Origin of the sequence: Rathayibacter sp. PhB179, assembly GCF_004345345.1 — a bacterium.
GTDB lineage: Bacteria > Actinomycetota > Actinomycetes > Actinomycetales > Microbacteriaceae > Rathayibacter > Rathayibacter festucae.
In genome coordinates, this window is sequence record NZ_SLVD01000001.1 from 387841 (window position 1) to 503183 (window position 115343).

Genomic DNA, 115343 nt, shown 5'->3' on the forward strand with positions numbered 1-115343 from the left:
GGCGCGCACCGCCGAGGCCCGGTGCGGCCTCCCCTCGTCTTCTCCCTCCTCCTCTCCCTGCCCCGAGTCCCCGCTCACACCTTCCCCGATTGGACACCACGCCCATGACTCGAACGCTCAGCGCGACTCTCGCCGCTCTGCTGGTCGTGATCGCCGCGTTCTTCGCGGCCGCGCCCAGCTTGGCGGCGGCGAACCGCTACGCCTCGCCCAACGGCACGGGAACGGCCTGCTCCGCAGCCGCTCCCTGCGCCCTGACCACCGCCGTCCAGAACGCCGCCGCCGGCGACACCGTGCTGCTCACCGCCGGCACCTACCCGACGACCACCCTCAAGGGCGGGAAGGCGACCGTCGCCGCTCCCGTCGTCGTCCAGCCGGCCCCGGGCGCCTCGCCCGTGCTCGGCTCGACGAAGGTCTACACGCCCAACACCGTGTGGAACGACATCTTCTCCAAGAGCACCTTCTACACCTACGGCTCCGGCATCACGGTGAACCGGATGCACATCGACGGCGCCGGCATCTTCGTGCGCAGCGCGAACGTCGTCGTCCGCGACTCGCTCTTCGAGAACGGCTCGTCGATCGACGGCATCCAGGTCGGCGGCACCGACAACGGGCTGATCGAGAACAACCTGGTCCGCAACTTCGACCAGAACATCGACAACGGCCTGCACGCCGACTGCATCCAGGTGTTCGAGAGCAACGACGTCACCCTCCGCGGAAACACGCTGATGAACTGCTACAACGCGGGCATCATCTTCTCCCCCGGTGGCGGCGACGGCATGAGCGACATCACCGTGGAGTCGAACTTCGTCTCCGGCTGCATCGTGATCACCAGCGACTGCCGCGGCGGCTCGTCCGCGGACTTCCGGGAGGCCTCGGCCGACGGCATCTACATCCGCAACAACACCTTCGAGTCGGGCGCGCTGCGGGTCGGCGGGGCGAAGAACACGGTCTTCGACCGCAACATCGTCAGCTACCTCTCCTCCTGCACCAGCCCGATGACGAACACCATCGTCGAGAACTGGAACACCAAGCTCTGCAAGACGCCGTCGCTGCTCAACCAGCAGGGCAACATCCAGGGCGCTCCGGCGCTCGCCTCGGTGGCCACCGGCGACCTGCACGTGCTGTCCGCGACCGGGACCCAGATCGCCGGCTGGGGGTCGACCACGTCGGCCCGCACCGACATCGACGGCCAGGTCATGGGCTCCCGCACCGCCGGCGCCGACCAGTTCGGCGGGGTGACCGCTCCGACGCCGACCGCGACGCCGACGGCCACGCCGACCGCGACCGCGACCCCGACGGCGACGCCGACGGCCACCCCGACCGCGACCCCGACGGCCACGCCGACGGCCACCGCCACCCCGACCGCGACGCCGACCGCCACGCCGACGCCGACCGCCACGCCGACCCCGACCGCGACTCCCACCCCGACGGCCACGCCCGCCCCGGTCGACCGCACGGCGCCGACCGTCGCGATCGTCTCGCCGGGCTCCGGCTCGTCGGTCACCGGAGTCGTCAGCCTGATGGCGACCGCCGCGGACGACACCGCCGTGACCGGAGTCACGTACTGGGTCGGCACCACCAAGCTGGGCGACGCCGTGCAGGCGTCGGACGGCAACTGGTACCTCACGGTCAACACCGCGGTGTTCCCGAAGGGCACCTACTCGGTGACGGCGAAGGCCGTCGACGCGGCGGGCAACGCCACGACGAGCGCCCCGATCCTCCTGAAGCGGGTCTGACGCTCGGAGTGAGCACCGCCTGAACGTCGAAGGGCCCCTGCGCCGTGCAGGGGCCCTTCGTCGTCCGCGGGTGACGGAGTCGCCGTCAGTCGGACTCGCCGTCAGTCGGAGTCGCCGTCAGTCGGTGAAGATCGCGCCCACCGGCTCGCGCTTCTCGGCCTGGAAGCGGTCCTCGGCGCGGCCGAGCGCCCAGTAGGCCGAGAGCGAGAGCGCCGCGCGCTCGACGCCCCAGTCGTCCTGGAGGATCGCGCGGAGCCGCTTCATCGCCGTCCGCTCGCCGTGGGCGAAGACCTCGACGGCGCCGTCCGGGCGGGTCAGCTCCGCGACGGCAGCGGTCAGCGCGTGCCCCGCCTCCTCGTCGCCGCGGTGCAGCCAGCGCACCTCGACGCCCGCGGGGACGGTCAGCGGCAGCTCGTCCTCGGCGCCGTGCACCTCGATGAGCGCGGTTCCGCGGGCCTGGGCGGGCATCGCCTCCAGGGCCGCCGCGATCGCCGGCAGCGCCGACTCGTCGCCGAGCAGGAGGTTCGCGGCGTCGGCGCGGGGCGCCCAGGCGCCGCCGGGGGCCGACATCTCGAGGCGGTCGCCGGGGCGCGCGGAGGCGGCCCAGGGTCCGGCCACTCCCTCGTCGCCGTGCAGGACGAAGTCGATCGCGAGGCTGCGCGCCTCGAGGTCGACGGAGCGGATCGTGTAGGTCCGGCGCACCGGGAGCTCCTCGGGGGCGAGGCGGGCGCGCAGGGCGTCGAGGTCGTGCGGCGGCTCGAGCGCGACGCCGGGCGGGGCGAGCAGCAGCTTGACGTAGCGGTCGGTGGCGGCGAGCCTCTCGGGATCCGCGGCCTCGACGAAGGCGTCGAAGCCCTCGCCGCCGAGGTGCACGCGCACGAAGTGCTCGGTGAGCCGCTCGGTGCGCAGCACGGTCAGCACGAGCTGCGGGCGGGGCGGACGGGCGCGGCGCTCGGACGGCGCGGCGGGCGTGGTGGCGTCGGTCATCCCTCCAGCATGCCGCCCGCGCCCGCCCGGCGCGCGCGATCGGCCCGGGCTCGCAGGAACCTCATGACCCGGCCGCAGTGCCGGCCGGCCGGGGCGCCTCCGGCACGCGGAACCGTCTCCGGCACGCGAGAACCGTCGGATCCGACGAGCCGAGCCGCGATTCGCGTGCCGAAGGTGTGCGGGGAGCGGACACGCTCGGCCGACAGACGGCTCCGGCACGCGAGAACATCCTCGGCACGCGGAAACCGCCGAATCCGACGAGCCGCACCGCGTTTCGCGAGCCCGAGGTGCGACCGACGCGGAAGTCGGCGCCCGCCGGACGTCTCCGGCACGCGAGAACATTCTCGGCACGCGGTAACCGCCGAGATCCGCGAGCCGGACCGCGTTTCACGAGCCGGAGGTGCCGCGGACGCGGGCGGGGACGCGCGGCGAGCGTCGTGTGGCGCGAGGTGGGGGCGCCCCGGCGCGCGACGGCGCGCGGGCGCGGGCGGCCACGCCGTAGCCTCTCCCCCATGGATGCGACCACGACCGTCTCGCGCGCCGCCCCGACCGCCCCCCGGCTGCAGCCGGACCGGGTCCTCGTGCCCGACGTCCTGCGAGGGGTCGCCATCGTGGCGATGCTGATCGCGCACGCGATGCCGCTCGTCCCGAGCCTGCGCGGCGGGGCGATCGGCTTCGCGGCGGGCAACGTCAACGACCTCGCGTCGCCGCTGTTCGCCCTGGTGATGGGGATGTCGGCGGCCCTGGTCCTCGCGCGGCCCGGCGCCTCCGGCGGGCGGGTCGTCGTGCAGAACCTGATCCGCGGTGCCGTGCTGGTCGCACTCGGCGTCTGGCTGGGCGGCTGGGGCAGCTGGATCGCGATCGTGCTGCCGCACCTCGGGCTCACGCTCGCGCTCGGGACGCCGATCCTGCTCCTGCGCAGCCGCCTCGTCGCGGTCGTCGCCGCCGTCGTGCTCGTGGCTGGTGCTCCGCTGAACGCGCTGGTCGCGGCGTCGGTGGATCCGGCGGTGCTCTACGCGCGGACGCCCGTCGGATTCCTGCTGCAGTGGAGCTTCGTCGATCCGCACTACCGGCTGACGAATCTGCTCCCCTTCCTCCTGCTCGGCGCGCTGCTGCTGCGGCACGGCTTCCGGCGCGACCGGCTGCTCGCCGTGCTGGCCGTCGTCGCCGTGCTGGCGTACCCGGTGCGGCCGGCGCTCGAGCGGCTGATCGGCCTCGAGTCCGTGTCGGGCAGCCACCCGGACACGCTGCACGACCTCGGCCTGGTGCTCGCCGCGTACGTCGTCGTGGTGCTGCTCGCGACGGTCCGGCGGCGGCCGGCGAGCACGGTGATCGCGGCGGTGCTCACGCCGTTCCGGGCGGTCGGCTCGCTCGCGCTCTCGGTGTACGTGCTGCAGGTGGCGGTCGTCGCCGCCTTCGCGACCCGGGGCCTCGGCTACGTCGCCGACACCCCCGGCGCCGCCCTCCTCCTGGTGCTGGGAGTCTGGGCGGTCGCGGTGCTGTGGTGGCGCTTCGTCGGCATCGGACCGCTGGAGTGGCTGATCGGCCGACTGACCCGGCTGGTGCCGGGGCCGCGGCGCTGAGCCGCCGACGTCATCCCGAGCCGCGTCACTCCTCCCTCTCTCAGCGGCCGTATCCTGCGTCCCGGAGTGCCTGCTCCGCTGCGGCTGCGACCTCCGCCAGCAGTCTTCTGAGTGCGGCCTCGACCATCGCCCGCACCCGGATCCTCAGTCCTTCGGAGATGACCGGGTAGACCTCGCGGAGGAAGACGTGCAGGAGGAGGCCGCCCCGCTCGTCGACGACGATGAAGTCGGCGCCGTCGGTGTCGGGGCGTGCGATCTGCACGGAGAAGCCGCGCTCCGCCTGTGCCAGCGCAGGCCGGGCGCTTTCGAGGCGCAGAGACGGCGTGAGTTGCGGCCTGCTCTGTCGGTAGCCGTCACGCACGTGTCTGGATGGCGTCCCATCGACCGCGGAGAGCGTGAGCGACGACCGCAGAACTGTCGAGTCCCGCGCAGACTGCACCTCGTCGGACACCAGGCCTGTGAGCCGGTCCGCCACCTCGTCGAGCACCTCGTGCTCCAGCCCGCCGCGCCCCGTGAGCAGGACCTCGAAGGCGGAGAGCTGATCCGCGAGCTCGGGGGTGCGCGCCGTCTCCAGCTCGGCTCGGATGAGGTTGATCGTGTCGATGACGCAGTCGCGGAAGAAAGCGGTGAACTGCTCTCCGCGCTTCGCGTCCGCCACCTCGAGAGCGTCGAGGTAGCGCGCCTTCTGGTCGGCGAAGATCACGATCGGCACCCCGTAGGCCCGGTAGAGGAAGACGGAGGCGAGAGCGCGGGACACCCGCCCGTTCCCGTCCGGGAAGGGGTGGATGCAGACGAAGGCGTAATGCGCGTAGGCCGCCTGAATCACAGCCGGAGCGTCGAGGAACTCCGCCGATCGCAACTCGGCGACGAATCGCTCCATCTCCGGGACGACGTCCGCCGGCGAGGCGTAGCTGTGGATGCGGTTCGACGCGAGGTTCAGCGGATTGTTCGGATCCTTCTTGTAGGCGCCGGTCTGCAGTGGGCGCTCCTGCCAGCCGACCGAGGTGAGGACCCGGTAGGTGTCCTGCGAACGGCAGAGCACCTCGTGCAGCCCTCGGATCCAGTACTCGCTGATCGGGACGTTCGCCGTGGCGGCATCGAGGACGTGCTCGTAGCCGGCGAGCTGGTCAGCGATGACCCGCGCGACCGCCTCGCCCTTCTCCTGCGGGATCCTCGCCCACGCCACGGTCGTCGCGGCGACGGTGTAGGTGAATCCGCGGTCCACCTCGTAGAGGTTCTCGATCGCGCCGGTGTCCACGGCCGCCCACTTGTTGGTGATGTCGAGCATCCGGCTCCAGAGCTCGGGAGAGCTCTCCGCACGGTCGGCCGCCAGCATCTCGCCGAAGTCGCTCACCAGGTGGACGTCGGCGGTGCGTCCCTCCCACTCCAGGAAGCTCGGGAAGGGCTCGTACGGGTCCGTGATCGGCTCTGCCCCATCGACCATGTCGTCTCCACTCGCTCTGCAGAACCGGCGCACGTGAGGCGTCGTCTTCTGGATGCGTCAACTCTTCCATCCGCCGACCGGGGAGCGGCACTGCCTGCCTGATCGTGCCTCCGTGGGCATCGGGACGCTCGGGCGGATCGTCAGCTCTCGACGACCGGCAGCTCGGCGACCGCGACGGCTCCGCCGCTCTCATCGGTGATCTCGATCGAGGCGACGGAGGCGCGCAGGACGGCCGCGTTCATGGCGCAGTCGAGCTCGGCGGTGCTGCCGAGGAACGAGCCGGAGGGCAACCGCACGCCCGTCGCTGTGACCAGGACGACCTCGTAGCTCTCGCCGACGGCGAAGCCGCTGCCGCGCAGGATCGTCTCGGTGCCCCAGGTGTGCGCGACGAGCTCGGCGTCGATGTCGAGGGCCGGGTCCTCGGCGAACGCGATCGGCTCGACGGCGCCGAGCGTGCCCGGTCCGCCCTCGGGGGGACGGTCGCCGAGCGCCTGCAGGGCGAGACCGCCGACGGCGCCGAGCGCGACGCAGGCGGCCGCGGCCGTCACAGCGAGCGCCGTCCGACGACCGCGCGCGGGACGGGCCGACCCACGCCGCACCGACGCACGCCGGTCCGACGCACCCCGCGCCTCCTCGCCACGGGCCCTCGGGACCGCCGTCAGCGCCGGGCCGGCGAGCGCCGCCACCCGCGCGCGCAGGTCCGCCGAGGGCTCCGGCTCCTCCCAGCGGCCGACGCCGCCCAGCCCGGACAGCACGGCGCCGAAGGAGGCCAGCTCCTCGTCCACGCTCGGATCCTCCGCCCGCAGCCGGTCGAGCTCGGCGGCCTCCTCGGCCGACAGCTCGCCGGCGAGGGCCGCGGCGATCAGCTCCTCGCGGCGCCCGCCCTCGTCCGGGCCGCCGTCGCCGGGTCCGCCGTCGCCGGGTCCGCCACTGCTGGTCACGATCGGTCCTCCGGAGTCGAGTCGGGCGCCGCGAGATGCGTGCGGAGCGCCTTGAGAGCGTAGAACGTGCGGGTCCGGAGCGTCGCGACCGCGACTCCGGTCGCCGCGGAGACCTCGGCGTAGCTCTCGCCGCGGAGGTGGATCGCGACGATCACCTGCCGGTGCTCGGGCGAGAGCCGGGCCAGCGCCTCGACCATCATCAGCGGCTCGAGCGGATCGACGTCGTCGCCGGGGACGTCGTCGAGCACCTCGGCCGGCACGATCCGCGGCAGCCGCTGCAGGGAGCGGTGCGCGTCGACGATCACGTTGCGGGCGATCGCGAACAGCCAGGTGCGCGGGCTCGCGCGCTCCGCGACGTAGCGCTCGCGCGAGCGCCAGGCCCGGAGGAACGTCTCCTGCACGCAGTCCTCGGCGAGACCGCGGTCGCGCAGCGCGTTGACGGCGAAGCCGAGCAGGGCGGATCCGTGCTCGTCGAACGCCGCGGTGAGGTCGAGGGGCGTGGGGTCGCCGGGCGTGGGATCGCCGGGCGTGGGATCGAGCGGCGGGGCGGCGGGTCCGGCGGCGGGCACGGGCGCCGGGCGAGGGTCGGGCTGCGTCATCGCGGTGCGGTCCCCTCGTCGCCTCGTCGTCGGCCCGATAGCGGTCGGCCCTACCGTCGCCGGCCCTACCGTCGCCGGCCCGATCGTCGCCGGCATCGTCAGCGCCGCGAGCGCCATCGGCGCCTCCTGTCCCGACCGGCCGGGCGGCCCGTCACAGGGGGTACGGAGCGGAGGAGCGAGACGTTCATCCGGGCACTGCGGTCGAGTCTATGAGAAGGATCTCAGACAGCGGGGCAAGGGCCCTCTCAGCTCCGGCGCGCTCAGCTCCGCGGCGCTCGGCTCGGCGGCGCGAACGCGCCGAGGGCGTACGCGAGCAGGAGCAGCGCCATCACGGCTCCGGACGCCACCGCCGCCAGCACGGCCGCCGCGCCACTGCCGAGGAGCAGGCCGAGCCCGCCGAGCACGACCAGCGCGCCGCCGAGCAGGGCGAACATCCGCTCGGAGAACGCCCACGCGAACGGGAGGAAGTGCAGCCCGACCACGAGCGCGATGAGCGCCGGGCGCAGCTCGCCGCGGCCCGCCGACTCCAGGACCCGGCTGCCGACCGCGATGAGCGCGAACTCGGCGACCACGCAGGCGCCGTAGACGGCGAGCCGCGCGGGCCTCGGCGGTGCGAAGGGCCCGAGTGAGCGCGGACGGACGAAGAGGAGCCAGAGCGCGGCGGCGACCGTCGCGCCGACCAGGACCCGCGCGATGATCGCGACGGGCTCCGCGGGCGAGTACGAGAACGCGAAGACGACGGCGCCGGCCAGGCCGATGACCGCGCCGAGTCGTCGCGGGTCCGCGAAGACCGGCGGGCCGCTCTGCTCCGATGCCATCCGGGCAGCCTCGCAGATCCCGGACGGCAGCGACAGCCGCCGGCGTCCCGAGCGAGCACCGGCGGACGCGCCGAGCGGCCGCGGTCCGGTCAGGAAGCGGTCCCGAGCTCCTCGATGTCGTCCACACCGGCGGCGGCGGCCTCGCGGCGTCGCGCGCGCAGGGACGGCGCGAGCAGCGCGGCGACGATCGCGAGCGCTCCGACTCCGGCCGAGGCCCAGAAGCCGACGGTGAACGCCTCGTCCGTCGGGGCACCCTGCGGAGTGACGCTGGAGGAGATCAGCGCGGCGATGACCGCGGTGCCGATGCTGCTGCCGATGGTGCGCAGGACGGTGTTCGCGCTGATGGCCTCGCCGGTCTGGGCGGCGGGCACGCTCTCGACGATCGCGTTCGAGGTGGCCGCGAGGGCCATGCCGATGCCGATGCCGGTGAGCACGCCGGACACGAGGATCTGCCACTCCTCGCCGTGGCCGAGCGCGGGGAGGACGAACGCGATCGCGACGGCGACGCCGCCGGTGATCATCGGGATCTTCGGCCCGACGCGGCGGATCATCGCCCCCGCGACGACGCCGGAGACGACCATCGCGACGACCGTCGGCAGCAGGAACAGGCCCGCTTCGCTGACCGACTTGCCGAAGCCGTAGCCCAGCACCGTGGGCAGCTGCAGCAGCGTCGGCACGAGGATGAAGGTGCCGAACATCGCGAAGCCGAAGGCGAGCGCGACGATGTGCGCGGTCCACACCCCGCGGTGCCGGAAGAGGCGGACGTCGATCAGCGGCTCGGAGACGCGCAGCTCGACCAGCACGAAGGCGACGAGGGCGACCGCGCCGAGCACGAGCAGGCCGATCGTCTTCGCGTCGCCCCAGCCCCAGTTCTGGCCCTCGCTGATGGCGAGGAGGAGCGCGACCAGGCCGATCGAGAGGATCGTCGTGCCGACGAGGTCCAGCTTGCCCGGCGTGCGCACGGGCGACTCCGGCATCCCGAAGATCGCGCCGAGGAGGGCGACGGCGACCAGCACGGCGGGCAGCCAGAACAGCCAGTGCCAGGAGAGCGCCTCGACGATCGGGCCGGCGGCGACGATGCCGACTCCGGCGCCGATGCCGAAGATGGCGGACAGCAGCCCGATGGTGACGCTGACGCGCTCCCGGGGAAGCTCGTCGCGGACGATGCCGATCGACAGCGGCATCACCGCACCGGCCGCGCCCTGCAGGACGCGTCCGACGATGAGGACGCCGAGGTTCGGCGCGATCGCGGCGACGACCGTGCCGACCAGCAGCAGCGACAGCACCACGATCAGCACCTTGCGCTTGCCGACCATGTCGCCGAGGCGACCGAGGATCGGCGTGAGCACCGAGGCGGAGAGCAGGTAGGCCGTCAGCACCCAGCTCGCGTCGCTCGTGGCCACGCCGAGGTCCTGCCCGATCGTGCCCAGGGCGGGGGCGACCAGCGACTGCAGGACGGCGAACGAGAGACCGCCGAGCGAGAGGTAGAGCACGATCGCGGTGCCGCGCGGCTTCCGCTGCGGCGCAGCGCTCTCGCGCGGGACTCCGGTCGGCACCGAGCCCGTCGCGGCGGGCTGGCTGGTGGTGGACATGCGTCTCCTAGGCTGGTGAGCGGCTTGTAAACAGATGCTGACTTCTCGAGTGTAGCCAGCGCGGCACGCCTGTCAACACGTGTTTACTTGTCCTCGGCTAGGTTGGTCGACGGGAGTGGGACATGAGCACTGACAGCGAGGACATCGGCGCAGGGGTCTCCGGCTGCGACGCCGACGACGAGCTCGTCCGCCCGGGCCGGGACGCGGAGGCGACGAAGCGCGCGCTGATCCGGGCCGCGCGGCGCCGGTTCGCGACCGACGGCTACCGCGCGACCACGGTGCGGCACATCGCCGCCGACGCTGGAGTGAACGTGGCCCTGATCAACCGCTACTTCGTCTCCAAGGACGGTCTCTTCGAGGCGTGCATGCGCCGCACCTCGGACGAGCTGGAGTCCGAGACCCCTGACGGACCCGCGGATCTCGACGCGATCGTCCAGCGGCTGATCGGCCACGTCCTCCGCGCGCCGAACAACGACGACCCGCTGCAGCTCCTCCTCCTGCTGCGCTCCTCCGGCGACGCGACCGCGGACCGGATCCGCCGGGAGACCCTCGAGGAGTTCACCCGCCGGCTCGCCGTCGCCGCCGGCTGGCGCCCGGACGACCCGCGGACCGCCCCGGTGCTGGTCCGAGCGCAGCTCGCCATCGCCACGATGATGGGCGTCACCGTGATGCGCACCTCCGCCGCCGTGGAGCCGATCGCCTCCGCCGCCGACGAGGATCTCCGCGAGCCGCTGGACCGGATGTTCCGCGTCCTCCTCGGCGCGGAGGCCGCGACGACCGAGCCGCACTAGTCCGGGCCGGAGTCGTCGCCGCCCCACTCGGGGGGCGCGCCGGCACTGCGCGGCAGGGCGTGCCGCCTGCCAGGATCCCTCGTGGGCCTTCTTCCCCCGGAAGCCCCTCCCCCCGCCGCACGAGAGGCCGCCATGATCGACGTCCGCACCCCCGCCAGCCGCCCCGCCGGCCGCCCCGCCCCCCGCGGCGTCTCCCGCCGGGCGGTCACCACCGCCGCCGCCTGGACCGTGCCCGTCGTGGCCGTCGCCGTCGGCACCCCCGCCGCCGCCGCGTCCGGCCTCGACGTGGGAGCCTTCGTCCTGAACGGCACCTGCGGCAGTCCCGGGATCCTCGGCCCCGGCTTCACGCTCACCGCCGGCTCCGCCGACCTGCCGGTCGGGACCACGATCACCATCGTCGGCAGCGGCGTCGCGAACATCGGCGTGTTCACGGCCACCCCGAGCATCGCGACGATCACCTCCCCGAGCAGCACCACCCGCTTCGTCACCCTCACCGGTCCGCTGCCCGCGGGCTCCACCCTGGGCCTGCGCACCACCCTCTCGATCACCAGCGCCTTCACCCTGAACGCGACGACGACCCTCCCCGAGGGCTCCGTCGGCACCGGCGCGAAGAGCACGGCGTCGGTCAGGTCCGACCGGGTGTTCTGCACGGGCAACTGACGGCACGGGCGACTGACGGAAGCGGAGCTTCGAGCGGCGGCTCCGGCGCGTCAGTTCCCGGCCGTGCGGCTGTCGTCGAGCTCGTCGCGGTGCCGTTCGACGTAGCCCGCCATGCCGGTGACGGTGAACGCGATCTGTCCGTGCTCGGGCGAGTAGATCAGACCCTTGCTGATCAGAGCGGCCCGATAGGGCCCGACACTGCTGGTCTGCACGCCCATCCGCTGGGCGACGAGCGCCGTCGAGCACGGGCCCTCTCCGTCGACGGCCATGGCGAGCAGCATCCGCCGCTCCGATCTGGTCGCTCGCTGCCACCGGGAGCGGAAGAATCCGGCGTCGAGCTGCTCCGTCCCGTACTGGACGGCGGCCGTCGCGTCGGACCGGTCGATCAGGCGGTCCGCGGCGAGATTCCACGCCGCCTGCCCGTACTCCTGGAGGAAGTACGGGTAGCCGCCCGCCGCCTCGAGGAGCGTCGCCAAGGCGTCCGCCGCGTACTCGGCGCCGAGACGCTCGGCGGGTTCGCGGAGCGCCTGCGCCGCATCGCTCGGAGCGAGCGTGCCGATCCGCCGGTAGTTGAACAGCCGCTCGGCGTACGACCGCGTCTCGGTGAGGACGCGCGGCAGGTCCGGGAGGCCGGCGGCGATGACGTAGAAGGGCCACTCCCTCTGGTTCGCGGTGTGCTGGGCCGCGAGGAGAGCCCCCATCGTCTCGGCATCGAGATCCTGCATCTCATCGATGAAGACAGCGAAGGCGCGTCGCTGCTCGCCGAGCGCGGTCGAGACGTCCTCGACGAGTTCGAGGAGGTCGACCTCGGCGTCGCCGGAATCGGCGCGGCCCTGGCTCAGGGAGACGCCCAGCTCGATTCCCGTCGCGCCGACCTTCGCGTTGAACGAGGAGATCGTTCCGAGCGCCTCGCGCATCAGCGACGACAGCTTCGTGCGGGAGAGCTTGCGGGCGGACATCACCAGGCCGCGAGCCAGCGCTCGACGTACCGCATGCACTCCCGCCTCGTCCCGTCGGGCCTCGATGCGGACCGTCAGCCACTCGGACTGCTCCGCCAGCCGGTGCATCTCGTTGAGGAGCACCGTCTTGCCGACCCCGCGGAGCCCGGTGAGGACGATGCCTCGATCTCCGAGCCCGTGGCCGACGCGGGCATGGAGCGTCTCGAAGGCTTCCAGCTCACCGCCGCGGCCGACGAGTTCGGGAGGACGACGGCCCGACCCCGGGCTGTAGGGATTCTGATCGGGCTGCACGTAGGGAATGATAGCCCCGAATTAGAAAATCCTAATTTTATGCAATCGATGGCAATCGTCGCCCCGGGGCGCTGACACGTCGGACGTGCGGCGGCCGATCAGTACGGGACCGTGAGCGACAGCACCGCGACGTCGAAACCCGGCGCGGTGATGACCAGGTCCGCCACGGGGACCGGACTCTGCGTGCGATCGTCGCTGGCGATCAGCAGCAGCAGGATGCCGGACTCCTCGCCCGCCGCGAGCGCGGGGTCGTAGCGGAGGGCGATGCGTCCCTCCGGGAAGCCGTCGGCGTAGCTCCACTGCTGTCCGTTGAAGCCGGCGAACGAGTAGCCGTTGCCCGGGTCCTGGAGGACGACGATCACGGACCCACCCTCCAGCGGGGCGGAGCCGGTGTTGGTCGCGTAGACGCGATACGCCGTCGAGGCCGACGCGACGTCCTCCGCGGGACCTTCGGCGCGAGCGCCGAGCGGAGGGAGCGTGCCGCTCGCCGCGGCGGACGGTGCGGAGACGGCGAGCGCGACGACCGGAGCGGCCCACGCCGCTCCGACGAGGGTGCGGCGCGCGAGCGGCGCGGGGGGAGCGGTCAGGTCGGGCACGGCGGGTCCTCTCGGCACGGGTGGGCAGGACCGAGCGTAGGTCGGTGCGGCGCCGCCGGGGAAGCGGATCCGGGCGCCGGGCCCTACTCGGGGGTGGGCGCGTCGAGGGTGGAGGGGTGAGGGACGAGGCGCGGGACCAGCCGCACCAGCACGACCATGCCGATCAGCTCGACCAGCGTCTGCGTCACGACGACCACGGGCGCGAGTGCCAGCGGCGCCGGGAGCGCGAGTGCGAGCGGCAGCACCACGAGGGAGTTGCGGGTGGCGCCGCTGAACACCAGCGCGCGGGACGAGGGGACGTCGAGGCGGACGAGCCGGGCGACGCCGAGTCCGGCCGCGACCATCACCGCGAGGAACGCGGCGTAGAGGGGGACGAGGACGAGCAGTCTGCCCGCGGCGGCACCGACGGCGCCGATCTGCGAGGCGACGACGACGAGGAGGGTCGCCGCCATCAGCGGCACCATCAGGCCGAGCATCGTCGATTCGACGATCCGCCCCGCGCGATGCCGGCGGCCGAGCGCCTGCACGAGCGCGGCGGCGGTGAGCGGCAGCACGATCAGCAACAGGAGCGCCCGCGCGAACGGAGCCACCTCGACCACGGCGACGCCCTCCGGCCCGAGGAACAGGAGGAGGTAGAGAGGGAGGAGCAGGAGCTGCGCGAGCATCAGCAGCGGTGCCGCCGCGAGCAGCCGGTCGGACGCGCCGCCCGCGAGGCCGGCGAAGACGATCACGTAGTCGATGCAGGGCGTCAGCAGCACGAGCAGCACCCCGAAGAGCAGCGCCGGGCTCTCGGCGACGAAGCGGGACAGCCCGTACGCGACGACCGGGACGACGACGAAGTTCAGGACGCCGACCGCGGCGAGGAAGCGGACATCGCGCAGCGCGCGGCCGAGCGCCGCGAACGGGACGCCGAGGAACGTCGCGAACAGCAGCAGCCCGAGCACCGGCTCGATCGCGCCCTCCAGGTGCCGCGCGGCGGGCAGCAGCAGCCCGAGCACGGCGCCGGCGGCGATCGCGCCGAGGTACACGGCGACCTGCCGCCGCTCGAGCCGCGCGACGAGCGCGCTCACGGGCGGGGGCACGGCGGACGGAGGGGCACACGCCAACGCTAGAGGCTCGGCGCGTGGTGCCGGTCGAGCAGCGGCCCCTCCATGCCGGCCGAGCAGCCGCCTCCGGCGGCCCATGCATGCTGGTCGAGTAGCCGCCTCCGGCGGCGTATCGAGACCCACCATCGCCGAGACATCCGGGAGCGGGTCTCCTCCACACTCGTCGATCCGACGGCGTTGTCCCCGATCAGCCCATGGTTCCGGTCCCGGTGTCGGTGGCTCCTGCTTCAATACGCGTATGTCAGAAGATGAGAATGCGGCAGCACTCGCGGAGGTGCGCGACTGCTTCACCGACGCCGCCGCCACCGAGCGCGCCGCATCCCCGACGCGCCTGAGAACCGCGGAACGCATCCACCGCGGCTACCGCGTCGCCCTCACGGTCCCGGAGGCGTTCGCTCGCGGTACGTCCCGGAGCGAGACCCGCGATCTCGTCGAGCGCTCGATCCGAGCCGAGCTCGCGGTAACGCTCGGCGTGTCCGAGCGGGACGTCTGCCGACGCCTCGAGACCGCGCAGATGCTGATGGAGCACCTCCCCCTTACCCGCGCCCTGCTCCGCGACGCGCGGATCCTCTGGGAGGCCGGCGAGGCGATCTGCAGAACCGCGAGCACCCTCCCGGAGGCCTCCCGCGCGGCCCTCGACGAGCGCGCCGCCGACGCCGCGCTCACGACAACGACCACGCAGCTGCGCCGCGCCCTGAGCCGCTGGCGGGAAGAGCTGCACGAGCAGCCCCTCGCAGAACGGCACACCCGCGCCCGCCAGGACCGCGCCGTCTGGGTCACACCGGATGTCGACGGCATGGCCACGCTCTGCGTCCACGCTCCCGCGCCCGCCGTCTCCGGCGCCTACGACCGACTCCGCCGCATCGCCCGCACCCTCCGCGACGAAGGCGACCCGCGCACCCTCCAGCAGTTGAGCGCGGACGCGGCGGTCGATCTCCTCTGCGACGGCGACATCACCGGCACGACGCCGAACGCCGAGCACCGACCCGACCCGACGTTCGTCCCCGGCATCCGCGCCGAGATCCGGCTGACCCTCGCCGCCTCCACCGCCGTGGGTCTCGACGACGCGCCCGCGGATCTCGACGGCTACGGCCCGGTCCCCGCCGAGATCGCCCGCGAGCTGATCCGCACCGCTCCTTCGTTCACCCGCGTCCTGACCGATCCGGACACCGGCGCGGTCGTCTCCGTCGGCCGCACCCACCGCGTCCCACCGCCGCAGATGCGCCTGCACCTGCAGCTGCGGGACCAGACCTGCCGCTTCGCCGGCTGCACCCGGCCCGCCGCGACCAGCGAGGCCGACCACACCCTCGAGTGGCGCAACGGCGGCGAGACCGCCCTCGAGAACCTCGTCTCGCTCTGCACCTCGCACCACCATCTGCGGCACGGCGACCAGTGGACGTACATCGGGAGCGGCGACGGGACGATCGTCTGGACGAGCCCGACCGGCCGACGGATCAGCAACCGGCCGCCCCCACTGCCCGGGCGGCCGCCGGACCCGCCGCCCCGGCCTCGGTTCGACACCGTGCCCGCGCCGTTCTGACGGTGGGGGGATCTCGATACGCCCGCGAGGCGGGCTACTCGATCAGCAGGAAGCGCCTACATGGCGCATCAGCCTGCAGCGCCCGCAGCGCCTGCAGCGCGCGTCGGTATGCGCCCCTCATGCTGGTCGAGTAGCGCGCAGCGCGTCTCGAGACCCGACCCCTCCCGACAGTGGACCTCGATGCGCCCACTCCCCGAGCGGCTCAGACGACGCTCGGAATGCGCGTGCGCCGGCGCCGTCCGGCACGCTACGCTCATTACTCAGCCAGCTGACTAATCGAGGAGCGACATGACCGCCACGACATCCCCCACCCGCGCGGACCGGATCCGGCAGTCGGCCGTCGCCGTCAGCGCCGTGCTCGCGGTGGTCGGCTCGTTCATCGGCTCGGGAGCAGCAGGCGGCACGCAGATCCAGGACGCCGCCGACGGCGCGCTGTCCGCCTCCTCGACGCCGGTCGCGCCCGACGGACCCGCCTTCGCGATCTGGAGCGTCATCTACGCCGGCCTCCTCGGCTACGCGATCTGGCAGTTCCTGCCGTCGCAGACCACCCGCACCCGCCACCGCCGGCTCGGCTACTGGGCCGCCGCCAGCCTGCTGCTGAACGCCGCGTGGATCCTGGTCGTGCAGGCCGGACTGCTCGCGCTCAGCGTCCTGGTGATCGCGCTGCTCCTCGCTGTGCTCGCGCGGATCTTCGTGCTCCTGCGCAGCACCCGCACCGGCGGCGTCGTCGACGCTGTCCTCACCGACGGCACCTTCGGCCTCTACCTCGGCTGGGTCTGCGTCGCAACGGTCGCCAACGTGACGGCCGGCCTCGTCGGCGCGGGCATCGGCAGCGCCGACGGACCCGGCGCCGCACCCTGGGCGATCGTCGTCCTGCTCGTCGCCGCGGCGGTCGGACTGCTGATCGCCGCCACCGGTCGCGGCCGGATCGCTCCGATGCTGTCGCTCTGCTGGGGCCTGGCCTGGGTCGCGGTCGGCCGCTTCTCCGGCGAGCTCGTGTCGATCCCCGCCGGCACCGCCGCGCTGATCGCCGCGGCCGTCGTGCTCGTGGCGACGCTCCTGCTCCGCCTCACCGCCGCCCGGCGCTCCGGCACCGCGCGCGTCACCGCGGCCTGACGCACCCACTCAGGCCGGCGGGAACGCGCGGCCGACCGCCTGGCGCAGCAGCGCCCGCCGGCGCTCGTGCTCCGACGCCGCCTCCTCGGCGGTCGCGGCGTAGACGTTGCTGACCGGCGACCACGCCATCGACATCGCGATGACGAGCGCCATCACGTCGAACGGGTCGGCCGCGACGCCCACCGTGCCGTCGGTCTGAGCGGCGCGGATCGCCTCGAGCTTGCCCTCCTCGCGCACGCGCGCCTCGTCGTCGGCGACGAGATGCCCGGCAGGGCGGCGCTCGAGGCGCGCCCAGGTGGCCAGCCGGATGAGGTCGGGGCGGCGCAGGTACTCGTCGTAGAGGCGGACCGCCCAGTCGCCGAGATCGGACGGGTCGATCGGCACGACGTCGACGATCCGGTCGAGCGACGCCTCGAAGACCGCGTCGAAGAGCAGCTCCTTGCTGGTGAAGTAGGAGTACAGCTGCGCCTTGTTGCTGCGGGCCTCGGCCGCGATCCGGTCCACCCGCGCGCCGGCGATGCCGTAGCGGGCGAACTCGGCGGTGGCCGCCGCCATGATCCGCGCACGCGTCGCCTCGCCCTTGCCGGTGGCCGGTGTCGCTCCCATCCCTCGAGACTACCGACCGGTCTGTTCTCCGCCGTCCGCGAGTGCTAGCGTCTATAAAACAAACCAGTTAGTAGAAACGAGCGCGCCATGATCAGCACCCCCGCTTACGCGGCCGCCGCCGAGGGCGGCCTCGCGCCGGCCGCCGTCGAGCGGCGCGCCCTCCGCCCCGACGACCTCGCCGTCCGCGTGGACTACTGCGGCGTCTGCCACAGCGATCTGCACGCCCTCCGGACCCACGCCGCGCACTCCGCCGACCACGCCGCCGACGCCGGCCCGCTCGTCCCGGGTCACGAGTTCGTCGGCACGGTGCTCGCCGTCGGCGCCGCCGTCACGGCGTTCTCCCCCGGCGACCCCGTCGCGGTCGGCAACATCGTCGACTCCTGCGGCGCGTGCGACATGTGCACGGCCGAGCAGGAGAACTTCTGCCGAGAGTTCCCGACCCTCACCTACGGCGGCACCGACCGGTACGACGGCAGCACCACACTCGGCGCGTTCTCGCGCGAGTACGTCGTCCGCGACCGCTTCGCCTACCCCCTGCCGGCCGGCCTCGACCCGGCGGCCGTCGCTCCCCTCCTCTGCGCGGGGGTCACCGTCTGGGAGCCGCTGCGCGCGCACTCCGTCGGCCGCGGCTCGCGCGTCGGCGTCGTCGGCCTGGGCGGTCTCGGCCACCTCGCGGTGAAGCTGGCCCGCGCCCTCGGCGCCGAGGTGACCGTCTTCACGACCTCCGAGGCGAAGACCAACGACGCCCTCGCGCTCGGCGCCACGCGGGTCGTCGTCTCCCGCGACGAGGAGGCGATGGCCGCGCAGCGCGGACGCCTCGACCTCGTCCTCGACACCGTCTCGGCCGCGCACGACCTCGCGCCGTACCTGCACGTCCTCGCCCTCGACGGCGCACTGAGCGTCCTCGGGATGCTCGCACCGGTCACCGTGGACGTCGCCGACCTGCTGATCGGGCGCAAGAGCCTCACCTCCGGCGGCAGCGGCGGCACCCGCAGCACCCGCGAGCTGCTCGCCTTCTGCGGCGAGCACGGCATCACGGCGGACGTCGAGGTGCTGCCCTCCGCTCAAGTCCAGACGGCGCTCGAGCGTCTCGCCGCGAACGATGTCCGCTACCGCTTCGTCCTCGACCTCGCGGACCTCGACGGCGCTGATCTCGACGCCGCCGATTGACCGCCGCCCGCCGAAAGACCGCCGGAGCGCCATCTTCTTGAGGCGGGAAACCCGGCCCTCGAGGATCGGCGGATGCCCCTCGGTCATCGCACGCGCAGCGCCCGCACCCCGTTAACGGTGATCGCCCCGGCGCGCCGACGCTCTCGCGTCCCGTCCGGGGCATACGTGAAGAATGGTACCAGGAACCCGAGATCCACTCCGGCCCCGGACGCCGGATGACGCCCGTCGACCCGGCGACTCTGCCGAACCTCTCCACCGTCATCGGGAGCGATCGCCTGGGCCCGTACCTCGCCTCCACCGGCGACCGGGCCGCCGCGCTCCGGCTCTACAGCTGGAACATCGAGGCGAGCGCTGCGATCCTCGGAGCGAGCTCCGCCCTCGACGTCGGTGTCCGGAACGCGATGCACCGCGCACTCACGGCGCACTGTGGGCGGGAATCGTGGTGGGACGTCGCAGCACTGCGGGCGAACGAAAGCGATCAGGTCCGCGACGCGATCCGCTTCCTCGACCGGCGTCGCGGCTCCAGTGCCCGTTTCGCGTCCACTCGGAGCCGCCCCGGGCCCGGCCCCGCGTCAGGCGCGCGCCGACGCCGCCGCGCGCGCCAGCGCCGGGCCGTGCGCCGCCAGCACCAGGTCGCGGACCGCCGTCACCGGCAGCGACGCGGCGCCGGCCGGCAGCAGGTCCGCGTCCGAGGTCAGCACCAGCGGGGTGTCCGCCGCCGACACCGGCAGTCGGCCGTGCGTGCCGCGCACCAGCGACGCGTCCAGCGGCACGAGGTTCATCGCGTAGCGCAGGCCCAGGGCCTTCTTCGCGAGGTTGCCGGCCGCCTTCGCCTTCACGAGCTTGTCGGCGGGGTCGAAGAACAGCTCCGCCGGGTCGTAGCCGGGCTTGCGGTGGATGTCGACGCCGCGCGCGAAGTCCGGCGCGCGATCGTCGTCGAGCCAGTAGTAGTAGGTGAACCACGCGCCCGGCCGCGCCACCACGACGAGCTCGCCCGAGCGCTCGTGGTCGAGGCCGTACCGCGCCTGCGCCTCCCGGTCGAGCACCTCGTCCACCCCGTCCAGCGCCTCGAGCAGCGAGCGCACCCGCGGCAGATCGGCGGCGTCCGGCACGTAGACGTGCGCGATCTGGTGGTCCGCCACGGCGAAGGCGCGCGAGGTCCACGGGTCGAGCTGCTCGCGCCCGTCCTGCACGTACACCTCGAGCAGGCCCGCGCGGCGCAGCGCCCGGTTGACGTCCACGGGGGTGTCCGCCGCCGCGATCCCGTACTCCGCGACCACGACGACCGACGCGCCGAGCGCCTCCGCGTCGTCGAGCAGCGGGGCGAGCACCACGTCCAGCTCGGACGCCGCCCGCCGCGCCTCGGGTGAGTCCGGCCCGAAGCGCTGCAGGTCGTAGTCGAGGTGCGGCAGGTAGGCCGTGGTCAGCTGCGGCGGACCGGAGCCGTCGCCGGCGAGCACGTGCCGGGTCGCGTCCACCATCCACTGCGTGGAGCGCAGCGACGCGGTCGGCCCCCAGTACTGGAACAGCGGGAAGGCGCCCAGCTTCCCGACCAGCTCGTCGTGCAGCGCCGGCGGGCGGACGTAGGCGTCCGGCGACTTGCGGCCGTCGGCGTGGTAGATCGGCCGCGGCGTGACCGTGACGTCGGTCGTCGCTCCCATCGCATACCACCAGCCGATGTTGGCGGCGCGGTAGGGCTCGCCGTCGGACAGCCGGCGGGCCGTCTCCCAGACCTTCTCCCCCGTCACCAGGCGGTTGTGCTGGCGCCAGAGGTGCACCTCGCCGAGGTCGCGGAAGTACCAGCCGTTGCCGACGATCCCGTGCTGCGCGGGCATCGTGCCGGTGAGCATCGACGACTGCACGCTGCAGGTGACGGCCGGGAGGATCGTGTCCAGCGGCAGCTGCCCGCCGGCGCGGGCGAGCCGGGACAGCCGCGGCATGTCGGCGAGCGCCGTCGCGGTGAGGCCGACCACGTCGAGCAGCAGCACCGGCGTCACAGCGCGACCTCCTCGGCGACGAGTGCGGCGACCGGGACCGGCGCGGCACCCTGCTCCAGCACCGCCGCGCGCGCCTGCGGCGTCAGCAGGTGCTCCGCCGCCCAGGCCAGCTCCGCGCCGATGCCGACCGACAGATCGCTCGGCGCGTCCGCGAGCACCGCCCAGGTGTAGGTCTCCACGTCGAGGTGGATCTCGTCGTACGGCCAGGCGGCGTCGACCGCGGAGACCGCCTCGGCGAGCACCGCGGTGGTCGCCGACAGCGGCGCGGCCGGGCGGTGGTGCAGCGGCACGTGGAAGTGCACGCGCCAGGGCCCCTCACCGGGCAGCGTGTCGAGCGCCTCCGGCAGGTCGTCGACGCGGAGCACCCCGCCCGCGCCGTTCTCGCGGGTCTGGTGCAGGTAGCGCTTCTCCACGAAGGCCCCGACGGCGGCGCGCGCGGCCGGATGGGCCGGGTCCGCGACGTGCAGCGCGGCCGAGGCCTGCACTTTCACGACCCGGAGCCCCGCGTCCCGGATCCGCCGGACCGCCGCGGTGGGGTCGGCGAACGACACCGCGAGGTGGCAGGTGTCGAGGCAGACACCGACGTAGGCCGGGTCGACCAGGCCGATCCGCGGGTGCAGCCAGGCGACGACGTCCTCGACCGTGTCCAGGATGCAGCCCGGCTCGGGCTCGATCGCCAGGCGGATCGCGTGCCCGGTCGAGCGCCGCAGCTCGCGCAGCTCGTCGACCAGCAGCGCGAGCTGCCGCACCGCCGCCGCGTCCTGCTCGGCACCCCAGCCCTCGCGCCAGCCGAGCGGCAGCGTCGAGATGCTGCCGTCGGCGCCTGCGGGCAGCAGATCCGCGAGGATCCGCGCGCAGTCGACCGTGTAGGCGAGGCGCTCGGGCGTGGTCCAGTCGGGCCGGTAGACGTCGAGCTTCACCACCTCGGCGTGGAAGGCGGCGTAGGGGAACGCGTTGAGCGTCCGCACCTCGAGGCCGTTGCGCTCGAGCGCGGCGCGCAGCACGGCGCGGTCCTCGCGGCTGGCGACCAGCCGGGCGGCGAGATCGCGCGGGATCCACAGCCCCACGCCGACGGACTCGAGCCCCGCGGCGATGCGGGCCGGGCCGGCGTAGACGTCGAGCTGGCGCACGACGCCCTCGAGGTCCTCGGCCGGGTGGACGTTGGTGCAGTAGGAGAGGTGCATCAGACGACCTCCGCCACGCGCGGCGCGCCCCGGAGGATCGAGTTGCCCTCGAAGCTGCGCCCCATCGCGTCGACCGCGTCGAAGCCCGGGATCGGGTCGAGGTTCAGCCGTCCGCTCTGCCCGTAGAAGTCGATCGGGTTCTGCCAGAGCAGCCGGTCGACCTCGGCGGCGCTGAAGCCGGCGACGAGCAGCAGGTGCCCGGTCTTCGCGGTGGTCAGCGGATCGGAGCGGCCCCAGTCCGCGGCGGAGTTGACCAGCACGCGGTCCAGGCCGATCCGCTCGACGAGCGTCACCAGGCGGGTCTCGTCCATCTTGGTGTCCGGGTAGATCGAGAAGCCGAGCCAGCAGCCGGAGCCCAGGACGAGGTCGACGGTCGTCTCGTTGAGGTGGTCGACGACGACGAGGCCGGCGTCGATCCCCGACTCGGCGACGACGTCGAGCGTCTGCTGGGTGCCCGCCGCCTTGTCGCGGTGCGGGGTGTGCACGAGCACGGGCAGGCCGTGGTCCTTCGCGAGCTCGAGCTGGTGGCGGAAGACCGCGTCCTCCTCCGCGGTGAGCGAGTCGTAGCCGGTCTCGCCGACCGCGACGACGCCGTCCTTGGCGAGGTAGCGGTCGAGCTCGGGCAGCACCTCGCGGCAGCGCGGGTCGTTCGCTTCCTTGGGGTTCAGGCCGATCGTGCAGTGGTGGCGGATGCCGTACTGCGCGGCGCGGAAGCGCTCCCAGCCGATCAGGGCGTCGAAGTAGTCGGTGAAGGAGCCGACGCTGGTGCGCGGCTGGCCGAGCCAGAACGACGGCTCGACCACGGCGCGGACCCCCGCGTCGTGCATCGCCTGGTAGTCGTCGGTGGTGCGGGAGGTCATGTGGATGTGCGGGTCGAAGATGCGCATCGTCGCGCCTTTCTCGTGAGGGGTCGTGATGGTGTGCGGGGCCGGCGGTCGTGTCGAGGGACGCGCCGGGGTCCCTCAGCTCGGCAGGAGCACCGCCAGGTCGTCCGGCACCGTGCGGCCGGCGGCGCGGCGCTCGTCGGCGAAGCGGCCGGCCATCGCGGCGAGCTCGGGGTCGCTCCGCCGCTCGAGACCGGAGACGGCCGCGAGCGGGACGCCGCAGAAGACGAGCTTGAGCACGCCGTGCCGCCAGGCGTGCGCGTCGAGGTGCTCCTCGGCGAAGCGGCCCATCGCCGCGGCGACCAGCCGGGTGTCGTTGGCGCGCAGGGCGTCCGCGATGAGCTCGCGACCGGCCGCGGCGACCGGCTCCCCCGCGCGGCCGGCGGCGGTGAGCGCGTGCAGCCCGACCAGCACGCCGCGGCGCTCGGCGTCGTCGCCGCCGCGGTAGAGGCGGAGGAGCAGGGCGGCCAGGTCCTCGTCGTCGAGCGCGGAGGCGGCGGCCGCGATCAGCGCCGAGCGCGCCGCGTCGTCCTCGGTGCCGTGCACGAGGCCCTGCGGATCCGTGTCCGGGCGGAGCGGCGCGCGGCCGGCCTCCCGACCGGCGGCCGGGAAGAAGCGCTCGATGCGCCGCGGCTGCTCGCGCAGGACGGCGCAGGCGCCGGCGGTCCAGGGGTGCTGCGGCGACTCCGCCCCTGTCCCCCGGGTCCGGATCGCCGCCCGCATCGCCGCGAGACTCGCGACGGCCAGGCGCGGGGCGTCGTGCGAGTGCCGCGGCAGCTCGACCGCGGCGATCCCGCGGTAGCCGATCTCCGCCAGCGTCGCGAAGGCGGCGGCGAGATCGAGCACGCCGGTGCCGAGCTCGAGGTGCTCGTGCCGCTCGGGCAGCATGTCGTCGACCTGCACGTTCACCAGCAGGCCGGCCGCGCTGCGGAGGGCGCCGACGACGCCGTCCGGCTCGACGACCACGCAGTGGCCGAGGTCCACGGTGAGACCGAACGCCTCCGGGTCGCCGAGCTCGCGCCGCAGCAGCAGCGCGTCCGCGACCGTCTCGACGAGCATGCCGGGCTCCGGCTCGAAGCCCAGCCGCACGCCGTAGCGCTCCGCCTCGGCGACGACGCCGCGCATCCGCTCGACCAGGAGCCGCCAGCCGCGGGCGCGCTCCATCCCCTCGGGCAGCACGCCCGACCAGAGCGAGACGGCGTCGGCGCCGAGCAGAGCGGCGATCTCGATCGCGCGGTGCAGGAAGGCCAGGCGCGGTCCGGCCTCCTCGTCGACCAGGGTCGGCCGGTGCTTGGCGAACGGGTCGAGGAGGTAGCGCGCCCCGGTCTCGATCACCACGCGGAAGCCCAGCTCGTCGAGCCGTGCGCGCAGGGCGAGGGTGCGCTCGCGGACGTCGTCGGCGAACGGGTCGAGGTGCGGGGTCCCGAGGGTCAGCGCCACCGCCCGGTAGCCGGCGGCGTGCAGCACGGTCAGGGCGTCGTCGAGGGTGTGGTCCGCGAAGCCGTTGGTGCCGTAGCCGAGGACGGGGCCCCGCTCCACTGCGTCCTGCCCGCTCATGTGATGTCCGCCGAGACCCTCGGGCGCCGCAGCACGACGGCGCCGAGCGCGTCGAGGCCGAGCAGGGCCGCGCCGAGCTCCGGCCGCCGCAGTCCGGCGAGCGCCGCCTGCAGCGGGACCATCCCCGCGATGCCCGAGCGGGTGGCCGTCCGCGCCGTGGCCGCATCGGGCGTGCGCGCGGCCCGCAGCTGCGGGACCAGCACGAGCGCGATCCAGCGGGCGATCGCGACTCCGACGACCACCCCGAGAGCCGGCCCGCCCTTCGCCCGGACCGCCCCGACCCCCAGCGCGAGAGCGAGCGCGGCCGTGCCGGTGGCCGCCGCTCCAGCGATGGCAGGTCGGGTGCCGTGCACCTCGCCGCGCGAGAGCACGGTGACGCCGAGGGTGTGCGCCGCGACGGCGGCGGAGGCGGGAGCCGCCGCGCGCCCGCCGCCCGCTCCGGCGCCGAGCAGCACGTCGAGCCCGCGGCAGGCCGCCATCACGACCGGCCCGAGCGGAGTCGGCTTGGCCAGCAGGTCGTACGACCAGATGCTCGCGGCGAGCGGCACGCTCAGGAGGAGCGAGCGGCGCCCGTCGACGAGCGCCGCGACCGCGATCCCCGCCCCGGTCAGCCCGGCCGCCAGCCCGAGCGCGGCGCCGCGCCGGATCCGCCCCGAGGGGATCGGCCGCTCCGGCCGCTCCACGGCGTCGAGCTCCGCGTCCGCGTAGTCGTTGAGCGCCATGCCCGCGGAGTAGAGGAGCGCGGACGCGAGCGGCAGCGCGACGGTGCGCGCGCCGGGCGCCCGACCGGCCCACGCCGCTCCGGCCACCGTGTCGCCGAGCACCGAGAGCGCCGCCTTGGCGCGCACGAGCTCGAGCCAGTCGCGCAGCTCAGCCATGGCGGATCGCGCCGCCCGCCACGAGCGAGCGCTGAGCGACGGCCGCCCCGGTGCGGGCCGACCAGGCGACCAGCTCGGCGGTCTGCTCCGCGAAGCCGTGCACGTCGCTCCCCCACGGGTCCTTGAAGAAGAAGCCCATTTCGGCGACGGGCCCCGAGATCCCGGCCGCGTCGGCGAGCGACATCAGTCGCGCCAGGTCCAGGATCAGCGGCGCGGCGAGCGCGGAGTCGTACGCCGACCAGATGGTCTGCACCGTGATCCGCGAGCCGAGGAACCCCTCTGCGTGCACGTGGTCCCACGCGGTCTTCACGTCGCCGAGGTCCGGCACGTTGTCGATGTGCAGCGGAGTGACGACCTCGTCGCCGAGCAGGCTGCGGAGCCCGCGGTTCTTCGAGACCAGCTTCGAGCGCACCGCCTCCGGGTCGGCGAGGGTCTGCCCGTCGCCGCCGCCGAGCAGGTTCGCGCCCGCCCAGGACAGCACGCGCATCCCGCGCGCCGTGAACATCGGCGCGAGCACGCTGCGGAGCAGGGTCTCGCCGGTCTTGCCGTCCTGTCCCGCGATGGGGATGCCCGCCTCCGCGGCCCACTCCTCGAGCGCGGGCAGCGCCAGCGCGGTGGAGGGGGTGAAGCAGACGTAGGGCGAGCCGGCGGTCACCGCGGCGAGCGCGCTGATCGAGCTCGTCGGCAGCACGGTCTCGCCGGGCCGGGCGAGCGCGGCGCGCAGGGCGGCGAGGTCGTGGAACTCGGGGCGGTCCTGCGGCAGCACCTCGGTGGAGGCGACGTCGATCACGACGACCCGCGCGAGCGCGTGCCGCTCGCGGAACTCGACGATGTCGGCCGCCTGACGATCGATCTCGTCCTGCTGCGAGCCGCCCTCGACGCCGAAGGAGCGGCGGATCTCGCGGTCGGTCGCGTCGAGCCGGTCGGCGACCTCGGCGACGACCGAGGTCGGGAACATCCCGCCGGCCGCCAGGCCCATCGCCTTCTCGAGCAGCGGGGTCGACGAGACGTCGTGCCCGCCGATCACGATCGCGTCGAAGCCGGCGAGCGGGACGTCCTCGAAGGCCGGGGTCGCGGTGGCGCAGCCGTTGCTTGGAGCGGCGCCCGAGGCGATGGCGTGCAGGCCGACGGCGGCCGTGGTGGCGACGCTGCCCCGGGCTCCGATCAGCCAGAGGCCGATGCGCTCCCGCTGCGGGGTGCGGTCGGCGCTGGTGGTGCGGGTGGTACCGGTGGTGGTGTCGGACGAGGTCATCGTTCTCTCCTGTCTGTGGACTTCATTCGTGGGGAGGTCGTTCGGGGCATGTCGTTCGGGGGGAGGCCGTTCGGGGGGACGTCATTCGGGGTCTCCCTGCGCGTCGAGATTGCGTCACCTCGCGGCGACTGCTTTCCTCAGGTGTGCCGAGCCGCCACCCGATCTCCCGAGCAGTCGCCTGCCGTCGCACGGACGGCGGGCGCTCAGCGTGAGCGGGCGGGCCGGCTCGCAGACCGGCGACCTGCTGCGGCTCTTCGCCGACGGCCGTCCGCGGACCCGCGCGGAGCTGGTGGAGGAGACGGGACTCGCCCGCACGGCGGTGATGACGCGGCTCGACCTCTTCTTCGAGCTCGGCCTGATCACGCACCTCGACCGCGCGCCGTCGACCGGCGGCCGCCCGTCGGCCCGGCTGGTGTTCGATCCGTCGGTCCGCGCGTTCCTGACCATCGACCTCGGCGCGACGCACTCGACGATCGCGCTCACCGACTTCGACGGCCGCATCGTCGTCGAGCGCCGCGAGGAGCTCGACATCGCGCAGGGCCCGATCCGGGTGCTCGACCACGCGCTCGACGTCTGCGACGAGATCCTCGCCGACGCGCACCTGGCGCCCGAGGCGCTGGCCGGCTTCGGCCTCGGCGTACCCGGCCCGGTCGAGCACGCGAGCGGCCGCCCGGTGCGCCCGCCGATCATGCCCGGCTGGGACGGCTTCGACATCCCGGGCTACATCCGCCGCCGCGTCGACACCACCGTGCTCGTCGACAACGACGTGAACCTGCTGGCCCTCGGCGAGCGCGCCTCGCGCTTCCCGCACGCGCAGGACCTGATCTTCGTGAAGATCAGCACCGGCATCGGCTCGGGCATCGTCTCGGGCGGCGTCCTGCAGCGCGGTGCGCTCGGCGCGGCCGGCGATCTCGGTCACGTCCAGGTGCCGCGCACCGCTCCGGAGTCGGCGGACGGCCGCGACGGCGACCTCGAGGCGCTCGCGAGCGGCGGGGCCCTGGTGCGCGCGCTGGGCGAGGCGGGCCGCGACGTGCACTCGGTCCGCGATCTGCTGGCGCTCCTGCGCGACCGCGACCCGGAGGCGATCGAGGCGGCGCGCCTCGCGGGCCTGCAGATCGGCGAGGTCCTCGCCACCTGCGTGAGCCTGCTGAACCCGTCGGTGATCGTGCTCGGCGGCAGCGTCGCGCTCGCCGCCCCGGAGATCCTGGCCGGGGTGCGCGAGGTCGTCGACCGGCGCTCCCTGCCGCTGGCGACCCAGCGCCTGCACGTGGTGACCGCCGAGCTCGGCGGCAGCGGCGGCGTCCGCGGTGCGGCGCTGATGCTGCGGCAGCACCTCCTCGGCCCGAGCAACGTCGACGCGTTCCTCGAGCAGCTCCGCGAGCAGAGCCTCGCCGAGCGCTGAGCCCTCGCCGAGCGCTGAGCCCTCGCCGAGCACTGGCGCCCCGGCGACGACGGAGGTCAGGAGCGCACCCCCGCACGGCCGGTCGCGGAAGGGTCGGTCGCTGCCGGGTCGGTCGCGGACGGGTCGGTCGTCTCCCGCGAGATGCCACTTGTGAGCTCGACACGCCGCGATTCCTCGTCATAAGTGGCATCTCGCGGAGTCGTCGAGGCGCCGGCCACCGCGACGGCGACGGCGGCGTCGATGCGGCGCTGCTCGCCCGCGGCGCGGCGGCGGCGGCGCACGACCGCCAGCACGATCAGCCCGATCAGCAGCGCCAGCAGCACCAGCGCGCTCCACGGCACGGCCGCGGTCGAGGCCTCGGAGGAGACGGCGGCGACCTCGGGCACGGCGGCCGGATCGGCGGCCTGCCCCGCGAAGTCGGCGGTGACGACGGTGCCGGTCAGCGCGATCCGGGCGGTCGCGACGAAGAGCGGCCAGACCCCGGCGACGGTGACGCTCCGGCTGGTCGAGCTGCCCGGCAGCAGCTCGGGCAGCGGCTCCGGATCGGTCGCGGCGACGCTGCCGAGGCCGAAGAGACCGGAGACCGCGAGCTCGGCGCCCGGGGCGAGGCGGGTGTTGCCCGCGTTGGTGACGGTGTAGTCGATGGTGGTCGTGCCCGGAGCGAAGGGATTCCACTCGCCCTGGTACGAGACGGCGAGGCCGTCGACCGAGAGGCGCGGGGCGAGGTCCCCGCCGACGCGGAGGTACATCCGCGAGCCGAGGCGGCGGTCGACCGAGACCCCGGTCTCGCCCTGGACGAGGATCGACGAGACGACGCCCGCGGCGTAGTCGCCCGGCACGGCATCGGCCGGCACCTCGAGCTGGAACGGGATCTGCACGCTCTCGCCCGCGGGGACGACGACGTCCGGGGCCTCGAAGGAGATCCAGCTGCCCAGCTGGGTGGACGGCTCGGCGGCCGGCAGCAGATCCAGCTGCCCCGCCTCCGTGATGAAGCCGTCGGAGCCGTAGACGCGGAAGGTCTGCGCCTCGTCGTCGTAGTTGGAGACGATCAGCGCGTCGCTCAGCTGCCCGCCCGGCTCGAGCGCGTAAGCGTAGTTCGGCCGGTCGCTGCCCTGCTCGGTGTCGGCGGGCCGCACCCCCCAGGTGACGGCCGAGCTCGCCTGCTCCGCGAGGGCCTGCGCCGGCAGCACGGCACCCGCGACCCCCACGACGAGGAGAAGACCGAGCGAGCGGAGTGTGGAGCGGAACATCATCGTCCAGCCTTTCGAGGGGGGTGGGTCCCTCCGCGAGATGCCACTTGTGCACGCGACACGCCGGGAAAAGCGTGCACAAGTGGCATCTCGCGGAGGGGAGGAGAGGGGGAGGCGACCGGCCGCCGTGAGGAGGCCGGTCGCCAGAGGGTGGCTAGCCGAGCGCGGTGAGCGTCAGCGTCGCCGTGTAGGTGCCGGTTCCGACCGACAGCGGGAGCTGCAGGTCGAGGTCGGCGCCGAGGACCGAGGATCCGGTCGGGTGCCCGGCCGCGGCGGAGCCGAGGACGCGAGCGGTGGCGAGGCCCTCACCCGAGACGAACCCGGAGACGACGGGGGCACCGGCGACGGCACCGCCCTCGTTCTCGAGGACCTTCGGGGTCCAGCCGAGGTACTTGCCCGAGACCGTCTGGTCGCCGGCACGGAAGTCGCTGATCTGAGCGGTCACCGACCACTCCGGTCCGGACAGGCGCGAGTCGGTCACGCGGACCGGCACGAGCTCGCCCGAGGCGGCGAAGTGGTCGCCCTGCTCCTCGGCGACACCGAGGTTCACCAGGTTGCTGGTGCCCTCGAGGCTCCAGGTCAGCTCGCCCTCGCGCGCGTCCGGCACGATGACCGCGACGGCCTGATCGCCCTGCGCCGCAGCACCGGCGGCCGTGCCGGTGAAGTCCCCGTCCACTCCGGCGGCGGTGTTGCCCGCGCCGAAGTTGACCGCCGGAGCGTTCTCCGCGAGCGTGATCCGCCCGCCGACCGTCGAGCCCGCGAGCTGCACGTTGCCGGAGTTGCCCGAGAGCACGAGGTTCCCGCCGACGGTGTTGCCGAGCGCGGCCGCCGAGCCGTCCTCGTTCGCGCCGAGGAGCACGCCGCGCGAGGATCCGCTGACCGTGAGCGAGCCGCCGACGATCGCGCCGCCGACGCTCACGCCGAAGTCGCTGCCGGCGAAGGTCGCGTCGCCGCCGACGCTGGTGCGCGCCACGTCGACGTAGTTCGCCGCATCGGTGCTGACCGAGCCGTCGACCGAGACGTCGCTGAGCTCGACGTCGATGCCGCCCGCCTCGACCATGCCCGCGACGGTGAGGTCGCGGAGGTAGAGGAAGCCGGCGCGCGAGCCCTCGGAGAAGGACACGACGTCGCCGCCGACGCTGGTGCCGTCGATCGAGATGCCGTACGCGTCCGTGCCGATGACGTCGCCCTCGATCGTCGCCGAGGTGGCGTCGAGCCAGGCGTCGTCGCCGACCGTGATCGAGCCCTGCACGACGACGTTGCCCAGCACGCAGGTCTCGCCGGCGGCGACGGTGAGGTCGCCCGCGATCGTCGTGTTGCCGAGCTCGGTCGTGCAGTCCGTCGTCGCCGCGAAGGCGGACGGCGCGGCGACCATCGCGAGGGAGGCGGCCGCGAGGACCGCCGTGGTCGTCTTCCACTTCATGGGGGTTCTCCTCGGTGCGCCGGTGCGCGTGGTGGTGCGGGGAAGGGAGGGGGCGGTGCGCCCGCGCTCAGCCACGGAGTGCCGCGATCGCGTCGTAGCTGCGGGCCGCGCTGCCCAGCGAGTTCGCCGGGTTCGGCGGCGTGGCCTGGGTGGGCGCCGTGTCCTGCTCCCAGACGCCGTAGCGCTGGCCTCGGTCGCGCAGCTCCGACAGGAACGCCTGGTACGGCAGGTTGCCCGCGCCGAACTCGACGATGTCGTAGCCGTTGGTGTTCGCGTTGTTCGTCTTGCCGTCCTTGAGGTGCAGGATCGGGTAGCGGCGCGGATTGCGCTTGATGTAGTCGAGCGGCTCGAAGCCCGGGTAGAGCTTCTTGCCCACGTAGGCCCAGTAGACGTCCATCTCGAGGTAGACGTGCTTGGGGTCGGTGTTGTCGTAGAACACGTCGTAGAGGCGCGTCTTCGGGTCGTCCGAGCCGAAGGCGAACTCGCCCGCGTGGTTGTGCTGGTAGAGCTTCATGCCCGCGGCCGTGACCTGGGCGCCCCAGGCGTTCCACTCGTCCGCGGCCGCACGGTAGCCCGCGACGGTGTTGACGTTGGTCGGCGCGTTGCCGGTGCCGAGGTGCGGGGTGCCGAGGATCTGCGCGATCTCGATCTGCCTCCCCAGCTCCGAGCGGAGCAGGTTGGTGCCGACGTGCGAGCCGACGGCCCGCAGGCCGTTGTCGTCGAGCAGCTGGCGGATCTCCTGGGGGGTGATCGCGCCGACGTTGCCCTGGGTGTAGCCGGCGAACTCGATCTCGCTGTAGCCGATGCGGCCCAGCTCCTCGAAGACGGCCCGGAAGCCGAGCGACGAGACCTTGTCGCGGACGCTGTAGAGCTGGATCCCGATCCGGTTGATCGGGACGAGCCGGTTGGCGCCGGACGAGGGGGCGGGAGCGGCGAGGGCGCCGGGCGCCAGCGCGCCGGCCCCGACTCCGACGGCGACCGTGGAGGCGGCGAGCGCCGTCATCAGCGCGCGTCGGCTCATCGGCTTCGCCGTGATGGATCCGTGGTGGTGGTGCATTGTCTCTCCTTCGAAACGGAACATGCAGATGGATCAGGGGGGGACCGGCCGGCCCGGGCTCTCGGCGCGAGCCGGCCGGTCCCGCCGCGGCTACTGCTGGACGGTGAGGTTCAGCAGGCTGGACGCGGCGTTGGTGTTCGCCGTGGCGGTGTGGGTGACGGTCAGCTTGTAGCTGCCCGCGGCGAGCTTCGGCAGGGTCACGACGACCTTCCCGTTCTCGTCGAGGGTCCCGGTGAGCATCGCCACGGTGGAGAGGTTCCTCTTCACCATCACGGTGACCTGGCCGGTCCCGGCGACGCCGGTGGACGTCGTCGCCTCGACCGAGACCTGCGCGCTGGCGCCCGGCTTGACCGGGTTCGGCGAGACGGTCGCGGTGAGCACGGAGTCGGCCTTCGACACGATCAGGCGGGCGGTGCCGGCCGAGGCCTTGAAGGTCCCGTCCGCTCCGTAGGCCGCGCGGAAGGTGTGCGTCCCGGCCTCGAGGGTCTGCGGCAGGGCGATGGTCGCCTTCCCGCCCTCGAGGGCGCTGCGGCCGATCTCGGTGTCGCCCTCGTAGAGGACGACCTCGCCGCCGGGGGTGCCGCCCTGGCCGGAGACGGTGACCGTCGCCGATCCGGGAGCGCCGAAGGTCACGCGAGGGGCGCCGAGCGCCACGGTCGTGGTCGAGTCGACGGTCGGCGCGTTCGCCGCGGCGAGGTCGATCGTGAACGAGACCGTGCCGACCGCGGAGACGTTGCCGCCGGTGTCGGTGGCGCGGTACTGCACCGTGCGGGCGCCGTCGGTGGTGAAGGGCACCGAGTAGGCGCCGTTCGCGGCGCGGACCGTGGTCCACGTCGTCCCGTTGTCGACCGAGTACTGCACGCTGGCGAGCGCGCCGTTGTCGGCCGCCGCCAGGTTCAGGTTCACCGCGCGGTTGTAGACGCCGCCGACGCCGGTGGGCGCTGCGGGGTCGAGCGTGGCGCTGACGGTCGGCGCCGTCGCGTCGCCGGCCCCCGCACCCTGGAAGGTGAGGGAGTCGAGCGACAGGCCGGAGGGCGAGGTCACGTAGAGCGAGCCGGTGCCGGTCGGCTGGCCGGAGAACGGCACGAGGACGTCCTGCCAGCCGGCGCCGGCCGGGATGGTCGCCGTCCCGAAGGGCGCCGCGTCGGCGGCGTTCCAGCGGAGGTCGACGGTGCCCTCGCCGGTGGCGCGGACCACGACGCCGGTCAGGTTGGCGAGGTTCACCGGGTCCCAGCGCAGGAAGGATCCCGCACCGAGTCCGCTGACCGCGTTGCCGCCGCTGGCGGTGGTGTCCGCGTAGGGCAGGACGCCCTCGCGGGCGGCGTGCTCCGCCTCCTGCGTCTTCGGGTTCAGCCGCAGCGTCGCCTCGGCCGCGGCCGGGGGCAGTCCGTTGTAGCCGGCGTCCGTGTAGGTCACGACGACGGTGCCGTAGAGCAGCGCGCCGGGGCCGTGCTCGGGCGAGTCGGCGGACGTCGGGAACGCTCCCGTGGCACCGGTGCCGGTGACCTCGGGGTGGGCGTGCTCGTCGTGGCCGAGACCGTAGGTCCACTCCACGCGGCTGCCGACGATCTGGTCGCCGTCCTCCGCGTCACGGCCGGTCACCCGGTAGGGGATCGCGTCGCCCCACTCGAAGAACGAGCCGTTGCCGGGCGTCGTGATCTCGATCTGCGGCGCCTGGTTGCCCACCGAGATGACCCGGGAGGTGAGGCTGAACTTGCCCTTGGCGTCGGTGACGCGCAGGCGGGCCGTGAACTGGCCGAGCTCGGTGTAGGTGTTCTTCACGGTGACGCCCGTGGCGTCGAAGGTGCCGTTGCCGTCGAAGTCCCAGTCGTAGGTGAGCGCGTCGCCCTCGGGGTCGGAGGATCCCGTGGCGTCGAACGTCACCTCGAGCGGCGTCTCGGAGGCGGACAGCGGCGTCGCGGTGAAGCGCGCCTGGGGGGCCTTGTTGCCCTCGGCGTAGTCGATCCGGTACAGGCCGGCGTCGGGGTTGGCGCGGAAGAAGCCGTCGCCGTACTCGAGCACGTACATCGACCCGTCGGGGCCGAACTCCATGTCCATGGGGTTGTCGTGGATCGGCTGGTTGCGCGAGCTCAGCGCCGTGTTGGGCAGGAAGTCCTCGATGTGCGTGACCGCGCGGTCGTCATCGAGCGTGAACGCCGCGATGTAGTCCTGCGAGAACTCGCCGAAGAAGGTCTTCTCGTTCCAGTAGGCCGGGAACTTCGACGTCGAGGTGTTCTCCTCGTCGAAGTGGTACACCGGTCCGCCCATCGGGCCCTGGCCGGTGCCGGTGCCGAAGTTCACGAGCTCGTCGAACGGCTGGTCGCCCGGGTTGTCGCCGTAGTAGACGGTCGCCGGCGTGGCCGCAGGGATGTCCACGAGGCCGGTGTTCCAGCGCGAGTTGTTCTTCAGGTTCTGCGGGTCGAAGAAGCCGCGGGGCGTCGCCGTCTCGAAGTTCCACTCGTTGTACGGCAGGTTCGGGCCGTGCACGTAGGGCCAGCCCGAGTTCTGCGGCTGGTCGAGACCGGTCGCGTTCCACTCGACGAGACCCATCGGGCCGCGCACGCCGTCGGCCGCCGCGGCCTTCGTCGCGTCGGGACCGTAGTCGCCCCAGGAGAGGGTGTTCGTCTCCGCGTCCACGTCGATCTTGAACGGGTTGCGCACGCCCATCACGAAGATCTCGGGGCGGGTCTTCTCGGTGCCCACCGGGAAGAGGTTGCCCTCGGGGATCGTGTACGAGCCGTCCTCCTGGACCGTGATCCGGAGGATCTTGCCGCGCAGGTCGTTCGTGTTGCCCGCACCGCGACGCGAGTCGAAGCCGGGGTTCATGCCGGGCGCGTCGTTGTTCGGCGCGAAGCCCGCGGCCCCCGGAGCGCTCGCCGGCGTGTTGTCGCCGGTCGAGAGGTACAGGTTGCCGTCGGCGTCCCAGTCGAAGTCGGCGCCCACGTGGCAGCACTGCCCGCGCTGCGCCTCGACCTCGATGATCTTCTGCTCGCTCGCCAGGTCGAGTCCCGAGCCGGTCCACTTGAACCGGGAGAGGCGGTTGACGCCCTTCCACTGGTCCCAGTAGCTCTCGTCCTCACCCGCGGGGAGCATGTTCGGGGCCGCACCGGTCGGTGTGCCGCTCTGGGGCGCGTAGACCAGGTAGACCCACTGGTTCTCGGCGAAGTCGGGGTCGACGCCGACGCCCTGGAGTCCGTCCTCCGAGTTCTGGTAGACGGGGATCGTGGCCACGACGCGCGTGGTGCCGGTCTTCGGATCGGTGTGGCGGATCTCGCCGTTCCGTGCCGTGTGGAGGACCGACTTGTCCGGGAGGACGGCGAGGTCGATCGGTTCGCCGACGTTCTTCGTCAGCAGCACCTTCTCGTAGTTGCTCCAGTCGAGCGCGGACTCCGCGCCCGGCTCCGAGCCGTGGTCCACTCCGTCGTGGGCCGAGGCGGGCAGGCCGAGAGCGGTGAGTCCGGAGACCGTCACCATTCCGGCGATGCCGAGGGCGAAGAGAGACCTGATGCTTCTCTTCGTGGATCGCTTACCATTCATGCGTGATGTGATTCCTTCAACGAGGTGTTCATCGCAGAGGCCGGATCCGTCTCTGTCCGCACGACGTGCGGATCCGGTCTCCTCTGGTCGGCCCGCGGGCCGATGTCTTCGTCGTCGCCTCCTCTCGCGGGATGCTGTCGTGGCGCCGGTCGCTCCTCTTAATAAGTAGGGAGCGGTTCCGGCTGGTCCGGGCCGGCGCGGGGTCTCCCCCGCGCCGGCGGGTCAGTGGGCCGGTCGGATCAGTGGTCCGGCCGGATCAGCGGATCAGGACTCGAAGGCCGAGGGCAGGTACTCGGCGACGTTGTCCTTGGTGACGACCGGCGCGAAGAGCTGGATCTGGCGCGGGACGCCGAGCGAGGTGGTGTCGCTCATCGACTTGTTCTGCTCGATGAGGCGGGCGAGCTTGATGCCGTCCGCGGCCTGGGTCGAGGGGTAGACGACCGTGGCCTTGACCACGGAGTCGTCGGCCTCGATCGAGCGCATCACGTTCGCCGAGCCGGCGCCGCCGACGAGGATGAACTCGTCGCGGCCCGCGGTGTCGATCGCGGCGAGGACGCCGACGCCCTGGTCGTCGTCGTGGTTCCAGATCGCGTCGATCTGCGGCGCCGCCTGGAGGAGGTTGGCCGCGGCCTGCTCGCCGCCCTGGACGGTGAAGTCGGCGGCGACGCGGTTGTCCACGTCGAGTCCGCAGCCCGAGAGCGCGTCGGCGAAGCCCTGGCTGCGGTCCTGGGTCAGCGGCAGCGAGTCGATGCCGGCGATCTCGGCCACGACCGCGTCCGGGTTGTCGCCGAGCTGCTCGCAGAGGTAGGTGCCGGCGCTGACGCCCATGCCGTAGTTGTCGCCGAGCACCGTCGAGCGGGCGGCGAACGGGCTGGAGAACTCGCGGTCGACGTTGATGACGGTGATGCCCGCCTCCATCGCCTCGGTCGCGACCTCGGTCAGCGCCGCGCCGTCGATCGGCAGCAGCACGATCGCGTCGACGCCGTCGTTGATGAAGGTCTCGACCTGGCTGATCTGCAGGTTCACGTCGTTGGTGCCCTCCGCGGTGCGCAGCTCCACGTCGTCGTACTTCTCGGCCTCGGCGATGGCCGCGCGGCTGACGGCGCCCATCCAGCCGTGGTCGGCGGCGGGAGCGGTGAAGCCGATCACCACGGTGTCGCCCGAAGCGTCGTTGTCGGAGGCGGCGACCGCGGCGGTGGTGCCGCCGCCGGAGGCGTTCCCGGTCTCGACGGGGGCGTTGGAGATGCAGCCGGTGAGCATCAGCGCGACGGCGCCGAAGGCGAAGCCGGCGGTGCCCAGGCGGGCGGTGCGGCCCAGTCGGGCGGTGCGGCCGAGGCGGGAGCCGGAGGGGTGGCGAACGGACATGGAAGTGATCTCCTTCGATGGATCCATGAGGGGCCGCAGGGCACAGCGGTGCCTGCGGAGGGTGACCGGAGTGGTCGAGGTGGATGCTGCTGGTGCTGGGAAAGGGGCGAGCGCCCCGGGAAGAGGTGGGGCCGGCGGCCCCTCGGGTCAGGACTTGCCGCGGGCGGCGAAGCGCTGCTGCAGCAGGACGGCGGCGACGATGATCGCGCCCTTCGCCACGGCCTGGGCCGAGGTCGACATGTTGTTCTGCGTGAAGACGTTGGTGAGGGTCGTGAAGATCAGGACGCCGAACACGGTGCCGACGATCGTGCCGCGGCCGCCGGCGAGCAGCGTGCCGCCGACCACGACCGCCGCGATGGCGTCGAGCTCGTAGAGCGTGCCGTTGGTCGAGGAGCCGGCGGTGGTGCGGGCGAGCATCATCACCGCGGCGATGCCCGCGGTCAGGCCGGCGAGGCCGTAGACGTACATGGTGTGCCGGCGGACCTTGATGCCGGCGAGGCGGGCCGCCTCCGGGTTGCCTCCGACCGCGACGGTGCGGCGGCCGAAGGTGGTGCGGTTGAGCAGGATCCAGCCGGCCACCGCGACCAGCGCGAAGATCAGCACGAGGACCGGGATGCCGAGCACGTCGGCGCGGAAGAAGTCGAGGAACGGGTCGACGGTGACGATCTGCGTCTGCCGGTTCGAGATCAGCTCCGCGAAGCCGCGGGCCGCGACGAGCATCGCGAGCGTCGCCATGAAGGCGACCACGCGGCCGTAGGCGATCAGCGCCCCGTTGATCAGCCCGCAGACGAGGCCCACCAGCACCGCGGTGAGCACGATCACCAGCCAGGAGGTGTTCGCCGCGTAGTACTGCGTCGAGACCGTGCTCGCCCAGACCGTCGCGAGCCCCATCACCGAGCCGACCGAGAGGTCGATGCCGCCCGAGGTGATGACGAAGGTCATGCCGATGCTGAGCACGCCGATCACGGCGGCCAGGCGGAGGATCGTCAGCACGTTGTCGACGCTGGCGAAGCGCTCCCCCGCGGTGGCGAACCCGACGATGCAGAGGATGACCAGCGCGAGCACCAGGCCGATGTTCCGGCCGAGCGAGCCGCCCATCATCCCGGCGAGCCCGGAGCGGGCGTCCTTGGACGGACTCCCGCCGCTCGGCCCTCCGGTCGCGGCCGAGGCGTGACGGCCGGCGTCCTCCTGCGGACCGCCGATCGACGGTGACGCGGTGTCGAGCTGTCCGCTCACGCTGCACTTCCTTCCATGACGAGATCGAGCACGCGGTGCTCGTCGATCGAATCGGCGGGGCCCTCGTGGACCACGGCGCCGTCGGAGATCACGAGCACTCGGTCCGAGAGCCCGAGGACCTCGCCGATCTCGCTGGAGACCACGAGCACGGCGGCGCCGTTGGTCGCGAGGTCCCGGATCAGGGTGTAGATCTCGGCCCGCGCTCCGACGTCGACCCCGCGGGTCGGCTCGTCGAGGAGCAGCACGCGGCAGCCGCGCACCAGCCAGCGGGCGAGGAGCGCCTTCTGCTGGTTGCCGCCGGAGAGCGTGCGGGCGTCGCGGTCGACGCCGTGCGGGCGGAGGTCGAGCGCCACCGCCTGTTCGGCCGCCGCCGCACGCTCGGAGCGCTCGTCGAGGAAGCCGCGCTTGGCGAAACGGTCGAAGGTCGAGAGGGTGATGTTGCGGTAGACCGGCTCGTCCAGGAGCAGGCCCTGGCTCTTGCGCTCCTCCGGGCAGAGGCCGATGCCGGCGTCGACGGCGGAGGTGACCGAGCCGGCCCGCAGCCGCTTGCCCGCGACGCTGACCGTGCCGGTGCTGGCGCGGCGGGCCCCGTAGATGGTCTCCAGGATCTCGGAGCGGCCGGAGCCGACCAGCCCCGCGAGGCCGACGACCTCGCCGGCGCGGATCTCGAGCGAGACGTCGGCGAACGAGCCGCGCAGCCCCAGGTTCTCCACCTTCAGCAGCGTCTCGGCCTCGGTCGGGAGCTCGGTGCGGTCCGGGAAGACGTACTCCACCGCGCGGCCGGTCATCAGCGTGATCAGCTTCGAGGTCGGGGTGTCGGCGACGGCGAGGTTCTTCGCGACCGTCGCGCCGTCCTTGATGACGGTGATCCGATCGCCGATGGCGCGGATCTCCTCGAGGCGGTGCGAGATGTAGACGATGGCGACGCCGTCGGCGGCGAGCTGGCGGACCACGTGGAAGAGGTTCTCCACCTCCTCGGAGTCGAGCACCGCGGAGGGCTCGTCCATGATGATGACCCGCGCATCGTGCGAGAGGGCCCGCGCCATCTGCACGATCTGCTTGCCGGCGGCGGAGAGGCTGCCGACCTCGCGGTGCGGAGCGATCTCGGGGTGGCCGAGGCGCTGCATCAGCTCGCGGGTGATCCTCGCGGCCTTGGAGCGGGCGGTGAAGCCGCCGCGGGAGAGCTCGTGGCCGAGGTAGATGTTCTCGGCGACGGAGAGGCCGTCGACGACGTCCAGCTCCTGGTACATCGTGGCGATGCCGAGCGCGAGCGCGGCCGTCGGCGAGGGGATCGTGACGACCTTCCCGTCCACGAGGATCTCGCCCTCGGTGGGCTGGTGGGCCCCGGCGAGCGTCTTGATCAGCGTGGACTTGCCGGCGCCGTTCTGGCCGAGGAGGCAGTGCACCTCGCCCGGGCGGACGTCGAGGTCGACGCCGTCGAGGGCTCGTGCTCCGGGGAAGACTTTGACGATCCCGCGCATCTGCAGAAGCAGTTCTGACGCGGTGTCCTGGGTGCGGGAAAGAGGCTGGGCGGCGGTGTCGCCGGGGTCTGCGTTGACCATGCGGATGAAGCTACAGCGACTTAAGTCGCGGGTCAACCAAAAGTTCTGAGTCGTTTCGAAGGAGATCCCGGCGGTCGTCCAGCGCGTCGAAACGCTTCCGTCACTCGCGCCAGCCCTGGGATCCGCGGGTTTAGGCGACATCTGACGGCGCGTTGTGCGGCGCGTCTGGACATGGAGTCTCGTTATAGAGCGCTCTCCGACCCTATGAATCCCGTCCGGGCCGCAACCGGATCGTGACCTGCGGCCTTCCGAGCCCTCCGCCGGTGCCCTCCCGCTCAGCAGAAAGAGCTGGCGGAGCCGAGCGCGGGCATGGGAGGGTCGACCCGCCGACGAAAGGACGACGATGTCGAACGACCGAGCACTGCGCGTCGCAATGGTGGGGACCGCCTTCATGGGCCGCACCCACTCGCACGCCTGGCGCACCGCCCCCCGCTTCTTCCCGCTGCCGCTGCGCCCCGAGCTGGCCGTCCTGGTGGGCACCGACCCGCAGCGGACCGCCGAGCGCGCCGAGACCCTGGGCTGGAGCGAGTCCTCGACCGACTGGCGCGCGGTGATCGCGCGCGACGACATCGACCTCGTCGACATCTGCACCCCCGGCGACACTCACGCCGAGATCGCGATCGCCGCCCTCGAGGCCGGCAAGCACGTCCTCTGCGAGAAGCCGCTGGCCAACTCCGTCGAGGAGGCCGAGCGGATGGTCGCCGCGGCCGCCGCCTCGGGCCGCGTCGCGATGTGCGGCTTCAGCTACCGCCGCACCCCGGCGCTCGCGCTGGCCAAGCGCTTCGTCGACGAGGGCCGGCTCGGCGCGATCCGGCACGTCCGCGCCCAGTACCTGCAGGACTGGCTCAGCGACTCCGAGGCCCCGCTGACCTGGCGCCTCGACGCCGCGAAGGCCGGCTCGGGCGCGCTCGGCGACATCGGCGCGCACATCATCGACAGCGCGCAGTGGCTGACCGGCACTCCGATCGCCTCGGTCTCTGCCGTCCTGCGCACCTTCACCACCGAGCGCCCCGTGCTCGCCACGCAGTCGGGCCTCGGCGGCCGCGCGGAGGAGGGCGCCGCGCGCGGCCCCGTGACCGTCGACGACGCCGCCGCCTTCACCGCCTCCTTCGAGGGCGGCGCCCTCGGCGTCTTCGAGGCGACCCGCGTCGCCACCGGCCGCAAGAACGCCAACCGCATCGAGATCAACGGCGAGACCGGCAGCATCGCCTTCGACTTCGAGCGGATGAACGAGCTCGAGTACTACGACGCCCGCGACCCCGAGGACGCCCAGGGCTTCCGCACCATCCAGGTCACCGAGCCCTCGCACCCGTACATGTCGGCCTGGTGGCCCGCCGGCCACGGCATCGGCTACGAGCACCTCTTCAGCCACCAGGTCGTCGACCTCGTCGAGGCGATCGCCGCCGGCACCCCCGCCACCCCGACCTTCGCCGACGCCCTCGAGGTCCAGCGCGTCCTCGCCGCCGTCTCGACGAGCGCCGCCAACCGCTCCGAGTCCACCCCCGTGCAGCGCGGCACCGGCCCGGTCTGACGCCGGAAGTCACCGCGCTGATTTCCGCTGAGGAGATTTCCCAGCAGCCTGCTGGGACATTGAGTGATCCTCCGTTCTCTTCCTTCTCCCACCCGATAAGCGAGTCGAGTGTCGAACGGTTGCGAGAGCGTACGGCGCCGAACACCGGCGCAGCGCGCAGTGCCAGGCTGGGGCGATGCGCCGACGAGGGAGTTCTGCGGCGGCCGTCGCGGTCGTCGCGCTGCTGCTGGGCGGCTGCGTCGAGGCGGAGTCCGGGCCGGCGGCGGTCGGTGCCGGTGGTGTGGCGGACGGCACCTCGGCGAGTGTCTCCGCCGCGGGGACCGTCGACGTCTCCTATCAGCGGCAGGGCGACTTCGCGGTGGTCGTCGCGCTCGACTGCTCGGCCTGCTCCGGGACCGTCACCGTGTCGGCGCCCGGGCGCAGCACTCCGGTGGGCGAGGCCGCGGCGGGGACGCAGTCGTCGTGGCTCCTCGAGACCGTCGCGACCGACCCCGTCGACCAGTCGCTCCTCGTGCGGACCGCCGGTCACTGGACGCTCACGCTGCAGAGCTGGAACGACCTGCCCGAGGTCTCCGGCGAGCAGTCGGGCAGCGGATCCGCGGTGCTCGCGTTCTCGGACGACGTCGACAGCCTCGACGTCGCCTACGGCCCGGCGAGCAGCGAGGACTCGCTCTCCGGCCGCGTCCTCGGCACCGGCGGCACCCGGCAGACCTTCGGCGACACCACCGCGTTCGCCCGCGTCGTCGACGCCGCCCTGCCCGGCGTGGTCGCGATCCGCACCGACGGCGCCTGGACCCTGACCCCGACGCCCTGACGCCCGCGCGCCCCGTCGCACCCCGCGAGATGCCACTTGTGAGCACGACACGCCGCAGAATCCGCGCACAAGTGGCATCTCGCGGAGGGGGTCGGCGGGGGCGCTTCGGGGGCTTCGCCTCGTGAGGCGATCCTGCGCCATACTTCCTGGATGAGCAAGAAGATTGACGCGGCGCATCGCGCCCTGGTAGCAGCCCTCGACAAGCACGCCGGCCTCGTCGGCGACAAGTCGTCGAAGCCGAGCAAGGTCGCGCGTGCCGCGTCCGAGCTCCGCGCCGCGACGAAGGCCTACTCGGCGCTCGTCTCGGCCCGCACCGGCACCTCGAGCCCGTTCGCGGACCTCGCCGACCCGCGCCTGGACCAGCCGACGATCGCCTCCCTCCGGGCCGAGCGCGACGCGATCGCCGCGCGCCTGGCCAAGCACGAGGCCCTCGCGGCGGAGTCGGGCGACCAGGCCCTCGCCGGCTGACCCTCCTCCCCCGCTCTCCCTCCCCCGCGGAAGTCGCCGTGTTACGGGCGTGTTTCGCGCGCCCGGTGGCGCCCTGCGTACGGTGGTCTCCGGGATCCGCGCAGTCGCGGCGTCGTGCGACCGGAGGCCGGTCGCAGCGCCGGCGGTGACCAGCACCGCCCGTGGACGCCGCCCGGATCCTCTCCACGGAAGGATCCACCGCATGTCCCTGCGCCGCACTCTCCTCGCGACCACCGCGATCGCCGCCTCCGCCCTCCTCCTCGCCGGCTGCTCGTCCGCCGCCGGCGCGAGCGACGACACCGTCCGCATCGGCGTGGTCGGCGCGGGCGACCCCTACTGGGCGACCTACGAGCAGGCCGCCGAGGACGCGGGCATCGACGTCGAGATCGTCGACTTCACCGACTACAACCAGCTCAACCCCGCGCTGACCGAGGGCGAGATCGACCTCAACCAGTTCCAGCACCTGGTCTACCTGGCGCAGTACAACACCTCCGCCGGCGCCGACCTCGTGCCGATCGGCGCGACCGCGATCTACCCGCTCGGCCTCTACTCGACCCAGTACGACAGCGTCGAGGACATCCCCGAGGGCGAGAGCGTCGCCGTCCCGAACGACGTGACCAACCAGGCCCGCGCACTCCTCGTCCTCCAGTCGGCCGGCCTGATCGAGCTGACGGACGGCGGCACCGCCTTCTCCGGCCTCGACGACATCGACACCGGCGCCTCGAAGGTCACCGTCACCGCGCTCGACGCAGCGCTCGTGCCGACGTCGCTCCCGGACGTCGCCGCCGCGGTCGTCAACAACGACTACCTCGCGGGCGCGGGCCTCGAGGCCACCGACGCCCTCGCGCAGGACGACCCGAGCGACCCGACCGCGGTGCCCTACGTCAACGTGTTCGCCGCCCGCGCGGACGACGCCGAGAACGAGACCTACCTGAAGCTCGTCGACGTCTACCAGACCTCGCAGGACGTGCTCGACGGCGTCTCCGAGCAGTCGGGCGGCACCGCCGTCTTCGCGACGACCCCCGCCGCCGAGCTGCAGTCGACGCTCGCCACCGTCGAGGCCGACGCCTCCGCCCAGGGCTGACCCGCCCCTCCCCCGCTACGACCCCGCGGCGCAGCAGTGCCCGACCCCCGCAGTGCCCGACCCCAGCAGTGCCCGATCCAGCAGTGAAGGAAGCGCCGTGCCGCTCATCCGCCTCGCCGACGTGAGCAAGGTCTACCCGCCGCTCGCGCGCGGCGCGTCCGCCCTGACCGCCGTGGACGGCGTCAGCCTCGACATCGAGGCCGGCGACGTCTACGGCGTGATCGGCTACTCCGGAGCCGGCAAGAGCACGCTCGCGCGCCTGATCAACGCCCTCGAGCCCGCCACCGGCGGCAGCATCCAGATCGACGGCCGCGAGATCGTCGGCCTGCCCGAGCGGGAGCTGCGCCGGCTGCGGCTCGGGATCGGCATGATCTTCCAGCAGTTCAACCTCTTCGGCTCCAAGACCGTCGAGCAGAACGTCGCCTACCCGCTGCAGGTCGCCGGCACGCCGCGTGCCGAGCTGCGCGCCCGCGTCGACGAGATGCTCCGCTTCGTCGGCCTCTCGGACAAGGCCCGCAGCCACCCGGAGCAGCTCTCCGGCGGCCAGAAGCAGCGGGTCGGCATCGCCCGCGCCCTCGCCGCCTCGCCCCGCATCCTCCTCGCCGACGAGGCCACCAGCGCCCTCGACCCGGACACCACCGGCGAGGTGCTCGCGCTCCTGCGCCGGATCAACGAGGAGCTCGGCGTCACCATCGTCGTCATCACGCACGAGATGGACGTCGTCCAGCAGCTCGCGACGAAGGTCGCCGTGATGGAGGCGGGCCGCATCGTCGAGCGCGGCCCCGTCTTCGACGTCTTCTCGGCCCCGCGGGAGGCGGTCACCCGCCGCTTCGTCTCCACGGTCGTGCGCACGGTGCCCTCGCGGGAGGAGGCGGCGGTGCTGCGCGCGCGCCACCCCGGCCGCCTCGTCACGCTGTCCTTCTCCGACGGCTCCGCCTCGCAGGGCGACGTCTTCGCCGAGATCGCGCAGGCCGGCGTCCCGCTGGAGCTCGTCTACGGCGGCATCACCGACGTCCGCGGCCGCGCCTTCGGCCACCTCACCGTCGCGCTCGACGCGTCCGACGCCGTGATCGACCCCCTGCTGGCCCGCCTCGGCGCCCGCGTCGCCCTCACGGAGGTGCCCCGATGAACGAGCTCATCCCCCTGCTGCCCCAGCTCGCCGAGGCGACCGGCGAGACCCTCTACATCGTGGCCCTCAGCCTGCTCTTCGGCGGGATCGGCGGCCTGCTGATCGGGCTCGGACTCGCCGTCACCCGCGGCGGCGCGCTCTACGCCAACCGCTTCGTCTTCGGCCTGCTGAACGTGGTCGTCAACGTCTTCCGGCCGATCCCGTTCATCATCTTCATCGCCGCGGCCCAGCCGCTCGCGCGCCTGGTGGTCGGCACGGGCATCGGCACCGACGCGATCGTCTTCACCCTCTCGCTCGCCGCGGCCTTCGGCATCGGGCGCATCGTCGAGCAGAACCTGCTGACCGTGCAGCCCGGCGTGATCGAGGCCGCCCGCTCGGTCGGCGCGAGCCGCTTCCGGATCGTCCGCACGGTCCTGCTGCCCGAGGCGCTCGGACCGCTGATCCTCGGCTACACCTTCGTCTTCGTCGCGATCATCGACATGTCCGCCGTCGCCGGCTACATCGGCGCCGGCGGCCTCGGCACCTTCGCGATCCAGTACGGCTACCGCCAGTTCGAGCCCGTCGTCACCTGGGCGGCCGTGCTCGTCATCATCGTGATCGTCCAGCTCGTCCAGCTGCTCGGCAACGTCCTGGCCCGCCGAGTCCTCCGCCGCTGACCCGCGCGTCCTCTCCCTCTCCGCGAGATGCCACTTGCGTACACGACACGCCGCGAAACGCGTACCTAAGTGGCATCTCACGGGGAGCGGGCGCCGACCGCTCCACGCTCTTTGCGGATGAGTCGAGCAATCTGCCGCACGCGACTTCCTGCTCGATCGAAGCGCTGAACCCCTCTGAGAACACTCTTTCTGCCAGCAATCTCTCGACGCCGCCAGAAAGTTGAGTGCCGGGACGGCGCTGCCTAATTTTCTGACCCATGGAGAGAGTGCCTCTTCATCGCAGGAAGTGCGTCCTCGGACCGCGTCCGGCGTTGCGAATCGCTGTCCTCCGCCATCAACGGCCTGACGCTCGTCGACCCGAGTGCGCCTGATTCTGCGTCCTTCACCAGATGTCGGGAGCAATGGTGCCAACCACACTGAGAATCATCGCCGCGCTCACAGCAGTCGCTGTGACGACGGGCTTCACCCCTCAACCGCCCACCGTCGCCGAGGCGGAGACCTCGTCGATCGAGGCGATCCACGAGATCGCACCGGAGCTGCTCGCACTTCCTCCGGATGAGGCAGGGAGCGACGACACCCGCGCTCTCCTGCCCTTGGATCCGAATGACGGGATCACCGTGCATACCGGGTCCGGGACGGCCACGATCGGAATCCCGGAGGCGGACACCGCACACGATGCGCGCCTGATCGCAGACGGCGTTCTCGAGTACGACACGGACGACGGCTACTCCAGCGTTCCGCTCGTCAAGGACGACGGCCAGATGAAGATCGCGACGGTCATCGAGAGCGCTGCCGCTCCGGATCGCTACGCCTACGAACTCGGACTCCCTGTCGGCAGCACACTCGAGAAGAACGAGGACGGGAGCGTCTCCGCCCTGGACGCCGAGGGGGAGCTCACCGCGCTGGTCAATGTGCCCTGGGCGGAGGACGCCGACGGCGCCTCCGTGCCGACCCACTTCGAGATCGAGGGGACGACGCTCGTCCAGATCGTCGAGCACCGGGGCGCGAGCTACCCGGTCGTCGCCGACCCGTGGTGGATCCCAGCGCTCCGACTGGTGGGCTTCTTCTCGAAGCACGCCCTGCAGCAGATCGCGGAACGCAATATCCGAGAGAATCTGGTCCGCATCGCTCTTCAGGAAGGCACTCGCACTGCGGGAAAGGACAAGGGCACTTCCGTCTTCAGCGCGAACAACATTAGGGTCGTCGTCAACGACAAGACAGGCAAGATCATCACCGTGACGAAGCCGGGTGGTGGTGGAGGAGGGGGAGGCGTATGAGAATTCGCTTCGATCCAGAAGTGAACGCCGCATACCTTCCCGTCGGACGCGAGCCCCAAGCCGGGGAGTCAGTCGCTCAGATCGACCAGATCTATGACCCGCACGGGTTCGGCGAGATCATCCTCGACTTCGACGCCGCCGGGCACCTCATCGGCGTCGAGATCCTCGGCGCACGGAAGCTGCTCCGCCCCGAGGCACTGGCCGACGCCGACATCCTCTGACGCCTTAACCACCTCCGCGAGATGCCACTTGTGTACGCGACACGCCGTGAAAGGCGTGCACAAGTGGCATCTCGCGGAGGGGAGGGGGCTGGGCTCAGTAGCGGGGCTTGCGCTCCGGACGCTCCGAGGAGCGGGACGGGCCCGAGGGGCGAGCGCCGCGGTCGGCGCCGGCGCGGCTGGGGCGGCGGTCGGGCTTGAGCTCGATCAGCTGGCCGCTGATACGGGTGCCGGCGAGGCGGTCGAGCACGTCCTGGGGCAGGTCGGCCGGCAGCTCGACGATCGAGAAGTCCGGGCGGATGTCGATGTGCCCGAAGTCGCCGCGGTTGAGGCCGCCCTCGTTCGCGAGCGCGCCGACGATCTGGCGGGGCTCGACGCGCTGACGGCGGCCCACCTCGATCCGGTAGGACGCGAGGTTGCTGTTCGACGAGCGCTGGCGGCGCTCGGGACGCTCGCGGTCGTTGTCGTACGAGGACCGGTCGGAGCGCTCGGGGCGGTCGCCGCGGCTGTCCTCGCGGCGGAAGCGAGGGTCGTCCGGCGAGAGCAGCAGCGGCTCGTCGCCCTGGGCGACGATCGCCAGCGCGGCGGCGACGTCCGACTCGACGACGTCGTGGTGCTCGACGTAGTGGCCGATGATGTCGCGGAACCGGTCGAGCCGCTCGCGGTCGGCCAGCGCCGTGGTGATGGCGTCGTCGAAGCGGGAGAGGCGCGTGACGTTGACGTCCTCGACGCTCGGGAGGCGCATCTCGGTCAGCGGCTGGCGGGTCGCCTTCTCGATGGCGGAGAGGAGGCGGCGCTCGCGCGGGGTCACGAAGCTGATCGCGGCACCGCTGCGGCCGGCCCGGCCGGTGCGGCCGATGCGGTGCACGTAGGACTCGGTGTCGATCGGGATGTCGTAGTTGACGACGTGGCTGATCCGGTCGACGTCGAGACCGCGGGCCGCGACGTCGGTCGCGACGAGGATGTCGAGCTTGCCCGACTTCAGCTGCTCGACGGTGCGCTCGCGCTGAGCCTGCGCGACGTCGCCGCTGATCGCGGCGGCCGTGTAGCCGCGGGCGCGCAGCTTCTCGGCGAGCGTCTCGGTCTCGCTCTTGGTGCGGACGAAGACGATCATGCCCTCGAAGTTCTCGACCTCGAGGATGCGGGTCAGCGCATCGACCTTCTGCGGGTACGACACCATCAGGTAGCGCTGGGTGGTGTTGGCGGAGGTCGTGGTCTTCGCCTTGACCGTGATCTCCTCCGGGTCCTTCAGGTACTTCTGCGAGATGCGGCGGATCTGCGACGGCATGGTCGCCGAGAACAGCGCGATCTGCTTCTCGACCGGGGTGTCGGCGAGGATCGTCTCGACGTCCTCGGCGAAGCCCATCTTGAGCATCTCGTCGGCCTCGTCGAGCACCAGGTACTTCAGGTGCGTGAGGTCGAGGGTGCCCTTCTCGAGGTGGTCCATGATGCGGCCGGGCGTGCCGACGACGACGTGGACGCCGCGGCGGAGCGCGGAGAGCTGGGTGCCGTAGCCCTGGCCGCCGTAGACGGGGAGCACGTGCACGCCGCGCAGACCGGACGCGTAGCGCTCGAACGCCTCGCAGACCTGCAGCGCGAGCTCGCGGGTCGGCGCGAGGACGAGCGCCTGCGGGGTCTTCTGCGAGACGTCGAGGCGGGAGAGGATCGGCAGCGCGAACGCCGCGGTCTTGCCGGTGCCGGTCTGCGCGACGCCGAGGACGTCGCGGCCGGACAGGAGGGAGGGGATCGTCGCGGCCTGGATCGCCGAGGGCGTCTCGTAGCCGACCTCCTTGAGGGCCTTGAGGACGGGGTCGCTGAGACCCAGGTCCGAGAAGACCAGCGAGGGGGCGGTCTCGTCTGCCGGCGCGGCCGGGGCGGTGCTGTCGGCGGCGGGCGCGGTCGCGCCGTCGGCCTGGGGGGCGGGTTCGGGTGTATCGGTGGACGCCATAGTGCAACGGTAGGCCGTCGGAGGCGCGCGCGAGCGCAGATCCGGCCTCTGAGCGGGCATTCGCGCCGGATCGGCGGCTGTGGAGGGGTCTCGAGGAGCCGCGCGGGCCCTCGCGTCAGTAGAACTCGACGGTGTCGACCCGGTTGATCAGCTCTTCGCCGTCGAGGTAGCGGGTGGCGTTGCGGGCGAAGAGCTCGGCGATCAGGCGGTCCTCGGCCGCGTTCAGTGCGGCGGTGTGCGGGCTGAGCAGGACGCTCGGGTGGTTCCAGAGCGGGCTGTCCTGGGCGAGCGGCTCCTCCGCGACGACGTCGAGGGCGGCGAAGCCGACCCGGCCGTCCTCGAGCGCGGCGAGCAGCGCGTCCTCGTCGATGACGGTGCCGCGGCCGACGCTGACCAGCGTCGCTCCGGGGCGCAGCGCGGCGAAGAAGTCGGCGCCGACGAGCTTCTCGGTCTGCTCGGTGCCGGGGAGGGTGACGACGACGCCGTCGATCCGCCCGGCGACCTCGGCGATCGCCGACGGCGGCACGATCTCGTCCACGTGCTCCACGGAGTCGGCGTGCCGGCTGGTGCCGATCACCCGGGCGCCGAGGGCCGACAGCTTCTGCGCGGTCGCCCGGCCGATGGTGCCGAGCCCGACGATCAGGATCGTCTGCTCCGAGAGCAGGCTCATCGTCCAGCGCGAGCCCCACTCGCGCCGGCCCTGCAGTGCCTGCAGCTTCGGCAGCGTCTTCGCGCCGGCGAGCAGGCCGAACAGGGAGAACTCGGCCAGCGGATCGGAGTGCACGCCCGCGGAGGTGGAGAACGCGACCCGCGCGAGCTGCTCCTCGCTCAGGCCGGCCTTCTTCACCTGCGCGCCGCCGCCCGCGGGCATCGTCTGCACCCAGCGCAGCCCCGGGTTCGCGGCGACCGTGCGGGCCAGCGCAGCCGGGTCCTCGCCGGGGATCCCGTAGAGCACCTCGGCGGAGTCGACCAGCTCCTCGAACGCCGCCTGCTGCTCCGGAGTCCGCTCGAACGCGGGATCGCCGCCGTGATCGCCCGCGTGCCGCATCGGCGGCAGCAGACTCTGGTCGGCGACGAAGTCGATCCGCGGCTCCAGCTCCACCACCCGCGCGATCAGCTCCTCGCTGATCGGCGTGGCGGCGACCACCCGGATGCGATCCGTCCGGTCCGGGCGGGGAGAGGTCGGTGCGGGCGTCGTCACGGGAGTCCCTTCGAGCGGCGGGCGAGCGGCGCGGCGGGCACCGACGCGATCGACCGCGGTCTCCCTCAGCGTATCGAGCGGAGGGAGCGCGTCAGGTTCGGGCGCAGGGCGGGGAGGAGGCCGACGTTCGCAGGGAGGTGGGTCTCGATACGCCCCTGCGGGGCTACTCGACCAGCATGGAGCCGGAACGGCAGTACGAGCGCGACGTCGCGATCGGCGACGAGTCGCGTCCGATCCGGCGGAAGCAACCCCTTGGCCGCCCGCGTTGCTGTGGATCTCCGCGTCGCCGGCCGTCAGTCACCGGGCCGCCGGCTGGACGAACGGTGAGGACGCCCCTCGGCACCTCGGGCCCCGCTCTACCGTGAGCGGACGGCAACATCGATCGAAGGAGACCGGATCATGGCGGCAGCAGGAGTGGCGACGGTATGGGTGCCGGTCGAGGACATGGAGCGGGCGGTCGCGTTCTACCGCGACACCCTCGGCCTCGACGTGAAGAGCACCTCGGGCGACTGGTCGGAGCTCGACGCGGGCGGATTGATGATCGGGCTGAACGCCCGCGAGTCGGCCTCGGTCGCGGAGAGCGGCGGAGCGGTCATCTCGTTCCAGCCCGACGGCAGCATCGAGGACGAGCTGGAGCGGCTGAAGGCGCGCGGCGCGTCGATCGAGGGCGAGATCAGCGACCACGAGTGGGGTCGCATCCTCCCCTTCAAGGACTCCGAGGGCAACGACCTCCAGTTCTACACGCCGCCGCAGAGCTGACGGCGGGCTGAGCGCCGGAGAGACGGCGCGGAGCGAGGGGGAGGCGGACGGAACCGCCTCCCCCTCGCTGTGTCAGGACGGCTCGTCGGCTCAGGACGGCTCCTCGGCTCAGGACAGCCGCAGCGGCAGCCGGCCGGCGAGCCGCGCGCCGCCGAGGGCGGCCGACGGGGCCAGCTCGATCGAGCCTCCGTAGACCGCGAACTGGCGCGAGAGGCGCTCGAGCCCGGAGAGCACCGGCGGGGCCGCGAGCCCGCCGCCGTCGTCGTCGAGACCGATCACCACGGCGTGCTCCCGCTCCCCGCGCGCCACGTCGAGCTGCAGCCGCACGGCCCGCGCGCCGCCGTGCTTGAGCGCGTTGGTCAGCGCCTCCTCGATCAGCCGCACCAGCAGCACCCGCTGCTCGATCGGGACACCGCGCTCCTCGAGACCCGGGTAGTCGTCGTGGACGTCCAGGTCGACGGCGATCTCCGGCGGCAGGCGCGAGAGCAGATCACGGGCGGCGGCGACCAGCCCGTGCTCGATGTCGACCGGGTAGAGCGCCCCGCTGACCGCGCGGACCTCCTGCTCCCGCAGCTCGTCGAGCCGGCTCGCGATGCCGCTCAGTCGCTCGGCGGTCGCGGCGGAGGGAGGAGTCGCGGCCAGCCCGCGCAGCTCCGCGGCCAGCACCACGAGCGTGTTCTGCAGCCGGCCGTGCAGGCCCTGCGCGACCTCGCGACGCACGCGCAGCTCCTCCTGCTGGAGCGCCTGCACCGCGTCGACGGCCTGGAGCAGCACGCGGGCGCGCTCCCGCTCCTTCTCGCGCACCCGTCGGGTCGCATCGACGAGCAGGAACCCGAACGAGACGATCAGGCCGACGACCACCGCGCCCACCACGAGCTCGACCACGAGCGCGTCGAGCGCGGTCGGCAGGTAGACCCCGACGATGAGCTGCAGCCCGACCCGGACGACGGCGACGACCGCCGCGATCCCCGCCGAGACCAGCAGCCGCCCGGTGCGCGCGCGGCGCTCGGGACGCAGCAGCGCGACGAGCGCGACCGCGAGGCCGATCGACGCGATGTTGACGACCACGCGCACGACGACGTCGACGACCGGCCCGCTCTCGACCCCCCGCACGGTCTGCGACAGCATGCCCAGCGCGAAGACCGCCTGCAGCGCCGCGAGGACGGCCAGCACGCCGCCGAGGATCGCGACGGTCCCGCGCAGGATCCGGTTGTCCTCGGCGTCGTCCGCGCGCCGCGGCCGGGAGTCGTCGGCGAGGGTCACCGGGTGTGCTCCAGGAACAGCAGGGTCGCCTCCACGCGGGGGTTGCGCGAGCCGTCGGAGCGCAGGCCGAGCGCTCCGTAGAGGGCGTTCACGTGATTGTCGACCGAGCGCACCGCGATGCCGAGCCGCTCCGCGATCGCGGCGTTGGTGAGGCCCGAGGCGAGGGCGCCGAGCACCTCGTACTGCCGGCGGCTGAGCGCGTCGACGGGCGAGCTCCGGCGGGCGGTGCGCGCGGCGACCAGGGCGGGGTCGAGCACGGTCCGGCCGTCGAGGGTCGCCCGGATCGCGGTCATCAGCGCGGGGGACGAGAGCGACGAGCTCTTCGAGAGGTAGCTCCAGCCGCGCACCTCGTCGCGGCCGAGCCGGAGGAAGCGGTGCATCGAGTCGACTGCCGAGAGCAGCACGACGGCGAGCTCGGGGTCGCCGGCGCGCAGCTCGCGGCCGAGCTCGATCCCGTCGCCGTCGCCCAGCTCGATGTCGATCACGGCGACGTCGAGCTCGGCGGGTCGCAGCCGCTCGCGCGCCTCGGCGGCCGAGGACGCCTCGACGACACTCCGGACTCCGGGCACCGCGCGCAGCAGCGACGCGAGCATCTGCCGGTAGAGCGGCTGGTCGTCGACGACGGCGAGCCGCAGCTCCCGCAGACCGCCCCCGAACGTCACACCGCATATCTTGTCCCGGCGCCGGGGGCGGGATCGGCGGAGATCGTGCTCAGAGCCGCTTGACCCCCGTCAATGGGGGGCACGGTCCCACTGTCGGAGCGCCCTGCGGGCCGGTCGATGAGACATCCGGTCTCAGCGCGCGAGCAGAGCCCCCGTCAGCGCCAGCCCACCGGCCGCCGCGGCGAGCGCCCCCGCCCACATCCCGAGGCCGGCGGCCCAGCGCCGCTCGAGCAGCATCCGCGGCGGGCGAGGCCGGCGAGCAGCAGCCCGAGCAGGAGGCCGCCGACGAGGTCGACCGTGATCGTCGCCACCGGGACGGTGCCGAGCGGCGGCAGGGCGAGCGCGGTCCCTCAGCGGACGGCCCGGAATCCTGAGACGAAGCCTGCGGCGGCGTCACTCCCCCGTGTCCCACGGGACGCGGCGGCGGGTGCCCTCGTCGGCGCGGGGCACGACGAGGACGGGGCGGCGCTGACGGTGCGCGAGGTGCACCGCGACGCTGCCGCTGAGGAACTCGGCGATGCTCGCGAGCACTCCGGCGTCGCGGGTGCCGACCACGATCATCCGCGCATCGACCTCCTCGGCGACGTCGGTCAGGACCAGCGCCGGCTCGCCCTGGACGGTGCGCAGCGTCCAGTCGACGTCCGTCCCGGCGAGGGCCGCGCCGATCTCCTCGCGGAGCCCGGGCGGCTCGGTGGGGCCGGCGCCGGTGCCGCCGGAGCGGGGCACGAGGCCGACGGGGATGCCGCCGGTCATCGGGTCGACGTACTCGCCGACGAGGTACGGATCGGCGACCACGGTGAGCAGCAGCAGCGGCGCGCCGAGCCCGGAGGCGAGCTGCGCGGCGGTGCGGACGACCTCGGGACGCTGCCCGTCGACGACGCCGACGAGCACGGGTCCGGAGGGAGTGGATTCGGTCATGGACGGCTCCTTCCCTGGTCCTTCCATCCTCCCACCGGGGCCGGAGCGGGAGGAGACGCTGCGCGACGAGTTCCGTCGTGATCATTCCGTTACCGCACGGTGGCGGGCTAGAGTGACGAGTCGCCGGGCCCTGCCGGCGCCCCGCACCACCCCGCAGGCCCCCCTGCACCACCCCAGTCCGCCCACCCGAGGAGAGCGCACGCGTGTCGACCACTGGCATTCCCGATCCGCAGGAGTGTCACGACACCTCTCCCTCCGCGCCGGTGCACCGCACCCGCCGCGAGGCCCGCGCCGCTGAGGCCGCCGCCGCTTCACGGGCGGCCGGTGCCGCTGTGCCTGTCGCTGCCGCGGCCGTCGCTTCTGCGCCCGTCGCTTCCGTGCCCGTCGCTTCCGTGCCCGTCGCCTCCGTGCCCGTCGCGACTCCTCGCGCCACGGCCGCCCGGCGCACTCCGGTCGCCCCGCGCACTCCCGCCGCCCCGCAGCCCGCTCGCTCCGGTGGGCTCAGCCGGCGCACCCTCGGCTTCGCCACGTTCTCGATCGTCGGCGGCCTCTTCGCCACCGCCGCGCTGCCCGCGTACGGCGCCCGCAGCACTGCGGCCACCGCGGCCGGCACCGCCGCGAACCGCGCGGGCCTGCAGAACCTCACCGTCTCGTCGGAGGCGGCCGGGCAGACCGCCGTCCGCGACGCGTTCGCCGCGCCGACGCAGGCGCAGCTCGACGAGGCCAGCCGCCAGGCGGCCGTGCTGCAGAACGCGAACGGCGGCGGCTTCAGCACCGTGCAGACCCGCGCCGTCGGCGACGACTACCCGTGGCCCTACGAGACCATCGACGACGACGGCGGCGGGCTCTCCCCGCTCGGCTACTACTACCGCGAGTGCGTCGACTTCGTGGCCTGGCGCCTCAACCGCGACGCCGGCGCCACCGCCGCCCCGTGGAAGTACACCTGGGGCAACATCACGCCGATGGGCGGCAGCGCCTGGGAGTGGCCGGACAATTGGGCCGCGAAGGGCTGGGCCACCAGCTCCGTCCCGATCGTCGGCTGCGTCGCCTGGTGGACCTACAACCACGTCTCCTACGTGCAGCAGGTCAACGACGACGGCACCGTCCTCCTCGAGGAGTACAACTACGGCGGCCGCCACAGCTACGTCACCCGCACCTTCCCCACGGCGCAGGTCCCCCTCTTCCTCTACCCGCCCGCCCTGTAGCGATCAGCACGGTCTCGGTGACACCGCATGTCCCCTGCGCGTCACGAGGGAAGGGCGTCGAACCGAAGTCCGCTCGTCTCCGCGATCTTCTTCGCGGTCGTGGGGTCGCGACGGCTCCACGAGCCCGAGACGACATCGGTCCGGACGCGCCTGCTCGACGGACACCGGCACCGCGCTGGACCGCGATGACGTCATCCCGTTGCTCCAGCGTGAGAAGCGGAGTGATCGCACTACTTGGGGAGAGATGATGCAACGGTCGGCGCCATGGGTATTGATAGCGTTGGGCTTGCTCGACATCCTCTGGGGATATCACGCCTGGAGCCCGTGTTTCGTCTCGAATGACCTGGCCTGTCGAGAAGCACTGAACGAGCGCCCGGAAGAGCCCTTGTCAGTAGCCGTCTGGATCCTGTCGTTCGCCTCGATCATCCTCACCATGCTCTTCCGCACCGGACGAGTCGGGACATTCATCGGCCTCATACTGATCGCGGTCGCGAATCCGCTCTTCGATCCGGGCTTCTTCTGGCAGAGCTGGAATTCCGCGGACGGAGCAGCCGGCACGGGCATGACCGCTGGTGCGGTCATCGTCGTCTCAGGAGTGATCGTCCGGATCTTCATCTCCATCGACCGAAGGAGAGTCGCCGGCGGACTGCTTCCTCTTGGAGAAGGCGGAAGCTGATCCGCTGCATCGCAGAACGACGAGATCGATGTGCTCGGATCGCGCACCAGCGTCACCTGGGGCAGTTTCCACTCTTCACGATCACCCACCAGTAGCCGTTGGGTACCTTCACCCAGGAGCCTTCGCCGTTGACGTCACGAGTCACCAGCGCCCGTCCCGCTCGGCGTCACTGCAAGGTCGTACCCGGTCAGAGTCACTTCTCGTCCAGCTACGGCACCCGCGCCTTCCCCACGGCGCAGGTCCCCGTCTCCCTCTACCCGCCGGCCCTGTAGCGGCGGCACCCGCCGCCTCGCGGGTCGCTCACCGCCTCCATGCTGATCGAGTAGCCCGCGGAGCGGGCGTATCGAGATCCACCAGCGCCAGCAGGACGAGTCTGCAGACCCCGCCGCGCCGAGGGTGGGCGGGTCTCGATACGCCCCTGCGGGGCTACTCGACCAGCATGAGGACTCTGCCTCCTCATCGAGTCCCGAAGCCGTCCCCACCGTCTTCGCGCCACGCCGCCGCGGCGGCGGGAGTCACGTGCACGGTGACTGTGACGCTCACGTCCTCCTCCGGCACGTTCAGGAAGAGCGCGGCCACCTCCCGGGCGACGGCGTTCACCTCGCCGAGCATCCGGGTCTGACCCACGGTGTCGAGCTCGGGGATCGTCACGAGCCACCAGCGCCCGTCCCGCTCGGCGGTCGCTGCAAGGTCGTATCTGGTCATCGTCACTTCTCCGTCGCCGTTCCTGTCGTCACCCGCTGTCGTCTCGCCGAGCAGACCGGTGGTGCCCCGCCGAGAAGTAGACCCGTCCAGGCTCGTCGGAGGGAGCGCCGCGGAGGAGATGGCGCGGGATGCCTGTTCTCGCTCGCTCGGCACGAGGTCGGACAAGTCCAACGCGCGCCGCGCCCGCTCGGGGAGTCGTTCATCCCGCGAACGGGTGCACAACTCAGGCCAGGAAGCGCGATCGGCGGGAGAACAGGTCGATTCGGGGGATCCAGCCTTACTTGTGCACGCGCACGGACGAGAGGACTGCCAGAAGGGCGGCGAACGCGGGGGTGCGCGGGTCGATCGGGGCGTAGTGGTCGGCGTCCGGGAGCTCGACGAGGTGCGCGGAGGGGTGCTCGGCGCAGTAGCGGCGGCTGTACGCGATCGGGACCTCGTCGTCGAGGGTGCCTTGCAGCAGCACGGTCGGCATCGGTGGGGCGGGGAGCCGCGCCGGGTCGAGGTCGTCGAGCGGGCCGTCCGGGCCGAGCAGCTCCGCGACGGCGCCGTTCCCCAGCCGCTCGTCGGCGGCGACGCGCAGGTCGGCGACTCCGGCGAGCGACACGACGGCGTCGACGTGCGGCGACGGATGCGCGGCCTGCGACCACAGCGCCAGGTGACCGCCGGCCGAGTGGCCGACCAGGACCGTGCGCGGGCGCTCCTTCGCGGGGAGCAGCGGCGGGAGCGCCTCGATCGCCGCGAGGACGTCGTCGAAGGTGCCCGGCCATCCGCCGCACGCGTCGCCGACGCGCCGGTACTCGAGCAGCAGCACCGACCAGCCCGCGTCGGCGAGGGCGGCGGCCAGCGGGCGCGCGTGACTCCGGTCCCAGCGCGCCCGCCAGAAGCCTCCGTGCACGAACAGCACGAGACCCCGCCCCGAGCCGCGGTAGAGCTCGGCGATCTGCTCAGGCGCGGTCCCGTAGCGCAGCAACTCGTCCGGCTCGCGCGCCGCGAGGTCGAGGACCCCGCTCACGCGCCGCCGTGCACCTCTCGGGACTCGCGCGCCCCCTCGAGGAGCAGGTCGCGCACCGCCATCACCACGGTCTCGACCTCCGCGAAGGAGGTGGAGAGCGGCGAGAGCCCGAGCCGGATGCCGCTGGGCGTGCGGAAGTCCGGGATGATCCCGCGCTCCCAGAGCACGGGGACCATCGCGGCGAAGTCCGGGTGGTCGACGGTGATGTGGCCGCCACGGCGCGCGGGCTCGCGGGTGGTCGACAGCTCGACGCCGAGCGGGGCGAGGTGCTCGTCGAACAGCTCGACGGCGAAGGCGGTCAGCGCGATCGACTTGACGTGGATCGCGGGCAGGCCCGCCTCCTCGATCAGGTCGAGCATCGCCTGCATGGCGAGCATCCCGACGATCGGCGGCGTGCCACTGAGGAAGCGGCGGATGCCGTCGGCGGGGTCGTAGTCCTCGCCCATCCGGAACGAGTCCTTGACGCCCATCCAGCCCTGGATCGGCTGCCGAGCGCCGGCGATCAGCTCGCGGCGGACGTAGAGGAAGGCGGGGGCGCCCGGTCCGCCGTTGAGGTACTTGTAGGTGCAGCCCGCCGCGAGGTCCACGCCCCAGGCATCGAGCTCGATCGGCAGCACGCCGACGGAGTGGCAGACGTCCCAGAGCACCAGCGCGCCGTGCTCGTGCACGATCTCGGTGATCGCCGGGACGTCGGCGGCGTAGCCGGAGCGGTAGGCGACCTGGCTCAGCACGACCACGGCCGTGTCGGAGCCGACGACCGCGCGGACGTCGTCCGGCGTGACCCCGGAGCCCGACTCGGTCTCGATCCAGCGGATGCTCGCGCCGGTCTCGGCGGCGATCCCCTCGACGACGAAGCGGTCGGTCGGGAAGTTGCCGCGGTCGATGACGATCTCGGAGCGGCCGGGCCGGGCGGTCAGCGCGGTGCGGATCAGCTTGTAGAGCGAGACGGTGGTCGAGTCGCCGACGACGACCTGGCCGGCAGCCGCGCCGAGCACCGACGCGCCGAGGCGGTCGCCGAGCGTCAGCGGGAGCTGGAACCAGCTGTCGTCCCAGCCGCGGATGAGGCGGGTCCCCCACTCCTGCTCGACGAACGCGGCGTAGCGCTCGGTCAGGACCTTCAGCGGGCGGCCGAGCGAGTTGCCGTCGACGTAGGCGGGCAGCGCCGGGTCGTCCGCGCCGACGAAGCGGGAGCGGTAGCCGGCGAGCGGGTCGAGGCGGTCGAGCTCGGCCGCGGAGGAGCGGACGGTCTGGTCGAGGGCCACGGCGGCCCTCCTCTCGTATGGGGCGCGGGTGCGGGGAGGAGCGGGGACTCCTCACAGTCGCACGAGCGGGCCCCCGCGGGACAGCACTCGCGCGAGGATGGTCGGGTGACCTCCTCCGCAGCGCCCGTCCACCGTCGCCCGCGCCTGCTCCCGAGCCTCGGGGTCGGCGTCGCGGCCGGCGTGCTCGGACTGCTGCCGTGGCTGCTCACCGGGCTGCGGCTGCCGCTGCAGAACCTCTGGGCGACCGACGTGCTGCCCGAGGAGATGCCACTCGCGCTGCTGCCGTTCAGCCAGTACTTCCTGACGCTGATCGTCTCGGTGATCGTGATCGGGTCGGCCCTCGCGGGACTCGCGGCCCGCGTCGGCCGGCGCCGCGGCATCGGCCCGCTCGGCGCGGCGCTCGGCGCGGTCGGCGTGCAGGTCGTCGCGCTGGTGCAGTCGGCGCTGACCGTGTCCGCCGGGCTGCGGGCGGACCGCGACTCCGACCTCTACCTCGCCGCGATCGTCGGCGGCACCGTCGCTGCGATCGCGGTCGGAGCGCTGCTCCTGCTCGTGATCGCCCGGGCACCGCGGGCGGGGGCGGCCGTGGCGATCTCGCTCGCGGCGGTCGCCGTCGGCGGGTGGCTGACCGGAGTGGTGGCGCCGCTCAGCCGCGACGGCTCGGCCGCCGGAGTCGCGCTGCTGAACGCGGTGCAGTGGCTGCCGGGGATCCTGGCCGGTCTCGCCCTCGCCTGGTGCGGGGTGCTCTCCGTCGGCCGGGTGATCGCGTGGATCGTGAGCCTCGCCGTGCTCTGGGTCGGGCCGGTGCTGGTCACCGCCGTCTCGGCCGCCGCCGGCTCGCGGGTGCTGGCCCGCCATCCGCTCGAGATGCTCGACTACGCCCAGGCCGTCTTCACCAGCGCGCTGATGCTCCCGGCCGTCTCGCTCCGCACGCCCGCGACGGCCCTCGTCGTCGCCGCCCTCGGCGTCGCGGCCCTGCGCGCCTGGCACGCCCGCCGGGCGTGATCTCCTCCGCGAGATGCCACTTGTGCACGCGACACGCCGTGAAAGGCGTGCACAAGTGGCATCTCGCGGGAGGGGTCAGGACTCGAACCAGCCTCGGGGGTGGTGGTCGGCCGTCAGCGGGGTGCGCTCGCGCGTGGGGCGCGCCCACTGCACGGCGTTGGCCAGCACCCGCTTGATGTCGGGGTGGTGGTAGACGGGGTAGTCCTGGTCGCCGGGCGAGAAGTAGAACACCTTGCCCAGGCCCCGGGTGTAGGTCACTCCGGAGCGGAAGACCTCGCCGCCCGAGAACGTCGAGAGGAACACCGTCTCCTCGGGCACCGGGATGTCGAAGTACTCGCCGTACATCTCCTGCTCGGGGATGACGATCGGGCTCGGGACGCCCTCGGCGATCGGATGGGTCGGCGCGATCGTCCAGACCAGCTCGCGGTCGTGGTCGTTCCGCCACTTCAGCGAGCAGGTCGTGCCCATCAGCGCCTGGAAGATCTTCGAGTAGTGGCCGGAGTGCAGGATCAGGATGCCCATCCCCTCCTGCACGTGCCGCAGCACCCGCTGCACGACCTCGTCCGACACCTCCGGGTGCGCGATGTGCGCCCACCAGAGCAGCACGTCGGTCCTCGCCAGCGCCTCCTCGGTCAGCCCGTGCTCGGGCTCGGGGAGGGTCGCGGTGCGCACCGAGACGGCGTCGCCGAGCGACTCGGTCAGGCCGTCGGCGATCACCCGGTGGATGCCGTCGGGGTAGTGCCGCATCACGGTCTCGTCGCCGCGCGTCTCGTGGCGGAACTCGTTCCAGACCAGGACCTCGAGGGGTGCGCTCATGCGACCGCCACCTCCTTCTTCTCGGCGGCGGAGCGGTAGATCGCGTCGACCACCCGGCTGCGGTGCAGCGCGTAGTCGCCGTAGTGGCCGGCGTAGCGGGGTCCGCCGGCGGGAGCGTCGGCACCCGAGGCGATGGCGGCGAGGAACTCCGCGATCACCGAGCGGTGGTGCCCGGCGGGCACCGGGACGTCGGGGCGGGAGACGGTGGGGGCGCCGGCGACCTCGGAGTAGAACGTGAGCGTCCCCTCCGTCGCGTAGTCGGCGACGTGCAGGCGGGCGCCGCCGGCCGAGCCGAGCAGCTCGACCTCGATGTCCTCGTGCACCTTGGAGTAGCTGGCCCAGGAGGCGTCGAGCTGCAGGCTGCGGCCGTTGTCGAGGCGCAGCAGCGCGCTGGAGAAGTCCTCGACCTCGAAGGCGTGCGTGCCGGTGGCGGCGACGCCGTGCGGGCGCCCGCCGCGGCCGGAGCGGCCGATCTCGCCGTAGGCGACGGCGGAGACGCTGGTCACCCGCGGTTCGCCGAGCAGATGCAGCGCGATGTCGAGGACGTGCGAGCCGAGGTCGATCAGCGGTCCGCCGCCGGCGAGCTCCTTGCTGGTGAACCAGGAGCCGATGCCCGGAATGCCGGTGCGCCGCTGCCAGCTGGCGCGGGCGTGGTAGATCTCGCCGAGCGGGGCGTCGTCGAGGTAGGTGCGCAGGTAGGCGACGTCGGCGCGGCGGCGGTGGTTGTAGGCGATCTCGAGGACGCGGTCGTTCGCGCGGGCCGCCTCGACCATCTCGGCGGCGAGCTCGGCGGTGGTGGCCAGCGGCTTCTCGCAGAAGACGTGCTTGCCGGAGGCGAGCGCGGCGACGGCGATCGGGTGGTGGAGGTGGTTGGGCACGCCGATCGAGACGACGTCGAGGTCGTCGCGGGCGACGAGCTCCTCCCAGTCGGCGTAGAGGTCGGGGACGCCGCGGGTGGCGCCGAGCTCGCGCAGGCGCTCCTCCTCCTGGCCGGCGAGCGCGACGACGCGCGCACCGGGGAGGGCCTGGAAGGCGTCGAGGTGGGTGGTGCCGGCGAAGCCGAGGCCGACGACGCGCAGCTCCCCCGGGATCTCGGTCGTGCCTGTGTTCTCGGTCATGCCGTCGAGCCTAGTCGAATTGATTCGAGCGCTCGATAAACAGGTGGGTGGGTCTCGATACGCCGCCCGCGGCGGCTACTCGACCAGCATGCAGTGACCGGCGAAGGACAGCTTCATGCTGGTCGAGTAGCCCCGCAGGGGCGTATCGAGACCACCGTCGTCAGCAGGGTGGATCTCGATACGCCCGCTCCGCGGGCTACTCGATCAGCATGCAGGCGCGCGTTGCAGGCGCACCGCGATGTACTCGCGGCCCGGCAGGTCGATGCGGAAGCGGCCCGAGTAGGTGCCGGGCAGGCGCTCGACGGTCATCGCCCAGGTGTCGAGGACGTCGACCGTGTACGAGACGTCGGGCTCGAGCAGGAAGCGGCGGTAGGTGGGGCGGTCGAAGCCGAAGTAGTAGAGGTAGTACTCGCCCTCGACGCCGGCGCGCGGCACGTCCCAGTCCAGCGGGATCGGCTCGAGGCCGTTCGCGGGCCCCTCGGCCAGCACCGACTCCAGGAACGCGATCCGCGCCGGGCTCGTCCCCCGCAGCTCGCCGCCCTTCGACCACCAGAGCACGTCGTCCGGGTGCACGTAGGTCTCGCCGTGCCCGACGTAGCCGCCGCGCAGCGCACCCTCCCAGAACCGCCGCACCAGCTCCTCGCCGGTGATGTTGCCCCAGCCCTGATCGATGTCGCCCTCGTAGGCGCACTCGTCGATGACGACCGGCTTGCCCCAGCGGCGCCACTCCGTCGTCATCTCGGCCGTCTTGTAGACGTCCTGCCGCTGGATGCTGGCGTGCGTGATCCACGGGCGGGAGTGGTCGTAGAACTCGCGGCAGTTGTGGATCGAGAGCAGGTGCCGTGACGGGTCGTCCTCCCCCACGATCCCGGCGAAGCGCTCCCAGTCCTCCTCGGTCTTCTCGAACAGCAGGTCGTACTCGTTCGCAAGCGACCACCAGACGTTCGCGAACGAGGCGAGCCGCGCCACGGCGTAGCGCATGTAGCGGTCGTCGGCGACGGCGTCCATCGTCGAGAAGCCCCAGCGGTCGTAGGCGTGGAAGAGGATGAGGTCCGCCTCGATGCCGAGCTCGCCGAGCTGCTCGATCCGCCGCTCGAGGTGCGCCCAGAACTCCGGATCGAAGCGCTGCCAGTCGAAGCCCGCCTCGGGCGAGCCCTCGAACGGATACAGCTCCGGCTCGTTCTCGTTGAAGAGGTACGACTTCGGGAAGACGCACATCCGCATCTTGGTGAAGGGCGCGGTGGCGAGCGCGGCGAGCGTCCGCTCCTCCAGTGCGTCGCCCTGGTGCGTCCAGGCGTAGGAGGTGGTGCCCAAGGGGCGGTGCCGGGTGCCGTCGGCGTGCGCGAAGTGGAAGGTGTCGGCCACCCGCACCGGGCCGTGCTGCCCCGCCACCGCCGCGGTCACCGAGACGGAGCCGGTGACGCCGTCGAGCGAGCGGGCGCTGCTCGAGGTGGTCCAGGCGTACTCGCCGGGGGCCTCGGGCATCCAGCGCAGCCGGTACACGCCGTCGCCGTCGTAGAAGCCGGGCACGCGCACCGCGCCGTCGGGACCGTCGACGATCGCCGAGAGCGCGACGTCGACGAACGGGTTGCCGTGCGCGGGACCGCGCAGCTCGATCTCGAAGCGCCCGAAGACGGTGGCGGTGGCCGGCGCGGACACGACGGCCGACGCCAGCGGGACGTCCGCGGTCTCGTAGTCGCCGGAGGGCTCGACGTACCGCTCCTGCTCGCGGGCCGGCGCCGGCTCCTCCGTCGGGATCGCGGCGACCTCGGCCAGCAGCGCCTCGCGCTCGGCCGCGTCGAGCGACTCCTCGGTGTCGACGACGAGCCCGAGCGGATAGCTGTGCAGGGTGTGCAGGATCGAGGAGTGCACCAGCCCGGGGAGGCGGCGCTCGACGATCGCGTGCCCGCGCGGGTCGCGGAGGACCTCGAACAGGCGCGTCTCGCGCGAGAACCGCTCGGCGGTGTCGGTGGTGTGCGGCACGGTCAGCCCTTCACGGCGCCGGCGAAGGCGCCCTCGACGAAGTAGCGCTGGAACATCAGGTAGACGATCAGCACGGGGAACACGGACATGATGGTGAAGGCGTTCAGCGGCCCGTACGAGCTGGTGAACTGCGACTGGAAGCCCTGCAGCGCGAGCGGGATCGTCCAGGAGTCCTGGCTCTGCAGCAGCGCGAGCGCGATGGAGTACTCGTTCCAGGTGGAGACGAAGTCGAGGATGAACAGCGCGGCGAGCGCCGGGCGGGCCAGCGGCAGGATGATCGTCAGGAACAGCCGCCAGTTGCCGGCGCCGTCGATCCGCGCGCTCTCGTCGATCTCCTCGGGGATCTGGCGGAAGAAGCCGTAGAGGATGAAGGTCTGGTACGGCAGGCCGAACGCGATGTACGGCAGGATGATGCCGAAATTGCTGCTCAGCAGCCCCAGCCCGTTGATGACCTGGAAGAGCGGCGCGATCGCGACCTGGATCGGCACCATCGCCCCGAGCGCGATCACGCCCATCAGCAGGCGCTGCCGGCGGAACCGCATCCGCGCCAGCGCGAAGGCGGCGGCCGCCGAGATGAAGAGGCCGATCGGCACCTTGAAGAGCGCGATGATCAGGCTGTTGCCGCCCGCGGTGAGCAGATTGCCGCGGTCGAGCGCCTCGACGTAGTTGCCGAAGTCGGGCGACCACGGCGGCACGAAGGCCGGCGTGCTGAAGATGTCGGCCTCGCTCTTCAGCGAGGTGAAGACCATGAAGATCAGCGGGACGGCCCAGATCAGGACGGCGAAGACCAGCGCGATCCAGAGGCCGATCCGGATGTAGTCGCGGCCGCCGACCGGGCGGCGGGGGCGCTTGGGCGGCGCGACCAGGCCGGGTGCGCTGGTCGGGATGCTCGTGACGCTCATGAGTTCTTCTCCTGACGAGCCGTCCACACCATGTACGGGACGACGATGACGAGGGTGATCACGAGCAGGACCGTGGCGATCGCGTTGCCCTGGCCGTACTCGTGGTTGTTGAAGGACTGCTGGAACGACCACAGCGCGAGCACCTGCGTCTGCTGCGCCGGGCCGCCGCCGGTCATGCCGACGATCAGGTCGAACACCTTGATCGAGTTGATGATCGTGAGGACGACGACGATGACCGTGGTCGGCCGCAGCGCCGGGATCGTCACGTTGCGGAACACCTGCCAGGCGTTCGCGCCGTCGAGCCGGGCCGCCTCGACGTGATCGGGCGAGACGCTCTGCAGGCCGGCGAGGAAGAGCACCATGTTCGTGCCCGCGATCTGCCAGACGAAGGCCGCGAAGATCGAGTAGAGCGCGAGGTTCTTGTCCCCGAGCCACTGCACCTCGGCCAGCCACGGCAGGTCGAACAGCTGCGCGAGGTTGACGCCCACGCCGTAGTTCGGGTTGTACATCCAGCGCCACATGTTCGCGATGGCGATCGGGGCGAGCACGCCCGGGATGTAGAAGAGCGAGCGGAAGGCGTTGCGCCCGAACAGCGGGCGGTTCAGCGCCAGCGCCATCACCAGCCCGAGGCCGACCGGGATGAAGAGCGAGAGCACCACCCAGATCAGGGTGTTCGAGAACGCGGTCCAGAACACCGGGTCCTGGGTGAAGATGCGGACGTAGTTCTGCAGTCCGACGAAGACCTGCGGGGCGCCCTGGAAGCCGGACCACTCGAAGAAGCTGAGCCGCACCGACTCGAGCGAGGGGCCGACCACGAAGACGAGGTAGGCGGCCAGCGCCGGCGCGAGGAACGGCAGGGCGGCGAGGAAGCCGGTGCCGCCGAAGCGGGCGAGGGCCCGGCGGCGCGGGTGCTTGGGCCGCGGCTGCTCCGGGGCGGCCCGCCGCGGGCGGGCGGGGGTGGATGTCGTCATGTCGGACCTCTCGGACGTCTCGGACGCGGGGTGCTCGGGCACGGCGGCGCTCGGGCGGAGGGGACGCGCGGCCCCCTCCGCCCCGGGCGTCACTGCTGGTCGATGAACTTCTGGAACTCGGCGCCGGCGTCGGCCGGGTCGAGGTCGCCGGTCGCGACCAGGTTCTGGATGCGCCAGTACTCGGTGGTCTGCGACTGCGAGAGGTTCTGGTCGTTGTTCATGTAGACGCCGGTCGCCGCCTCGGTGATCGGGTTCCAGAGGGCGTCGAAGGCGCTCTGGTCCTCGGGGGTGACGTCGACGTTGACCGAGCGGCTGCCGAAGGTGGCGATGAACGTGGCCTGCGCCTCGGGCGAGGTCAGGTAGTCGAGGAACTTCGCGGCCTCGTCGGCGTGCTCCGAGTTCGCGGAGATGTAGTTGTTCTCGTTGAAGCCGTAGATGCGGTCGGTGCCCGTGGGGAAGGCGAAGATGCCGACCGAGTCCTCGGACATCCCGGCGTCGCGGATCTGCTGGTTGAACCAGTCGCCCTCGATCGCCATGGCCGCCTTGCCGGCGAAGAAGAGCGAGCTCGACTCGTCGTTGTTGATCGAGATGAAGCCGTCGTTGACGTAGTCCTCGGTCCAGGTGGCGAACTCAGTGAAGGTGTCGGTGACGCAGGACTCGTCGGCCCAGCTGGCCTCGCCGGTGACGAGGGCCTGGTAGCCGTCGGCGCCGCACTCGGTCTCGAGCAGGCTGTCGAGCAGGCGCATCACGTGCCAGTTGACGGTGCCGCCGAACTCGAACGGGGTGATTCCCGCGTCCTTGAGCTTCCCGGCGTCCTCGACGAGCTCGTCGTAGGAGGCGGGCGCGGCGTCGATGCCGGCCTGCTCGAAGAGGTCCTTGTTGTAGAAGACCGCCTCGGTGCGCTGGGTGTAGGGGACGCCGTCGTAGCCGCCGTACTGGGTGACGGTGGAGAGCGTGGTGTCGGAGAAGCGGTCGGCCCAGCCGTACTCGTCGTAGTACTCCTTCAGGTCCAGGCTCGCGCCGGCGTCGATGAACTCGCCGCCGAGACCGGGGCCGGCCCAGGAGAAGAAGAGGTCGGGGGCGCCGCTCGTGCCGAGCGTGGTGCGCAGCGCGTCCTTGTGCGCGTCCACCGCCCGCTGCTCGACCTTGACGGTGATGTCGGGGTTCGCCTCCTCGAAGTCGCTGACGATCTCGTTGATCGTCGCGTTCGCGGAGTCGGCCGACTCGGTGAGCTTGAACCAGGTGATCTCGGTCTTGCCGCCGGAGTCGCCGCCGCTCGCGGAGCAGCCGGCCAGGCCTGCGAGGAGGAGAGCGCCCGTGGCGAGGGCGACGGATCGGGTCAGAGCATGGGAACGGGTCAGAGCACGCATCGTCGCGTCCTTTCGCTGCTCGACATCGCAGCAGCGCGACGTCGACGTCGGATCCGCCGATCAGGGCCGGAACTGGAGCTCCCGCGGCGGTGGATGAGGGATACGTTATCGATAACACATTCGGGCGACAATGCGCGCAACCGGTTGATGGGTCACGATCGGGTAACGGCGATCGGCCCGGAATCGGCTCAGTAGAGTGAGCGGGTCGCCGCCAGGGAGGGAGCCTCGATGTCGAGCACGTCCCTGCCCCGCGCGCGGCCGAGCATGGCCGACGTCGGGCGGCACGCCGAGGTCTCGGCGCAGACCGTCTCCCGCTTCTTCACCGGCGGCTACGTCGCTCCGGCGACCCGGGTGCGCATCGAGGCGGCCATCGCCGAGCTCGGCTACCGGCACAACCGCGTCGCCCGGAACCTCCGGGTCCAGCGCACCGACACGGTCGGCTTCCTCGCGATGGGGCCGCTGAACTACGGCCACTCCGAGCTGCTGACCGGGGTGAGCCGGGCCGCGCGCGCCGAGGGGCTCTCGCTGATCACGGCCCTGCTCGAGGTCGGGCCGGACGCCCCCGGAGCCCGCGAGGAGATGCGGCACGCGGTCGACAAGCTCCTCTCCTTCCAGGTCGACGGGATCATCGTCGGCACGCCCTACGGCGGGCTCGACGAGCTGGTCGAGTACATCGCCGCCTCGGTGCCCGTTGTGACGCGCTCCGAGCGCGGCGGCCCCGTGGGCGACTCGACCTACGCCGACTCGTACGGTGCCGGCTACCTCGGCACCCGGCACCTGCTCGAGCTCGGGCACCGGCGGATCCTGCACCTCGCGGGCCCCGGCGACCGCAACGAGGCCGTCGACCGCGAGCGCGGCTACCGGGCGGCGCTGACGGAGGCGGGGGTCGCCCCGCTCGAGGTGCTGCGCTGTGCGGAGTGGGACGCCGAGTCGGGAGCCGCGCAGGGCCGGGCCGTCGATCCGGAGTCGTTCACCGCGGTCTCGGCCGCCAACGACCAGATCGCGCTCGGCTTCCTCCGCGCGATGTCCGAGCGCGGCCGGACGGCGCCCGGCGACTACTCGATCGTCGGCGTCGACGACATGCCCGACTCCGCGTACTACTCGCCACCGCTGACGACGATGCACCTCGACCACCAGCTGCTCGGCGAGAAGGCCCTGCAGATGCTGGCCGCGCGCATCCGCACCGGCGAGCGCCAGGAGCGGACCGCGGTCACCGCCCGCCTGGTGCTGCGCTCGTCGACGGCGCCGCTGCGCTGACGCGCGGTCTCGAGACGCCGCTGCGCGGCTACTCGACCACCATGGGAAGAGCCGCCTGCCTCATGCTGATCGAGTAGCCCTCCCAGAGGGCGTATCGAGATCCACCGTGCTGCAGGACATGGTCTCGAGACGCCGCTCCGCGGCTGCTCGACCAGCACGGGGTGCGGCTCGACCGGCGTGCTGCCGGCCTCGTGAGTCCGCTGCGTGCCCGTCTACGGCAGGCGGATCAGGCGGGCTCCCCGGACCTCCAGGTGGACGAGCGCTCCCTCCGGAGTACGGCCCGACACCTGGGTGATGCTCGAGACGCGCCTCGTCTCGAGATCGTGCGCGGAGAGCGTCGTCGACCGGGTGAGGGTCCGGGTCTCGCCCGGCGCGAGGAAGACCCGCTCCTTCCCGCCGCGCAGCCGCACGTCCTGCAGCTCGACGTCGCCGGTGTTGGTGACCGTCACGGTCCACGTCACCCTCGTGCCGATCCTCGGCTTCTCCCCCGGAGCGAGGGCCGGCGAGCCGGCGACGCGGCCGGCGAGCCCGGGCACCGCGGGGTGCTCGACCGCGTGGGTCGGCGTGGGCGTGGGCGTGGACGTGGGTGTGGGTGTGGGTGTGGGTGTGGGTGTGGCCGTCGGAGTCGGCGTCGGGGCAGGAGTCGGCGTCACGGCGGGGATCGGCAGGCGGTAGGAGTAGTCGGGACTCGCATACGAGCCGGTGGGAGTGGGGATCCGGCCGAAGCTCCCCGCGGTCTCCGCGTATCCCCTGTCGAGATCCTGCTGCGTGACCGTCCTGTTCTGGACGACGTCCGTCGACCGCCCCGGCTCGATCCGGGTGCCGGCCAGCGTGAGCGGGACGTCGCCGGTGTTCGCGACATGCAGCGTGTACTGCACCGGAATGCCGACCTGCACCGTCTCGCCCGGCTTGATGAGGAACTTGCCGGTGACGGTGATCGTCATCCCGGGATGCTCGACCACGGGTCCCGCCGACGGAGCGGACGTCGGCGTGGGGACGGTCGTCGGCGACGGGGCGACGGTCGGCGCGGGAGCAGGAGGCCCGGAGTCCACCGTCAGCGTCGCACCCGGAATCGGGATCCGGACGGAGTAGGACGGAGTGGTGTAGAAACCGGTCGGCGTGGGCACCCGCCCGAGACTCCCCTCGACCTGCACGAAGCCCTGCTTCAACTGCTCCGGACTGGCGTCCGCGATCAGGGGGAGGTCGACCGAGTGGCCGGGCTGGAGCAGCATCCCCTCGATGACGAGTGGGACATCACCCGTGTTCACGACGTGGCGGAAGATGTGCAACGGGGTCTCGACCGAGACCGTCTCCCCCGGCCTCAGGTCGAAGCGTCCGGTGACGGTGATCGTGATCCCGGGGTGCTCGACCGCGACGGACGGCTGCGGACCGGCGCCGGGGATCCGGAGGAAGTACTCGGCGATGGAGTACGGGACGGTCGCGCCCGCGGGGGTCCTCAGGGTGCCTTCGTCGCCGGCCGTCCGGACGACCCCGAGGACGAGGTCCTCCGGTGCGACAGTTTGATTCTCGATCCATTCGTATGTCGCACCGACGGCGAGCTCCTCCCGGAGGCCCTTCAACGGGACGTCGCCGGTGTTCTTCCAGCGGTAGGTGAACGTGACCGGGGTGCCGACCACGATCGGCCGACCCGGCTCGACGACGAACGCTCCGGTCACACTCGTCTCGACGGCGGGGTGCTCGGCCGCCTGGGTCGGCACCGAGGATGACGGGGCGGGATCAGCGGCCTGGGCGGTGGTCGCCGCCGCGCCGAGCAGCGCGACGGTCATCAGGACGGAGGCGGCGGCCGCGGGGCCGCGGTGGCGACGGCGGGTGCGGAGGGGCCGGGGGCGAGGACGGGACACGGGTGCTCCTCAGGGGTGGCGAGCGGGGTTCGGGGGTCGAGCCCGGACAGGGTCGCACCCCGGCCGCGCTCGCGCCCAACCTCTGACACCGACGCGGCAGAACGGCACGGATCGTGCGGTGCAGCTGGACCTCAGCTGCGCGCGGACTCCACGGCGGACAGGCGGGCGAGCAGCTCGGCCAGGTCGCGGCGCACCACCGGGGCCTCGAGCGCGTCGCGGTCGGCGGCGTCGTAGGCACCGGCGAAGGCCTCGAGCTGGCGGTGCAGCTCGGTGCGCGCGGTGCCGCGGGCGACGGGCTCGAGGCGCTGCGCCAGGCGGACGCCGGCGCGGACCACGAGCGGCTGGTCCAGCGCGTAGGCGCGCAGGGCGAGGTAGACCTCGGCCAGGAGGTCCGCGGCGGTCGGCCAGGTGCACCACAGCCGGGCGACGCCGTCGGCGTCGCGGAAGCGGGTGCGCGGGCCGTCGCCCCGGCAGAGCTCGACGAGCGCGCCGGTCAGGGCGTCGAGTGCGCTGACCGCGGTGTACGGGTCGTTGGTGCCGGTCGCGAGGCCGCGGACGCCGATCTCGACGACCTGCTGCACGGCGTAGCGGAGGTCCTGGTGCGGGGTGCGCGCGTCGGCGATCACGACCGCGGCGAGCGCCGCCTCCTCGAGGTCGCTCCCGCCGACGAGCTCGAGCACGGGGTCGCCGGCCAGGACGTGGTCGCCGGGCGAGGCGAGCGTCCGCAGCACCGCGTCGTGGCGGGCGCCGAGTGCGACGAGGCGCTCGAACTCGAGCTGCTCGACGTAGCCGGAGCGCGGCGCCGTCAGCACGACACCGCCGGCGGGGAAGGGCTCCTCGCGCCGGTCCCGCTCGTCTTCGTCGCCCGACAGCTCCGCGATGACGTCCTCGAGCTCGCCGAGCACGCGCTTCTGCAGCGTGGTCACCTGCACCGACAGCGCGATGTGGTGGATGAAGTAGACCAGCACCGCGACGTCGCCGACGGCCAGCACCACGGCGAAGCCGACCGCGACGACGGGCACGAAGGCGAGGGTGGCGTCCTCCTCGGTGTGCACCGAGCGGAGCACGATGAGCGAGTAGAGGAACGTCGAGGTCAGCACCGCGAGGACGACCTGGTTGCCGCGGTCGGCCATGAAGTTGCGGACCAGCCGGGGCCCGTAGGCGGAGGACGTGGTGGCGAGGACGGAGATCGTGATCGAGAACGAGGTCGCGGCGACCCCGAGCATGGTGCCGCCGATCGCGGAGAGGATCGCCCGGCCGCCGGTCGCGGAGAGGTCCTCGACGAGGGGGAGGTCCTGGATGCCCGCGCGGATCAGCAGCCGGTCGAGCTCGATCAGCCCGAAGGCCAGGGCGATCGCGAGGACGCCGAACAGGGTGGGTAGGAACCAGAACGATTCGCGGGCGTGCAGGAGCCGGGAGCGCATCCTCGAAGGCTAGACGGGCGGGTCTCCTCCATGCTGATCGAGCAGCCCTCGAGAGGGCGTATCGAGGTCCGCCGTTCTGCCGGACGTGGGTCTCGATACGCCCTGCGGGCTACTCGACCAGCATGGGTCGCCGCCCCTGCGGGCAATCGCGGCCTACGGGACGATGACCGCGCGGCCGCGGACCGTGCCGTCGTGCAGGTCGGCGTAGGCCCGGGGGGCGTCGGCGAGGGCGTAGCGCTGCACCTCGACGTCGATGCGGCCCGCCTTGGCGAGCTCGAAGACCTCGATCAGCTCGCTGCGGGAGCCCCAGTAGGGGATCCGCAGGGCCGCGTCGTAGGCGATCGTGCCGAAGCCGACGGTCGCCTGGCCGCCGCCGATGCCGACGATGGTGACGTCCGACTCGACGGCCGCGACCGCCGTGGCCGTCGCGATGGTCGGGCCGGCGCCGACGAAGTCGAAGACGGCGTCCGCGCCCAGCCCGCCGGTGATCTCGCGGATCCTCTCGGCGGCGGAGGCGTCGCTGATCAGCGTGACGTCCGCTCCGACGTGCTTCGCCAGCTCGAGCTTCTCCTCGCTGACGTCGAGCGCGATCACCGTCGCGCCGGAGAGCGCCTTGAGGATCTGGATGCCGACGTGGCCGAGCCCGCCCGAGCCGATGACGACGGCGTAGGTGCCCGCGCCGAGCTTCGGGAGGCTGCGCTTGATCGCGTGGTACGGCGTGAGCCCGGCGTCGGTGAGCGAGACGTTCTTCACCGGGTCGAGGTCGCCGATCGGGATCAGGTGGCGGACGTCGTCGACGATCATGTACTCCGCCATCGAGCCCTGGTTGCCGAGGCCGGGCGGGCGGATGCCCTCCGCCTCGGCGTTGGTGCAGTAGTTCTCCGCGCCGCGCGAGCAGTTGAGGCAGTGGCCGCAGCCCCACGGTCCGTAGACGGCGACGGCCTCGCCGATCTGCAGGCCGGTCTCGACGCCGGGGCCGAACTCCTCGATCACGCCCGCACCCTCGTGGCCGAGGGTGAGCGGCAGCGGGTAGTGCTGGGCGAGGTAGTCCTCCTCGGGGAGGCTCATCACGTAGTCGTCGGAGTGGCAGACGCCGGCGGCGGTCACCTTCAGCAGGATCTCGCCCGGACCTGGCACGGGCTTCTCGATCTCGACGACCTCGGGGGCCTGTCCGACGGTGGTGTAGCGCAGTGCCTTCACGGTTCCTCCTTCGCCGGGCCGCGCTCCGCGCAGTCCGACATCTGTCTGCTATCGGGTGCCCCTCCAGTATCCGCCGCTCTCCGTCGGCGCGCTCGGACCGCCGGGGAGGGTTGACCTCGGCCCTCGCGCAGGACGAGGTCCGAGCCGTGGTGTATCCATGGGGAGGGCGCAGGCGGACCGCCCGGGACGACGGAAGGCGCGAGGACATGGCCCCACCGCGCCGGAAGGCGACGCTCGAGTCGGTCGCCGAGCGCGCCGGGGTCTCGCTGAAGACGGCGTCGAACGCGGTCAACGGCACGGGCCGGATGGCCGACGGCACGCGGGAGCGCGTCCGGGCCGCGGTCGCGGAGCTCGGCTACACGGTGAACGTCGCGGCCCGCAATCTGACCCGCGGACGGACCGATGCGGTGACGCTCGCCGTGCCGACCCTGAAGGCCGCCTACCTCGCCGAGCTGGCGGAGGCGGTCATCGAGACCGCCCGCGACATGGACCTCGCGGTCTCCGTCACGACCTACCCCGACGACGGCGGGGACGGCTCGCGCCGGCTGCTGCAGCGCTTCAACTCGCAGCTCACCGACGGGCTGCTGCTCTCGCTGTCGGAGCACGAGACCCTCGACCGCTCGGCGCTCGCCGTCGAGTACCCCCTGGTCTGCCTGGGGACCCGCGACACCTACGAGCTGGTGGACCGGGTAACGACCGACGACGTCGCCGACGCCCGCGCGGCCACGGCGCACCTCCTCGCACGCGGCAGCACCGCGCTGGCCGTCGTCGGCGCGCACTCGCCCTTCGACGCCGACCGGATCGGCGCCGCCCGCGAAGGGAACGCCGAGCAGCGGCTGCGCGGGGTCGTCGAGGAGCTCGCCGCCGCGGGCCGCGCGCTCGATCCGCGCCTGGTGGGCGTCACGGGCTACGACTGGACGATCGGCTCCGGCTTCCGGGTCGCCCGCGCGCTCGTCGAGGCGGGGGTGCCGTTCGACGGCCTGGTCTGCTTCAACGACGTCCTCGCGACCGGCGCGATCTCGGCCCTGCGCGAGGGCGGACTGCGCATCCCGGACGAGGTGCAGGTGATCGGCTTCGACGACATCGAGGAGTCGGCGTTCCTCTCCCCGCCGCTCACCTCGATGGACTCGCGGATCGAGTGGATCGCCCGCACGGCGCTCGAGCGGCTGGTCGCGCGGATCGACCGGGTGGAGGCTCCCGCGACCACGCTCTTCGCCCGATCGCAGGTCGTCGCCCGCGGCACGACACGCTGATCAGAGAAAAGTCTCCTTGCCCTCACAGGATCCTCCAGGCTAGATTCGCGTTCGTGGTACAGCGCTGTACCACGGTGGACCTGCGACGACGGAGGCACGACATGACGCGTACGACGACGAGGCGGCTCCCCGCCCTGATCGCTGCTCTGCTCGCCGGGCTGCTCGTGCTCGCCGGCCTGTCGCCCCTCGCCGGGCAGACCGCCGAGGCCACCGAGATCCGGACGACGACGGTCGCCTTCACCGAGACCACGACCGTGCGCGGCACGCCGGACGCCACCTTCTACGAGGGCGCCTGGTCGAAGAACAGCACGCACACCTGGGCGACCGGCGGCGCGGCCTTCGAGATCGCCTTCACCGGCGAGACGGTCGCCCTCTCGGGCCGGAAGGCCACCACCAACGGCACCGCCGACGTCTTCGTCGACGGCGTGAGGATCGGCTCGGCCGACTACCGCGGCACCCGATCGACCACGACGGTCCCGATCGCGAGCTTCACCGGGCTCGCCCCCGGCGACCACGTCCTCCGGGTCGTCACGGTCGGCTTCATCAACCACGCCTCCGCCGAGTTCACCAGCGCCGTGCTCGTCGACGAGCGCGCCCGCCTCGCCGCCGCGCTCGACCGGGTGGGCGCGCTCGCCGCAGCCGACTTCACCGCCGCCTCCTGGGCCCCCTTCTCGACCGCCGTCGCGACCGCGACCGCCGCCCGCGACGACGCCGCCTCGACCGACGCCGCCCTGCTGGCCGCCCGCAGCGCCCTCGAGGCCGCCGAGACCGGCCTCGTCCGGATCTCGGGACTGCGCGAGCGGCTCGACGAGTACCGCACCCGCGTCCCCTCCGCCTACACCGCCGCGTCCTGGGCACCGTTCGCCGCGGCGACGGTGACCGCGGGCGAGGTCCTCGACGACGCCGGAGCGAGCGCCGCCGCCGTCGTCGCCGCGAAGAACGGGCTGCAGACCACCGCCGCCGCCCTCGTCCCGCTCGCCGACGGCACGCTCGAGACCATCGAGAACGATCGGTTCTGGCTCGACACCGCGGGCGACCCGATCTTCTCCCAGGGCGGCGGGATCTTCCGCTTCGGCGACCGCTACTACTGGTACGGCGTCGAGTACACCGGCTCGCAGCTCTACTACGACTCCCCGACCCGCACCTACACCCGGGCCGGCGAGGGCGACTTCGTCGCGGTGACCGCGTACTCCTCCGAGGACCTCGTGAACTGGACGTTCGAGAACGACGTCGCCACGAGGGACACCGCGCTGCACATCCCCGCCTCGAAGGACGTCACGGGCAGCTACTTCTCGGACATGGAGACGCTCGCCGACGCGGTCTGGATCGGCCGGCTCGGCGTCGCCTACAACGAGCAGACCGGGAAGTACGTCCTGCTCACCCAGTTCGAGAGCCCCGACCCGGCCCGCGTCACGAACGCCGGAGTCCTCTTCCTCAGCGGGGACTCGCCCGTCGCCGACTTCAAGTACGCGAACCTGCAGACCCATATCCCCGGCGTCTACCGGAACCCGAGCAAGCCGGGCTGGGAGCAGGGCACCGGCGACCAGACGGTCTTCACGGACGACGACGGCGCGGACTACCTCGTCTTCTCCTACCGCGACGGCCGCAGCCGCACCTACGTGGGCCGGATCAGCGACACCGACTCGCTCTCGGTCGAGACGGCCGTCGAGGTCTACCGCGGCGCCGGGCGCGAGGGCAACGCGATGTTCAAGCTCGACGGCCAGTACTACGTCGCGAGCTCGGACCTGCACGGCTGGAACACCTCGCAGACCTACCTCGTGCGCTCGCTCGAGGGCCGGATCCAGGGGCCGTACTCGAGCATGTACGTGCTGCCCGGCACCGAGAAGGACTACAGCCACGTCACCCAGAGCGGCTTCTTCCTGACGGTGCAGGGAACCGAGCAGGACACCGTGATCTACGCCGGCGACCGCTGGGCCGACTTCGCCTGGAACGGCCTCGGCTACAACCAGTGGCTGCCGCTCAGCGGGACCGGCGCGGACGTCCGCTTCGAGTCCCTGAGCGAGTGGGACCTGAACGCCCGCTCCGGCGAGTGGCAGGTCGGCGCCGGCAACAACTGGATCCTCAACCCCGACTTCGCCGCCGACCGGATCGCGGTGACCACGGTCACCGGCTGGACGCAGACCACCGACCCCGCCTCGACGACCACCGGCTTCGTCTCGAACCCCTCGCCCGGCGCCGACGGCTCGCGCTACGCGCTCCGGCTCGGCGCGGCGCAGGCCTTCTCGGGCGGGGTGCAGCAGCAGGACGAGGTCCCCGCGGGCGTCTACACGCTGTCCCTCCGCGCGGACCGGCCGGGCGGACTCGACTCCGCGCGGATCGTGGTCACCGGCGCGGACGGCGTCGAGCACCGCACCGAGATCCCCGCCACGAGCGGCTGGGCCGACGTGCGCTCGGCGGAGTTCTCGCTGCCGGCCGGCACCGCCACCGTCGCGATCCTGGCGAGCGGCCCCGGCGGCGCGGGCCTGACGGTCGACGCGCTGGCCCTCCGGCGCCAGGCCGCGGCCACCTGGTCGGCGACCTCCGTCTACCAGCAGGGCGACAGCGTGCTCTTCCAGGGCTCGCTCTGGCGGGCCTCGTGGTGGACGAGCAACCAGACCCCCGGCGACCCGAACGGCCCGTGGCAGCAGCTCGCGACCGCACCCGACGGCACCGCGGTCTGGACGGCCTCGCGCATCTTCGACACCGGCGACGTCGTCGTCCACCAGGGCCAGCGCTACCGCGCGAAGTGGTGGACCCGCAACCAGACCCCGGGCGACCCGTACGGGCCCTGGCAGCCGCTCGGCTGAGCCCGGGCGCCCCCTCCGCTTTTTCCTCCCGCAGCACCACTGCATCCGCAGCAGCACTGCACTTCCCACACAGCACCCCCACCCACACAGAAGGAACGAATCCGTGCGAAGAAGCTCCAAGAAGTTCACGACCGTCGTGGCCGTCTCCCTGCCCCTCGTCCTCGCGCTGAGCGCCTGCGCGGCCGGCGGCGGCGGTGGCGGGAACGCCGCCGGCGGAGGCGACGGCGACGAGACGCTCAGCGTCTGGGCCTGGGACCCGGTGTTCAACATCGCGGCCCTCGAGGAGGCCGAGAAGATCTACCAGAAGGACCACCCGGACTTCAAGCTGGACATCATCGAGACCCCCTGGGACGACCTGCAGCCCAAGCTGACCACCCTCGCCCAGTCGCAGCAGTACGAGGAGCTGCCCGACGTCTTCCTGATGCAGAACAACGCGTTCCAGAAGAACCTCGTCAACTACCCGGAGATCTTCAGCGAGCTGCCCGCCGACGCCGTCGACTTCACGGAGTTCCCCGAGGCCGTCGCCGCCTACTCGACCCTCGACGACGTGCACTACGGCGTGCCGTTCGACTCCGGCACCGCGGTCACCGCGCTGCGCACCGACGTCCTCGAGGCGGCCGGCTACACGATCGACGACTTCACCGACATCACCTGGGAGGAGTTCCTCACCAAGGGCAAGGACGTCCTCGCGAAGACCGGATCGCCGCTGCTCTCGGGCCAGGCCGGCTCCTCGGACATGATCATGATGATGCTGCAGAGCGCCGGAGCCAGCCTCTTCGACGACGAGGGCAACCCCACCATCACCGACAACGACGCGCTGCTCGCCGCGATCGACGTCTACAAGCAGCTCGTCGACTCGGGCGTCTTCGTCGAGGTCAACTCGTGGGACGAGTACCTCGGCACCTTCGTGAACGGCTCCGTCGGCGGCACCATCCAGGGCATCTGGATCGTCGGCTCCATCCAGACCGCCGAGGACCAGGCCGGTGACTGGGCGATCACGAACGTCCCCTCGCTCGACGGCATCTCCGGCGCGACCAACTACACGGCCAGCGGCGGATCGTCCTGGGCGATCAGCGCGAACGCCGACGTCGACCTCGCGGCCGACTTCCTCGCCTCGACCTTCGCCGGCTCGACCGAGCTCTACGACACGATCCTGCCGAAGTCCGGCGCCGTCGCGAACTGGCTGCCCGCCGGCTCCTCGACCGCCTACGAGCAGCCGAACGAGTTCTTCGCCGGCCAGCCGATCTTCGCCGAGGTCGCCGAGTTCGGCGCCGAGGTGCCGAGCAACAACACCGGCGCCTACTACTACGAGGGCCGCGACGCCGTGAGCGCCGCGATCACGCAGATCATCGGCGGTGCGGACCCCGCCTCGGCGCTGGAGGAGGCGCAGAAGAACGTCGAGTTCGCCATGAGCTAGGGCTCGCCGCGAGCCGGCGTCACCGAGACCCGACGTCGCCGCGAGCCGGCTCGCACCCCGGGCCGGGGAGGACTCCTCCTCCCCGGCCCGTCCCTCCCCATCCCTCTCCTTCCGAGAATGCGAGCCCGCCCGTGTCGACCTCCGCCCCTCCGCGCCCGCGCCTGCGCGTCCCACCCCGGCCGCAGCGCGATCTCCGCAGCCGCCCGATCCGCATGACCGGGGAGCGCCGCCGCAGCCTCACCGGCTGGGCCTTCCTCCTGCCGGCGGCGGTGCTCATCTTCCTGGTGAGCTTCCTGCCGATGATCCAGGCCTTCCTGCTCTCGCTGCAGACCGGCCGCGGGGCGAACCTCAGCTACGCGCAGCCGTTCTGGCTGAACTACGAGCGCCTGCTGCAGGACGAGATCTTCCGGCTGACGCTGCAGAACACCTTCATCTACCTGATCATCCAGGTGCCGGTGATGCTGATCATGGCGCTGGTGCTGGCCAACCTGCTCAACACCAGGAACCTGAAGTTCAAGACCTTCTGGCGCACCGCGATCTTCCTGCCGTGCGCCGTCTCCCTCGTCGCCTACTCGCTGGTCTTCCGCACGATCTTCGCCAACGACGGCTTCGTCAACGACGTGCTGATGGGCATCGGCCTGATGGACTCGCCGATCAACTGGCTCGGCAATCCGGACACCGGGCGCTTCGTCATCATCCTCGGACTGCTCTGGCGCTGGACCGGCTACAACATGGTCTTCTACCTGGCGGCGCTGCAGAACGTCGACTACTCGAGCATCGAGGCCGCGCGGATGGACGGCGCGAACGCGCTGCAGACCTTCTGGCACGTCACGATCCCGCAGCTGAAGCCGATCATCCTGCTCACCGCGATCATGTCGACCAACGGGACGCTGCAGCTCTTCGACGAGTCGTGGGCGCTGACCAGAGGCGGCCCGGCCTACACGACCATGTCGATGTCGCACTACCTCTACGAGGTCTCGTTCCTGAAGAACCCGAACTTCGGCTACGCCTCCGCCCTCTCCTACGTGATCCTCATCCTCGTCGCGGTCCTCGCGTTCGTTCAGCTGAAAGTCGGTGACAAGCGTGATTGAGCGCGTCAGCACCCTGCCCGCGATCGAGGACGTCGAGTCCGTCACTCCGAGCGAGTCCGTCCCCGTCCGCAGCGCGCCGCTGTCCTCGCGGCTGCGCGGCCTGCCGAAGTACCTCTTCCTCTCGGTCTTCGCGCTCTTCTCGATCTTCCCGCTCTACTTCATGGCCGTCTCGGCGACGAACACCAGCCAGGACGTCCTCGACTCGCGGATGATCCCGGGCCTGGCGCTCTTCGACAACTTCGCCGGACTGCTCGATCTGCAGGACGTCGGCTCGGCGATGTGGAACTCGGCGACCGTCGCGGTGGGCACCACGGTGCTCGCGCTGATCGTCTGCTCGATCGCCGGCTACGGCTTCGAGGTCTTCCACTCGCGGGCAAAGGACCTCCTGATGGCGGTCCTGCTGATCGCGATCATGATCCCGTTCGCGGCGACGATGATCCCGCTCTTCCAGGTCTTCGCCGAGGTCGGGATGATCAACTCCCTCGGCGCGGTCATCATCCCGGCGATCTCGACCCCGTTCCTGATCCTGCTGTTCCGGCAGGCCTCGCGCTCGTTCCCCTACGAGATCATCGAGGCCGCGCGGATCGACGGGGTCAGCGAGCTCGGGATCTTCGCCCGGATCTACCTGCCGTCGATGCGCTCGACCTATGCCGCGGCCGCGGTCATCACCTTCATGACCGCCTGGAACAACTTCCTCTGGCCCAAGGTCATCCTCGTGAACAACGACTTCCAGACCATGCCGATGCTGATCTCGAACCTCAGCGCGGGCTACGTCGTCGACTACGGCGTGCTGATGCTGGCCGTCTTCCTCGCCTCGGTGCCCACCGTCATCGTCTTCATGGTCCTGCAGCGCTCCTTCGCCGAGGGCATCACCGGGGCGATCAAGTGAGCCTCGCGGAGCTCCCGGGCGAGGCGGCGTCGACCGCCGGGTTCGACCTCGCGCGGCTCTCCGACCCCGGCTTCTTCGCCGAGAACCGGCGGCCGGCGCACTCCGACCACCGCTGGTTCCGCTCCTCGGACGAGGCCGCGACGGGCGTCAGCTCGTTCGAGCAGTCGCTGAACGGGCTGTGGCGGATCCACTGCGCGCCCCGCCCGGCCGACGCACCGGCCGGCTTCGAGCGGCCGGACTTCGACGCGGGCGACTGGGAGCTGATCCCCGTGCCGGCGCACATCCAGCTGCACGGCCACGACCGCCCGCAGTACGTGAACACGCAGTACCCCTGGGACGGGCGCGAGAGCATCCTGCCCGGGCAGGCCCCCGAGCGTTTCAACCCGACGGCCTCCTACCGGACGACCTTCGAGCTGGACGCGCCGCTCGCGCCCGGCGAGCGGATCGCGCTCGACGTGCGCGGCGCCGAGAGCACGATCGCGCTCTGGCTGAACGGCGTCTACCTCGGCTTCTCGGCCGACAGCTTCTCGCCCGGCGAGTTCGACCTCACCGAGGCGCTGCTGCCCGGCGAGAACCTGCTCGCCGCGCAGGTGGTCAAGTGGAGCGCCGGCTCGTGGCTCGAGGACCAGGACTTCTTCCGCTTCTCCGGGATCTTCCGCGACGTCGTGCTGCTGCGCCGCCCGCGCGTGCATGTCGAGGACCTCCGCGTGCGGACGTCGGTCGACGACGACGGGGCCGGCATCGCGGTCGAGCTGCGGCTCGACGGCGCGGGCTCGGCGACGGTCGAGCTCGACGGCGTCGGCCCGCTGCGGCTCGATCCGGACGGCGTGCACCGCCTCCGGCTCGCGGAGCCGCGGCTGTGGAGCCCCGAGGACCCGCACCTGCACCGCCTGACGGTGCGCGTGCGGGACGCGGACGGCGCCGTGACCGAGGTGGTCCCGCAGACCGTCGGGCTCCGCCGCTTCGCGATCGAGGACGGCGTGCTCAGCCTCAACGGGCGGCGGGTCGTCTTCCGCGGGGTCAACCGGCACGAGTTCGGCCTGCAGGGGCGGGTCGTCGACCGGGCGCAGACGGAGGAGGACCTCCGGATCCTGAAGCGGGTGGGCGTCAACGCGATCCGCACCAGCCACTACCCGAACAACTCCTACTTCTACGACCTCGCCGACGAGTACGGCTTCCTCGTGATCGACGAGATGAACCTCGAGACGCACGGGCTGTGGGACCGCGTCCGCTACCTCGACGCGCCGCTCGCCGAGTCGGTGCCCGGCGACGACGGCCGGTGGGCGCCCGCGCTGCACGACCGGGCGCGGAGCCTGCTCGAGCGCGACAAGAACCACCCGAGCGTGGTGATGTGGTCGCTCGGCAACGAGTCGTTCGGCGGCACCGTCCTCCGCGATCTCGCCGACTGGTTCCGCGCGGTCGACGACCGTCCGGTCCACTACGAGGGGGTGCACTGGGACTCCCGCTATCCGGAGACGACCGACGTGGTCAGCCAGATGTACACGCCGGCCGCCGAGATCGAGCAGTACCTCGCGGAGCACCGCGACAAGCCGTTCCTGCTCTGCGAGTACGCCCATGCGATGGGCAACTCCTTCGGTGCGGTCGACCGCTACCTCGATCTCGCCGAGCGGGAGCCGCTGTTCCAGGGCGGCTTCATCTGGGACTTCGCGGACCAGGCCGTCGCGATGACCGACCGGCACGGGGTGCCGTTCCTCGGCTACGGCGGCGACAGCGGGGAGTCGCCGCACGACGGCGACTTCAGCGGCAACGGGATCCTCTTCGCCGACCGCACGCCGACGCCGAAGCTGCAGGAGGTGGCGCACCTGTACCAGCCGTTCCGCGTCGACGTCTCGGCGTCGGAGATCGTGATCGGGAACCGGCTGCTGGCCACCTCCTCCTCCGCGTACGCGGCGGTCGTCGTGCTGCGGCGCGAGGGACGCGTGCTGGCGGAGCGGGAGCTCGCGACCGACGTCGCCGCGGGTGGGTCGTCGACCTACCCGCAGCCGGTGCCGCTGCCGGAGCTGCCGGGCGAGTACACGCTCGACGTCGAGCTCCGGCTGCGCGAGGACACGCGGTGGGCGACGGCGGGACACGTCGTCGCGCGCGGGCAGCACGTCTTCGAGATCGCGGGGTTCTCGCGGCCGGAGCACGCGCCGAGGCCCGAGCTCATCGACGGCACCCACAACGTGGGCGTCGTGGGCGGGCACTTCAGCGTCCTCTTCTCCCGCCTGCACGGCGGGCTGATGTCGTACCGCTGGGGCGGCGGGCCCGAGGGCGGCCGGGAGCTGCTCACCTCGATCCCGATGCCGTCCTTCTGGCACGCGCCGACCTCGAACGAGCGCGGCTGGGGCGGTCCCTTCGAGGACGGGCAGTGGCTGCTGGCGAGCCGCTACGCGCGGGCCGCGGGCGAGGCGCTGCGAACGGCGCGGGTGTCCGTCGAGGAGCGCGCGGTGGTCGTCGGCTTCCGCTACGAGCTGCCGACCACTCCGCGCGCGGTCTGCGACGTCGACTACCGGGTCACCGGCGACGGGCGGATCGAGGTGACCGTCGCGATGACGGTGCCGGACGGACTGCCCGATCTGCCCGAGTTCGGGATGCAGCTGACCACCGGCGCCGACGCGCACCGGCTGCGCTGGTACGGCGACGGACCGGACGAGTGCTACTCCGACCGCCGGCTCGGCGCGCGTCTCGACGTCTGGGAGAGCGACGTCGCGCGCGAGCTGACTCCCTACCTGAAGCCGCAGGAGTCGGGCAGCCGCACGGGAGTGCGCTGGGCCGAGGTGACCGACGACGCAGGCTTCGGGCTGCGGCTCGACTGCGCCGGCGAGATGGAGTTCTCGGCCCTGCCGTGGACCCCGTACGAGATCGAGAACGCGCAGCACCCGAACGAGCTGCCGCCGGTGCAGCGCACCGTGCTGCGCCCGGCGCTGCGCCGCCGCGGCGTCGCGGGCGACGACTCCTGGGGCGCCCGCCCGCACCCCGAGTACGAGGTCCGGCCGCTCGACGGCCGCCTCGAGTTCCGCTTCGGCCTGACGGGCGTCGGCGGCTGACGCGCGGGTCTCGCTACGCCGCTGCGCGGCTACTCGACCAGCATGCTGGCGCCCCCTCTGCCGGTCGCGCGCATTGTGCTGGTCGAGCAGCCCGCGCCGAGGCCCTCCATGCTGGTCGAGTAGCCCGGGCCGCGGCCCTCCATGCTGGTCGAGTAGCCCGGGCCGCGGCCCTCCATGCTGGTCGAGTAGCCCGGGCCGCGGCCCTCCATGCTGGTCGAGTAGCCCGCGCCGCGGGCGTATCGAGACCCCGCCGCGCACAACATCAGCTGAGAGCACAGGGCCTCCCCTGTCAGCGGAGGGACCCCCGTCTCAGCTGATGTTGTGCAGGACTTAAGCGGCAACCCGCACAACATGCCGGCCGCGCAACCCGCGCCGCGGCCCTCCCTGCTGGCCGCGCACCCCGCACCCATGCTGGTCGAGTAGCCCGCGCAGCGGGCGTATCGAGACCCACCCACCCACCCCACGCACTCCCCCGCAACAGCCCCGAAACGCGCGCTCGCTAGGGTTCCCGGAGCAGTGCCGGCGGACGCCGGCCGGAACGCGGGAGAGCATGCAGAAGCGGATCGTCCTCGGAGTCTTCGAAGCGGGCACCCCGCACGTCGGCGGCACCATCAGCTGGTCGCACCCGCGCAGCCGCGACGGCGACTTCCGCGACATCGACTACTGGCAGCGGATGGCGCGCCTCCTCGACGACGCCGGCTTCGACTTCCTCTTCTTCGCGGGCGGCTCCTTCGGCTACTCCTCCCGCCGCGGCGAGCTCTCCGACGTCCTCGTCGAGGCCGGCATGACCTTCGCGCTCGACGGCGCGTACCTCATCCCCGCGCTGGCGGTCGGCACCGAGCGGCTGAACTTCGTGGTCACCAGCACCACCGGCGCCGACCACCCGCTGCACGCGGTGCGCAAGTTCTCCACCCTCGACCACGTCACCCGCGGCCGCATCGGCTGGAACATCGTCACCGGCGCCTCGCAGAACACGATGGCCGCGATGCTCGGCCAGTCCGCGATGGTCCCGCACGACGAGCGCTACCGCGCCGCGCAGGAGTACGTCGACGTCGCCTTCTCCTTCTGGGAGGGCGGCAACGACGACGACGTCATCGTGCTCGACCACGAGCGCAACGTCTTCGCCGATCCCGAGAAGATCCGCCCGGTCGCCTACGAGGGCGAGTTCTACCGCTCGCACGGCTACCACACGCTGCCGCCGTCGCCGCAGCGCTCGCCCCTGCTCTTCCAGGCCGGGACCTCGCCGGTGGGCCGCGCCTTCGCCGCGAAGAACGCCGAGTGCGTGTTCGTGCAGGGCTCGACCTACGGCAAGGTCAAGGCGGACATCGTGGACATCCGCCGCCGGGCCGCGGAGAACGGCCGCGACCCGCAATCGGTGAAGGTCATGGTCGGCGTCACGATCGTCGTCGCACCGACCTCGGCGGAGGCGGCGCAGCTGCGCGCCGAGTTCGACGCGCTGCAGACCGACGAGCTGGCCGCGCACTACTACGCCGGCAACACGGGCGTCGATCTGCTGGCCTACGACCTCGACCGCACGCTCGCCGAGCAGCTGGTCCTCGACGACCAGGCCGGGCAGATGGGCACCAGCAACATCGAGCGCTTCCTCACCCGCCCGGACGGCACGGCGCCGACGGTGCGCGAGATCCTCGACGAGCTGAAGGGCAAGGGCACCCGCGGCTTCGCGATCACCGGCGACCCCGTCGAGGTCGCCGACGAGCTCGAGCGGATGATGGACGAGACCGACCTCGACGGCATCATGCTCGAGGCCGTCTTCGGCCTCGCCTCGATGCGCGACTTCATCGAACTCGTGCAGCCCGAGCTGCGGCGCCGAGGCCGCCTCGACCCCGAGCCCACCGGCGCCACCTTCCGCGAGCGCATGCTCGGCACCGGCCCGCACCTCGCCCCCGAGCACCACGCGGCCACCTTCCGCCCCTGAGCCGGCGGGTCTCGATACGCCGCTTCGCGGCTACTCGACCAGCATGGGGTGGGGCCCGCCGTGCTGCGGGTCGGCCCCGATTCATGCTGATCGAGTAGCGCTCGCAGAGCGCGTATCGAGATCCGCCCACCGCAGGCACCTGGGTCGCCCAGACGCCTCGAGGCGTCAGCTGACGCGGACGAGGGTGCGCTGCCAGCCGGAGGAGCCGTTGGGGGCGACGCCCGCGCGGTCCTCGATCTGGAGCATGCCGTTGGCGTCGGTCGCGCGGACGGCGACGTAGTGGGCGCCGCTCGCGGCATCCCAGTCGATGTACCACTGCACCCAGGTGTCGAGGTTGACCGGGGTCGACAGCGTGGCCTCCTGCCAGTCGCCGTCGTCGATGCTGACCTCGACCTTGGCGATGCCGGTGGTCTGCGCCCAGGCGACGCCGGCGATCTTGGTCGCGCCGGCGGGGATCGCGGCGTCGATGCGCGGGGTATCGATCCGCGAGGACATCTTGATCGGGGCCTCGGCGTCGTAGCCGCGCGGGGTCCAGTAGGCCTCGTCGGCGGCGAAGGTGGTGACCTTCAGCTCGGTCAGCCACTTGGTGGCGGAGACGTAGCCGTAGAGGCCGGGGATCACCATCCGCACCGGGAAGCCGTGCTCGAAGGGCAGCGCCTCGCCGTTCATCCCGACGGCGAGGATCGCGTCGAGGTTCTCGTCGGTGACCGCGGAGAGCGGGGTGCTGGCGGTGTAGCCGTCGACGCTCGTCGAGAGCAGCATGTCCGCGCCGCTCTGGACGCCGGCCTTCTTCAGCACGTCGCGGAGCGGGACGCCGAGCCACTTGGCGTTGCCGACGAGGTCGCCGCCGACCTGGTACGAGACGCAGGTCATGGTGATGCCGTACTCGTCCAGGCCCATGTCGAAGATGTCTTGCAGCGACATCGTGATCTCCTGATCGACCATCCCGGAGATCTTCAGCGACCAGGTGGAGGGGTCGATCGAGGGCACGGTCAGCGCGGTGTCGACGCGGTAGAAGTCGGCGTTGGGCGTGTAGAGCGGAGTGAGTCCGTCGATCCCGAGGTCGGCGCCGGCCGGTACCGAGACGGTGCTGCGCGGGCTGGGCAGGCGCAGGGCGTCGCGCACGCTGGCGAGCGAGGAGGTGGCGGCGTTGACGGCGCGGGCACCGGCGCCGATCACGGCGGCGCCGACGGCGGCGATCAGGGTGACGCGGAAGAAGCCGCGGCGCTCGATGCCGACCGGGCGGGCGGCGGGGGCCGCCCCGGTCTTCTCGGCGGCGGACGCGGCGCGCCAGCGGCGGAGGCGCGAGACGGTCAAGTGCATGACGATCATCGCGACGACGAGGCCGACCAGGGTGGGCACCGCGGAGAGCGGGGTCGCGCCGGTGCGGGTGACGATCGCGGCGATCGAGAGGCCGCCGGCGATCACGAGCAGGATCTGGCCGAGCGGCGGGCGGATCAGCTGCAGCACGCCGGCGAGGGCGGCGGCGACCAGCACGGCGACGCCGATGCTCGCCAGCAGGAAGATCTTGTCGTTCGCGCCGAAGGTCTCGATCGCGAACTCCTTGAGCGGGCGCGGCACGATGTCGACCACGAACGCGCCGAGTGCGAGCACCGGGCTGGCGTTCTTCGCGACGACGAGCGCGACGAGCTCGGCGATCGCGAGCAGCACGCCCGCGACGACGATGCCGGCCACGGCCGAGAGCGCGATGAACCGCAGCTTCGGCACGCGCGGGTTCTTCCCTGTCTGTTCCATGGGAGTCATGCTCCGCCCTTGACCTGCCCGTTCGCAGTGTGGTGCCGGTTTGGTCGAGAAGTGTAACGAATAGATAACGCCCGGCGCCTCCCCCCGCCCCGATCCCCGCCGCGAGATGCCACTTATGAGCGCGACACGCCGTGAAAACTGCTCATAAGTGGCATCTCGCGGAGGGAGGAAGGACGGAGCGGCCGCCCGGAAGGGTCCCCGGGCGGCCGCTGTCGGTGGGCGGGGTCAGCCGCAGGTGCGGGCGGAGTAGGGGGCCGCCTTCGTCGTCGTCACCGCCGTGCCGTCGATCGTGGCCGTCGCGGTGACGGTCGCGGTGCCGGCCGGGATCGAGACGGCGCGGGTCGTGTCGGCCTGCGTCGCGCTCTTGCCCGCCGCGATGCCCGGGTAGGACTTCGTGGCGTAGGGCGTCGCGATCGAGATCGACGCGGCGGCCTTCGAGTCGTTGCGGGCCGTCGTCGTCAGGACGACCTTGCCGGCGACGCAGCGCGTCGTGGCCGAGACCGTCAGGTCGATCACCGCGGCGGGAGCGGCCCGAACGATCGCGAGCCGGTAGGTCGCGAGCGTCGTGTGGTCCTGCGCGGAGGAGGTGATCACGACGTCCGTGGTCCCCGAGGCCGCGAGGGTCACGGTCCGGGCGACGGTGTCGTCGATCAGCACGCCGTCGACCTTCACCAGTCCGCTGGCCACGGCCGGGTCGAGGTCGAGCGCGACGCTCGTCGTCGAGACCGGCACGGTCAGCGTGAGGTCGCGCACTCCGGCGGCGAGCGCCGGCGAGAACGTCCCGACGGACGAGGTCAGCTTCGCCAGCTCCGCGTTCGTCGCGAACCCGGTCGACTCCGTCGTGTAGACGCCGAAGACGCCGCCGACGTTGCTCGCGGTGCCGGTGCCCTGGAAGCGCACGGTCACCTTGGGGACCTTGTTCCCCTGGGCGTCGAGGACGTACGCGCCGGCCTGGTTCCGCTTGTAGCTGTCCTTCGCCGCGATCCCGTCGAGCACCGCCCGAGGGATCTCGTCGTACTGCACGTACCAGTTCAGCGCGCCCGCGGCACCCGAGACCACCTCGGTCTTGAGCTTCACGTCGTTGAGGTAGACGTCGAAGGTGCGCCCCGCGTCGCCGCCGTAGTAGCGGACGCCGAGGTAGTTCTTCGGCAGCGTGGGGTCGACGATCATGTCGTACTGGAAGTACGCGTCCGCCGACCGCTCGCCGTCGCGGTAGCCCTCGCCGCGCCAGGTCCCGACCGCCGAGCGGTTGTACTTGTAGTTCTTGTCGGCCTCCGAGTTGTTGTTGTCGAACGAGGTGAGCGAGTCGATCGTCGTCTCCTCCACCCGCAGCTGCTGCTTCTCCTTGAGGATCAGCGCCTGGGCCTCCGCGGAGTCGGGGGCGATGAGCGTCATGTAGGTCGCGTAGCGCGCGTTGTAGAGGCTGTAGTACGGCTGGAAGATCCGGGCCTCGGAGGCGGCGTCGACGTTCGTCATGCCGAAGCGCATCGTCGTCGTCCCGTTGCCGTTCGCGCCGTTCGGGAGGCGGAGCAGGTTCTGCTTCACCGAGGACTTCCACGCGGCCGCGTTCGCGACGACCACGTTCGAGTTCACCGTCTTGTCGGCGACGCTCATCTGCACGAGCACGCCCGCGGGGTAGGAGGCGTCGACGTTGTTCCGGTTCAGCTCGGTCGCGAGCAGGACGGGCCCGTAGGTGAAGGCCGTCCAGTTCGCGTTCTCGGTGTTCGCCACTGCGGCGACCGCGGCCGGCAGCTTCCAGGTGAGGGTGTCGCCCGCCGCCACCGGGACGACCGCGTAGCCGCCCTCGGTCAGCGCGGCGACGTCGCGGACGGCGCCGTTCACGGTGAGCGTCGGCGCTCCGTCGACCCAGGCCGGGATGCGCAGGCGCAGCGTGGTGCCCTCGGCGACCGCTCCCGCTCCGAGCGCCGCGATCGTGAAGCGCGCGGTGTCGGTGTTCGGGACGTCCGCCGTCTGCGTCACCTTCAGATTGCTGCCGCCCGAGGTCAGCACCGACGAGCGGAACTGGTTCACGTAGACCGTCTTCGGCCCCTCGAAGTAGATCGAGTCGCCGAGCTTGGTGAAGCTCTCGACGCCGGTGCCGTGGTCGCACCAGAACTCGTCGTGCTCCTCGCCGAACACCTTCGCGTAGCCCGCGGTCTGCGGCTGGAAGTAGGTGACCATGCCCGTCTCCGGGTTCTGCACCGAGAGCACGCCGTTGATGAACGCGTTCTCGTAGAAGTCGGCGTACTTCACGTCCTTCGTCACCTGGAACAGCGCCCGGGTGAGCTTGAGCATGTTGTAGATGTTGCAGCCCTCGGAGGTGGAGTTCTCCCCGTAGCCGGTCGTCTGCCCGTTGGTCGCGTACTGGTAGAGGGTGTCCGCGCCGTGGAAGTGCTCGGACTGGCTGTTGCCGCCGTTCGCGTAGCTGTGGCTCTCGTCCACCATCCGCCAGAAGTTCTCGGCGGCGCGGCGGTACATGTCGAGGTCCGCCTTCTCGGTGGCGGTCAGCGTCGCGTACAGCGCGGGGTCGTCGGTGAAGAGGGTGTAGCGCTTGAGCGCGCCGATCAGCTTGGGAATCGTCGTGTTCGCGTGCAGGCCGTTGAGGACGTCCTCGTTGTTCGCGAGCTTCCGGAAGAGCGCGGTCTCGTCGAAGTACTCGGCCGCGCGCTTGTGCGCCGGCTTCTGCGTGGTCTCGTAGAGGCGGTAGAGCGCCTCGTTCATCCCGCCGTACTCGGTGTTGAGCAGCTGACCCGGGTCCGCCTGGCGGCCGGCCCAGTTCGTGATCCAGGAGCCGAAGCCGTCGGCGACGACGAGCGCCTCCGCCGACACGGCGCTGGGCGCGTACTGGTGCGCGTCGAGCAGGCCCGCGAGCACCTTGTGCAGGTTGTAGAACGGCACGAGCAGACCGTCGGCGCCGGAGGGCAGGTAGCTCACCGGGAACGGCGAGACGTAGCCGGCGTTGGCCGGGTCCTTGAGCGCGTAGGCGTCCTGGACCTTCTTCAGGCCGTCGACGGAGGCGGTCAGCTTCGCGAGCAGCGCGGCCTTCGTGGTCGCGTCCTGCTCGCTCGCGTAGGCCTGGGAGAGGCCGGAGATGTAGTGGCCGAAGAAGTGGCCCTGGAACCGGGTGCCGCTCTCGCGCTCCCAGCCGCCGTAGCCGCCGGCCGTGGTCGGGGTGAGACCGGCCTGCGTGTAGAAGGAGTGCAGGAACATCTCGGGGTCGAGGCTGAGCAGGTACTCGACGGTCTGCTGCTCGCCATTGTCGAGGTACGGGTCCTGGACGGTGACGTCCGAGAGGCCGGCCTCCTGCAGGTAGCTCGAGCTCTTCACGCCCTTCGGCTGCACCTGGATCGCGAAGGTGCGGGTGACGGCCGTGCTGCCGCCGTAGGTCGAGGAGCCGGTGAGGGTGACGGTCGTCGCGGCGCCGGTGGGCGGGGTGACCGTGGCGGTGCCGCCGGAGATCGCGATCGCGGACTCGTCGGAGGAGGTCCAGCTGAGGTCGGAGCCCTTCGCGCCGCGGGTCGGCACGGAGAAGCCGGTGCTCGTGCTCGCGGGCAGGGTGACGGCGTCGAGGTCGGCCTTCGCGACGGCGGCCGGGTCGAAGGACGCGTTGTGCGCCTTGGTCAGCGCGACGACGTCGGTGGTCGTGGCGACCTTGCCGTAGAGGACGTAGTCGTCCAGGAGTCCGCGCAGGTGCGCACCGTTGTACTGCGGGCCGTTGAAGCCGAGGGTCTTGGTCGAGGTGCCCTCGGAGCCGAGCACGCCGGTGGCCGCTCCGGTCGCCTCGGACTTGGTGACGGTGGGCTGCTTGACGCCGTTGCGGTAGAACGCGACCTGCTTGGTCGCCCTGTCGTAGGTGGCGACGACATGGGTCCACTCGTTCGTCGGGAAGAAGCCGGCGCGGGCGGTGTCGATCGCGACCTTGTAGGGCTGTCCGGTCGAGGGTCCGATCGAGAGCGCGAGCGGGGTCGCGTCGCTCTCGGAGGTGAGGTACCAGCCGTCGGAGTTGTAGGCGGTCTTGTTCCAGGTGAAGACCTGCTCGCCGGTCATCGCTGCGGTGGGCTTGTACCAGAACGAGACCGTCAGGTCGGCGGGCTGGAGCCGGGCGTCGGTGCCGAGCGACACCGCGTTGGAACCGGTGAACTCGAAGGCCTGGCCGGCGAGACCGGTGCCGTAGGCGGCGGTGCCCTTCTGCATCCCGACCGTGTTGCCGCGACCGCTGGTGTCAGTGATGCTGCCGTCGAAGGGCAGCTCGAGCACCTTCGCGCTGTCGAGGGAGGTGGCCGGTGCGGCCTGCGCGGTCGGGCCGACCGCGAGCAGTCCCGCCGTCAGCGCCATCACCGCCGCGGTCGCGATCGGGATCCGTCGTCTCGTCGTCATTCGTGGGGCCTCTCGTCGTTGAGATCGGTACTGAGCGCGATGTTACCGTGAACAATTAGCTTTCGGTGAGGTTTCGGTGCGCGGGCTGAGCGGGCTCGAAGGAGCGGCGGAGCGGACCTGCTGTGAGGCCTCCTGGCAATGTCCGACTCCGCTGCTCGCCCGTCCCAGGACGACGACCTCCGCTCCATCGTCTACGCGAGCCACACCGCCGCCGGTCTCGAGGAGGCGGACCTGCCCGCGCTGCTCGAGCAGTGCCGCGCGAACAACGAGCGCCTCGGCCTGACCGGCATCCTGCTGTTCCGCGACGGGCGGTTCCTGCAGCTGCTCGAGGGACCGAGCGCGACGCTGCGCGAGCGGATGGCGATCATCGCCGACGACCCCCGGCACGCCGGGCTGCGCGTGCTGCTCGAGGAGGCGCCGGCGCAGCGGCTGTTCCCCTCTTGGACGATGGCGTACGAGGCGATCACCGACTCGATGACGACCGAGCTGCCCGGCTACCGCAGCACCTTCGAGGACATCGACACCGACGTCGACGCGAGCGCGACGCTGCCGGCGCTGCGCGAGCTGATCCGCTGGTTCCAGGTGCGCCACTGACGCCGAGCCGGGGGGGGCGCTCGCTACAGTGACGGCGTGAACGAGGACGACGGGCGGGACGACGACGGGCGGGACGACGACGGCGAGCGCGAGGTCGCGGCCGAGTACCTGCGGGCCGAGCTGCGGCCCCGGACGCTGACCTGGCTCCGGATGACGATCGACGCCCTGCTCGGCGGCGGCGTGATGACGACGCACGACCTCGTGGTCACCCGCCTCGACACCGGCGCCGAGGTCATCCGCACGCCCGCCGACATCGGCGACCCCTACGTCCTGCTCGGGCAGATCGAGCTGGAGCTCGAGACGAAGACCACCGCCGAGTTCCTCGAGGAGTGGCGGCGGGAGTAGCGCTCTCCTCCACAGATCCGATCTCGCGGAGTTGTCCGAGGGTTCCGCCCGACGGCCGCTCGGGTGTCGGTGGTCCCTGGTTCAATACGCGTATGGATGAGCACAGCGACCCGGGAGCGGCAGGACAGCCGAGCGCGCTCGCCGCCGTCGACGCGCTGACCGACATCGCCGCGGAGATCGGACGCACCTCCGCACAGCTGCTCCTCACCCGCGCGCAGACCCTGCACCTCGCCTACCGCTCCGCGGTCACCGTCCCCGACGCGTTCGCCCGCGGCAAGTCGCTCTCCCGCAGCGAGGCGCACTCCCTGGTCGAGCGATCGATCCGCGCCGAGTTCGCGGTCAAGCTCCGCCTGTCCGAGCGGGCCACGGAGACGGTCCTCGAGCACGCCCGGCTGCTCGTCGAGGACCTCCCCTGCACCCGCACCCTGCTGGCCGACGGCCGGCTGCTGTGGGACTCGAGCGAGATCGTCTGCGCCACCGCCGCCACCCTCCCTCCCGCCTCCCGCGCCCGGTTCGACGAGCGCGCCGCCGAAGTCGCCCCGGACGTGACCCCGACGCAGCTGAGGCGGATCGTCGCCCGACTCCGCGACGAGCTGCACGAGGAGCCCCTCGCCCAGCGGCACGTCCGCGCCCGGCAGGACCGCGCCGTCTGGATCTCGCCGGAGGTCGACGGCATGGCGACGCTCTGCGCGCTGCTGCCCGCGCCGGACGCGATGGGCATCGCCGAGCGCGTCGACCGCATCGCCCGCTCCCTCCGCGACGGCGGCGACGAGCGCACGCTGGCACAGCTGAAGGCCGACGTCTTCACCGATCTGCTGCGTGACGGCGACATCGCCGGCACCACGCCCGCGGGCGACGGGCCTCAGCTGTCCGCGTCGTACGTGCCCGGGATCCGCGCGGAGGTGCGCCTCACCCTCGCCGCATCGACTGCTGCCGGTCTGGACGATGCCCCCGCGAACCTCGACGGTTACGGCCTCATTCCGGCCGATCTCGCCCGAGCGCTGGTCGAGACGGGCGCGTCGTTCACCCGCGTCCTCACCGACCCCGATACCCGCGCGGTCGTCTCCGTCGGCCGCACCTACCGAGTCCCGCCCCCGCAGATGCGCCTGCACCTCCAGCTGCGCGATCAGACCTGCCGCTTCCCCGGCTGCACCCGCACCGCCTCCCGAGCGGAGGCCGACCACACCCTCGAATGGAGGAACGGCGGAGAGACGTCCCTCGAGAACCTCGTCTGCCTCTGCACGTCCCACCACCACATCCGCCACGGCGACCGCTGGACCTACGTCCCCCGCAAGGACGGCAGCATCGTCTGGACCACCCCCACCGGCCGCCTCGTCACCGTCCGCCGACCGGCCCTCGCCGGCGCCCCGCCGGGCCCCCGCTTCGAGGACTCACCACCCCCGTTCTGACGAACGCGGGTCCTGACGCGCTGCGCGCCCCTCGACCAGCATGCGCCGCTCATGCTGATCGAGTAGCCCGCGAAGCGGGCGTATCGAGATCCACCACCACCCGGCGGGTGGGTCTCGATACGCGCTGCGCGCTACTCGACCAGCATGGGGTGCGCATGCTCATGCGGCACTTCATGCTGCGCCGGCCCGCTCACGCACGCTCGGCACCCGCGCCGCCCCATGCTGATCGAGTAGCCCTCGGAGAGGGCGTATCGAGATCCACCGTCGCCTGATGGGTGGGTCTACTTGGAAGAGACGCCCGCAGACATGCTGGTCGAGTAGCCCCGCAGGGGCGTATCGAGACCCACCACCGCAAGGACGTCGGTCTCTTCCCCGCCCTGCGCTGGCGCCGAAGGCGCCCCCTCAGCTCGATACGCGCTTCGCGCTACTCGACCAACAGGGGTCGCACATCCCGGCACAGCACGCCGGCCCTGATCCATGCTGATCGAGTAGCCCTCGGAGAGGGCGTATCGAGATCCACCGTCGCCTGATGGGTGGGTCTCGATACGCGCTTCGCGCTACTCGACCAGCATGGGGTGCGCATGCGCATGCGGCACTTCATGCTGCGCCGGCCCGCTCACGCACGCCCGGCACCCGCGCCGCTTCATGCTGATCGAGTAGCCCTCGCAGAGGGCGTATCGAGATCCACCGTCGCCTGAGGGGTGGGTCTCGATACGCGCTTCGCGCTACTCGACCAGCATGGGCCGCGCTTCGCGCTACTCGACCAGCATGGGCCGCGCTGCGCGCTACTCGACCAGCATGGGCCGCGCTGCGCGCTGCTCGACCAGCGTGTTCGGGTCAGTTGCAGGTGCGGGCCGTGTACGGGGCCTGCAGGGTGGCGGCGCCGGCCGTCGCGGTGAGGGTGCCCGCGGCGACGGACGTGGCGCGCGTCGTGAAGGCGTGCGTCGCGTTCGCGCCGGGGGCCGCGGTCAGCGTGGGCGAGGTGCCCCAGGCCGAGCGGATCACGACTGTGAGCGGCGAGGTGCCGGCGTTCTTCACGACTCCGGTCACGACGACCTTGCCGGCCACGCAGCGGGTCGACGCGGTGAGCGTCGCCGTGGACGCCGCCACGACCACCGTCGCGGTCACCCGCACGGCCGTCGAGCTGGAGAGCACGCGGCCGGGCGCGTTGTACTCGGTCGATCCGCCCGCTCCGACCCACTGGTTGTCGTTCGCGCCGATGGTGCGCACGACTCCGGTGACCGGGTAGCGGCCGGGAGCGGCGCCGACGGAGGAGGTGTCCCAGGTCACCGGCTGCGAGGCGGTGCCGCGGTCGTAGGCGAGGACGACGTCGGCACGGGCGGGCAGCGCGGCGACGGAGCCCACCTCACCCAGGTCGGAGCGCACGGCGGTCGCGGCGTCGGCCGCGCGGACCTCGGCGTACTGACCGGCGGTGAGCGACACGATGCCGCCGTGCTTGGTCGACGGCGCCAGCGAGAAGCCGGGGTCGTTCAGCTGGGTCCAGCCGGCGTCGAGGTCGGTGGTCACCATCGGCCGGTAGCCGGTGGAGGGGATGACGTCGACGTAGAGGTACCAGCGATCGGCGTCGTGGTCCTTGAAGACGGCCGGTCCTTCGACTCCCCCGGCGTTTCCGCCGGCCCAGACGGCGCCGATGCGGTCCTGCAGCTGCGTCCACGCGGTGGACGGGAGCCACCACTGCTTCGCGGTCGTGGACTCCATGTAGATGCCGCGGCCGGTGCCGTTGTCCTTCGAGATGCGGTAGGTCGTGCCGCCGTCCTGGATCATCGTGGTGTCGATGACGTCGGCGCCGGTGTCGATGAAGGTGCCGCCGTAGGAGTACGTGGCCTGGGTGAAGTCGGTGGTCGCACCCCAGAGCACCCGCGACGCGCCGGTGCCGGGCGTGTGCGCGGCGTTCGGGTACACGGTCGAGGACCAGTAGACGACGAACGCGCCCTTGCCGGCCCCGTTGTAGTCGGCGACCCAGGTCGCCTCGGGCGCCCACATCATGCCGGCCTCGAGCTGCTTCGTGCCGGCCGCGTCGAGCGCGACGTCGAACTGGCGCAGGTCGCTCCAGGAGACGAGGTCGCTCGACTCCCAGACGTTCATCTTCGTGCTGCCCTGCGTGGTCCAGTAGCACCAGGTGGTGCACGAGCCCGAGCCCTGGTCGCCGCCGAAGACGCGGAGGTCGGTGGCGATGATGTAGTACTTCTTCGTCTCGGGGTTGTAGGTGAGGTACGGGTCGCGGACGCCGGTCGTGCCGAGGTCGGACGCGAGGATCGGCTTCCCGCCGTTCAGCGGGTCCCACTTCTCCGGGTCGTCGCCGCGGGAGACGTCGAGGTAGATCTTCTCGGCGTAGCCCTGCGCGTCCTCGACGAAGTGCACCATCAGATAGCCGTAGGGGGTGTCCACGCCGACCTGCGGCTCGACGGTGACGGCGACGGCACGGGACTGCGCGACGCCGCGGATCGACGCGGTCGCGGTCAGCGACGACGTGCGGGCGGCCTGGCCCGCGGCGGGGCGGTCGGCGGCGAGGTTGCGGCCGTCGGCGGAGACGCGGAGGGTGGGGTCGTTCGAGGCCCAGGTCACGGTGCCACCGTAGTCGGGCAGGTTCGTGGTCGAGTCGTCGATGGTCAGCGGGGTGACGCCGTCGAGCACGGCCGCGGTGAGCGGCGCGAACGACGAGGCGTGCAGCTTCGCGTCGACGGTCGACACCGTCGCGACCTCCTCGCCGGTGAGGGCGCGGTCGTAGACGCGGAACGTCGACACCTCCCCCTTGTAGAAGGGGTCGGGGTAGGGCGCGCGGCCGATGGCGTTCAGCGACTGATCCGTCACCGAGGCGGGCCGCAGCGCGGTGGGCGCGGAGGCGACGCGGGTGCCGTCGACGTAGAACGAGATCGTGCCGGCGGCGCCGTCGATCACCGAGCTGAGGCTGTACCAGCGGTCGGCCGCGATGCCGGACGCGCCGCGGGCGTTGTTCTCACCGCCACCGCCGGTGGTCGTGATCGCGGTGCGCACCTTGTCGCGCACGGACGCGAACCAGTACTGCGAGGTGCTGTCGCTGCCGATGTTCCAGAGGAAGTGGAAGGTCGACAGCATCGAGGCGTCGGCGCGCGTCTCGATCGTGACCGTCCCTGACGTCTTGCCCGTGAGCAGGTCGTCGGGCAGCTCGACCCAGGGGGCCGCGCTGGTCTTCGCGCCGCCGGCGAGACGGAGTGACGTGCCGGTCCAGAGCGCGTCCGTCCCGTTCACGACGCGCGCGGCTCCCACGGCGCCGCCGGCCGAGTTGGGGACGGTCGCGCCGGTCGTCTGGCTGAAGCGGTAGTCGGCGAGGAGGCCGGCGGTGGGGACCGCGGCGTCGGCGGCCGTCGCGGTGGGGGCGACGAGGCCGGCGGCGAGCACCGCCCCGAGGCCGAGGGCGGCGAGGGCCGCGCGGAAGGGCGCGCGGCGGGTGGGGGTGGGCATGGTGCTCCTTTGCACGGGGGGGGGTGGCTTGTCGAGACCCGGCGTCAGCAGGTGATGGCGGGGTAGGCGGCCGACTGCGTGGCCGCACGGCCCGCGTCGTCGACTCCGGCGCCCGTCACCGAGGCCGAGCCGGCGGCCAGCGTCGGCTGGCGCACCGTGAAGCTCGCCGTGGCGTTCTTCCCGCCGGCGACCGCCGGGAAGGTCTTGGTGCCGGAGGCGGTGGTGACGGTGATGTCGGCGGGCAGGTCGTCCGTGTTCTTCACCGTCGTGGTGAGCACCGGCTTGCCCGCGACGCAGCGCACCGACGAGGTGGCGGCGAGCTGCAGCGCGACCGGCGCGGCCGGCGCACCGAGCGAGACGCGGAAGCGCTGGCAGCCGTTGTTCAGCACGCTCCACTGGCCGATCCGGGTGCCGTTCTGGTCCGAGCAGTTCGACAGGTCGAGCGCCTTGCCGCTGTGCACGGCGCGGAGCTCGACGGTGCCGTCGTTGCCCGGGCGGAGCCGCCAGCTGCTGCCGGTCACGCCGCACGCGCCCTGCGTGACGGTCGCGCCGTCGGCGGTGGAGCCTCCGGTGACCGCGAGGCACTTGGCCGCGGCCGAGACGGGGTGCATCTCGACGGCGCCGTCCGCGGCGGCCGTGAACGTCACGCGCTGGCACGGCGAGCCGAGCCACTCCCGCTGCTGCAGCACCGCGCCGTCGGCGGTGGAGCAGTTCGGCAGGTCGAAGGACTTGCCGGTGACGAGCGAGGTGACGGCGACCGCGCCGACCGGGCGCAGCGCCCACTCCTGAGAGGCGGCGGCACTCGGCGTCGACTGGCGGATCGCTCCGGAGGCCGCGTCGAGCGCCTTGCCGCTGGTGCGGTTCGTCAGCGTCGAGTAGCCGCCGGAACCCGGAGCCACCGTCCACTGCTGGCAGGAGGTGGTCAGCCACGCGGACTGCTGCAGCGACGCACCCGAGGCGGTCGAGCAGCCGACCGGCCCGAGCGACGTCCCACTGCTCGCGTTCACGACGCGGACGAAGCCGTCGCCGGTGCTGTCGAGCGTCCAGCTCGCGCGGGGCGTGGCGCAGGAGCCCTGCACGACGCCGGCGCCGTCGCCGCTCTGGGCGGAGGACACCGTGGCGCAGAGGCCGGTGCTGCGGCTGACCAGCTGCCAGGCCGCACCCTCGACGCGGGCCGTGATCGGCGCGTTCTCGCCGCTGGGCACGGGGATCCGCGCGGCGGTGCCGAGCGGGACGCCGAAGTCGGGCTCGCCCTCGGCGGTCCAGTCGACGAGGTGCGCGCGGGCCGAGCGCTGGCGGCTGCAGCCGTCGTTCGGGCCGGGGTTCGCGTGGTACAGGTTCCAGGTCTCGGTGCCGTCGGGCGAGTCGAAGAAGTCGTTGTGACCGGTGCCGTACTCGCCGTTCGCCTTCGAGAAGACCGGGCCGTCGCTCTTGGTCCAGGAGGAGGCGAGCACCGGGTCGCCGGTGCCGTCGTACTCGAGCGTGCCGAGCTGGTAGTCCTCGGTGCCGCAGAAGCTCGCCGAGTAGACGATCCAGGTGCGGCCGTCCTTCTGCAGCGGGATCGGACCCTCGTTGACCGGCATGCCGATGGTCTCCCACGGCTCGACCGGCTCGGACAGCACGTTCAGCGGGCCGACCGCGGTCCACGGGTCCGACATCCGGGCGATGTAGTTGCTCTGCAGCCCGTTGCCCGGCTGGAACGCCGACCAGGTCATGAAGAGCTCGCCGTTCAGCTGCAGATAGGCGCCGTCGATGTTCCAGGAGTCGACCGGGACCGGCCGGCCCTTGTAGCTGTACGGGCCCATCGGGTCGTCGCCCGCGCTCTCGATCACCTGGAGGTGCTGGCCGTCGAAGTTCCCCGCGGTGCCCATCGTGTACATCAGGTACCACCGCCAGCCGTTCGGGCCCTCGAGCCGCTGCAGCTCGGGCGCCCACATGTTCGCGTTCCGGCCCGGGTTCGTGTCGGAGTAGACGGTCACCGGAGTCGCGGTGCCGAGCGCCGCGAGCGTCGGCGCCTTGCGCATCACCACGCGGTTGTCCCAGGTCGTGGCGACCAGGTAGTAGTTCCCGTCGTGGAACTCGATCGTCGGGTCGGCCGTGTCCGGCTCGAGCGGATTCGTGAAGGTCGACTCGCCGATCGCGGCCGCGGGGCTCGCGGCGGCCAGCGGCAGCGCCACGATCGTCGCCAGCAGGATCAGGAGACCGGCGATCAGCCGGCGGCGCAGGCCCGGTGCGGGCGCGGTCAGGTGCATGGATGACTCCGTCGTCGATCGTGATGCGGGCGCCCCCGTCGGGCCGCGAGAGCGCGGCCCCGAGAGCCGGGGCGAGAATTTGTTCACGGTAACAGCGGCAGTTGCGCAAGGTCAAACCCCTCCGAGCAACCCTTCTCCCGCCCTTTCCCACCACTGGGGCGAAACGTTTCGCTTCCGCGCTTGATCCCTCCCGCGCACCCCGCCTAGAGTCCGAGGCGAACGTTTCGTGCGATCGGAGATCCCCCATGTCAGCGCAGACCCTCTCCTGGCGCGCCGGGCCGCTCGAGCTCGAGTTCCGCCGCTCCCCCGACGCCCCCGTGAGCCTCGCGCGACTCGTCTCCGGCGAGCTCGAGATCCGCTTCGAGCACGCACTGCCGCTGGTCGGGATCCTCACCGCCGGCCGGGGCCACGTCACCTCGACCGACCGGCTCGTGCAGACCGCGATCGGCGACTCCCTCCGCTACGTCTCGCACGAGGCCGGGGGCGGGGGCGAGGCCGGGGCGACCGTCCTTCGGATCGTCTCGGCGAGCGCCGACGGCCTGCGCGCCACGACCACGATCGACGCGCTCGGCACCGCCCTCCGCGTGAGCACGACCGTCGAGAACGCGGGCACCGGGCCGGTGCTGCTCACCGCCGTCACCAGCTGGGCGATGCCTCTCGGCACCCGGCTGGACGTCGGCGCCGCCGCCGACCCGGCCGCGGACTGGGAGCTGCTCGAGGGCCGCAGCGAGTGGCTGGGCGAGGGCCGCTGGGAGGCGCGCGAGCTGCGCGCACTCCTGCCCGACCTCCATCCGGAGCACACCGAGCAGCCCCCGCGCGAGTCGGTCGTCCGCACCGCGACCGGCACCTGGTCGACCGGCGGCGCCCTCCCGCTCGCCGCGCTCCGCTCACGGCGGCAGGACGTCACCTGGCTCTGCGAGGTCGCGCACAACGGCCCGTGGCGCTGGGAGGCCGGCGAGCAGATCGGCGACGCCTACCTCGCCGCCTCCGGCCCCACGGACCGCGACCACCAGTGGTCCGTGCTCCTCGCGCCCGGCGAGCCCTTCACCTCGGTGCCGGCGCTCGTCGCCGTCGGCACCGGCCTCGAGCACGCCGCCGCGGCCCTCACCCGGGCGAAGCGGTCGGCCCGGCGCGCCCACCCCGACGACCGCCGCCCCGCGCTGGTCTTCAACGACTACCTGAACACCCTCGGCGGCGACCCGACGACCGCGAAGCTCCTGCCGCTGATCGCCGCGGCGGCCGAGGTCGGCGCCGAGGTGTTCTGCGTCGACGCCGGCTGGTACGCCGAGACCGAGTCCTGGTGGGACACCGTCGGCGAGTGGACGCCGTCGACCCGGCGCTTCCCGGGCGGACTCGGCGAGGTCGTCGACGCGATCCGCGGCCACGGCATGGTGCCCGGGCTCTGGCTCGAGCCCGAGGTGATCGGCACCGGAAGCCCGCTCGCCCGATCCCTGCCCGACGGGGCGTTCCTCTCCCGCTCGGGGATCCGGGTGGAGGAGAGCGGCCGCCACCACCTCGATCTGCGCCATCCTGCAGCCCGTGCGCACCTCGACGAGACCGTGGACCGGCTCGTCCGCGAGTTCGGCATCGGCTACGTCAAGCTCGACTACAACATCGATCCGGGCCCCGGCACCGACCGCGACGCGACGAGCGCCGGCGCCGGACTCCTCGAGCACTCCCGCGCGCACCTCGCCTGGATCGACGGCGTGCTCGACCGCCACCCGCAGCTGATCCTCGAGAACTGCGCCTCCGGAGCGATGCGCGCCGACTCCGCGATGCTCTCCCGGCTGCAGCTGCAGTCGACCTCCGACCAGGAGGATCCGCTGCTCGCGCCGCCGATCGCCGCGGCGGCCCCGCTCTCGATGCTCCCCGAGCAGGCCGCGAACTGGGCCTGCCCGCAGCCGGAGATGAGCGACGAGGCGATCGCCTTCACGCTGGTGACGGGCCTCGCGGGCCGGCTCCTCCTCACCGGCCACCTGGATCGGATGACGGCGCAGCAGCGCGCGCTCGTCGCCGAGGCCGTGCGCACCGCCGGCGAACTCCGGGCGCACCTGGTCGCGTCGGTGCCGCTCTGGCCGCTCGGCCTGCCGGGCTGGACCGACCGCTGGGTCGCCTCCGCGCTGCGCGGACCGGACGCGATCTCCCTCTCGCTCTGGGACCGCGGCGACGACGCGGGCGAGACGACCCTCGCGTTCCCCAGCCTCCTCGGCCGCGCGGTCGAGGTGCGGACGGCCTTCCCCGCGAGCCTGCCCGCCTGGGCCACCCGCTGGGACGCGGGGGCCGGCCTGCTCACCGTCCGCTCCATCGCCGGGGAGCCGGGCGCCCGCTCGTTCGTCCTGCACGACGCGGGCCGACTCCCGAGAGAGCGATCCCACGGGTCCGCTTGACTATGCTGAACGGACCCGCGATGTCGAGCCCTCGTCATCCCGCCGCACCGAGGGTGCCCGGCTCTCCCCTCAGGGGAGCGGAGGAGGTCCGCGCCATGGCCGATCGGCCCAACCTCCGGCATGTCGCCGCGGTCGCCGGCGTCTCGCACATGACGGTCTCCCGCGTGCTCAGCGGGCACCCGAACATCAAGGAGTCGACCCGGCAGAAGGTCCTCGAGGCCGTCTCCGAGCTCGACTACCGCCCCAACATCGCGGCGCGCTCGCTCGTCACCCAGCGCACCGACCGCATCGGCGTGATGATCGAGAGCGGCGCCGAGTTCGGCCCGTCCAGCACCCTCCGCGCCATCGAGCGGGCCGCGCGCGAGAAGGGCTACTCCGTCACCTCCGTCGCGCTGCGCGACGACCAGGACATGAGCCCCGTCGACGCGATCCGGCACCTCTCCGGTCTCGGGATCGACGCGCTCTGCGTGATCGCGCCGCGCTCCTCCTCCGTCGCGACGCTGCGCACCGTCGAGATCGGCGTGCCGACGCTCGTCGTGAAGTCCGACAAGGACGCGAACTTCCTCACCGTCTCGGTCGACCAGCAGGCCGGGATGAGCCAGGCGGTCGACCACCTCGCCTCGCTCGGCCACCGCGACGTGCTGCACATGTCCGGCCCGCTCGACTGGCTCGACGCCCGCGCCCGCGAGCGCGCCTTCCACAGCCGGGCGAAGGCGTGGGGGATGCGCGAGCGCCCGATCGTCATCGGCGACTGGACCCCGGACTCCGGCTACGAGTTCGCCCGCAGCCTGCAGTCCGTCCCGGAGTTCACCGCGATGGTCGTCGCGAACGACGAGATGGCGCTCGGCGTCATCCACGGTCTCGTCGAGCGCGGCATCCGCGTGCCGCAGGACGTCAGCATCGTCGGCTTCGACGACCTGCCCACCGCCCGGCACTTCCTGCCGCCGCTGACCACGGTGCGGCAGGACTTCGACAAGCTCGGCACCACCGTCGCCGAGGTGATCCACGCGCGGATCCGCGGCCAGGAGATCCCGCAGCGCACCCGCATCCCCACCGAGCTCGTGGTGCGCGAGTCGACGGCGCCGCCCCGCAGCTGACGCTCGCGACCGGCGCTCGCGTATCATCGGCGGCACCCCTGGCGCGACGCTCCCCCGGCGCCGCCCCGCACACGAACCGAGGACGGCACGTGTCAGTTCAGTCGACGACGACTCCCGCACGCCCCGGTCCCGCACGCCCGGACCCGGTCGTCGAGATGACGGGCATCCACGTCTCCTTCTCCTCCGGGCCCGCGCTGGCCGGTGCGCGGCTGCGCCTCGTGCCGGGCGAGATCCACGGCCTGATGGGCGAGAACGGCGCGGGCAAGTCCACGCTGATCAAGACGCTCACCGGGATCCACCAGCCCGACGCCGGTGAGATCGTCGTCGACGGCGTCGCCCGGCGCTTCAGCGGACCGGCCGACGCGAAGGCCGCCGGCATCACCGCGGTCTTCCAGGACGAGCGGCTGACCGACAACCTCAGCATCGGCGAGAACGTGATGATCGGGCACGAGATCCGCGGGCGCCTCGGCATCTCCTGGTCGCGCACCCACGCGCGGGCGGCCGAGATGCTGGCCGAGCTGGGTCTCGAGGACCTCGATCCGCGCCTGCCGCTGCGCTCGCTGTCGCCCGCGATCCGGCAGCTGGTCGCGATCGGCCGCGCGATGGTCGACCGGCCGCGGGTGCTGATCCTCGACGAGCCGACCTCGAGCCTCGACCTCGGCGACGTCGCCCGGCTCTTCACGGTGCTGCGGAGGCTGCGCGGCCAGGGCGTCGCCATCGTCTTCGTCTCGCACTTCCTCGAGCAGGTGCTCACCCTCAGCGACCGCATCACCGTGCTCCGCGACGGCTGCACCGAGGGCGAGTACCCGGCCGGGCGGATGGACCGGGCCGAGCTGATCGCGAAGATGATCGGCAAGGACATCGACGCGCTCCGGCAGATCGGCTCCGACCGCCGCGAGCACCGCCGCCAGCCCACCGGCCCCGCGATCTACCGCGCGGTCGGCATCGGCCGCCGGGGCGCCGTCTCCCCCACCGACATCGAGCTGCACCGCGGCGAGATCGTCGGCTTCGCGGGCCTCCGCGGCTCCGGACGCACCGAGCTGGCGTCGCTGCTCAGCGGCGTCGAGCGGCCGGACAGCGGCGAGGTGCTGATCGACGGCGAGCACGCGGACATCGTCGACCCGGTGTCGGGGCTGCGGAACCGCATCGCGCACTCCAGCGAGAACCGCCGCGAGGACGGGATCATCGGCGACCTGTCGCTGCGCGAGAACCTCGTGCTCGGGCTGCAGGCGCTGCGCGGTTGGGCGCACCCGCTGTCGGCCGCCGAGACCGACACGCTCGTCGCCACCTACGTCGAGGCGCTGAACATCACGCCGGCCGACCCGGACATGCCGGTGAAGTACCTCTCCGGCGGCAACCAGCAGAAGGTCGTGCTGGCGCGGTGGCTCGCCACCCGGCCGCGCCTGCTGGTGCTCGACGAGCCGGCCCGCGGCATCGACGTCGCCTCGAAGGTCGAGATCCAGGCGCACATCGCCCAGCTCGCCAAGGAGGGGGTCTCCATCGTCTACATCTCCTCCGAGCTGGAGGAGGTGGTGCGCCTCAGCGACCGCATCGTCGTCTTCAAGGACCGCGAGAAGATCGGCGAGGTCAGCAACGGCCCCTGGCTCACCGTCGACACCATCGTCGAGATGATCGCCGCGGACACCACGGACGACGACGCGGCCGACGACGCCTGGTGACGCGCCTCATGCTGATCGAGTAGCCCTCGCAGAGGGCGTATCGAGATCCGGGGGACACGGTTGACCCCTGTGAAACGTCTCACGTAGGGTGGCGCGGGACCGGGGAAAGCGCATTCCTGCATCCCGGACCATCGATGCCGAGGGATTCAATGCCGAATTCACGTCCGTTCCGTCCGACCACCGCCGCCGGGGCGCTCCGCTCCGGCCTCGGCCTCGCGCTCGCCGCGGGGCTCGCGCTGACCGGCGCGTCCACTGCCGCAGCGCAGACCACCGCGCCGCCCGCCGTCCCCGCCAACCCCGTCCTCACCGCGCAGCTCGAGGACCTCGACCGCGGGGTCGTGGCGCTCGCCTCGCCCGACGGCGGCGTCTTCGTCAGCTGGCGGCTGCTCGCGACGGAGGTGACCGGCTCCTCCGACAGTGGGATGGTCGGCGCCGACTTCGCCGTCTACCGCGGGGCGGAGCGGATCGGCGTCGTCACCGACAGCACCAACCTGCACGACCCGGCGGGTGCGCCCGGTGACGAGTACCGCGTCGTCCCGCTCGTCGACGGCGAGCCCGGCGAACCGAGCGCTCCGGCCACCGCCTCTGCGGACGCCTTCGAGACGCTGCCGCTGCAGAAGCCGGCCGACGGCGTCACTCCGGCCGGCGAGGCCTACACCTACAGCGCCAACGACATGAGCGTCGGCGACATGGACGGCGACGGAGACTACGAGTACGTCGTGAAGTGGTACCCCTCGAACGCGAAGGACGTCTCGCAGAAGGGCTACACCGGCAGCACCTATCTCGACACGTACGAGGCCGACGGCACACTGCTGCACCGCATCGATCTGGGCGTGAACATCCGCTCCGGCGCGCACTACACGCAGTTCCTCGTCTCCGACTTCGACGGCGACGGCCGCTCCGAGATCATGACGAAGACCGCGCCGGGCACGACGATCCTGCCCGGCGGCGACACCGCCCGCGCCGAGTCGATCACGCTCCTCCCCGAGGACGTCGCCGCGGGCGTCACCCCGCAGGACGACTACCGCCTCTCCGCCGCCGGCTACCGCGAGCACCTCATCGGGATCTTCGAGGGCTGGGGCACCCGCGAGGAGGTCACCTCCGGTCAGTGGCCCGCCACACTCGAGGAGGCGTTCGGCATCGCGCCGACGCACGCCTACCCGCTCGACCGCGCCGGGGCGACGGAGCTCGCCGACTACTTCATCGACGTCTACGCGCCGAGCCGGAGCGACCGCAACGACCTGACCACCTTCGAGGGCTTCATCCTGACCGGCCCCGAGTACCTCACGGTCTTCGACGGCGAGTCCGGCGAGGAGCTGCAGACCGTCGCCTACGAGCCGGCCCGCGGCGACGACGGCCTGCTCTGGGGCGACTACGCCTACTCCCGGATCGAGCCGGGCAACCGCAACGACCGCTTCCTCGCGGGCGTCGCCTCCTTCGACGGCGAGACGCAGTCCGCCGTCTTCGCCCGCGGCTACTACACCCGCGCGGTCGTCGTCGCCTACGACTGGGACGGCAGCGAGCTGTCGCAGCGCTGGGTCGCCGACAGCGGTCACGTCCCGCTGACCAACCCCTTCAACGACACCCCGCACGGCCGCGAGGGCTCCAGTCCGGAGTGGGCGACGCTCACCACCCAGGGCTTCCACTCGCTCAGCGCGGCGGACGTCGACGGCGACGGCCGGCAGGAGATCGTCTACGGCTCCGCCACCCTCGACGACGACGGCAGCCTGCTCTACAGCTCCTACGACACCCTGCCCGAGGGCAGCAGCGCGCCCGGCACCGAGGCCAAGCTCGGCCACGGCGACGCGATGCACGTCACCGACATCGACCCGGCGAACCCCGGGCTCGAGATCTTCAGCGTGCACGAGGGCGGCGTCGGCGCGCCCTACGGCTACGCGCTGCGCGACGCCGCGACCGGCGAGGTGCTCTTCGGCGCCTACTCCGGCAAGGACACCGGCCGCGGGATGATCGGCGACATCGACCCCGCGATCCCCGGCCAGGAGGTCTGGGCGATCGGAAAGCTCTCGGCGAGCGGCGACCCGCTCGACGGCGGGGATCCCGCCGAGCAGCCCGGCACCAACCAGAGCATCCGCTGGGCCGCGGACATGACCACGCAGATCGTGGCCAGCACGACGATGCAGGACGCGACGCCCGTCACTCCGACGATCGTCACCGGTGACGGCACCGTGCTGCTCTCGGCCGAGGGCACCGTGACGAACAACGGCACGAAGGGCAACCCGTCTCTCGTGGCGGACGTGCTCGGCGACTGGCGCGAGGAGCTGCTGCTGCCGACCGCGGACTCGAGCGCGATCCGGATCTACTCGAGCACCGAGGTCACCGACCGCAAGCTGACGACGCTGATGCACGACCCGCAGTACCGGGTCGAGGTCGCGCGCCAGCAGACCGCGTACAACCAGCCGTCGTACACCTCGTACGGCCTGGCGAGCGACATCGACTGGTCGACGGTCCCGGTGCTGGCGCAGGAGGGGACGGAGCCGGTGCCGACGCCGACGCCCACTCCGGAGCCGACCGCGACCGCCACCGCGACGCCCGTGCCGATGCCGACCGAGACCGCGCCGCCCGTGGTTCCGGCGCCGGGCGATCCCGCACCGCACGAGCCCGCGCCCGTCGCCGGACCCGACGGTGACCTGGCCGCCACCGGCACCGACCTGTCGCTGCTGCCGCTCGGAGCGCTCGCGCTCCTGCTCGGCGGCGGGGCGCTGCTCCTGCGGCGCCGCCTGCAGCACGGCGAGTAGCACCCGCCTGATGCCGGTCGAGTAGCCGCGCAGCGGCCTCCATGCTGGTCGAGTAGCCGCGCAGCGGCGTATCGAGACCCGCCCCTCCCCCGGGAGGCGGCGGGTCTCCGGCGTTAATGCACGATCGTTACCGGAGACGCCGATGCGCTGTTGCGTCACAAGAATTGTTCACGGTAACATTTTGCCCAGGACGCACCCGGACGTGTCACTTCACGACGGGCGTCCACCGCACATCCTGCACTCACTGCACCTCGGGCGCCAGGCCCGCACTGCACTCATCACATCCGGGCCCCTGGGCCCGCACCCACGGGCGCTCCCGCGCGTCCGTGATCTCAAGGAGGAGATCCATGTACAACACGAGGCGTTTCGGCCAGTTCCTCGGTTTCGCAGCAGTCGGCGCACTCGCGCTCGGCCTCGCCGGCTGCTCCGGCGGCTCGGACACGGCCGCGGGCGGCGGAGGAGACGACGTCACCACCATCGGCTTCGTGGCCGTCGGCCCCGAGGGCGCGTGGCGTCAGGCGAACGAGACCAACATCGAGGAGACGTTCACCGCCGACGCGGGCTACGACCTCAAGTACGCCCCCGCCACCAACGGCGACCAGAAGTCGCAGATCGACTCCTTCACGTCCTTCGTGGACGAGGGCGTCGACATCATCCTGCTGTCGGCCACGGAGGGCTCCGGCTGGGAGGACTCGCTCGAGCGCGCTCAGGAGGCCGAGATCCCGGTCATCCTGATCGACCGCGGCATCGAGCCGGACAACAGCGACCTCTACGTCACCCGCATCGCGCCGGACAACATCGCGGTCAGCACCTCGGTCGCCGACTGGGCGAAGAGCGCCTTCCCGGACGGCGCCAAGTACTTCACCCTCGAGGGCCCCGCCGGCGTCTCCGTCGTCAACGAGCGCAACGAGGGCTGGGACGAGGTCATCGGCGCCGACTCCGCCTTCACCAAGGTCGGCGCGCAGACCGCCAACTGGTCCACCGAGGAGGCCAAGAGCGTCTTCGAGACCGTCCTGAAGTCGAACAACAACGACGTCCAGATGGTCTTCGCGCAGAACGACGAGATGGGTCTCGGCGCGGTCCAGGCCGTCCAGGAGGCCGGCCTCACCCCGGGCGTCGACGTCAAGATCGCCACGATCGACGGCACCAAGAACGCCCTGCAGGCCCTCGCCGACGGTGAGCTCAGCTTCGTCGCCGAGTACAACCCGCTCTTCGGCGAGACCGCCCTCGACGCCGTCGAGAAGACCCTCGCCGGCGAGACCGTCGAGTCCTCGATCGTCGTCCCGAGCGAGACCTTCGACTCGCCCGAGGCCGCGGCGACCGCCCTGCCCGACCGCAAGTTCTAGAAAACACCTCTAAGCACCACCCCCCTCCGGAGCGACCGGGACCCCACCGCGGGTCCCGGTCGCTCCCACCTCCGGCGCAGAGCAGCGCCACTCGAGAACGGAACGACGCGACATGGCGGATTCGCCTCCGATCGTCGAGATGAAGAACATCTCGATCAGCTTCCCCGGCGTCAAAGCCCTCGACGGTGTCGACTTCCGCCTGTTCCCGGGCGAGGTCCACACCCTCATGGGCGAGAACGGCGCCGGCAAGTCCACCCTCATCAAGGCGCTGACCGGCGTCTACAAGATCGACAGCGGCGAGATCGTCGTCGGAGGGACGCCCCGGCGCCTCGCCGGCACCGCGGATGCGCAGGCGGCCGGCATCTCGACCGTCTACCAGGAGGTCAACCTCTGCACCAACCTCAGCATCGGCGAGAACGTCATGCTGGGCTACGAGGTGCGCGGTCCCTTCGGCATCAACTGGCGGGCGACCCACGACGCCGCGAAGCGCGCCCTCGAGCGCCTCGGCCTCGGCCACCTCGACCCGCGCCGCCCGCTCTCCTCGCTCTCGATCGCGATGCAGCAGCTGGTCGCGATCAGCCGCTCCACGGTGAGCGACTCTCGCGTGCTCATCCTCGACGAGCCGACCTCGAGCCTGGACGCGAACGAGGTCGAGAACCTCTTCGTCGTCATCCGCCGCCTCCGCGCGGAGGGCGTCGCGATCCTCTTCGTCTCGCACTTCCTCGACCAGGTCTACGCGATCAGCGACCGCCTCACCGTGCTGCGCAACGGCACCTACGTGGGCGAGTACCTCACCCACGAGCTCGACCGCACCTCGCTGATCTCCAAGATGATCGGCAAGGACATCGCCGCCCTGCGCTCCCTCGACTCCGAGCGCGCGGACAGCGACCACCTCTACCGCGAGGCCCCGCTCTACACCGCGAAGGGCCTGGCCAAGAAGGGCTCCATCGAGTCCACCGACCTCACCCTGCACCGCGGCGAGGTCGTCGGCTTCGCCGGCCTCCTCGGCTCCGGCCGCACCGAGCTCGCCCGCCTGATCTACGGCGTGGACAAGCCCGACACCGGCGAGATCACACTGCACGGCAAGAAGGTCGACGTCCCGACGCCGACCGCCGGACTCGCGCACAAGATCGCCTTCTCGAGCGAGAACCGCCGCGACGAGGGCATCATCCGCGACCTCTCGGTCCGGGAGAACCTCATCCTCGCCGTCCAGGCCAAGCGCGGCTGGGCCCGCCCCCTCTCCAAGAAGGAGAAGGACGAGATCGTCGCGAAGTACCTCGTCGAGCTCAACGTGCGCCCCGCCGACCCGGACCGCCCGATCAGCAAGCTCTCCGGCGGCAACCAGCAGAAGGTGCTCCTCGGGCGCTGGCTGGCCACCGCCCCGGAGATCCTCATCCTCGACGAGCCGACCCGCGGCATCGACGTCGGAGCCAAGGCCGAGATCCAGGAGAAGGTCGTCGCCCTGGCCGGCGAGGGCGTCGCCGTGGTCTTCATCTCGTCCGAGCTCGACGAGGTCGTCCGCCTCAGCGACCGCATCATCGTCCTCAAGGACCACCGCGTGATCGCGGAGATCCTCAACGGACCCGCTGTCACTGCGGAGTCGATCGTCACTACCATCGCCGCAGAGGGAGTCGTCGACGAGGACGTCGTCGTTCTCGAAGGCGCCACGCAGGAGGCCGCATCATGAGCAGCGACACGCGACCGGACCGGGGCTCGCTCCTCGCGAGCCTGATCCGTCGTCAGTACTTCTGGGGAGCGGTGGCCATCGTGCTGCTGCTGCTCGTCAACGTCGTCAAGGACCCGAGCTACCTCGGCGTCACCGTCAGCCCGACCACGGGCTATCTCGTCGGCAACGTGATCGACATCGCCCGCGCCGCCGCCCCGATCCTGATGATCGCGGTCGGCATGTGCCTGGTGGTCGCGACCGGCGGCATCGACCTCTCGGTCGGCTCGATCATGGTCGTCGCCGGCGCCGTCTCGATGGAGTTCCTCAACGCCCAGGGCGCGCCGGACTCGCTCGGCGCCGCCGCGGCCGCCTTCGGCCTCGCGCTGCTGGTCGCCGGAGTGCTGGGCGCCGTGAACGGCGTCCTGGTCTCGGTGGTGGGACTCCAGCCCTTCATCAGCACGCTCGTCGTGATGCTCGCCGGCCGCGGCCTGGCGAAGGTCATCACGGGCGGCCAGAACACCGCCGCCACGAACGAGCCGTTCCGCTGGCTCGCCAACGGCTACGTCTTCGGACTCCCCGTCGTCTTCCTGCTCGCCATCGCGATCGTCGTGGTCGTCGGAGTCCTGGTGCGCCGCAGCGCGCTCGGCCTGATGATCGAGGCCATCGGCATGGACCCGAAGGCGGCCCGCCTCGCCGGCATCAACCGCCGCGGCCTGCTGATGACCGCCTACATCGGCTCCGGCGTCCTCGCCGGCGTCGCGGGCGTCTTCGCCACCGCGAGCGTGATGACGGTCGACGTCTCGCGCACCGGCTACCAGCTCGAGCTCGACGCGATCCTCGCGGTCGTGGTCGGCGGCACCTCCCTCGCGGGCGGCAAGTTCAACATCACCGGAGCGGCCGTCGGAGCGATCCTGATCGCCACCCTCGACAAGACGGTCGTCTTCCTCGGCGTCTCGTCCTCGGCGACACCCGCCTTCAAGGCGATCGTCATCGTCGCCCTGTGCCTGCTGCAGTCGGAGCGGGTCCGCTCCGCCTTCAAGAACCGTCGCGAGGCGCGCCGCAGCGTCCCGCAGAAAGAGGCGATCCCCGCATGAGCGCCGTGCTGACCCGACCCGCCCCGCCGGCGAAGTCGAACCGCTCCTCCGCCACCTCGTGGCTGAGCCAGCACCTCGACAAGCTGCCGACCCTCGCCGCCCTGGTCATCTTCCTGGGCATGATCGTCTACGGCGAGGTCGCCTACGGGCGCATCCTGCAGGCGAGCACGATCTCGAACCTGCTGATCAACAACGCGCACCTGATCATCCTCGCCGTGGGCCTCACCTTCGTGATCCTCACCGGCGGCATCGACCTCTCGGTCGGCGCGGTGATCGCCTTCAGCAGCGTGAGCGGCGTGCTGCTCATCAACAGCGGCTGGAACCCCTGGCTCGTGATGCTGCTGATGGTGCTGATCGGCTCCGCGTTCGGCCTGATCTCGGGCGTGCTGATCCAGTACTTCAACGTCCAGCCGTTCATCGCGACCCTCGCGATGATGTTCCTGGCCCGCGGCCTCGCCTCGATGCTGAGCACCGTCCCGGAGCGCCTCCCCGAGGACTCGGCCGTGCTGTCGCTCGCGACGCCGATGAAGCTGATCGACGGACCGAAGGTCAACGACTTCGTGATCAGCCCCGGCGTGATCATCGCCGTGCTCGTCGTCGCCGCCGCGTTCTTCGTGCTGCACCGCACCCGCCTCGGCCGGACGGTCTACGCGATGGGCGGCTCGGAGCCGTCGGCCGCGCTGATGGGCCTGCCCGTCGTCCGGACCAAGCTGCTCATCTACGTGATCAGCGGCACCCTCGCGGGCCTCGCCGGCGTGGTCTACACCGCCCGCCTCGGCAGCGCGCAGAACATCACCGGCACCGGCTGGGAGCTCGACGCCATCGCGGCGACCGTCATCGGCGGCACGCTGCTGACGGGCGGCGTCGGCTTCGTCCTCGGCTCGGTGATCGGCGCCCTCGTCCTCGGCCTGATGAACGTCCTGATCACCCGCGACGGCGGCATCCCGCCCGAGGCGACCACCATCATCACCGGCGGCATCCTGCTCGTCTTCGTGCTCCTGCAGCGCGCAGTGATGGCCCGCAACCGGACCTGACGTCCGGGCGCAGCGCCACTCGATCCGTCATGAACGGTCGCCTCGGAACTCTCGGGGCGACCGTTCTCGACGTCTCGGCGCGACCGATCCGAGGCGCGGAAATCCCCTTCGGATTCCCGTCGCGTTGACGTCAACATCGTGTTACCGTGAACATCGCCGGTGCGTGCCGGAGCCTTTCCCTTCAGCAATGGTGCCGAACTAGGAGCAAGTGCGATGAAGCCCTTCCTGCGACCGGTCGTCCTCGTGACGGCTCTCGCGCTCACCGTCCCGCTGCTGACGGCGCAGTCCGCCGCAGCCGCTCCGGCCGACGATCTCGTCCTCCGCTACGCGCTCGACGCGACCAGCGGCACGACCGCCGTCGACAGCTCCGGCAAGGGCCGCGACGGCGTCCTCTCCGGCGGCGCGGTCGCCTCGGGCGCCGCGGGCGTGACGCTCGACGGCGTCGACGACTTCGTGAAGCTGCCCGACAACGTGCTCGCCGGCCTCAGCTCGATCACCGTGAGCACCGAGGTGCTGGTGAAGCCGAGCCAGGGCACCCCGTACTTCATCTGGGGCCTCGGCAACACGACGAACAACGCGGGCAACGGCTACCTGTACACGACGGGCAACAGCTACAAGACCTCCATCGCCACCGGCAACTGGACCACCGAGCAGACCGTGAACTCGGGAGCCGACCTCGCCCGCGGGGTCTGGAAGACGCTCACCTACACGCTCGACGACGCCTCCGACACCGCGCGGCTCTACCTCGACGGCACCCAGGTCGCGCAGCAGACCGGCGTGACCATCACCCCCGGCGCGATCGGCGGCGGCAGCACCACCGCGAACGCGATCGGCCGCTCGGTCTACACCGGCGACAAGTTCCTCGCCGCCTCGGTGCGCGACTTCCGCATCTACAGCAGCGCGCTCAGCGCCGCCGACGTCGCGACCCTCCAGGCGAGCGACGGCACGCGCACCACCCGCGACGCCGCCGCGCTGAGCCTCGGCGACCTCTCCGCCGTCACCGCGAACCTCACCCTGCCGACCACCGGGCCCAACGGCTCGGCGATCGCCTGGTCCTCGAGCAACGCCGCCGTCGTCTCCTCGAGCGGAGTCGTCACCCGGCCCGCCACGGGCACCGCCCAGGCCGTGCTCACCGCGACCGTCACCCGCGGCTCCGCGACGCAGACCCGCACCTTCACCGCCACCGTGCCCGCGCAGGACGCGAACGCCGACGCGCAGAAGGCGCTCGACGCGCTGAGCATCGTCAACGCCGGCGACGTCCGCGGCAACGTCACGCTGCCCGCGAAGGCCGGCTCCTACGACGTCACCTGGACCTCCTCGAACACCGCCGTCGTCAGCACCACCGGCGTCGTGAAGCGCCAGGCCGCCTCGACCCCCGTCACCCTCACCGCGACCGTCCCCGGCACCACCGCCACCCGGCAGCTCCCGGTCACCGTGACCGCCGCGCCCGCGGACCTCGACACCGAGTACGACGCCGGCTACCTCTGGACCCACTTCGCCTCGACCGACTACGAGAAGATCTACTTCGGCTCCAGCACCGACGGCCTGCACTGGTCGAAGCTCAACAACGACAAGGCCGTGCTCGCCAACCTCGCCGGCACGCTCGGCGTCCGCGACCCGCACCTGGTCCGCTCCCCCACCGGCGACGAGTACTGGATCCTCGGCACCGACCTGCACGCCGAGGGCACCGCCGGCGGCGGCTCCTGGGACCAGGTGAACGCCAGCCAGAAGCTCGTCGTCTGGCGCTCCACCGACCTCGTGACCTGGGGCCAGCAGAACCTCGTCTTCGCCGGCGCGCCGAACGCGGGCAACGTCTGGGCGCCCGAGGCGATCTGGGACGAGGCCACCGGCCAGTACTACGTCTACTGGTCCGGCCGCGACAGGACGCAGGTGAGCACCGACGACTGGGCGCTGCGCGTCTACGTCTCCACCACCCGCGACTTCCAGACCTTCTCCACCCCGAAGGTCTGGCTCGACGAGAACTCGTCGACCAACAACGCCGACGGCCCGAACATCATCGACACCACCATCGCCGTCGAGAACGGCGTCTACTACCGCTTCTCCACCTCCGACTGGCGCACCGTCGTCGACAAGGCCTCGAGCCTGGCCGGCCCGTGGACCCGCGTGATCGCCCGCGGCGAGGAGACCTCCCGCGGCCTCGCCGACCACCTCGAGGGCCTCACCGTCTACCAGCTGCCCGACGGCCGCTGGGTCGTGATGGGCGACTCGTTCGGCTACTCCGCCTACGTCACCGACACCCTCGCGGACATGCGGTTCACGGCCCTGCCCGTCGGCACCACCGGAGCGAACACCTACTCGTTCTCGAAGCCCTTCCGCCACGGCTCGGTGCTGCGGCTCTCCAGCGCCGAGGAGGCCCGCATCACTGCGGCCTACGGCGCCACGAGCACCGGCCCGACCCCGAAGCCCGTCAACTCGAAGGGCGAGATCCTCCGCTACACCTTCGACGGCGGCTCCGGCACGACCGTGACCGACAGCTCGGGCAACGGCCTGAACGGCACGATCGTCTCGGGCGGCACCTGGCAGACCGGCTCGGTGAAGCTCGACGGCACCGACGACTACATCGAGCTGCCCGACGACCTGCTCGCCGGCGTCACCGACGTCACCGTGCAGACCGAGGTCTGGATCGACCCCGCGCAGAGCGGCGCGTACTTCCTCTACGGCCTCGGCAACACCACCAACGGCGCGGGTGACGGCTACCTCTTCACCTCCGGCAACAACTACCGCACCAGCCTCACCACCGGGAACTACACCACCGAGCAGACCGTCTCCTCCGGCTCGGCCGTGCCCCGCGGGCAGTGGGCGCAACTGACCTACACACTCTCCGGCACCACCGCGACGCTCTACCTCGACGGCGTCCGCGTCGGCGGCGGCACCGTCACGGCCGACCCGAAGGACATCGGCGGCGGCACGACCACAGCGAACTCCATCGGCCGCTCGAACTACGACGCCGACAACCGCTTCCGCGGCCAGGTCCGCGAGTTCGCTCTCTACAACCGGGCGCTGAGCTCGGCGGAGGTGCTCGCCTCCTCCGGCAACACCACCGTGCTGGCCGACGTGACGCTCACCGGCGACGTGCTGAAGACCGCACCGATCGTCGACCAGGGGACCCGCACCGTCACCCTCCCGGTGAAGCCCGGCACGGACCGCTCGAAGCTCACCGCCACCTACTCGACCGCCGCGGGCGTCACCGCGAGCCCCGCCTCCGGCACCGTCCGCGACCTGCGCACCCCGCAGACCGTCGTGCTGACCCCGGCCGGCGGCGGAGCGACCACCACCTGGACGCTCAAGGCCGTCGAGATGAAGAGCCCCGTCCTCCCGGGCCTCTACGCCGACCCGAACATCGCGGTCTTCGGCGACACCTACTACCTCTACGCGACGTCCGACGGCTTCCCCGGCTGGGGCGGCAAGACCTTCTACGCCTGGTCGTCGAAGAACCTCGTCGACTGGACCCGCTCCGCGCAGCCGATCCTGACCCTCGACGGCGCGAACGGGAACGTCCCGTGGGCGACCGGCAACGCCTGGGCGCCGACGATCATCGAGAAGGGCGGGAAGTACTACTTCTACTTCTCCGGCCACAACGCCGCGCTCGACCGCAAGACGATCGGCGTCGCCGTGGCGTCGAGCCCGATGGGCCCGTTCACCGCGCAGCAGTCCCCGATGATCACCAACGGCGAGTCCGTGAAGTCCGGCCAGGCCATCGACCCGGCCGCGTTCACCGACCCGGCCACCGGCAAGAGCTACCTCTTCTGGGGCAACGGCGCACCCGTGTACGCCGAGCTCTCGGACGACATGCTCTCGGTCA

The 115343-nt window shown here is 72.1% G+C and carries 85 protein-coding genes (1 of these 85 running past the window's edge); 40 read left to right on the forward strand and 45 right to left on the reverse strand.

Translation table 11 applies throughout. The annotated features are described in order from the left end of the window. The first annotated feature begins 104 nt into the window (after positions 1–104). Positions 105–1736, forward strand: coding sequence for an Ig-like domain-containing protein (locus EDF43_RS01895; RefSeq protein WP_132435123.1), 1632 nt, complete (start codon positions 105–107; stop codon positions 1734–1736). A 117-nt stretch (positions 1737–1853) separates the two neighbouring features. Here the strand turns inward: EDF43_RS01895 and EDF43_RS01900 are convergent, their stop codons facing one another. Beyond that, positions 1854–2723 (reverse strand): siderophore-interacting protein, encoded by an 870-nt coding sequence (locus EDF43_RS01900; protein WP_123734709.1) that lies wholly within the window; start codon positions 2721–2723, stop codon positions 1854–1856. 512 nt (positions 2724–3235) lie between these two features. On the opposite strand from EDF43_RS01900, the gene EDF43_RS01905 reads away from it, so the two are divergent. Continuing rightward, positions 3236–4306 (forward strand): DUF418 domain-containing protein, encoded by a 1071-nt coding sequence (locus EDF43_RS01905; RefSeq protein ID WP_132435125.1) that lies wholly within the window; start codon positions 3236–3238, stop codon positions 4304–4306. Between the two features lie 40 nt (positions 4307–4346). On the opposite strand, the gene EDF43_RS01910 is transcribed toward EDF43_RS01905, so the two are convergent. From EDF43_RS01910 to EDF43_RS01930, 5 genes are all read right to left on the reverse strand, one after another. Next, the gene (locus EDF43_RS01910; RefSeq protein ID WP_132435127.1) at positions 4347–5750 is read right to left on the reverse strand and encodes a Fic family protein; all 1404 of its coding nucleotides are present in this window, start codon (positions 5748–5750) and stop codon (positions 4347–4349) included. Between the two features lie 140 nt (positions 5751–5890). After that, a complete protein-coding gene (locus EDF43_RS01915) occupies positions 5891–6691 on the reverse strand; it encodes a hypothetical protein (RefSeq protein ID WP_132435129.1) in 801 nt (266 codons plus the stop codon). Beyond that, complete coding sequence (locus EDF43_RS01920) at positions 6688–7290, reverse strand: sigma-70 family RNA polymerase sigma factor (protein WP_132435131.1); 603 nt, start codon at positions 7288–7290, stop codon at positions 6688–6690. Before EDF43_RS01920 ends, EDF43_RS01915 begins: the two co-directional genes overlap by 4 nt. Before the next feature lie 260 nt (positions 7291–7550). Continuing rightward, complete coding sequence (locus EDF43_RS01925; RefSeq protein ID WP_132435133.1) at positions 7551–8108, reverse strand: hypothetical protein; 558 nt, start codon at positions 8106–8108, stop codon at positions 7551–7553. A gap of 89 nt (positions 8109–8197) precedes the next feature. After that, positions 8198–9700 (reverse strand): MFS transporter, encoded by a 1503-nt coding sequence (locus EDF43_RS01930; RefSeq protein WP_132435135.1) that lies wholly within the window; start codon positions 9698–9700, stop codon positions 8198–8200. 122 nt (positions 9701–9822) lie between these two features. Here EDF43_RS01930 and EDF43_RS01935 point away from each other — a divergent pair, with 122 nt between their 5' ends. Continuing rightward, positions 9823–10491: a TetR/AcrR family transcriptional regulator gene (locus EDF43_RS01935; RefSeq protein WP_132435136.1), complete on the forward strand. Its 669-nt coding sequence runs from the start codon at positions 9823–9825 to the stop codon at positions 10489–10491. 132 nt (positions 10492–10623) lie between these two features. Then, positions 10624–11151 carry a hypothetical protein gene (locus EDF43_RS01940; RefSeq protein WP_132435138.1) on the forward strand — a complete coding sequence of 176 codons (528 nt, stop codon included), beginning with the start codon at positions 10624–10626 and terminating at the stop codon, positions 11149–11151. A 50-nt stretch (positions 11152–11201) separates the two neighbouring features. On the opposite strand, the gene EDF43_RS01945 is transcribed toward EDF43_RS01940, so the two are convergent. The 3 genes from EDF43_RS01945 to EDF43_RS01955 form a co-directional block, all read right to left on the reverse strand. Next, positions 11202–12401 carry an ATP-binding protein gene (locus tag EDF43_RS01945; RefSeq protein WP_132435140.1) on the reverse strand — a complete coding sequence of 400 codons (1200 nt, stop codon included), beginning with the start codon at positions 12399–12401 and terminating at the stop codon, positions 11202–11204. Positions 12402–12499: 98 nt separating this feature from the next. Beyond that, a complete protein-coding gene (locus tag EDF43_RS01950) occupies positions 12500–12997 on the reverse strand; it encodes a hypothetical protein (RefSeq protein ID WP_132435142.1) in 498 nt (165 codons plus the stop codon). Positions 12998–13080: 83 nt separating this feature from the next. After that, positions 13081–14067: a bile acid:sodium symporter gene (locus EDF43_RS01955; RefSeq protein WP_243581102.1), complete on the reverse strand. Its 987-nt coding sequence runs from the start codon at positions 14065–14067 to the stop codon at positions 13081–13083. Between the two features lie 274 nt (positions 14068–14341). Between EDF43_RS01955 and EDF43_RS01960 the strand changes: the two genes are divergently transcribed. Both EDF43_RS01960 and EDF43_RS01965 read left to right on the forward strand, forming a co-directional pair. Further along, the gene (locus EDF43_RS01960) at positions 14342–15643 is read left to right on the forward strand and encodes an HNH endonuclease signature motif containing protein (protein ID WP_165908980.1); all 1302 of its coding nucleotides are present in this window, start codon (positions 14342–14344) and stop codon (positions 15641–15643) included. A 288-nt stretch (positions 15644–15931) separates the two neighbouring features. After that, positions 15932–16759, forward strand: a complete 828-nt coding sequence (locus EDF43_RS01965) for a tryptophan-rich sensory protein (protein WP_132435148.1) — start codon at positions 15932–15934, stop codon at positions 16757–16759. A gap of 9 nt (positions 16760–16768) precedes the next feature. On the opposite strand, the gene EDF43_RS01970 is transcribed toward EDF43_RS01965, so the two are convergent. Beyond that, positions 16769–17365, reverse strand: coding sequence for a TetR family transcriptional regulator (locus EDF43_RS01970; RefSeq protein ID WP_132435150.1), 597 nt, complete (start codon positions 17363–17365; stop codon positions 16769–16771). An 87-nt stretch (positions 17366–17452) separates the two neighbouring features. Between EDF43_RS01970 and EDF43_RS01975 the strand changes: the two genes are divergently transcribed. After that, positions 17453–18535, forward strand: a complete 1083-nt coding sequence (locus EDF43_RS01975) for an NAD(P)-dependent alcohol dehydrogenase (protein WP_132435152.1) — start codon at positions 17453–17455, stop codon at positions 18533–18535. Between the two features lie 572 nt (positions 18536–19107). Here the strand turns inward: EDF43_RS01975 and EDF43_RS01980 are convergent. The 6 genes from EDF43_RS01980 to EDF43_RS02005 form a co-directional block, all read right to left on the reverse strand. Beyond that, positions 19108–20532, reverse strand: a complete 1425-nt coding sequence (locus EDF43_RS01980) for a nucleotide pyrophosphatase/phosphodiesterase family protein (protein WP_132435154.1) — start codon at positions 20530–20532, stop codon at positions 19108–19110. Continuing rightward, on the reverse strand, positions 20529–21716 hold the full coding sequence (gene eboE, locus EDF43_RS01985; protein ID WP_132435156.1) for a metabolite traffic protein EboE: 1188 nt from the start codon (positions 21714–21716) through the stop codon (positions 20529–20531). The genes EDF43_RS01980 and eboE overlap by 4 nt, the downstream gene beginning before the upstream one ends. Next, on the reverse strand, positions 21716–22603 hold the full coding sequence (locus EDF43_RS01990) for a TatD family hydrolase (RefSeq protein WP_123444625.1): 888 nt from the start codon (positions 22601–22603) through the stop codon (positions 21716–21718). The genes eboE and EDF43_RS01990 overlap by 1 nt, the downstream gene beginning before the upstream one ends. Positions 22604–22678: 75 nt before the next feature. Next, positions 22679–24157 (reverse strand): EboA domain-containing protein, encoded by a 1479-nt coding sequence (locus EDF43_RS22235; RefSeq protein WP_132435158.1) that lies wholly within the window; start codon positions 24155–24157, stop codon positions 22679–22681. Continuing rightward, positions 24154–25035: an SCO3242 family prenyltransferase gene (locus EDF43_RS02000; protein ID WP_207901601.1), complete on the reverse strand. Its 882-nt coding sequence runs from the start codon at positions 25033–25035 to the stop codon at positions 24154–24156. Before EDF43_RS02000 ends, EDF43_RS22235 begins: the two co-directional genes overlap by 4 nt. After that, a complete protein-coding gene (locus tag EDF43_RS02005) occupies positions 25028–26287 on the reverse strand; it encodes an inositol-3-phosphate synthase (RefSeq protein WP_132435160.1) in 1260 nt (419 codons plus the stop codon). The genes EDF43_RS02000 and EDF43_RS02005 overlap by 8 nt, the downstream gene beginning before the upstream one ends. A 208-nt stretch (positions 26288–26495) precedes the next feature. On the opposite strand from EDF43_RS02005, the gene EDF43_RS02010 reads away from it, so the two are divergent. Then, entirely contained in the window at positions 26496–27689 is a 1194-nt protein-coding gene (locus tag EDF43_RS02010; RefSeq protein WP_243581105.1) for an ROK family protein, read from the forward strand. A gap of 56 nt (positions 27690–27745) precedes the next feature. Here EDF43_RS02010 and EDF43_RS02015 read toward each other — a convergent pair whose 3' ends face one another. The 7 genes from EDF43_RS02015 to EDF43_RS02045 all read right to left on the reverse strand — a co-directional run bounded on the left by EDF43_RS02015 (position 27746) and on the right by EDF43_RS02045 (position 39038). Beyond that, the gene (locus EDF43_RS02015; protein ID WP_132435162.1) at positions 27746–28939 is read right to left on the reverse strand and encodes a hypothetical protein; all 1194 of its coding nucleotides are present in this window, start codon (positions 28937–28939) and stop codon (positions 27746–27748) included. Positions 28940–29093: 154 nt separating this feature from the next. Next, positions 29094–30362 carry a hypothetical protein gene (locus EDF43_RS02020; RefSeq protein ID WP_123444620.1) on the reverse strand — a complete coding sequence of 423 codons (1269 nt, stop codon included), beginning with the start codon at positions 30360–30362 and terminating at the stop codon, positions 29094–29096. A 67-nt stretch (positions 30363–30429) separates the two neighbouring features. Next, on the reverse strand, positions 30430–31419 hold the full coding sequence (locus EDF43_RS02025) for a sugar phosphate isomerase/epimerase (protein ID WP_243581106.1): 990 nt from the start codon (positions 31417–31419) through the stop codon (positions 30430–30432). A 90-nt stretch (positions 31420–31509) separates the two neighbouring features. Further along, positions 31510–34893, reverse strand: a complete 3384-nt coding sequence (locus EDF43_RS02030; RefSeq protein WP_243646204.1) for a PQQ-dependent sugar dehydrogenase — start codon at positions 34891–34893, stop codon at positions 31510–31512. A gap of 327 nt (positions 34894–35220) precedes the next feature. Further along, positions 35221–36216, reverse strand: a complete 996-nt coding sequence (locus tag EDF43_RS02035) for a substrate-binding domain-containing protein (RefSeq protein WP_207901620.1) — start codon at positions 36214–36216, stop codon at positions 35221–35223. A 252-nt stretch (positions 36217–36468) separates the two neighbouring features. After that, positions 36469–37422, reverse strand: coding sequence for an ABC transporter permease (locus tag EDF43_RS02040; protein ID WP_123445318.1), 954 nt, complete (start codon positions 37420–37422; stop codon positions 36469–36471). A gap of 131 nt (positions 37423–37553) precedes the next feature. Beyond that, complete coding sequence (locus EDF43_RS02045; RefSeq protein ID WP_132435671.1) at positions 37554–39038, reverse strand: sugar ABC transporter ATP-binding protein; 1485 nt, start codon at positions 39036–39038, stop codon at positions 37554–37556. 424 nt (positions 39039–39462) lie between these two features. On the opposite strand from EDF43_RS02045, the gene EDF43_RS02050 reads away from it, so the two are divergent. The 8 genes from EDF43_RS02050 to EDF43_RS02085 all read left to right on the forward strand — a co-directional run bounded on the left by EDF43_RS02050 (position 39463) and on the right by EDF43_RS02085 (position 46299). Next, entirely contained in the window at positions 39463–40650 is a 1188-nt protein-coding gene (locus tag EDF43_RS02050) for a Gfo/Idh/MocA family oxidoreductase (protein ID WP_132435168.1), read from the forward strand. A gap of 175 nt (positions 40651–40825) precedes the next feature. Further along, complete coding sequence (locus EDF43_RS02055; protein WP_132435170.1) at positions 40826–41464, forward strand: hypothetical protein; 639 nt, start codon at positions 40826–40828, stop codon at positions 41462–41464. 150 nt (positions 41465–41614) lie between these two features. Continuing rightward, positions 41615–41932: a hypothetical protein gene (locus EDF43_RS02060; RefSeq protein ID WP_123444613.1), complete on the forward strand. Its 318-nt coding sequence runs from the start codon at positions 41615–41617 to the stop codon at positions 41930–41932. Between the two features lie 202 nt (positions 41933–42134). Continuing rightward, positions 42135–43016 (forward strand): MetQ/NlpA family ABC transporter substrate-binding protein, encoded by an 882-nt coding sequence (locus EDF43_RS02065; protein WP_132435172.1) that lies wholly within the window; start codon positions 42135–42137, stop codon positions 43014–43016. A 97-nt stretch (positions 43017–43113) separates the two neighbouring features. Continuing rightward, on the forward strand, positions 43114–44145 hold the full coding sequence (locus tag EDF43_RS02070; RefSeq protein WP_132435174.1) for a methionine ABC transporter ATP-binding protein: 1032 nt from the start codon (positions 43114–43116) through the stop codon (positions 44143–44145). Continuing rightward, positions 44142–44801: a methionine ABC transporter permease gene (locus EDF43_RS02075; RefSeq protein ID WP_132435176.1), complete on the forward strand. Its 660-nt coding sequence runs from the start codon at positions 44142–44144 to the stop codon at positions 44799–44801. Before EDF43_RS02070 ends, EDF43_RS02075 begins: the two co-directional genes overlap by 4 nt. Before the next feature lie 449 nt (positions 44802–45250). After that, positions 45251–46078: a DUF4258 domain-containing protein gene (locus EDF43_RS02080; RefSeq protein ID WP_165908981.1), complete on the forward strand. Its 828-nt coding sequence runs from the start codon at positions 45251–45253 to the stop codon at positions 46076–46078. After that, a complete protein-coding gene (locus EDF43_RS02085; protein WP_132435180.1) occupies positions 46075–46299 on the forward strand; it encodes a DUF2283 domain-containing protein in 225 nt (74 codons plus the stop codon). The genes EDF43_RS02080 and EDF43_RS02085 overlap by 4 nt, the downstream gene beginning before the upstream one ends. Before the next feature lie 94 nt (positions 46300–46393). On the opposite strand, the gene EDF43_RS02090 is transcribed toward EDF43_RS02085, so the two are convergent. Further along, a complete protein-coding gene (locus EDF43_RS02090) occupies positions 46394–48244 on the reverse strand; it encodes a DEAD/DEAH box helicase (protein ID WP_123705713.1) in 1851 nt (616 codons plus the stop codon). A gap of 115 nt (positions 48245–48359) precedes the next feature. Next, positions 48360–49445: a D-2-hydroxyacid dehydrogenase gene (locus tag EDF43_RS02095; protein WP_207901604.1), complete on the reverse strand. Its 1086-nt coding sequence runs from the start codon at positions 49443–49445 to the stop codon at positions 48360–48362. Positions 49446–49844: 399 nt separating this feature from the next. Here EDF43_RS02095 and EDF43_RS02100 point away from each other — a divergent pair, with 399 nt between their 5' ends. After that, positions 49845–50204, forward strand: coding sequence for a VOC family protein (locus EDF43_RS02100; protein ID WP_132435182.1), 360 nt, complete (start codon positions 49845–49847; stop codon positions 50202–50204). 108 nt (positions 50205–50312) lie between these two features. Here the strand turns inward: EDF43_RS02100 and EDF43_RS02105 are convergent, their stop codons facing one another. From EDF43_RS02105 to EDF43_RS02115, 3 genes are all read right to left on the reverse strand, one after another. Then, positions 50313–51467: a hypothetical protein gene (locus EDF43_RS02105; protein WP_132435184.1), complete on the reverse strand. Its 1155-nt coding sequence runs from the start codon at positions 51465–51467 to the stop codon at positions 50313–50315. After that, a complete protein-coding gene (locus tag EDF43_RS02110) occupies positions 51464–52129 on the reverse strand; it encodes a response regulator transcription factor (protein WP_243581109.1) in 666 nt (221 codons plus the stop codon). The genes EDF43_RS02105 and EDF43_RS02110 overlap by 4 nt, the downstream gene beginning before the upstream one ends. A 393-nt stretch (positions 52130–52522) precedes the next feature. Further along, complete coding sequence (locus EDF43_RS02115) at positions 52523–53047, reverse strand: universal stress protein (protein ID WP_159423666.1); 525 nt, start codon at positions 53045–53047, stop codon at positions 52523–52525. A gap of 377 nt (positions 53048–53424) precedes the next feature. Between EDF43_RS02115 and EDF43_RS21640 the strand changes: the two genes are divergently transcribed. Next, positions 53425–54252, forward strand: a complete 828-nt coding sequence (locus EDF43_RS21640) for a CHAP domain-containing protein (RefSeq protein WP_165908982.1) — start codon at positions 53425–53427, stop codon at positions 54250–54252. Positions 54253–54538: 286 nt separating this feature from the next. Beyond that, positions 54539–54928 carry a hypothetical protein gene (locus EDF43_RS02125; protein ID WP_132435186.1) on the forward strand — a complete coding sequence of 130 codons (390 nt, stop codon included), beginning with the start codon at positions 54539–54541 and terminating at the stop codon, positions 54926–54928. Positions 54929–55384: 456 nt separating this feature from the next. On the opposite strand, the gene EDF43_RS02130 is transcribed toward EDF43_RS02125, so the two are convergent. From EDF43_RS02130 to EDF43_RS02140, 3 genes are all read right to left on the reverse strand, one after another. After that, positions 55385–55633, reverse strand: a complete 249-nt coding sequence (locus EDF43_RS02130; RefSeq protein ID WP_132435188.1) for a hypothetical protein — start codon at positions 55631–55633, stop codon at positions 55385–55387. A 277-nt stretch (positions 55634–55910) separates the two neighbouring features. Next, on the reverse strand, positions 55911–56645 hold the full coding sequence (locus EDF43_RS02135; protein ID WP_132435190.1) for an alpha/beta fold hydrolase: 735 nt from the start codon (positions 56643–56645) through the stop codon (positions 55911–55913). Continuing rightward, the gene (locus EDF43_RS02140) at positions 56642–57907 is read right to left on the reverse strand and encodes an aminotransferase class V-fold PLP-dependent enzyme (protein WP_132435192.1); all 1266 of its coding nucleotides are present in this window, start codon (positions 57905–57907) and stop codon (positions 56642–56644) included. The genes EDF43_RS02135 and EDF43_RS02140 overlap by 4 nt, the downstream gene beginning before the upstream one ends. A 105-nt stretch (positions 57908–58012) precedes the next feature. Here EDF43_RS02140 and EDF43_RS02145 point away from each other — a divergent pair, with 105 nt between their 5' ends. Further along, entirely contained in the window at positions 58013–58912 is a 900-nt protein-coding gene (locus EDF43_RS02145; RefSeq protein ID WP_123734673.1) for a hypothetical protein, read from the forward strand. A 75-nt stretch (positions 58913–58987) separates the two neighbouring features. Here the strand turns inward: EDF43_RS02145 and EDF43_RS02150 are convergent, their stop codons facing one another. The 6 genes from EDF43_RS02150 to EDF43_RS02175 form a co-directional block, all read right to left on the reverse strand. Continuing rightward, complete coding sequence (locus tag EDF43_RS02150; RefSeq protein WP_123734672.1) at positions 58988–59728, reverse strand: ThuA domain-containing protein; 741 nt, start codon at positions 59726–59728, stop codon at positions 58988–58990. Then, complete coding sequence (locus EDF43_RS02155; protein ID WP_132435194.1) at positions 59725–60846, reverse strand: Gfo/Idh/MocA family oxidoreductase; 1122 nt, start codon at positions 60844–60846, stop codon at positions 59725–59727. The genes EDF43_RS02150 and EDF43_RS02155 overlap by 4 nt, the downstream gene beginning before the upstream one ends. A 204-nt stretch (positions 60847–61050) precedes the next feature. Then, positions 61051–62829 carry a DUF5605 domain-containing protein gene (locus EDF43_RS02160; protein ID WP_243646205.1) on the reverse strand — a complete coding sequence of 593 codons (1779 nt, stop codon included), beginning with the start codon at positions 62827–62829 and terminating at the stop codon, positions 61051–61053. A 2-nt stretch (positions 62830–62831) separates the two neighbouring features. After that, positions 62832–63731 (reverse strand): carbohydrate ABC transporter permease, encoded by a 900-nt coding sequence (locus EDF43_RS02165; protein WP_123734670.1) that lies wholly within the window; start codon positions 63729–63731, stop codon positions 62832–62834. Continuing rightward, positions 63728–64702, reverse strand: a complete 975-nt coding sequence (locus EDF43_RS02170; RefSeq protein WP_132435196.1) for a sugar ABC transporter permease — start codon at positions 64700–64702, stop codon at positions 63728–63730. Before EDF43_RS02170 ends, EDF43_RS02165 begins: the two co-directional genes overlap by 4 nt. A gap of 89 nt (positions 64703–64791) precedes the next feature. Continuing rightward, a complete protein-coding gene (locus EDF43_RS02175; RefSeq protein WP_132435198.1) occupies positions 64792–66072 on the reverse strand; it encodes an extracellular solute-binding protein in 1281 nt (426 codons plus the stop codon). A gap of 228 nt (positions 66073–66300) precedes the next feature. Between EDF43_RS02175 and EDF43_RS02180 the strand changes: the two genes are divergently transcribed. Then, positions 66301–67329 carry a LacI family DNA-binding transcriptional regulator gene (locus EDF43_RS02180; RefSeq protein ID WP_132435200.1) on the forward strand — a complete coding sequence of 343 codons (1029 nt, stop codon included), beginning with the start codon at positions 66301–66303 and terminating at the stop codon, positions 67327–67329. Positions 67330–67541: 212 nt separating this feature from the next. Here the strand turns inward: EDF43_RS02180 and EDF43_RS02185 are convergent, their stop codons facing one another. The 3 genes from EDF43_RS02185 to EDF43_RS02195 form a co-directional block, all read right to left on the reverse strand. Then, positions 67542–69191, reverse strand: coding sequence for a hypothetical protein (locus EDF43_RS02185; protein WP_132435202.1), 1650 nt, complete (start codon positions 69189–69191; stop codon positions 67542–67544). 131 nt (positions 69192–69322) lie between these two features. Then, a complete protein-coding gene (locus EDF43_RS02190; RefSeq protein WP_132435204.1) occupies positions 69323–70615 on the reverse strand; it encodes a DUF2254 domain-containing protein in 1293 nt (430 codons plus the stop codon). A 153-nt stretch (positions 70616–70768) separates the two neighbouring features. Next, on the reverse strand, positions 70769–71815 hold the full coding sequence (locus tag EDF43_RS02195; protein WP_132435206.1) for an NAD(P)-dependent alcohol dehydrogenase: 1047 nt from the start codon (positions 71813–71815) through the stop codon (positions 70769–70771). A 206-nt stretch (positions 71816–72021) separates the two neighbouring features. Between EDF43_RS02195 and EDF43_RS02200 the strand changes: the two genes are divergently transcribed. From EDF43_RS02200 to EDF43_RS02225, 6 genes are all read left to right on the forward strand, one after another. Beyond that, on the forward strand, positions 72022–73068 hold the full coding sequence (locus tag EDF43_RS02200) for a LacI family DNA-binding transcriptional regulator (protein ID WP_123734665.1): 1047 nt from the start codon (positions 72022–72024) through the stop codon (positions 73066–73068). A 101-nt stretch (positions 73069–73169) separates the two neighbouring features. After that, complete coding sequence (locus EDF43_RS22470) at positions 73170–75875, forward strand: carbohydrate-binding protein (RefSeq protein ID WP_132435208.1); 2706 nt, start codon at positions 73170–73172, stop codon at positions 75873–75875. Between the two features lie 103 nt (positions 75876–75978). Further along, the gene (locus EDF43_RS02210) at positions 75979–77292 is read left to right on the forward strand and encodes an extracellular solute-binding protein (RefSeq protein WP_132435210.1); all 1314 of its coding nucleotides are present in this window, start codon (positions 75979–75981) and stop codon (positions 77290–77292) included. Between the two features lie 131 nt (positions 77293–77423). Then, on the forward strand, positions 77424–78383 hold the full coding sequence (locus EDF43_RS02215; protein WP_243699270.1) for a sugar ABC transporter permease: 960 nt from the start codon (positions 77424–77426) through the stop codon (positions 78381–78383). Continuing rightward, positions 78376–79272, forward strand: coding sequence for a carbohydrate ABC transporter permease (locus EDF43_RS02220; protein ID WP_243581115.1), 897 nt, complete (start codon positions 78376–78378; stop codon positions 79270–79272). Before EDF43_RS02215 ends, EDF43_RS02220 begins: the two co-directional genes overlap by 8 nt. After that, the gene (locus EDF43_RS02225) at positions 79269–82322 is read left to right on the forward strand and encodes a glycoside hydrolase family 2 TIM barrel-domain containing protein (protein WP_132435212.1); all 3054 of its coding nucleotides are present in this window, start codon (positions 79269–79271) and stop codon (positions 82320–82322) included. The genes EDF43_RS02220 and EDF43_RS02225 overlap by 4 nt, the downstream gene beginning before the upstream one ends. A gap of 29 nt (positions 82323–82351) precedes the next feature. Here the strand turns inward: EDF43_RS02225 and EDF43_RS02230 are convergent, their stop codons facing one another. Then, positions 82352–82531, reverse strand: a complete 180-nt coding sequence (locus EDF43_RS02230) for a hypothetical protein (RefSeq protein ID WP_132435214.1) — start codon at positions 82529–82531, stop codon at positions 82352–82354. 341 nt (positions 82532–82872) lie between these two features. On the opposite strand from EDF43_RS02230, the gene EDF43_RS02235 reads away from it, so the two are divergent. Then, positions 82873–84258: an NtaA/DmoA family FMN-dependent monooxygenase gene (locus EDF43_RS02235; protein WP_132435216.1), complete on the forward strand. Its 1386-nt coding sequence runs from the start codon at positions 82873–82875 to the stop codon at positions 84256–84258. A gap of 165 nt (positions 84259–84423) precedes the next feature. Here the strand turns inward: EDF43_RS02235 and EDF43_RS02240 are convergent, their stop codons facing one another. Both EDF43_RS02240 and EDF43_RS02245 read right to left on the reverse strand, forming a co-directional pair. Next, the gene (locus EDF43_RS02240) at positions 84424–86013 is read right to left on the reverse strand and encodes a molybdopterin-dependent oxidoreductase (protein ID WP_132435218.1); all 1590 of its coding nucleotides are present in this window, start codon (positions 86011–86013) and stop codon (positions 84424–84426) included. A 234-nt stretch (positions 86014–86247) separates the two neighbouring features. Then, positions 86248–90399 (reverse strand): beta-L-arabinofuranosidase domain-containing protein, encoded by a 4152-nt coding sequence (locus EDF43_RS02245; protein WP_132435220.1) that lies wholly within the window; start codon positions 90397–90399, stop codon positions 86248–86250. Between the two features lie 138 nt (positions 90400–90537). Between EDF43_RS02245 and EDF43_RS02250 the strand changes: the two genes are divergently transcribed. From EDF43_RS02250 to EDF43_RS02260, 3 genes are all read left to right on the forward strand, one after another. Then, positions 90538–90993 carry a BLUF domain-containing protein gene (locus EDF43_RS02250; protein WP_123734659.1) on the forward strand — a complete coding sequence of 152 codons (456 nt, stop codon included), beginning with the start codon at positions 90538–90540 and terminating at the stop codon, positions 90991–90993. A gap of 36 nt (positions 90994–91029) precedes the next feature. Continuing rightward, positions 91030–91338, forward strand: a complete 309-nt coding sequence (locus EDF43_RS02255; protein WP_123734658.1) for a hypothetical protein — start codon at positions 91030–91032, stop codon at positions 91336–91338. Between the two features lie 92 nt (positions 91339–91430). Further along, complete coding sequence (locus tag EDF43_RS02260; protein WP_123734657.1) at positions 91431–92747, forward strand: HNH endonuclease signature motif containing protein; 1317 nt, start codon at positions 91431–91433, stop codon at positions 92745–92747. An 837-nt stretch (positions 92748–93584) separates the two neighbouring features. Here the strand turns inward: EDF43_RS02260 and EDF43_RS02265 are convergent. Both EDF43_RS02265 and EDF43_RS02270 read right to left on the reverse strand, forming a co-directional pair. Next, positions 93585–96209 carry a LamG-like jellyroll fold domain-containing protein gene (locus EDF43_RS02265; RefSeq protein WP_123734656.1) on the reverse strand — a complete coding sequence of 875 codons (2625 nt, stop codon included), beginning with the start codon at positions 96207–96209 and terminating at the stop codon, positions 93585–93587. 44 nt (positions 96210–96253) lie between these two features. Beyond that, on the reverse strand, positions 96254–98461 hold the full coding sequence (locus EDF43_RS02270; RefSeq protein WP_207901605.1) for an RICIN domain-containing protein: 2208 nt from the start codon (positions 98459–98461) through the stop codon (positions 96254–96256). Positions 98462–98706: 245 nt separating this feature from the next. On the opposite strand from EDF43_RS02270, the gene EDF43_RS02275 reads away from it, so the two are divergent. From EDF43_RS02275 to EDF43_RS02315, 9 genes are all read left to right on the forward strand, one after another. Next, positions 98707–100848, forward strand: a complete 2142-nt coding sequence (locus tag EDF43_RS02275) for a glycoside hydrolase family 36 protein (protein WP_123734655.1) — start codon at positions 98707–98709, stop codon at positions 100846–100848. 95 nt (positions 100849–100943) lie between these two features. Beyond that, positions 100944–101945 (forward strand): LacI family DNA-binding transcriptional regulator, encoded by a 1002-nt coding sequence (locus EDF43_RS02280; protein ID WP_165908983.1) that lies wholly within the window; start codon positions 100944–100946, stop codon positions 101943–101945. Between the two features lie 89 nt (positions 101946–102034). Next, the gene (locus tag EDF43_RS02285) at positions 102035–103624 is read left to right on the forward strand and encodes a sugar ABC transporter ATP-binding protein (RefSeq protein ID WP_308197700.1); all 1590 of its coding nucleotides are present in this window, start codon (positions 102035–102037) and stop codon (positions 103622–103624) included. Between the two features lie 149 nt (positions 103625–103773). Continuing rightward, on the forward strand, positions 103774–106380 hold the full coding sequence (locus EDF43_RS02290; protein WP_165908984.1) for a rhamnogalacturonan lyase: 2607 nt from the start codon (positions 103774–103776) through the stop codon (positions 106378–106380). Positions 106381–106727: 347 nt separating this feature from the next. Further along, positions 106728–107726 (forward strand): ABC transporter substrate-binding protein, encoded by a 999-nt coding sequence (locus EDF43_RS02295; RefSeq protein WP_123734653.1) that lies wholly within the window; start codon positions 106728–106730, stop codon positions 107724–107726. A 112-nt stretch (positions 107727–107838) separates the two neighbouring features. After that, a complete protein-coding gene (locus tag EDF43_RS02300; RefSeq protein ID WP_123734652.1) occupies positions 107839–109413 on the forward strand; it encodes a sugar ABC transporter ATP-binding protein in 1575 nt (524 codons plus the stop codon). Then, positions 109410–110486, forward strand: a complete 1077-nt coding sequence (locus EDF43_RS02305) for an ABC transporter permease (RefSeq protein WP_123446515.1) — start codon at positions 109410–109412, stop codon at positions 110484–110486. Before EDF43_RS02300 ends, EDF43_RS02305 begins: the two co-directional genes overlap by 4 nt. After that, complete coding sequence (locus tag EDF43_RS02310) at positions 110483–111520, forward strand: sugar ABC transporter permease (protein ID WP_123446514.1); 1038 nt, start codon at positions 110483–110485, stop codon at positions 111518–111520. The genes EDF43_RS02305 and EDF43_RS02310 overlap by 4 nt, the downstream gene beginning before the upstream one ends. Before the next feature lie 213 nt (positions 111521–111733). Continuing rightward, positions 111734–115343, forward strand: the 5' portion of a protein-coding gene (locus EDF43_RS02315) for a family 43 glycosylhydrolase (RefSeq protein ID WP_123734651.1). The gene runs 710 nt beyond the window's last position; the window shows 3610 of its 4320 coding nt (coding positions 1–3610); it begins with the start codon at positions 111734–111736; its stop codon lies beyond the right edge, outside the window.

Coding starts and splice junctions, on each gene's coding strand:
- EDF43_RS01940 (WP_132435138.1), top strand. CDS start 10,624: ATGATCGACGTCCGCACCCCCGCCAGCCGCCCCGCCGGCCGCCCCGCC.
- EDF43_RS02100 (WP_132435182.1), top strand. CDS start 49,845: ATGGCGGCAGCAGGAGTGGCGACGGTATGGGTGCCGGTCGAGGACATG.
- EDF43_RS01925 (WP_132435133.1), bottom strand. CDS start 8,108: ATGGCATCGGAGCAGAGCGGCCCGCCGGTCTTCGCGGACCCGCGACGA.
- EDF43_RS02030 (WP_243646204.1), bottom strand. CDS start 34,893: ATGGTGACGGTCTCCGGACTCACCGCTCTCGGCCTGCCCGCCTCGGCC.
- EDF43_RS02045 (WP_132435671.1), bottom strand. CDS start 39,038: ATGCGCGGGATCGTCAAAGTCTTCCCCGGAGCACGAGCCCTCGACGGC.
- EDF43_RS02055 (WP_132435170.1), top strand. CDS start 40,826: ATGCGCCGACGAGGGAGTTCTGCGGCGGCCGTCGCGGTCGTCGCGCTG.
- EDF43_RS02305 (WP_123446515.1), top strand. CDS start 109,410: ATGAGCAGCGACACGCGACCGGACCGGGGCTCGCTCCTCGCGAGCCTG.
- EDF43_RS01920 (WP_132435131.1), bottom strand. CDS start 7,290: ATGACGCAGCCCGACCCTCGCCCGGCGCCCGTGCCCGCCGCCGGACCC.
- EDF43_RS02240 (WP_132435218.1), bottom strand. CDS start 86,013: ATGGAACAGACAGGGAAGAACCCGCGCGTGCCGAAGCTGCGGTTCATC.
- EDF43_RS22235 (WP_132435158.1), bottom strand. CDS start 24,157: ATGAGCGGGCAGGACGCAGTGGAGCGGGGCCCCGTCCTCGGCTACGGC.
- EDF43_RS02130 (WP_132435188.1), bottom strand. CDS start 55,633: ATGACCAGATACGACCTTGCAGCGACCGCCGAGCGGGACGGGCGCTGG.
- EDF43_RS02090 (WP_123705713.1), bottom strand. CDS start 48,244: ATGGCGTCCACCGATACACCCGAACCCGCCCCCCAGGCCGACGGCGCG.
- EDF43_RS02155 (WP_132435194.1), bottom strand. CDS start 60,846: ATGACCGAGAACACAGGCACGACCGAGATCCCGGGGGAGCTGCGCGTC.
- EDF43_RS02170 (WP_132435196.1), bottom strand. CDS start 64,702: ATGACGACATCCACCCCCGCCCGCCCGCGGCGGGCCGCCCCGGAGCAG.
- EDF43_RS02230 (WP_132435214.1), bottom strand. CDS start 82,531: ATGGAGGGCCGCGGCCCGGGCTACTCGACCAGCATGGAGGGCCGCGGC.
- EDF43_RS02000 (WP_207901601.1), bottom strand. CDS start 25,035: ATGGCTGAGCTGCGCGACTGGCTCGAGCTCGTGCGCGCCAAGGCGGCG.
- EDF43_RS02060 (WP_123444613.1), top strand. CDS start 41,615: ATGAGCAAGAAGATTGACGCGGCGCATCGCGCCCTGGTAGCAGCCCTC.
- EDF43_RS02115 (WP_159423666.1), bottom strand. CDS start 53,047: ATGACCGAATCCACTCCCTCCGGACCCGTGCTCGTCGGCGTCGTCGAC.
- EDF43_RS02275 (WP_123734655.1), top strand. CDS start 98,707: ATGTCAGCGCAGACCCTCTCCTGGCGCGCCGGGCCGCTCGAGCTCGAG.
- EDF43_RS02035 (WP_207901620.1), bottom strand. CDS start 36,216: ATGCTCACCGGCTGCATCTCCAACGCCCCCGTCGAGACCGGGAACGCC.
- EDF43_RS02020 (WP_123444620.1), bottom strand. CDS start 30,362: ATGAAGTGGAAGACGACCACGGCGGTCCTCGCGGCCGCCTCCCTCGCG.
- EDF43_RS01930 (WP_132435135.1), bottom strand. CDS start 9,700: ATGTCCACCACCAGCCAGCCCGCCGCGACGGGCTCGGTGCCGACCGGA.
- EDF43_RS01935 (WP_132435136.1), top strand. CDS start 9,823: ATGAGCACTGACAGCGAGGACATCGGCGCAGGGGTCTCCGGCTGCGAC.
- EDF43_RS22470 (WP_132435208.1), top strand. CDS start 73,170: ATGACGCGTACGACGACGAGGCGGCTCCCCGCCCTGATCGCTGCTCTG.
- EDF43_RS01900 (WP_123734709.1), bottom strand. CDS start 2,723: ATGACCGACGCCACCACGCCCGCCGCGCCGTCCGAGCGCCGCGCCCGT.
- EDF43_RS02165 (WP_123734670.1), bottom strand. CDS start 63,731: ATGAGCGTCACGAGCATCCCGACCAGCGCACCCGGCCTGGTCGCGCCG.
- EDF43_RS02245 (WP_132435220.1), bottom strand. CDS start 90,399: ATGACGACGAGACGACGGATCCCGATCGCGACCGCGGCGGTGATGGCG.
- EDF43_RS02075 (WP_132435176.1), top strand. CDS start 44,142: ATGAACGAGCTCATCCCCCTGCTGCCCCAGCTCGCCGAGGCGACCGGC.
- EDF43_RS02310 (WP_123446514.1), top strand. CDS start 110,483: ATGAGCGCCGTGCTGACCCGACCCGCCCCGCCGGCGAAGTCGAACCGC.
- EDF43_RS02235 (WP_132435216.1), top strand. CDS start 82,873: ATGCAGAAGCGGATCGTCCTCGGAGTCTTCGAAGCGGGCACCCCGCAC.
- EDF43_RS02200 (WP_123734665.1), top strand. CDS start 72,022: ATGGCCCCACCGCGCCGGAAGGCGACGCTCGAGTCGGTCGCCGAGCGC.
- EDF43_RS01965 (WP_132435148.1), top strand. CDS start 15,932: ATGACCGCCACGACATCCCCCACCCGCGCGGACCGGATCCGGCAGTCG.
- eboE (WP_132435156.1), bottom strand. CDS start 21,716: ATGCACCTCTCCTACTGCACCAACGTCCACCCGGCCGAGGACCTCGAG.
- EDF43_RS02270 (WP_207901605.1), bottom strand. CDS start 98,461: ATGCACCTGACCGCGCCCGCACCGGGCCTGCGCCGCCGGCTGATCGCC.
- EDF43_RS02175 (WP_132435198.1), bottom strand. CDS start 66,072: ATGCGTGCTCTGACCCGTTCCCATGCTCTGACCCGATCCGTCGCCCTC.
- EDF43_RS02280 (WP_165908983.1), top strand. CDS start 100,944: ATGGCCGATCGGCCCAACCTCCGGCATGTCGCCGCGGTCGCCGGCGTC.
- EDF43_RS01975 (WP_132435152.1), top strand. CDS start 17,453: ATGATCAGCACCCCCGCTTACGCGGCCGCCGCCGAGGGCGGCCTCGCG.
- EDF43_RS02050 (WP_132435168.1), top strand. CDS start 39,463: ATGTCGAACGACCGAGCACTGCGCGTCGCAATGGTGGGGACCGCCTTC.
- EDF43_RS02250 (WP_123734659.1), top strand. CDS start 90,538: ATGTCCGACTCCGCTGCTCGCCCGTCCCAGGACGACGACCTCCGCTCC.
- EDF43_RS02265 (WP_123734656.1), bottom strand. CDS start 96,209: ATGCCCACCCCCACCCGCCGCGCGCCCTTCCGCGCGGCCCTCGCCGCC.
- EDF43_RS01970 (WP_132435150.1), bottom strand. CDS start 17,365: ATGGGAGCGACACCGGCCACCGGCAAGGGCGAGGCGACGCGTGCGCGG.
- EDF43_RS02015 (WP_132435162.1), bottom strand. CDS start 28,939: ATGTTCCGCTCCACACTCCGCTCGCTCGGTCTTCTCCTCGTCGTGGGG.
- EDF43_RS02300 (WP_123734652.1), top strand. CDS start 107,839: ATGGCGGATTCGCCTCCGATCGTCGAGATGAAGAACATCTCGATCAGC.
- EDF43_RS02190 (WP_132435204.1), bottom strand. CDS start 70,615: ATGCGCTCCCGGCTCCTGCACGCCCGCGAATCGTTCTGGTTCCTACCC.
- EDF43_RS02260 (WP_123734657.1), top strand. CDS start 91,431: ATGGATGAGCACAGCGACCCGGGAGCGGCAGGACAGCCGAGCGCGCTC.
- EDF43_RS01960 (WP_165908980.1), top strand. CDS start 14,342: ATGTCAGAAGATGAGAATGCGGCAGCACTCGCGGAGGTGCGCGACTGC.
- EDF43_RS01910 (WP_132435127.1), bottom strand. CDS start 5,750: ATGGTCGATGGGGCAGAGCCGATCACGGACCCGTACGAGCCCTTCCCG.
- EDF43_RS02005 (WP_132435160.1), bottom strand. CDS start 26,287: ATGACCTCGTCCGACACCACCACCGGTACCACCCGCACCACCAGCGCC.
- EDF43_RS02295 (WP_123734653.1), top strand. CDS start 106,728: ATGTACAACACGAGGCGTTTCGGCCAGTTCCTCGGTTTCGCAGCAGTC.
- EDF43_RS01905 (WP_132435125.1), top strand. CDS start 3,236: ATGGATGCGACCACGACCGTCTCGCGCGCCGCCCCGACCGCCCCCCGG.
- EDF43_RS02180 (WP_132435200.1), top strand. CDS start 66,301: ATGTCGAGCACGTCCCTGCCCCGCGCGCGGCCGAGCATGGCCGACGTC.
- EDF43_RS02065 (WP_132435172.1), top strand. CDS start 42,135: ATGTCCCTGCGCCGCACTCTCCTCGCGACCACCGCGATCGCCGCCTCC.
- EDF43_RS02040 (WP_123445318.1), bottom strand. CDS start 37,422: ATGATGGGCGGCTCGCTCGGCCGGAACATCGGCCTGGTGCTCGCGCTG.
- EDF43_RS02290 (WP_165908984.1), top strand. CDS start 103,774: ATGCCGAATTCACGTCCGTTCCGTCCGACCACCGCCGCCGGGGCGCTC.
- EDF43_RS02150 (WP_123734672.1), bottom strand. CDS start 59,728: ATGAGCGCACCCCTCGAGGTCCTGGTCTGGAACGAGTTCCGCCACGAG.
- EDF43_RS02025 (WP_243581106.1), bottom strand. CDS start 31,419: ATGCACCACCACCACGGATCCATCACGGCGAAGCCGATGAGCCGACGC.
- EDF43_RS01895 (WP_132435123.1), top strand. CDS start 105: ATGACTCGAACGCTCAGCGCGACTCTCGCCGCTCTGCTGGTCGTGATC.
- EDF43_RS02085 (WP_132435180.1), top strand. CDS start 46,075: ATGAGAATTCGCTTCGATCCAGAAGTGAACGCCGCATACCTTCCCGTC.
- EDF43_RS01990 (WP_123444625.1), bottom strand. CDS start 22,603: ATGCGCATCTTCGACCCGCACATCCACATGACCTCCCGCACCACCGAC.